The 110934-nt window shown below is 70.1% G+C and carries 109 protein-coding genes (2 of these 109 running past the window's edge); 53 read left to right on the top strand and 56 right to left on the bottom strand.

From position 1 onward, the window contains the following. The 6 genes from HDA39_RS35755 to HDA39_RS35730 all read right to left on the bottom strand — a co-directional run. Nucleotides 1-294: the 5' portion of a type 1 glutamine amidotransferase domain-containing protein gene (locus HDA39_RS35755; RefSeq protein WP_184802849.1), read on the bottom strand. The gene continues 231 nt to the left of window position 1, outside the view; the window shows 294 of its 525 coding nt (coding positions 1-294); it begins with the start codon at nucleotides 292-294; its stop codon lies off the left edge, out of view. 210 nt (nucleotides 295-504) lie between these two features. Then, on the bottom strand, nucleotides 505-1032 hold the full coding sequence (locus HDA39_RS35750; protein ID WP_184802847.1) for a gamma carbonic anhydrase family protein: 528 nt from the start codon (nucleotides 1030-1032) through the stop codon (nucleotides 505-507). Nucleotides 1033-1042: 10 nt separating this feature from the next. After that, nucleotides 1043-2266, bottom strand: a complete 1224-nt coding sequence (locus HDA39_RS35745; RefSeq protein WP_184802845.1) for an MFS transporter — start codon at nucleotides 2264-2266, stop codon at nucleotides 1043-1045. Further along, complete coding sequence (locus HDA39_RS35740) at nucleotides 2263-3606, bottom strand: GH1 family beta-glucosidase (protein WP_184802843.1); 1344 nt, start codon at nucleotides 3604-3606, stop codon at nucleotides 2263-2265. The genes HDA39_RS35745 and HDA39_RS35740 overlap by 4 nt, the downstream gene beginning before the upstream one ends. After that, a complete protein-coding gene (locus tag HDA39_RS35735) occupies nucleotides 3596-4213 on the bottom strand; it encodes a YbjQ family protein (protein WP_184802841.1) in 618 nt (205 codons plus the stop codon). The genes HDA39_RS35740 and HDA39_RS35735 overlap by 11 nt, the downstream gene beginning before the upstream one ends. Nucleotides 4214-4240: 27 nt before the next feature. Further along, nucleotides 4241-7426: a penicillin acylase family protein gene (locus HDA39_RS35730; protein WP_337926041.1), complete on the bottom strand. Its 3186-nt coding sequence runs from the start codon at nucleotides 7424-7426 to the stop codon at nucleotides 4241-4243. Nucleotides 7427-7754: 328 nt separating this feature from the next. On the opposite strand from HDA39_RS35730, the gene HDA39_RS35725 reads away from it, so the two are divergent. Both HDA39_RS35725 and HDA39_RS35720 read left to right on the top strand, forming a co-directional pair. Continuing rightward, on the top strand, nucleotides 7755-8345 hold the full coding sequence (locus HDA39_RS35725; protein ID WP_184802839.1) for a TetR/AcrR family transcriptional regulator: 591 nt from the start codon (nucleotides 7755-7757) through the stop codon (nucleotides 8343-8345). A gap of 220 nt (nucleotides 8346-8565) precedes the next feature. Further along, nucleotides 8566-9657, top strand: a complete 1092-nt coding sequence (locus HDA39_RS35720; protein ID WP_184802837.1) for an aminotransferase class V-fold PLP-dependent enzyme — start codon at nucleotides 8566-8568, stop codon at nucleotides 9655-9657. Between the two features lie 51 nt (nucleotides 9658-9708). On the opposite strand, the gene HDA39_RS35715 is transcribed toward HDA39_RS35720, so the two are convergent. Beyond that, nucleotides 9709-11832 carry a DEAD/DEAH box helicase gene (locus HDA39_RS35715; protein WP_184802835.1) on the bottom strand — a complete coding sequence of 708 codons (2124 nt, stop codon included), beginning with the start codon at nucleotides 11830-11832 and terminating at the stop codon, nucleotides 9709-9711. A 349-nt stretch (nucleotides 11833-12181) separates the two neighbouring features. On the opposite strand from HDA39_RS35715, the gene soxR reads away from it, so the two are divergent. Beyond that, entirely contained in the window at nucleotides 12182-12652 is a 471-nt protein-coding gene (soxR, locus tag HDA39_RS35710; RefSeq protein WP_184802832.1) for a redox-sensitive transcriptional activator SoxR, read from the top strand. 244 nt (nucleotides 12653-12896) lie between these two features. Then, on the top strand, nucleotides 12897-13538 hold the full coding sequence (gene snpA, locus HDA39_RS35705; protein WP_184802830.1) for a snapalysin: 642 nt from the start codon (nucleotides 12897-12899) through the stop codon (nucleotides 13536-13538). Nucleotides 13539-13693: 155 nt separating this feature from the next. Here snpA and HDA39_RS35700 read toward each other — a convergent pair whose 3' ends face one another. From HDA39_RS35700 to HDA39_RS35690, 3 genes are read right to left on the bottom strand one after another with little or no spacing between them, the layout of a single operon-like run. Further along, the gene (locus HDA39_RS35700; protein WP_184802829.1) at nucleotides 13694-14125 is read right to left on the bottom strand and encodes an organic hydroperoxide resistance protein; all 432 of its coding nucleotides are present in this window, start codon (nucleotides 14123-14125) and stop codon (nucleotides 13694-13696) included. Nucleotides 14126-14154: 29 nt separating this feature from the next. Then, nucleotides 14155-15609 carry a dihydrolipoyl dehydrogenase family protein gene (locus tag HDA39_RS35695; RefSeq protein WP_184802827.1) on the bottom strand — a complete coding sequence of 485 codons (1455 nt, stop codon included), beginning with the start codon at nucleotides 15607-15609 and terminating at the stop codon, nucleotides 14155-14157. Between the two features lies 1 nt (nucleotide 15610). Next, nucleotides 15611-16186 (bottom strand): hypothetical protein, encoded by a 576-nt coding sequence (locus tag HDA39_RS35690; protein ID WP_184802825.1) that lies wholly within the window; start codon nucleotides 16184-16186, stop codon nucleotides 15611-15613. A gap of 139 nt (nucleotides 16187-16325) precedes the next feature. On the opposite strand from HDA39_RS35690, the gene HDA39_RS35685 reads away from it, so the two are divergent. Beyond that, nucleotides 16326-16889 carry a TetR/AcrR family transcriptional regulator gene (locus tag HDA39_RS35685; protein ID WP_184802823.1) on the top strand — a complete coding sequence of 188 codons (564 nt, stop codon included), beginning with the start codon at nucleotides 16326-16328 and terminating at the stop codon, nucleotides 16887-16889. 123 nt (nucleotides 16890-17012) lie between these two features. Here HDA39_RS35685 and HDA39_RS35680 read toward each other — a convergent pair whose 3' ends face one another. Next, entirely contained in the window at nucleotides 17013-18035 is a 1023-nt protein-coding gene (locus tag HDA39_RS35680; protein WP_184802821.1) for a substrate-binding domain-containing protein, read from the bottom strand. A gap of 225 nt (nucleotides 18036-18260) precedes the next feature. Here HDA39_RS35680 and HDA39_RS35675 point away from each other — a divergent pair, with 225 nt between their 5' ends. Next, on the top strand, nucleotides 18261-19340 hold the full coding sequence (locus HDA39_RS35675) for an ABC transporter ATP-binding protein (RefSeq protein ID WP_184802819.1): 1080 nt from the start codon (nucleotides 18261-18263) through the stop codon (nucleotides 19338-19340). A 69-nt stretch (nucleotides 19341-19409) separates the two neighbouring features. On the opposite strand, the gene HDA39_RS35670 is transcribed toward HDA39_RS35675, so the two are convergent. Together HDA39_RS35670 and HDA39_RS35665 are read right to left on the bottom strand one after the other, a co-directional pair. After that, nucleotides 19410-20399 carry an ABC transporter permease subunit gene (locus tag HDA39_RS35670; RefSeq protein ID WP_184802817.1) on the bottom strand — a complete coding sequence of 330 codons (990 nt, stop codon included), beginning with the start codon at nucleotides 20397-20399 and terminating at the stop codon, nucleotides 19410-19412. Continuing rightward, a complete protein-coding gene (locus HDA39_RS35665; RefSeq protein WP_184802815.1) occupies nucleotides 20396-21349 on the bottom strand; it encodes an ABC transporter ATP-binding protein in 954 nt (317 codons plus the stop codon). The genes HDA39_RS35670 and HDA39_RS35665 overlap by 4 nt, the downstream gene beginning before the upstream one ends. Before the next feature lie 229 nt (nucleotides 21350-21578). Here HDA39_RS35665 and HDA39_RS35660 point away from each other — a divergent pair, with 229 nt between their 5' ends. Genes HDA39_RS35660 through HDA39_RS35640 form a run of 5 tightly spaced genes read left to right on the top strand, consistent with a single transcriptional unit; the run spans nucleotide 21579 to nucleotide 25889 of the window. Further along, complete coding sequence (locus HDA39_RS35660) at nucleotides 21579-21899, top strand: metal-sensitive transcriptional regulator (RefSeq protein ID WP_238356227.1); 321 nt, start codon at nucleotides 21579-21581, stop codon at nucleotides 21897-21899. A gap of 53 nt (nucleotides 21900-21952) precedes the next feature. Next, nucleotides 21953-22177 (top strand): heavy-metal-associated domain-containing protein, encoded by a 225-nt coding sequence (locus HDA39_RS35655; protein WP_184802813.1) that lies wholly within the window; start codon nucleotides 21953-21955, stop codon nucleotides 22175-22177. Next, complete coding sequence (locus HDA39_RS35650) at nucleotides 22174-23187, top strand: hypothetical protein (RefSeq protein WP_184802812.1); 1014 nt, start codon at nucleotides 22174-22176, stop codon at nucleotides 23185-23187. The genes HDA39_RS35655 and HDA39_RS35650 overlap by 4 nt, the downstream gene beginning before the upstream one ends. 13 nt (nucleotides 23188-23200) lie before the next feature. Further along, nucleotides 23201-25435: a heavy metal translocating P-type ATPase gene (locus HDA39_RS35645; protein WP_184802810.1), complete on the top strand. Its 2235-nt coding sequence runs from the start codon at nucleotides 23201-23203 to the stop codon at nucleotides 25433-25435. A gap of 1 nt (nucleotide 25436) precedes the next feature. After that, nucleotides 25437-25889 carry a DUF4396 domain-containing protein gene (locus HDA39_RS35640; RefSeq protein ID WP_184802808.1) on the top strand — a complete coding sequence of 151 codons (453 nt, stop codon included), beginning with the start codon at nucleotides 25437-25439 and terminating at the stop codon, nucleotides 25887-25889. A 37-nt stretch (nucleotides 25890-25926) separates the two neighbouring features. Here HDA39_RS35640 and HDA39_RS35635 read toward each other — a convergent pair whose 3' ends face one another. From HDA39_RS35635 to HDA39_RS35615, 5 genes are all read right to left on the bottom strand, one after another. Then, on the bottom strand, nucleotides 25927-27471 hold the full coding sequence (locus HDA39_RS35635; protein WP_184802806.1) for a glycoside hydrolase family 13 protein: 1545 nt from the start codon (nucleotides 27469-27471) through the stop codon (nucleotides 25927-25929). 29 nt (nucleotides 27472-27500) lie between these two features. Next, entirely contained in the window at nucleotides 27501-28469 is a 969-nt protein-coding gene (locus HDA39_RS35630; protein WP_184802805.1) for a carbohydrate ABC transporter permease, read from the bottom strand. Further along, nucleotides 28466-29395 carry a carbohydrate ABC transporter permease gene (locus HDA39_RS35625; RefSeq protein ID WP_184802803.1) on the bottom strand — a complete coding sequence of 310 codons (930 nt, stop codon included), beginning with the start codon at nucleotides 29393-29395 and terminating at the stop codon, nucleotides 28466-28468. Before HDA39_RS35625 ends, HDA39_RS35630 begins: the two co-directional genes overlap by 4 nt. Further along, nucleotides 29395-30774, bottom strand: coding sequence for an ABC transporter substrate-binding protein (locus tag HDA39_RS35620; protein WP_184802801.1), 1380 nt, complete (start codon nucleotides 30772-30774; stop codon nucleotides 29395-29397). Before HDA39_RS35620 ends, HDA39_RS35625 begins: the two co-directional genes overlap by 1 nt. A 159-nt stretch (nucleotides 30775-30933) precedes the next feature. Then, complete coding sequence (locus tag HDA39_RS35615; RefSeq protein WP_184802800.1) at nucleotides 30934-31941, bottom strand: LacI family DNA-binding transcriptional regulator; 1008 nt, start codon at nucleotides 31939-31941, stop codon at nucleotides 30934-30936. A 126-nt stretch (nucleotides 31942-32067) separates the two neighbouring features. Between HDA39_RS35615 and HDA39_RS35610 the strand changes: the two genes are divergently transcribed. The 7 genes from HDA39_RS35610 to HDA39_RS35580 are packed head-to-tail and all read left to right on the top strand — an operon-like array spanning nucleotide 32068 to nucleotide 39161. Then, entirely contained in the window at nucleotides 32068-33291 is a 1224-nt protein-coding gene (locus HDA39_RS35610) for a DUF4032 domain-containing protein (RefSeq protein ID WP_184802798.1), read from the top strand. A gap of 51 nt (nucleotides 33292-33342) precedes the next feature. Next, on the top strand, nucleotides 33343-33840 hold the full coding sequence (locus tag HDA39_RS35605) for a SigE family RNA polymerase sigma factor (RefSeq protein WP_184802796.1): 498 nt from the start codon (nucleotides 33343-33345) through the stop codon (nucleotides 33838-33840). Further along, complete coding sequence (locus HDA39_RS35600) at nucleotides 33837-34946, top strand: hypothetical protein (protein WP_184802794.1); 1110 nt, start codon at nucleotides 33837-33839, stop codon at nucleotides 34944-34946. Before HDA39_RS35605 ends, HDA39_RS35600 begins: the two co-directional genes overlap by 4 nt. Continuing rightward, nucleotides 34943-36046, top strand: a complete 1104-nt coding sequence (locus HDA39_RS35595) for a hypothetical protein (RefSeq protein WP_184802792.1) — start codon at nucleotides 34943-34945, stop codon at nucleotides 36044-36046. The genes HDA39_RS35600 and HDA39_RS35595 overlap by 4 nt, the downstream gene beginning before the upstream one ends. Nucleotides 36047-36054: 8 nt before the next feature. Then, nucleotides 36055-37056 carry a hypothetical protein gene (locus tag HDA39_RS35590; protein ID WP_184802791.1) on the top strand — a complete coding sequence of 334 codons (1002 nt, stop codon included), beginning with the start codon at nucleotides 36055-36057 and terminating at the stop codon, nucleotides 37054-37056. A 9-nt stretch (nucleotides 37057-37065) separates the two neighbouring features. Further along, a complete protein-coding gene (locus tag HDA39_RS35585) occupies nucleotides 37066-38088 on the top strand; it encodes a hypothetical protein (protein ID WP_184802789.1) in 1023 nt (340 codons plus the stop codon). After that, nucleotides 38085-39161: a hypothetical protein gene (locus HDA39_RS35580; RefSeq protein ID WP_184802787.1), complete on the top strand. Its 1077-nt coding sequence runs from the start codon at nucleotides 38085-38087 to the stop codon at nucleotides 39159-39161. Before HDA39_RS35585 ends, HDA39_RS35580 begins: the two co-directional genes overlap by 4 nt. A gap of 190 nt (nucleotides 39162-39351) precedes the next feature. On the opposite strand, the gene HDA39_RS35575 is transcribed toward HDA39_RS35580, so the two are convergent. The 3 genes from HDA39_RS35575 to HDA39_RS35565 all read right to left on the bottom strand — a co-directional run bounded on the left by HDA39_RS35575 (nucleotide 39352) and on the right by HDA39_RS35565 (nucleotide 41721). Continuing rightward, nucleotides 39352-39630: a hypothetical protein gene (locus tag HDA39_RS35575; RefSeq protein WP_184802785.1), complete on the bottom strand. Its 279-nt coding sequence runs from the start codon at nucleotides 39628-39630 to the stop codon at nucleotides 39352-39354. A 175-nt stretch (nucleotides 39631-39805) separates the two neighbouring features. Beyond that, nucleotides 39806-40573 (bottom strand): SDR family NAD(P)-dependent oxidoreductase, encoded by a 768-nt coding sequence (locus HDA39_RS35570; protein WP_184802784.1) that lies wholly within the window; start codon nucleotides 40571-40573, stop codon nucleotides 39806-39808. After that, a complete protein-coding gene (locus tag HDA39_RS35565; protein ID WP_184802782.1) occupies nucleotides 40570-41721 on the bottom strand; it encodes an acyl-CoA dehydrogenase family protein in 1152 nt (383 codons plus the stop codon). The genes HDA39_RS35570 and HDA39_RS35565 overlap by 4 nt, the downstream gene beginning before the upstream one ends. Before the next feature lie 86 nt (nucleotides 41722-41807). Here HDA39_RS35565 and HDA39_RS35560 point away from each other — a divergent pair, with 86 nt between their 5' ends. The 4 genes from HDA39_RS35560 to HDA39_RS35545 all read left to right on the top strand — a co-directional run bounded on the left by HDA39_RS35560 (nucleotide 41808) and on the right by HDA39_RS35545 (nucleotide 46178). Next, nucleotides 41808-42392, top strand: a complete 585-nt coding sequence (locus HDA39_RS35560) for a TetR/AcrR family transcriptional regulator (RefSeq protein ID WP_184802780.1) — start codon at nucleotides 41808-41810, stop codon at nucleotides 42390-42392. 30 nt (nucleotides 42393-42422) lie between these two features. Further along, complete coding sequence (locus HDA39_RS35555; RefSeq protein WP_184802778.1) at nucleotides 42423-44051, top strand: DUF7800 domain-containing protein; 1629 nt, start codon at nucleotides 42423-42425, stop codon at nucleotides 44049-44051. A gap of 153 nt (nucleotides 44052-44204) precedes the next feature. Next, the gene (locus HDA39_RS35550; protein WP_184802776.1) at nucleotides 44205-45080 is read left to right on the top strand and encodes a S1 family peptidase; all 876 of its coding nucleotides are present in this window, start codon (nucleotides 44205-44207) and stop codon (nucleotides 45078-45080) included. 222 nt (nucleotides 45081-45302) lie between these two features. Next, nucleotides 45303-46178, top strand: a complete 876-nt coding sequence (locus HDA39_RS35545; RefSeq protein WP_184802774.1) for a S1 family peptidase — start codon at nucleotides 45303-45305, stop codon at nucleotides 46176-46178. Between the two features lie 156 nt (nucleotides 46179-46334). On the opposite strand, the gene HDA39_RS35540 is transcribed toward HDA39_RS35545, so the two are convergent. From HDA39_RS35540 to cysS, 4 genes are read right to left on the bottom strand one after another with little or no spacing between them, the layout of a single operon-like run. Beyond that, nucleotides 46335-46739 carry a PIN domain-containing protein gene (locus tag HDA39_RS35540; protein ID WP_184802772.1) on the bottom strand — a complete coding sequence of 135 codons (405 nt, stop codon included), beginning with the start codon at nucleotides 46737-46739 and terminating at the stop codon, nucleotides 46335-46337. Then, the gene (locus tag HDA39_RS35535; protein WP_184802770.1) at nucleotides 46736-47017 is read right to left on the bottom strand and encodes a type II toxin-antitoxin system Phd/YefM family antitoxin; all 282 of its coding nucleotides are present in this window, start codon (nucleotides 47015-47017) and stop codon (nucleotides 46736-46738) included. Before HDA39_RS35535 ends, HDA39_RS35540 begins: the two co-directional genes overlap by 4 nt. Before the next feature lie 31 nt (nucleotides 47018-47048). Next, complete coding sequence (gene rlmB / locus HDA39_RS35530; protein WP_184802769.1) at nucleotides 47049-48014, bottom strand: 23S rRNA (guanosine(2251)-2'-O)-methyltransferase RlmB; 966 nt, start codon at nucleotides 48012-48014, stop codon at nucleotides 47049-47051. Between the two features lie 2 nt (nucleotides 48015-48016). Beyond that, complete coding sequence (cysS, locus tag HDA39_RS35525) at nucleotides 48017-49450, bottom strand: cysteine--tRNA ligase (RefSeq protein WP_184802767.1); 1434 nt, start codon at nucleotides 49448-49450, stop codon at nucleotides 48017-48019. A gap of 72 nt (nucleotides 49451-49522) precedes the next feature. Between cysS and HDA39_RS35520 the strand changes: the two genes are divergently transcribed. Further along, the gene (locus tag HDA39_RS35520) at nucleotides 49523-50080 is read left to right on the top strand and encodes a GNAT family N-acetyltransferase (RefSeq protein WP_184802765.1); all 558 of its coding nucleotides are present in this window, start codon (nucleotides 49523-49525) and stop codon (nucleotides 50078-50080) included. A 57-nt stretch (nucleotides 50081-50137) separates the two neighbouring features. After that, nucleotides 50138-51430, top strand: a complete 1293-nt coding sequence (locus tag HDA39_RS35515) for a peptidase C39 family protein (protein WP_184802763.1) — start codon at nucleotides 50138-50140, stop codon at nucleotides 51428-51430. Nucleotides 51431-51436: 6 nt separating this feature from the next. Here HDA39_RS35515 and HDA39_RS35510 read toward each other — a convergent pair whose 3' ends face one another. Further along, entirely contained in the window at nucleotides 51437-52237 is an 801-nt protein-coding gene (locus HDA39_RS35510; RefSeq protein ID WP_184802761.1) for an SAM-dependent methyltransferase, read from the bottom strand. After that, nucleotides 52234-53913 carry a DUF2207 family protein gene (locus tag HDA39_RS35505; RefSeq protein WP_184802759.1) on the bottom strand — a complete coding sequence of 560 codons (1680 nt, stop codon included), beginning with the start codon at nucleotides 53911-53913 and terminating at the stop codon, nucleotides 52234-52236. Before HDA39_RS35505 ends, HDA39_RS35510 begins: the two co-directional genes overlap by 4 nt. Before the next feature lie 230 nt (nucleotides 53914-54143). Here HDA39_RS35505 and HDA39_RS43945 point away from each other — a divergent pair, with 230 nt between their 5' ends. The 3 genes from HDA39_RS43945 (at nucleotide 54144) to HDA39_RS35490 (ending at nucleotide 58902) form a co-directional block, all read left to right on the top strand. Continuing rightward, on the top strand, nucleotides 54144-55565 hold the full coding sequence (locus HDA39_RS43945; RefSeq protein WP_337926038.1) for a neutral zinc metallopeptidase: 1422 nt from the start codon (nucleotides 54144-54146) through the stop codon (nucleotides 55563-55565). Between the two features lie 121 nt (nucleotides 55566-55686). Next, nucleotides 55687-56814, top strand: a complete 1128-nt coding sequence (locus HDA39_RS35495) for a neutral zinc metallopeptidase (protein WP_184802757.1) — start codon at nucleotides 55687-55689, stop codon at nucleotides 56812-56814. A 9-nt stretch (nucleotides 56815-56823) separates the two neighbouring features. Further along, the gene (locus HDA39_RS35490; RefSeq protein WP_184802755.1) at nucleotides 56824-58902 is read left to right on the top strand and encodes a neutral zinc metallopeptidase; all 2079 of its coding nucleotides are present in this window, start codon (nucleotides 56824-56826) and stop codon (nucleotides 58900-58902) included. Here HDA39_RS35490 and HDA39_RS35485 read toward each other — a convergent pair. After that, the gene (locus tag HDA39_RS35485; protein ID WP_184802753.1) at nucleotides 58899-60590 is read right to left on the bottom strand and encodes a DUF2207 domain-containing protein; all 1692 of its coding nucleotides are present in this window, start codon (nucleotides 60588-60590) and stop codon (nucleotides 58899-58901) included. The two genes, HDA39_RS35490 and HDA39_RS35485, sit on opposite strands and share 4 nt — an antisense overlap. Nucleotides 60591-60670: 80 nt before the next feature. Between HDA39_RS35485 and HDA39_RS35480 the strand changes: the two genes are divergently transcribed. From HDA39_RS35480 to HDA39_RS35470, 3 genes are read left to right on the top strand one after another with little or no spacing between them, the layout of a single operon-like run. Beyond that, entirely contained in the window at nucleotides 60671-61828 is a 1158-nt protein-coding gene (locus HDA39_RS35480) for a neutral zinc metallopeptidase (RefSeq protein ID WP_184802751.1), read from the top strand. Between the two features lie 57 nt (nucleotides 61829-61885). Then, nucleotides 61886-65827, top strand: coding sequence for a Pls/PosA family non-ribosomal peptide synthetase (locus tag HDA39_RS35475; RefSeq protein ID WP_184802749.1), 3942 nt, complete (start codon nucleotides 61886-61888; stop codon nucleotides 65825-65827). Continuing rightward, nucleotides 65827-67185: a M1 family metallopeptidase gene (locus tag HDA39_RS35470; RefSeq protein WP_184802747.1), complete on the top strand. Its 1359-nt coding sequence runs from the start codon at nucleotides 65827-65829 to the stop codon at nucleotides 67183-67185. Before HDA39_RS35475 ends, HDA39_RS35470 begins: the two co-directional genes overlap by 1 nt. A gap of 18 nt (nucleotides 67186-67203) precedes the next feature. Here the strand turns inward: HDA39_RS35470 and HDA39_RS35465 are convergent, their stop codons facing one another. After that, nucleotides 67204-68064, bottom strand: a complete 861-nt coding sequence (locus tag HDA39_RS35465) for a LysR family transcriptional regulator (RefSeq protein ID WP_184802745.1) — start codon at nucleotides 68062-68064, stop codon at nucleotides 67204-67206. A gap of 88 nt (nucleotides 68065-68152) precedes the next feature. On the opposite strand from HDA39_RS35465, the gene HDA39_RS35460 reads away from it, so the two are divergent. Further along, nucleotides 68153-69106 carry a nitrilase family protein gene (locus HDA39_RS35460; RefSeq protein WP_184802743.1) on the top strand — a complete coding sequence of 318 codons (954 nt, stop codon included), beginning with the start codon at nucleotides 68153-68155 and terminating at the stop codon, nucleotides 69104-69106. A gap of 132 nt (nucleotides 69107-69238) precedes the next feature. Here the strand turns inward: HDA39_RS35460 and ispF are convergent, their stop codons facing one another. From ispF to HDA39_RS35445, 3 genes are read right to left on the bottom strand one after another with little or no spacing between them, the layout of a single operon-like run. Next, nucleotides 69239-69709, bottom strand: coding sequence for a 2-C-methyl-D-erythritol 2,4-cyclodiphosphate synthase (gene ispF, locus HDA39_RS35455; protein WP_184802741.1), 471 nt, complete (start codon nucleotides 69707-69709; stop codon nucleotides 69239-69241). Continuing rightward, nucleotides 69706-70401 carry a 2-C-methyl-D-erythritol 4-phosphate cytidylyltransferase gene (gene ispD, locus HDA39_RS35450; protein ID WP_184802739.1) on the bottom strand — a complete coding sequence of 232 codons (696 nt, stop codon included), beginning with the start codon at nucleotides 70399-70401 and terminating at the stop codon, nucleotides 69706-69708. Before ispD ends, ispF begins: the two co-directional genes overlap by 4 nt. A 60-nt stretch (nucleotides 70402-70461) precedes the next feature. Next, complete coding sequence (locus tag HDA39_RS35445) at nucleotides 70462-70947, bottom strand: CarD family transcriptional regulator (protein ID WP_012918679.1); 486 nt, start codon at nucleotides 70945-70947, stop codon at nucleotides 70462-70464. Nucleotides 70948-71198: 251 nt separating this feature from the next. On the opposite strand from HDA39_RS35445, the gene HDA39_RS35440 reads away from it, so the two are divergent. Then, on the top strand, nucleotides 71199-71762 hold the full coding sequence (locus HDA39_RS35440) for a copper chaperone PCu(A)C (RefSeq protein ID WP_184802737.1): 564 nt from the start codon (nucleotides 71199-71201) through the stop codon (nucleotides 71760-71762). A gap of 334 nt (nucleotides 71763-72096) precedes the next feature. Here the strand turns inward: HDA39_RS35440 and HDA39_RS35435 are convergent, their stop codons facing one another. The 3 genes from HDA39_RS35435 to HDA39_RS35425 form a co-directional block, all read right to left on the bottom strand. Continuing rightward, nucleotides 72097-73113 (bottom strand): iron-siderophore ABC transporter substrate-binding protein, encoded by a 1017-nt coding sequence (locus HDA39_RS35435; protein WP_184802735.1) that lies wholly within the window; start codon nucleotides 73111-73113, stop codon nucleotides 72097-72099. Nucleotides 73114-73185: 72 nt separating this feature from the next. After that, nucleotides 73186-73863 carry a response regulator transcription factor gene (locus HDA39_RS35430; RefSeq protein ID WP_077017430.1) on the bottom strand — a complete coding sequence of 226 codons (678 nt, stop codon included), beginning with the start codon at nucleotides 73861-73863 and terminating at the stop codon, nucleotides 73186-73188. Beyond that, nucleotides 73860-75083, bottom strand: coding sequence for an ATP-binding protein (locus HDA39_RS35425; RefSeq protein ID WP_184802733.1), 1224 nt, complete (start codon nucleotides 75081-75083; stop codon nucleotides 73860-73862). The genes HDA39_RS35430 and HDA39_RS35425 overlap by 4 nt, the downstream gene beginning before the upstream one ends. Nucleotides 75084-75287: 204 nt before the next feature. On the opposite strand from HDA39_RS35425, the gene phoU reads away from it, so the two are divergent. The 4 genes from phoU (at nucleotide 75288) to HDA39_RS35405 (ending at nucleotide 78807) form a co-directional block, all read left to right on the top strand. Then, nucleotides 75288-75998: a phosphate signaling complex protein PhoU gene (gene phoU / locus HDA39_RS35420; protein ID WP_184802731.1), complete on the top strand. Its 711-nt coding sequence runs from the start codon at nucleotides 75288-75290 to the stop codon at nucleotides 75996-75998. Between the two features lie 203 nt (nucleotides 75999-76201). After that, nucleotides 76202-77275 (top strand): serine hydrolase domain-containing protein, encoded by a 1074-nt coding sequence (locus tag HDA39_RS35415; RefSeq protein WP_184802729.1) that lies wholly within the window; start codon nucleotides 76202-76204, stop codon nucleotides 77273-77275. A 42-nt stretch (nucleotides 77276-77317) separates the two neighbouring features. Beyond that, nucleotides 77318-77965, top strand: coding sequence for a TetR/AcrR family transcriptional regulator (locus tag HDA39_RS35410; protein ID WP_184802727.1), 648 nt, complete (start codon nucleotides 77318-77320; stop codon nucleotides 77963-77965). Nucleotides 77966-77976: 11 nt separating this feature from the next. After that, a complete protein-coding gene (locus HDA39_RS35405; protein WP_184802725.1) occupies nucleotides 77977-78807 on the top strand; it encodes an SDR family oxidoreductase in 831 nt (276 codons plus the stop codon). 63 nt (nucleotides 78808-78870) lie between these two features. Here HDA39_RS35405 and HDA39_RS35400 read toward each other — a convergent pair whose 3' ends face one another. Genes HDA39_RS35400 through mshA form a run of 3 tightly spaced genes read right to left on the bottom strand, consistent with a single transcriptional unit; the run spans nucleotide 78871 to nucleotide 81405 of the window. Continuing rightward, the gene (locus HDA39_RS35400) at nucleotides 78871-79617 is read right to left on the bottom strand and encodes a phosphoglyceromutase (RefSeq protein ID WP_184802723.1); all 747 of its coding nucleotides are present in this window, start codon (nucleotides 79615-79617) and stop codon (nucleotides 78871-78873) included. Nucleotides 79618-79627: 10 nt separating this feature from the next. After that, nucleotides 79628-80116 carry a type III secretion system chaperone family protein gene (locus HDA39_RS35395; RefSeq protein ID WP_184802721.1) on the bottom strand — a complete coding sequence of 163 codons (489 nt, stop codon included), beginning with the start codon at nucleotides 80114-80116 and terminating at the stop codon, nucleotides 79628-79630. Then, complete coding sequence (gene mshA, locus HDA39_RS35390; RefSeq protein ID WP_184802719.1) at nucleotides 80113-81405, bottom strand: D-inositol-3-phosphate glycosyltransferase; 1293 nt, start codon at nucleotides 81403-81405, stop codon at nucleotides 80113-80115. Before mshA ends, HDA39_RS35395 begins: the two co-directional genes overlap by 4 nt. 171 nt (nucleotides 81406-81576) lie before the next feature. On the opposite strand from mshA, the gene HDA39_RS35385 reads away from it, so the two are divergent. Together HDA39_RS35385 and HDA39_RS35380 are read left to right on the top strand one after the other, a co-directional pair. Next, the gene (locus HDA39_RS35385; RefSeq protein ID WP_184802717.1) at nucleotides 81577-82323 is read left to right on the top strand and encodes an SDR family NAD(P)-dependent oxidoreductase; all 747 of its coding nucleotides are present in this window, start codon (nucleotides 81577-81579) and stop codon (nucleotides 82321-82323) included. A 58-nt stretch (nucleotides 82324-82381) separates the two neighbouring features. Next, nucleotides 82382-83506 carry an FAD-dependent monooxygenase gene (locus HDA39_RS35380; RefSeq protein ID WP_184802715.1) on the top strand — a complete coding sequence of 375 codons (1125 nt, stop codon included), beginning with the start codon at nucleotides 82382-82384 and terminating at the stop codon, nucleotides 83504-83506. Here HDA39_RS35380 and HDA39_RS35375 read toward each other — a convergent pair. Beyond that, nucleotides 83481-84158, bottom strand: a complete 678-nt coding sequence (locus HDA39_RS35375; protein ID WP_238356225.1) for a TetR/AcrR family transcriptional regulator — start codon at nucleotides 84156-84158, stop codon at nucleotides 83481-83483. The genes HDA39_RS35380 and HDA39_RS35375 overlap by 26 nt on opposite strands. A gap of 330 nt (nucleotides 84159-84488) precedes the next feature. Here HDA39_RS35375 and typA point away from each other — a divergent pair, with 330 nt between their 5' ends. The 3 genes from typA to HDA39_RS35360 all read left to right on the top strand — a co-directional run bounded on the left by typA (nucleotide 84489) and on the right by HDA39_RS35360 (nucleotide 88130). Beyond that, a complete protein-coding gene (gene typA / locus HDA39_RS35370; protein WP_184802713.1) occupies nucleotides 84489-86351 on the top strand; it encodes a translational GTPase TypA in 1863 nt (620 codons plus the stop codon). 137 nt (nucleotides 86352-86488) lie between these two features. Continuing rightward, nucleotides 86489-87070 carry a L,D-transpeptidase gene (locus HDA39_RS35365; protein WP_184802711.1) on the top strand — a complete coding sequence of 194 codons (582 nt, stop codon included), beginning with the start codon at nucleotides 86489-86491 and terminating at the stop codon, nucleotides 87068-87070. A gap of 223 nt (nucleotides 87071-87293) precedes the next feature. Beyond that, nucleotides 87294-88130 (top strand): L,D-transpeptidase family protein, encoded by an 837-nt coding sequence (locus tag HDA39_RS35360; RefSeq protein WP_184802709.1) that lies wholly within the window; start codon nucleotides 87294-87296, stop codon nucleotides 88128-88130. 48 nt (nucleotides 88131-88178) lie between these two features. Here the strand turns inward: HDA39_RS35360 and HDA39_RS35355 are convergent, their stop codons facing one another. The 5 genes from HDA39_RS35355 to ygfZ all read right to left on the bottom strand — a co-directional run bounded on the left by HDA39_RS35355 (nucleotide 88179) and on the right by ygfZ (nucleotide 91859). Beyond that, nucleotides 88179-88535 (bottom strand): DUF2516 family protein, encoded by a 357-nt coding sequence (locus HDA39_RS35355; RefSeq protein WP_184802707.1) that lies wholly within the window; start codon nucleotides 88533-88535, stop codon nucleotides 88179-88181. Nucleotides 88536-88647: 112 nt separating this feature from the next. Continuing rightward, the gene (locus HDA39_RS35350; RefSeq protein ID WP_184802705.1) at nucleotides 88648-89181 is read right to left on the bottom strand and encodes a hypothetical protein; all 534 of its coding nucleotides are present in this window, start codon (nucleotides 89179-89181) and stop codon (nucleotides 88648-88650) included. A gap of 25 nt (nucleotides 89182-89206) precedes the next feature. Further along, the gene (locus tag HDA39_RS35345) at nucleotides 89207-89713 is read right to left on the bottom strand and encodes a helix-turn-helix domain-containing protein (RefSeq protein WP_184802703.1); all 507 of its coding nucleotides are present in this window, start codon (nucleotides 89711-89713) and stop codon (nucleotides 89207-89209) included. A gap of 81 nt (nucleotides 89714-89794) precedes the next feature. Further along, on the bottom strand, nucleotides 89795-90796 hold the full coding sequence (locus HDA39_RS35340) for an asparaginase (RefSeq protein WP_337926037.1): 1002 nt from the start codon (nucleotides 90794-90796) through the stop codon (nucleotides 89795-89797). A 58-nt stretch (nucleotides 90797-90854) separates the two neighbouring features. Then, nucleotides 90855-91859, bottom strand: coding sequence for a CAF17-like 4Fe-4S cluster assembly/insertion protein YgfZ (gene ygfZ, locus HDA39_RS35335; protein WP_184802699.1), 1005 nt, complete (start codon nucleotides 91857-91859; stop codon nucleotides 90855-90857). Between the two features lie 106 nt (nucleotides 91860-91965). On the opposite strand from ygfZ, the gene HDA39_RS35330 reads away from it, so the two are divergent. Beyond that, nucleotides 91966-92793: an LLM class flavin-dependent oxidoreductase gene (locus HDA39_RS35330; RefSeq protein WP_184802697.1), complete on the top strand. Its 828-nt coding sequence runs from the start codon at nucleotides 91966-91968 to the stop codon at nucleotides 92791-92793. A gap of 60 nt (nucleotides 92794-92853) precedes the next feature. Here HDA39_RS35330 and HDA39_RS35325 read toward each other — a convergent pair whose 3' ends face one another. Beyond that, a complete protein-coding gene (locus HDA39_RS35325; protein WP_184802695.1) occupies nucleotides 92854-94236 on the bottom strand; it encodes a cation:dicarboxylate symporter family transporter in 1383 nt (460 codons plus the stop codon). Nucleotides 94237-94429: 193 nt separating this feature from the next. On the opposite strand from HDA39_RS35325, the gene HDA39_RS35320 reads away from it, so the two are divergent. Next, entirely contained in the window at nucleotides 94430-95686 is a 1257-nt protein-coding gene (locus tag HDA39_RS35320) for a sensor histidine kinase (protein WP_184802693.1), read from the top strand. A gap of 29 nt (nucleotides 95687-95715) precedes the next feature. Further along, nucleotides 95716-96396, top strand: coding sequence for a response regulator (locus HDA39_RS35315; RefSeq protein ID WP_184802691.1), 681 nt, complete (start codon nucleotides 95716-95718; stop codon nucleotides 96394-96396). A 160-nt stretch (nucleotides 96397-96556) separates the two neighbouring features. Here HDA39_RS35315 and HDA39_RS35310 read toward each other — a convergent pair whose 3' ends face one another. Next, nucleotides 96557-97051: a heme-binding beta-barrel domain-containing protein gene (locus tag HDA39_RS35310; protein WP_184802689.1), complete on the bottom strand. Its 495-nt coding sequence runs from the start codon at nucleotides 97049-97051 to the stop codon at nucleotides 96557-96559. Between the two features lie 172 nt (nucleotides 97052-97223). On the opposite strand from HDA39_RS35310, the gene HDA39_RS35305 reads away from it, so the two are divergent. Then, nucleotides 97224-97586 (top strand): DsrE family protein, encoded by a 363-nt coding sequence (locus HDA39_RS35305; RefSeq protein ID WP_184802687.1) that lies wholly within the window; start codon nucleotides 97224-97226, stop codon nucleotides 97584-97586. Between the two features lie 166 nt (nucleotides 97587-97752). Here HDA39_RS35305 and HDA39_RS35300 read toward each other — a convergent pair whose 3' ends face one another. Next, nucleotides 97753-98097 carry a hypothetical protein gene (locus tag HDA39_RS35300; RefSeq protein ID WP_184802685.1) on the bottom strand — a complete coding sequence of 115 codons (345 nt, stop codon included), beginning with the start codon at nucleotides 98095-98097 and terminating at the stop codon, nucleotides 97753-97755. A gap of 51 nt (nucleotides 98098-98148) precedes the next feature. Between HDA39_RS35300 and HDA39_RS35295 the strand changes: the two genes are divergently transcribed. Then, nucleotides 98149-99927, top strand: a complete 1779-nt coding sequence (locus tag HDA39_RS35295; RefSeq protein ID WP_184802683.1) for a hypothetical protein — start codon at nucleotides 98149-98151, stop codon at nucleotides 99925-99927. Here the strand turns inward: HDA39_RS35295 and HDA39_RS35290 are convergent. Beyond that, nucleotides 99906-100469, bottom strand: coding sequence for a hypothetical protein (locus tag HDA39_RS35290; RefSeq protein ID WP_184802681.1), 564 nt, complete (start codon nucleotides 100467-100469; stop codon nucleotides 99906-99908). The two genes, HDA39_RS35295 and HDA39_RS35290, sit on opposite strands and share 22 nt — an antisense overlap. Before the next feature lie 355 nt (nucleotides 100470-100824). Here HDA39_RS35290 and HDA39_RS42780 point away from each other — a divergent pair, with 355 nt between their 5' ends. Continuing rightward, nucleotides 100825-102126 carry a molybdopterin-dependent oxidoreductase gene (locus HDA39_RS42780; RefSeq protein ID WP_238356224.1) on the top strand — a complete coding sequence of 434 codons (1302 nt, stop codon included), beginning with the start codon at nucleotides 100825-100827 and terminating at the stop codon, nucleotides 102124-102126. Then, nucleotides 102123-102581 carry a hypothetical protein gene (locus tag HDA39_RS35280; RefSeq protein WP_184802679.1) on the top strand — a complete coding sequence of 153 codons (459 nt, stop codon included), beginning with the start codon at nucleotides 102123-102125 and terminating at the stop codon, nucleotides 102579-102581. The genes HDA39_RS42780 and HDA39_RS35280 overlap by 4 nt, the downstream gene beginning before the upstream one ends. On the opposite strand, the gene HDA39_RS35275 is transcribed toward HDA39_RS35280, so the two are convergent. Further along, nucleotides 102518-103348 (bottom strand): beta-keto acid cleavage family enzyme, encoded by an 831-nt coding sequence (locus tag HDA39_RS35275; RefSeq protein WP_184802677.1) that lies wholly within the window; start codon nucleotides 103346-103348, stop codon nucleotides 102518-102520. The genes HDA39_RS35280 and HDA39_RS35275 overlap by 64 nt on opposite strands. A 94-nt stretch (nucleotides 103349-103442) precedes the next feature. Between HDA39_RS35275 and dtd the strand changes: the two genes are divergently transcribed. Then, on the top strand, nucleotides 103443-103868 hold the full coding sequence (gene dtd, locus HDA39_RS35270) for a D-aminoacyl-tRNA deacylase (RefSeq protein ID WP_184802675.1): 426 nt from the start codon (nucleotides 103443-103445) through the stop codon (nucleotides 103866-103868). Between the two features lie 206 nt (nucleotides 103869-104074). On the opposite strand, the gene HDA39_RS35265 is transcribed toward dtd, so the two are convergent. The 6 genes from HDA39_RS35265 to HDA39_RS35240 form a co-directional block, all read right to left on the bottom strand. Continuing rightward, a complete protein-coding gene (locus HDA39_RS35265; protein WP_184802673.1) occupies nucleotides 104075-105298 on the bottom strand; it encodes a choice-of-anchor P family protein in 1224 nt (407 codons plus the stop codon). 218 nt (nucleotides 105299-105516) lie between these two features. Then, nucleotides 105517-105813 carry a DUF1416 domain-containing protein gene (locus HDA39_RS35260; RefSeq protein ID WP_184802671.1) on the bottom strand — a complete coding sequence of 99 codons (297 nt, stop codon included), beginning with the start codon at nucleotides 105811-105813 and terminating at the stop codon, nucleotides 105517-105519. Between the two features lies 1 nt (nucleotide 105814). Beyond that, on the bottom strand, nucleotides 105815-106663 hold the full coding sequence (locus tag HDA39_RS35255; protein ID WP_184802669.1) for a sulfurtransferase: 849 nt from the start codon (nucleotides 106661-106663) through the stop codon (nucleotides 105815-105817). Beyond that, a complete protein-coding gene (locus HDA39_RS35250) occupies nucleotides 106660-107169 on the bottom strand; it encodes a DUF4395 domain-containing protein (protein ID WP_184802667.1) in 510 nt (169 codons plus the stop codon). The genes HDA39_RS35255 and HDA39_RS35250 overlap by 4 nt, the downstream gene beginning before the upstream one ends. Nucleotides 107170-107483: 314 nt before the next feature. After that, nucleotides 107484-107930 carry a thioredoxin domain-containing protein gene (locus HDA39_RS35245; protein ID WP_184802665.1) on the bottom strand — a complete coding sequence of 149 codons (447 nt, stop codon included), beginning with the start codon at nucleotides 107928-107930 and terminating at the stop codon, nucleotides 107484-107486. Nucleotides 107931-107976: 46 nt separating this feature from the next. Further along, nucleotides 107977-108405: an HIT family protein gene (locus HDA39_RS35240; protein ID WP_184802663.1), complete on the bottom strand. Its 429-nt coding sequence runs from the start codon at nucleotides 108403-108405 to the stop codon at nucleotides 107977-107979. A 60-nt stretch (nucleotides 108406-108465) separates the two neighbouring features. On the opposite strand from HDA39_RS35240, the gene arfB reads away from it, so the two are divergent. Genes arfB through HDA39_RS35220 form a run of 4 tightly spaced genes read left to right on the top strand, consistent with a single transcriptional unit; the run spans nucleotide 108466 to nucleotide 110719 of the window. Next, the gene (gene arfB, locus HDA39_RS35235) at nucleotides 108466-108891 is read left to right on the top strand and encodes an alternative ribosome rescue aminoacyl-tRNA hydrolase ArfB (RefSeq protein ID WP_184802661.1); all 426 of its coding nucleotides are present in this window, start codon (nucleotides 108466-108468) and stop codon (nucleotides 108889-108891) included. A gap of 36 nt (nucleotides 108892-108927) precedes the next feature. After that, entirely contained in the window at nucleotides 108928-109542 is a 615-nt protein-coding gene (locus tag HDA39_RS35230; protein WP_337926036.1) for a hypothetical protein, read from the top strand. Continuing rightward, nucleotides 109539-110117: a hypothetical protein gene (locus HDA39_RS35225; RefSeq protein WP_184802659.1), complete on the top strand. Its 579-nt coding sequence runs from the start codon at nucleotides 109539-109541 to the stop codon at nucleotides 110115-110117. The genes HDA39_RS35230 and HDA39_RS35225 overlap by 4 nt, the downstream gene beginning before the upstream one ends. Beyond that, nucleotides 110114-110719: a hypothetical protein gene (locus HDA39_RS35220; RefSeq protein ID WP_184802657.1), complete on the top strand. Its 606-nt coding sequence runs from the start codon at nucleotides 110114-110116 to the stop codon at nucleotides 110717-110719. The genes HDA39_RS35225 and HDA39_RS35220 overlap by 4 nt, the downstream gene beginning before the upstream one ends. On the opposite strand, the gene HDA39_RS35215 is transcribed toward HDA39_RS35220, so the two are convergent. After that, nucleotides 110673-110934, bottom strand: partial view of a hypothetical protein gene (locus tag HDA39_RS35215; protein ID WP_337926035.1) — the final stretch only. The gene runs 1121 nt beyond the window's last position; the window shows 262 of its 1383 coding nt (coding positions 1122-1383); the start codon falls outside the window, past its right edge; it ends in the stop codon at nucleotides 110673-110675. The two genes, HDA39_RS35220 and HDA39_RS35215, sit on opposite strands and share 47 nt — an antisense overlap.

Raw genomic sequence — 110934 nt, 5'->3', positions numbered from 1 at the left:
CATGAAGTCCTTGACGAAGGCGACGGCAGTGGCGTCGGTGCGCAGCGCATCCGGGTTGGCGACCCCGCCGGGCAGGACGAGCGCGTCGAAGTCGTCGACCGCGACGTCACCGACCGCCTGGTCGACGGGCCGCTTCTCGGCGGCGGTCAGGTGGTCGAAAGTCTGCACCTCACCGGTCTCCGGGCTGAGCAGCACCGGCTCGTGCCCGGCCGCCTTCACCGCATCCCACGGCTCGGTCAGCTCAACCCGCTCGATCCCCTCGGCAGCCACCAGGAACGCGATCTTCTTGCTCATCAGACATCTCCTCCACTGGTACGACGATCAGCCGCACCGGTACCCCGACTCGGCCGGGCGAACCCGGGGAGCGTGGAAAGACAGGAACGAAGCCGGGCCGGGGCCGAGGGCGAGGGCCGGGGGGCGAGGGCGAGGGGCCGGGGGGCGGGGGCGAGGGGCGGGGGCGGTGGGCGTTGTTGGGGTCGGGGAGGTTGCTGTGGTGATCGGGGCCTACTCCTCGACCAGTTTCACCGTTTCCGCGTGGCGGCGGGCGAGGTCGTGGTAGACGGCGGCGTTGTGGTCGACGAAGAGTTTGGCGGTGCCTTCGAGCGGGATGATCTTCTTGGCGGGGCTGCCGAGGGCGACCGATTCGCCGGGGACCTGGGTGCCGGGGGTGACGGTGGCGCCGGCGGCGATCAGGGTGCGGGGGCCGACGACGGCGCCGTCGAGGACGATGGCGCCGTTGCCGATCAGGGCGGACTCGCCGATCGTGCAGTCGTGGACGAGGCACTGGTGGCCGATCGTCACGTTGCGGCCGACCTCGCAGACGTTGCCGCCGCCGACGTGCAGGACCGAGTTGTCCTGGATGTTCGCGCCCTCGCGGATGATGATCCGGCCGAGGTCGGCGCGGATCACCACGCCGTACCAGACGGAGACGTCCTTCTCGATGACGACGTCGCCGACGAGGGTCGCGGTGGGGGCGATCCAGGCATCGGGGTGGACCTGCGGGGACTTGCCTTCGAAAGAGTAGAGCGGCATGGGCGTCAGACTAAGCGACGGCTTTGATCTGGCGGACCAGTACGGCGCCGAGCAGGGTGACCGCGGCGGCGAGGGCGTACAGGACCGGGTAGCCGCCGGCGTACTTGACGATCGGGGCGGCGAGCGCGGGGGCGACGACCTGCGGCAGCGAGTTGGCGATGTTGATCACGCCGAGATCCTTGGCGCGGTCGCGGGCGCTCGGCAGGACCTCGGTGAGCAGGGCGAAGTCCACCGACAGGTACACCCCGAACCCGGTCCCGAGGATGATCGCGCCGGCGATCGCGCCCGGCCAGGTCGGCACGACCGCCAGTACGACGGCCGCCACCGCCATCACGAGGCCGGAGCCGGTGACGAAGATCTTGCGGCGGCCGACGCGGTCCGACCAGGCGCCGGAACTGACCGCGGTGAGGATCACGCAGAGGCTGTAGATCGCGGTCAGGACGAGGACGCCGACGTCCGGGTCGTCGTACCCGACGGCGTCCTGGAGGTAGAAGAACAAGTAGAGGGTGCCGAGCCCGTTGCCCAGGTTGAGCAGGAAGCGGGTCAGCCAGGCCCAGCCGAAGTCGGGGTGGCGGCGCGGACTGATCCAGAAGCTCTTCCAGAACTCGCGCCAGACCAGCAGCGTCCGCTCGACCATCGGGCGGTCGCCGCTGCGGAGCAGGTACGGCACGACCGAGATGAGCAGGAACGCCGCGCACGCGAGGTAGCCACCGCCGACCCCTCCGACGACGGTGGCGAGTCCGACCCCGACGAGCGCGCCGAGCGTCTGGGCGAGTGCGACCCAGCCGCCGACGACGCCCCGCTGCTTCTTCGGGACGAGATCCGGTACGGCGGCGGTGACGGCCGCCAGTAGCGCGTTGCCGAACAGTTGCACCAGGCACCAGCCGACGAGCATCCAGAGCACGGCCTGCGACCCGCTGAGCACCAGCAGCCCGACCGCTCCCCCGATGCTCCCGGCCAACACCCACGGCGTACGACGACCGAAGCGTGAGGTGGTCCGGTCGGAGACCGCGCCGAAGACGGGGTTGGCGACCACCGACACTGCCGCGCCCACACCGGTCACCAGTCCCAGCACGAACTCTTTGTTGCCTGGCGCAACAGCCTCGGACTGCTTCGCCAGCAGGACCTGGATGGGCCCGAGCCAGGCAGCGAAGACACCGACGTTGGCGAGGACAACGGCGGTGGTCCACCCACGCCGAACCGGGACAACAGGTTCGGCCAGGGCAGTACTCATCCTCGGCTCTTGGCGATCAGGTCGCGGTACCAGGTGTACGACGCCTTCGGCGTACGTCGCAGCGTTTCGAAGTCAACGTGGACGAGTCCGAAGCGTTGCGAGTACCCGGCGGCCCATTCGAAGTTGTCGAGCAAGGACCACTGGAAGTAGCCGCGGACGTCGAGGCCGTCGTCGATCGCCGCCTTCAAGGCGCGGAGGTAGCCGTCGAGGTACGTGATGCGTTGCTGGTCGTCGGCGTACGAGCAGCCGTTCTCGGTGATGTAGATCGGCGGGAGGCGGTCGCCGTAGCGCTTGCGGAAGATCTGCAGGATCTCGCCGAACGCCTCCGGCACGACGGGCCAGCCGAAGTCGGTCTCGGGGTAGCCGGTCAGTTTGCGCGGCTCGAAGGGCAGGCCGGGCGGCAGCGGGATGCCGTCGGTCGCGCCGACGTCCGCCGCACCGCTAGGCGCACCGACGAGCGTCAGCGCGTAGTGGTTGAGCCCGAAGAAGTCGAGTGGCGTCGAGATGATCTCGAGATCGGAAGCGACCGGCCCCGGCATCGCCTCGGCGAAGCCCTCGGGATAGCGCCCCAGCAGGACCGGATCCGCGAAGAGCCAGTTGATCAACGTGTCGTAGAGCGCGGCCGCCTCGACGTCCTCCGGCGCGTCACTCGCCGGCCACACCGGAGCATGGTTGCTCGCCAGACCGATCGACCGAGCCCCACCCGCCCGCAACGCCTGTACGGCGTGCCCGTGCGCCAGCAGCTGATGATGCGCGACCGGCAACGCCTCGAACCCGAGCTGGAGCCCCGGCGCGTGCGCGCCCACGGCGTACCCCATCATCGTCAGCACGACGGGCTCGTTGATCGTCATCCACAGCGGCACCCGGTCCGCGAACCGCGCGGCCAGCAAGGCGGCGTAGTCGGCGAAGCGCTCGGTGATGTCGCGATGCACCCACCCGCCGAGGTCCTCGAGCGGCTGCGGCGTGTCCCAGTGGAACAGCGTCGGCGCCGGCTGGATGCCCGCGGCCAGCAGCTCGTCGACCAGCCGGTCGTAGAACCCGATGCCCTCGGCATTCACCGCGCCCTGCCCGGAAGGCTGGATCCGCGACCAGGAGAAGGAGAACCGGTAGGTGTCCACCCCCAGCGACCGCATCAGCGCGACGTCCTCGCCGTACCGGTGGTAGTGGTCGCAGGCAACGATCCCCGTGTCCCCGTCGAGCACCCGTCCCGGCTCGGCGCAGAAGGTGTCCCAGGTCGACGGGCCGCGACCACCCTCGGTCGCGGCCCCCTCGATCTGGTACGCCGAAGTCGAGACACCCCACCGGAAGTCAGGGCCGAAGTCAGGCAGGTCAGCTGTCATTCGCATCGTCCTCGTCGTCGGGCTGGGGCGAGGTGTCCTGCGGCCGCGGCGGCTCGGCCTTACGGACGATCACCGCCGTGCCGTACGCGGCGACCTCGCTCATGGTCTGGGCGATCTCGTTGCAGTCGAAGCGCATCGCGAGGATCGCGTTGGCGCCCATCTGCTGGGCCATCTGGCACATCCGCATCACCGCGACGTGCCGCGACTCGGCCAGCATCTGGGTGTACTCCGGCACCTCGCCGCCGCCGAGCGACCGGAAGCTGGCGGTGAAGTTCGAGCCGAAGTCGCGGCTCCGCACGGTCAGCCCGAAGACCTCGCCGAACACCTTCTCCGCGGTGTACCCGGGCAGGTCGTTCATCGTCGACACCAGCACCGGGTACGGCGAGCCGGCCGGCGCGACGTGCGGCACGTTCGACTGCTGCGCCGGCTGGTACTGGCCCGGCGCCTGGCCGTAGCCAGGCGGCGGACCCTGCTGGTACCCCGGAGGCGGTCCCTGCTGGTACCCGGGCGGCGGCGGCTGGTACCCCGGAGGGGGTCCCTGCGGGTACCCCTGCTGCGGCGGGTAGGGCGGCTGGTTCGGGTTCTGGGGAGGGAAGTTCTGGTTCATGCCCTCATCCTCCCAGGCACGGCCGACTCATTGCCGGTAGACCTGGGCCTCGTACAACGAGTACCCGTACGACGTCGCCCGCTGCGTCCCGGTCACCCGCACGTACCGCGCCTGGGTCACCGGGAACCGGACCACGTCGACCCCGCCGTCACCGTTGCTGGTGGCAAAGACCTGGGTCCAGTTCACGTTGTCACGCGACACCTCGACCCTGTAGGCCTTCGCGTACGCCGACTCCCAGCGCAGCACCACCCGGCGTACGGGCTGCTCGCTGCCGAGGTCGATCTTGAGCCACTGCGGATCCGACCAGTTGCTCGCCCACCGCGTCCCGAGGTTGCCGTCCACGGCCTTCGACGGCGGCGAGTTGAACAGCCCGGTCTCGTGGCTGCTCGCGGTCGCGACCTTGCCGAGCGCCTGGTTGCTCACGTCGTCCCCGCGCCGGGCCGGAAACTCGACCACCTGCTGGTACGTCGGCCGGTTGACCCACGCCATCCGGTCCTGCGTGATGCCGCCCATCGGCTGGTGCACGATCTGGTCGGCGCAGAACTGGTCGCCGGCCGCACAGTCCGCGGTCGCCGGGTACGTCGTTGCCGTCGGCACCTGGGTCGCGGCCTTGAGCGCGTCGGCCAGGACCGTCCGGCACTCGCTCAGCGAGCCGCCGCCGCAGTACGTGACCGGCTGCGGGGTCGAGACCGGGTCGCCGAGCACCTTGCGCAGGTCCCGCTGGACGAATCCCCACCAGCCGTTCTGGAACGCCGATCCCTGCGCGCTCGGCCGCTCGTCGATCTTCTGGGTGTGCACCAGCGCGTCGTACAGCTCAGGGCCGAGCTTGGTCCGGAACTGCGCCGGGACGAGCAGCGGCCACCAGGCGTCGAGGACGCGGATCGCGTCCGCGTGGTCGTAGGTCTTGGACGCTTCGTTCGGCGTCTTGCGATGACTCCCGGCGGTCTGCCAGGCGGTCAGCTTGGCGATCGCGTCGGCGACGGCCGGGTCGGTGACCGGCGCGCTCTTCAGGACGCGGAGCAGGTACGGCAGGACCTGGTCGGCGCGCAGGTCGACGGTGGCGGCGTCCTCCATCGCCTCGACCAGCTTGCCGCGGGTGAACTTCTGGCCGCCGCCGATGACCGCCTCGATCCGGTCGTCGAGTGGCTGGCTGCGGTAGACGGAATTGTAGCCGAAGTTCCCGTCGGCCGCCGAGAATCCGGGCGCCTGCTTGTTGTTCCAGCTGGTCAGGTAGTCCTGGTTGACCACCTGCGGGTGCTCGTTCGGCGGCGTGTACGTCGCGCGGTTGGTGTCCGGGTTCCAGCCCTGCCACTCGTAGCTGCTCCAGGTCGGCAGGTTCGGGTCCGCGCCGTTCGCGCGGACCGGGTTGTCGCCGGAGTTGTAGTACGCGATGTCGGTCTTGTCGGTGTAGAACCAGTTGAAGGTGTAGCCGATGTTCGTCGCGGCGGCCTGGAAGTCCTGCGCGTCGTGGATCCGGTCGGGGTCGTTGAACAGCATGAAGCCGAGTGCGGAGCCGGCCTCGTTGCCGTACGTCGAGCGGTTCTTGGTGAACAGCACCGGCTTGCCCGCGACCGTGCCGCGATGGCTGACGATGCCGTACTTGGTCCGTTGCGCGACGAGCGTGTACGAGCCGGCCGGTTCGGACGAGCCGAGGCTGGAGTACCACGCGTTGTGGCGCTCGAGCTTCTCGATCGGCGTACAGGTGGTGCGGAAGAGGTAGTGGGTCGAGGCCTTGGTCGGCGTACTGCCGTCGGGCTCGCAGAGCGGTACGGCGTATGTGTCGGTGATGTCCTGGCCGGCGCTCGTGGCGCTCCACGAGTAGTCGGCGCCGCGGCCGATCAGCGTGTAGAAGTTGAGCCCGGCGAAGGCGACGCCGCGCGAGCTGACGCCTGGGCCCTGGAGCTCTTGGCGGAGCAGGAGCTGCGGGGCGAAGTACGACGTCTGCGGGCCGTAGACCGCGATCGGGTTGCCGGTCTCGGTGTGGGCGCCGGAGACCATCAGGGCGTTGGACATGCCCTTCGGGCCGAAGCCTTCCGGACTGAATCCTTCTGGAAAGGCGCCGCTGTCGAAGATGCCCTTGAGCGAGTCCTTGCCTTGCGCCTTGTTCGGTGGCTTGATGCCGTCGCTGCTCTTCGGCTGCGCCTTGGGTTTGGCCGCCGAACCGGTTTGGTCGACCACCAGCGGCTCCGGGGTGACCGAGCCGCGGTCGGGCATCGCGCGGCCGGCCGGGTTGGGGCCGGTGGTGCCGTACGGGAAGGAGGCGCCGTTGTGGACCGTGGTGTTCGCCTCGGGGTCGTTCTGGGAGCGGAACGACTCCCAGACCTTGGTGCCCTCGGCAACGCCGTACTTGGCCTGTGCTTCGAGCAGGGCGAGGGCGGAGGCCATCTCGCCGCCGCCTCCGGTGCCGAAGATGCCGGCCACGACCGCGGCGGTAGCGACGACGTCGGTGACCTTCCAGCGCGGCGTCGGCCAGGTGAGACCGAGGGCGACGTACTCGCCGGGGTAGGCGATGCCGATCGTGTCGATGTAGTTGTTCACGCCGTCGACCCAGGCCTGGATGTCCTGCTGCATCTTCACGCCGTCGGCGCCGTAGCGCTCGTCGGCGTCGTCGTACTGCTTCTGCAGGTCGGCCTCGGTGTACGGCGCGGTGCTCCAGAACTCCTGCTCGAACTGACGGTTCCCTGCGGCACCGCCGGCGAACGGCGTGAGCTGACCGCGGCCGAGGTTACGGAAGACGTCCATCACAAACAGCCGGTCCTGCGCCCCGGCGTACCCGGCGCCGAACATCGTGCCGGAACGCGTGGTGCCGGTGATGTGCGGGATCCCGCGGGACTTGTCGCGCACGATCGTCACGTCGGCGCGCGGCTTGAAGGTGCCGGCGACGTCACCGGCCTTGACGCCGAACGAGGCGTCGTCGAAGTACGGCGAGAGCCCGTCGTCGGTGATCCCCTGGGAGTTCCACACCAGCTTCTCGTACGGCTTCACGGTGTCGCTGAAGTGCGGCGGACGGACCCCGAACCCCTTGAACAGCAGGAGATCCGTGAAGGTCGCGTTCCCGTTCTGCCCCGGCGGCACAATGTCGGAACACTGCCCGACGCAGTAGTCGGTGCGGGCGGAGACTGCCGGCACGAGCGGCTGCGCTGCCGCGGCGGGGGCGAGCGGCTGAGCCGGTCCGCGCGCGCCGGCTTCCGCCGGGCCGGCGAAGCCGGCCACGGCGAGGGCGCCTGCTGCCAGCCCACCTATCCCCGCCCGCCGCCTCGCCCGCAGGGCGAGGCGGCGGGCGGGGGTGGGGAGGGGCGAGGCCGTGGCGGGAGGCCGGTGGGTGAGTGAGTGAATGAAGCTGCGGATCGCGGCTGCGCGACGTGCTGAGTGACGTGCTGGGCGGGACGGCACGGGTCCTCCCTCAAAGACTCGGGGCGAGCGATGACGGCAGGGGAAATGTCTGAAAACTGACGATGACTCACCAGTAGCATCAGGTCAAGAGTCTTGGACGCTTGACCTGATCCGTCTACTGTGAGAGCTCCTGGCCGAGAGGACTCCGATGCCGCGTATTCCCGCCGAGGTTCGCCGGACCGCGCTGGTCCAGGCGGCGATCCAGGTCGCCACCCGGGAAGGCCTCGCCGCGACCACCACCCGGCGGATCGCCCAGGAGCTCGGGATCTCGGTCGGCGTCGTGCACTACTGCTTCCGTTCCAAGGAGGAGCTGCTGCACGAGGTGATCCGCGTGATCGCCGACGCCCAGGTCCAGGCCGCGCGGACCGCGATCGTTCCCGGCGCCGATCTGGCCTCGAGCGTCCGGAACGCGTTCGTCGGGTTCTGGAAGCTGGTCGAGGAGACTCCCGAGGCCCAGCTCCTGACCTACGAGCTGACCAGCTGGGCGCTGCGCAACGCCGACACCGAGCCGCTCGCCCGCGAGCAGCGCGAGTCGCAACTCGCCGGGATCGAGCAGATTCTCGGCGAGATCTCGGCCGCCTGCGGCGTGTCCTGGTCGGTGCCGGCCGGGCAGCTGGCCCGGATGACGCTGGCGATCACCGACGGCGTCACGCTCGGCTGGCTCGTCGACCGCGACACCGACGCCGCCGTACTGGTGCTGGAGACGTTCGTGGATCACCTGCTCCAGCTGGCTTCCTGACTCTCGTTGCTCTTAGCAACAACCAACGGTCGCGCCGCGCACCGGTCGGCGACAGCACCCTCTGACGCACCGCCCGAGGCCCTCCGCACGGTCCAGCGCCGCACCGTCAAGCGAAGACCCACCTTTTCGCTTTCGTCTCAACTACTTCACACCACCGGCACCACCGAGTACCGGTTGGGTCTCGCCTTTGACCGTGCGTGACCACTAATGTGATCAAATCATGAGCATCCATGAGCGGCACCGGCTGAGTGTGGTGGTCAACGCGCGCGGGACGTTCACGCCGCTGGGGGTGTCCAGGAGCTCGGCCGCGGTCGCCAGTGCGGTCGCGGAGGCGCTGCCCGAGTTCTTCGTGATGGACGAGCTCGGCGACCGGGCCAGCGACGCGATCGCGCACGCGACCGGAGCCCAGGCCGGGACCGTGGTGCACTGCACCTCGGCAGCGATCACGCTGGCCGTCGCCGCCTGCATGGCCGGCACCGACCCGCGCCGGATCGCCGCGCTGCCGGACGCCCGGGACATGCACAACCGCGTCGTCCTGCCGGCCGTCCACGTGGTCGACTACGGCCAGTCCAACCTGCAGGCGATCCGGCTGGCCGGCGCGCAGGTGACGCTCGCGGGGGACGAAAAGCGTTGTAGGCTTGAGGATCTGGACGAGGAGCTCGACGGTCCGGACGTCACCTGCCTGATGCTCGTCTCGTCCCGGCTGACCTCCGGCGAGCCGCTCGACCTGACCGCGGCGGTCCGCGCCGCGCATCGTCGCGGCGTACCGGCCATCATCGACGGCGCCGGGCAGTTCCCCCGGACGGCGGACCTGCTGGCCACCGGGGCGGACCTGGTGCTGATCAGCGGCCAGAAGTACCTCGGCTCGCCGACCGCGGGACTGGTTGCCGGGTCGCGCCGGCTGGTTCAGGCCGTACGGGCTCAGGGCAACGGGATCGGCCGCGGGATGAAGCCCTCGAAGGAGGCCGTGGTCGGCGTACTGGCGGCTCTGGAGGAGTGGCAGGCGATGGACCGGGCCAAGTGGGCGGCCGATCAGGAGACGAAAGTGACCGCTTTCGTCGCCACGGCCGGTGAGATTCCGGGCGTGGTCGCCGAGGTCGTGCCCGACCCGACGTCGCTGCCGCTGTCCCGCGCGCTGCTCAAGGTCGACGACGCGCCCGGACTGGCCCGCGAGCTGGAGGCCGGTCTGCCGCCGATCTACGTGATGACCGATCGGCAGGACGCGGGTGAGCTGATGCTCGAGCTGCTGCCGCTCGACGAGGCCGAGATCGCGACCGTGATCGCTCGGCTGTGGGCGTTGTTGGACAAGTAAAAGGCCCGGTTTCCCCTGCGTGCACAGGGAAAACCGGGCCTCTACGTCAGCTCAGCGCTGGAAGGACTTGCCGCCGCTGCGCTCCGGACGGCGACCACGGTCGCCGCCACGGCCCTCGAAGCTGCGGCCGCTCGGACGGTTGCTGCCGTACCGCTTGCCGCCACCGCCCTTGTTGCCGAAACGCTTCAACTTCGGCTCGGGCAGCTTGACCGGGTAGCCCGACGGACGGGTGCCGCCGGTCAGCCCGGTCACCAGCTCGTCGCCCGGACGCGCGCGCACCGGCTCGGTGGCGACACCGGCCGACTCGGCCATCCGGATCATGCCCCGGCGCTGGTGCGGCAGGAGCAGGGTGACGACGGCGCCCTTGCCACCGGCACGCGCCGTACGGCCCGCGCGGTGCAGGTAGTCCTTGTGCTCGGCCGGCGGGTCGGCCTGGACGACCAGGCCGACGTCGTCGACGTGAATGCCGCGAGCGGCGACGTCCGTTGCCACCAGCACCGGTACGGAACCGTCCTTGAACTGCTCCAGGGTGCGGTTGCGCGCGCCCTGGGTCAGGCCGCCGTGCAGCGCCGCGGCCATCACGCCACGGTCGCGCAGCTGGGTGGCGACGCGGTCGGCGCCCAGCTTGGTCCGGACGAAGACGATGGTGCGGCCGTCGCGGCTGGCCAGCTCGGCCGTCAGCGACTGCTTGTGCCCCGGCTCGATGACGAGCAGGTGGTGCTCCATCGTGGAGACCGTGGCCTGGCCGGACTCGGTCGAGTGCGTGACCGGGTCCTTCAGGTAGGTCTTCACGATCGTGTCGACGTCGTTGTCCAGCGTCGCCGAGAACAGCAGGCGCTGGCCATCCTTCGGGGTCATGTCGAGCAGCGTGGTGACCGCCGGCATGAAGCCCATGTCGCACATGTGGTCGGCCTCGTCGAGGACCGCGATCTCGACCGCACCGAGGTCGGCGGCGCCCTGCTCGCACAGGTCGATCAGCCGGCCGGGAGTGGCGATCAGCAGGTCGACACCACGACGCAGCGCGTCGATCTGCTTCGGGTAGGGCAGGCCACCGGCGATCAGCTTGACCGAGACACCCATCACGTGGGCCAGCGGCTCGAGCGCGTCGTGCACCTGCATCGCGAGCTCACGGGTCGGCACCAGGATCATGCCGCGCGGACGGCGCGACTCGATGTGACCACCGGCCAGCCGCATCAGCGTCGGGAGCCCGAAGCCGAGGGTCTTGCCGGAGCCGGTCTGCCCGCGACCGAGCACGTCCTTGCCGGACAGCGCGTCCGGGATGGTCGCGGCCTGGATCGGGAACGGCTTGTCGATGCCCTCACGAGCGAGCCGCTGAACGAGCCGCGGCGCGAGACCAAGGGCGGCGAACTCATTGCCCTCCGCAACCGTGCCGAGATCGACCGGCTGCTCGGCCGGGCGCTCTGCCTTCTGGTACGCCGGACGCTCGGTCCGGTCGTACTGCGGGCGCTCGCTGCGCTGGTACGACGGCCGCTCACCACGGTCGAACTCGCGACGCGGGGCGTCCGAACGCTCGCTCCGCTGGTACGACGGACGGTCGCCCCGGTCGTTCCGGTCGTACTGCGGCCGGTCGTTGCGGTCGTTCCGGTCGAACTGCGGACGCTCGTTGCGGTCGTTCCGGTCGAACTGCGGCCGGTCGGTGCGCTGCTGGTACTGCGGGCGGTCGCCGCGGTCCGAGTTCGCCGGACGCTCCGCGCGGTAGCCCTTCACCGGACGGTCGTCGCGACGGTCGTTGCCGCGGTAGTTGCTGCTACCGCCGGTGCGGTTGTCGTTGCCGCGGTAGTTGCCGGTCCGGTTGTCCGAACCGCCGCGGTAGTTGCTGCTGCTCCCGGTGCGGTTGTCGGTGCCGCCGTTCCGGTTGTCGCGGTAGCTGGTGCCGCCGCCACGGGTGCCGCGCTCGCCGTACTTGCGGTCGTTGCCGCTGTCCCGCGAACCACGGTCGGAGTACTGGCTGGGGCCGCCCCGGCGCTCGAGCCGGGTGTCGTCGCGGACCTCACCGCGGGCCTCGCGGGACGCGGTGTTCTGGGCGACCTCGCCCGCGGCCATCCGCTCGCCGTACGACTGGGTCTGGAACTTCTTGTGGCGCGGCTTCTTCACCCGATCACCGGCGTCGGCGCCGTCGTTCGGGACAAACTGGTCCTGGTGGTGCTGGGACACGCAATCTCTCTCTCAACGTCACGGCCCGATGCCGGATCGCCCACACACAAGCGCCGGCCACGAATCGTGGCCGGAATTCGGTGCTGGCAGGAGATTAGGCATCGACCTGCGGGTGCTATCGCGTTGCACCCATGTCGCCGGATCATTTTCAGCGGGTTGCCGAAACCGACGGGTCGGAGCGCCTGGGAAATGCTCTGGTGACGCGACGCGCGCACCGACGCCAAGAAGTATACCCCGACTCCGGGACCAGCCTGACCACAGGCAGCAACCACCCCGGCCGCGGGCGTCGTACGGGCGGACGAGGCTCAAGGGAGCTTCAGGTCTTGCGTGGGTCTCCTAGGGTGAGGACATGGCGCAGGAGAACGTTCCCAGCAAGGACCACTGGCTCTCGATCGGGGAGATCGCGGGCCGCTCGGGGGTGGCCGCATCGGCGCTGCGGTTCTACGAGGACCAGGGTCTGATCAGCTCGCGACGCACCTCGGGCAACCAGCGCCAGTACCAGCGCAGCACGCTGCGGCGGATCGCGTTCGTACAGGCCGCGCAGCGGGTCGGGCTGGCACTGTCGGAGATCAAGCAGGCGCTGGACTCGCTCCCTGACGACCGCACGCCGACCCGCGCGGACTGGAGCCGGCTGTCCAAATCCTGGCGCAGCCGTCTCGACGAGCGGATCGACGAGCTGGAGCGCCTGCGCGACGACCTCGACGGCTGCATCGGCTGCGGGTGCCTCAGCCTGCAACGCTGCAACCTCTACAACAAGTCCGACCGGCTGGCCGAGCGCGGCCCCGGCGCCCGCATTCTCAACGTCGGGATCCCCGACTAGCTGCCGGTTGCCCGCGGCCCGGAACCCCGGCATCCGGTCGTTGCCCTGCCCCGCGTCCGCTCACCGGACCCGGCATAGGCGCGCGGTTATGACTGTCATACGACCTGTGTCGGCGAACGAGGGTTAACCCCCGACTTCTTCCCGATCTGGTGTGGATTACGTCCCGGCTTGGCAACATCCCGATCTGTAGCGATCAGTGATCCGCTGGTCGCTTTCCGCCACAGATCCGGAGTGAGGCCCTCCCATGTCGCATCGCCGTATCCTGAGTTCGCTGGCCGGTCTGGCCGCCGCGGCCCTGGCAGTCCCCGCCTTCGCCGCCGCCCCCGCACAGTCGGCGCCCGCGCCGGCCACCAGCTCGCCGTCCTCGATCGCCGCGTACACCGGTTCACCGCAGGACGCCGCCGCCACCAAGGCGTTCTACGAGGCCGTGATGAAGTCCGCCAAGGCCAAGCAGGCCAAGGCCGGCAACAAGGCCGCCGCCGTCACCGTCACGTACGCCGTCGATGCCCCGACCTTCGCGTCCCTGATCTCGTCCAGCACGTCGATCTGGAACTCCTCGGTCAGCAACGTCACCCTCGTCGAGGGCAGCAACTACGACTTCTACTACACCGAGGGCAACGACCCGCGCGGCTCGTACGCGTCGACCGACGGCCACGGCAGCGGCTACATCTTCCTGGACTACGCCCAGGCCCAGCAGTACGACCCGCTGCGCATCACCGCCCACGAGACCGGCCACGTGCTCGGCCTGCCCGACCACTACTCCGGCCCCTGCAGCGAACTGATGTCCGGCGGTGGCCCCGGCCCGTCCTGCACCAACCCGAACCCGGACGCCAACGAGCGCTCCCGGGTCAACTCCCTGTGGGCCAACGGCTTCGCCAAGCGCTGACCCCCTGAACCTCCGGCTCGGAACCGCCCGGCAGGGGACGGTTCCGAGCCGGAGTACTCCCCCGGAAAGCGTTGCGGCCGAGCACTTGCCGCGCGCTGCTCTCCCCGAGCACGGACGCGCCGCCCGCCCCACGGCGCGTCCGTGCTCGACCGCGTTCAGGCCGCGGTGGTGGCGTCGACGGTGACCGGGATGTTGTTGCGGGTCGCGTTCGAGTAGGGGCAGACCTCGTGCGCTGCCGCGACGAGGGTGTCGGCGGTGGCCTGGTCGACTCCGCCCAGCTCCACGTGCAGGGCGGCCGCGAGGTTGAATCCGCCTTCCTCGGTGGGGTGCAGGCTGATCTCGGCGACGACCGCCGAGTCGGTCACGGTGATCTTCTGGGCGGCGGCGACAGCCTTCAGCGCGGAGTGGAAGCAGGACGCCCAGCCGGCGGCGAAGAGCTGTTCGGGGTTCGTGCCACCGCCGGGGCCGCCCATCTCGCGCGGAACAGCGAGGGTGAGGTCGAGCAGGCCGTCGTCGGTGGCCGCCCGTCCTCCTGCCCTGCCGTCTCCGGTCGAGGTGGCAACTGCCGTGTAGATGGATTCGGACATGGTGAGTTCTCCCTTGCGTGGTTGGGTTTCTACCGGTCCCGGCCGTCGGTCTCGAGGAGCCGCAGCCAGACCTCACTGATGGTCGGGTACGCCGGAACCGCGTGCCAGAGGCGGTCCAGCGGGACCTCCCCCGTGATCGCGACGGTCGCCGCGTGCAGGAGCTCGGCGACGTCAGGCCCGACCGCGGTGAAGCCGATCAGGACGTTGCGTTCGTCGTCGACGACCATCCGGGCCTGTCCCCGGTAGCCGTCGGCGTGCAGGACGGCGCCGGCGATCGCGCCGAGGTCCTGGTCGACGATCCGGATCTTCCGGCCGGCCGCCACCGCGTCGTCCGCGGTCAGTCCGACGGCCGCGACCTCGGGGTCGGTGAAGATCACCTGGGTGACGGCCCGTTCGTCGGCCGTGACCGCGTGGCGCCCGTACGGGCTCAGGTCGGCTTCCTGACCGCGCGCCCGGGCGGCGATCGCGTCGCCGAGCGCCCGCGCCTGGTACTTGCCGTGATGCGTCAGTACGGCGCGCTGGTTCACGTCTCCGGCGGCGTACAGCCATCCGCCGTCGACAGGCCTGCCGGCCTCGTCGGTCACCGCGAGCGAATCGTCGACGCGCAGCCAACGCCCAGGGGTGAGCCCGAGGCTGTCCAGACCGACGTCATCGGTGTTGGGCCTGCGGCCGGTGGCGACGAGCACCTCGTCCGCATCGACGACCGTCCGGTCGGACAGCGTCAGGTGCACTGCGCCGGATCCGTCCCGTACGGCGTCGACGGCGTCGACGTTCAGGTGCAGCTTCACCCCGGCCGCCCGCAGAGCGTCGGCGACCTGCTCACCGGCGAACGCCTCGACCCCCGGCAGCAGCCGGCTCTGGGAAACGAGGGTCACCTGCGCCCCGAGAGCGCCGTACGCCGTCGCCATCTCGGACCCGACCACCCCGCCGCCGATGATCGCCAACCGCTTCGGTACGGCGCGGACCGCGGCGGCTTCCCGGCTCGTCCACGGCACCACGTCGGCCAGGCCGCGGACGGGCGGCAAGTGCGCGCTGCTGCCGGTCGCGATCACGACCGCACGGCGGGCTCGCAACGTCGTCGTGCCATCGGCCTGAGCGACCGTGACCTCTCGCGTCCCGGTGATCCGTCCGTGCCCGCGAACCAGGGTGATCCCGGCCTGGCTCAGCCAGTCGGCCTGGCCGGAGTCGTCCCAGCCGGAAGTGAAACGGTCCCGCCGGGCCAGCACCGCGGCCGGGTCCAACGCACCGTTGACGAGCTGCCCCGCGGCCGGCAGCGCACGCGCGGCCCGTACGGCGGCAGCGTCGCGCAGCAGGGCCTTCGTCGGCATACAGGCCCAGTACGAGCACTCCCCGCCGACGAGTTCGCGTTCCACGACGGCCGCGGTGAGGCCGCCCTGCACCACCCGGTCGGCCACGTTCTCACCGACCGGCCCGGCGCCGATGATCACCACGTCGTACTCGGTACCCACGCCCGTGCTGGTCATGTCAGACCGCCTTCGCGGCGAGCCGGTGCAGCCGGATCGCGGAGATCAGGAAGAAGACGCCACCCAGGATCGCGTAGCCGGCGACCGTGGTCAGCGAGGGGTTCGCGCCGCCCGCCATCAGGACGAAACTGCTGCCGGCCAGGACGGAGATGCCGCCGCTGAGGATCATCGGCCACTGGCCGCCCAGCCGGTAGCGCAGGAGCGCGACGATCAGCTGGACGATCCCGGCGGTGACGGCCCAGACGCCCCACACCCGGAGCACGCTCGGGATGCCGGACGTGGCGGCGATCCCCAGCCCGATCGCGGTGAGCAGGCTCAGGGCCATGTTGATGTAGAGCGGCGTCCGCGTCCGGCCGGCGCCCGAGGAGCGAACGTCGACCACCGCGGCGGCGACGTCGAACAGGGGGTAGAGCACCAGCAGGACGGCCACGCCCGGATTGATCGTCGAGGCGACCGCCATCACGAGGACGGCCCAGACCACCGCGAATCCGAAGCGGACGAAGTACAGGGTGCGCAGGGTCGGGGTGTGGCCGGCCGCCGTGCGGTCGGCCGCGACGGCTTCGGACGAACTGGACATCGAAATCACTCTCTCGGAAGGAAGCTCTGTAGATAGAACGATCGGTCTACCTGAGCGTGCGGCACAGCACTCGGTCTTGTCAAGACCGATCGTTCTGTCTGCTAACCTCGGGAGGACCAGCGCGGAAGAGGAGAGACGAATGTCGGAAGCACGGACGCGGCTGCTCAGCACGGCCTCCGGGCTGTTCTACGCCGACGGCCTGCACGCGGTCGGCATCGACCGGGTGATCGCCGAGGCCCAGGTGACGCGCGCCACGCTCTACCGGCACTTCCCGGGCAAGGACGACCTGATCGTCGCCTACCTCACCCAGGCCGACGACGCGATCCGGGCCCGGACGAAAGCCGCGCGGACCGAGCACCCGGACCCGGACGAGGCCATCCGGGCGGTCGCCGGGTCGATCGCCGACGACATCCAGCGCCCCGGCTTCCGCGGCTGCGCGTTCCTCAACGCCGCCGCCGAGTACCCCGACCCCGCGCACCCGGTGCACCGAGCGGTCCTCGAGCACCGCCAGTGGTTCCTGACCGCCGTCACCGAGCTCTTCACCGCCACCGGCAAACCCGACCCCGAGCCCGCCGCCCGGCACTTCGTGATGCTGCGCGACGGCGCGATGACCGCCGGCTGCCTCTCCGACCCGAAGCCGATCCGCGAAACCTTCCTCCGCGGAGTAGAAGGCCTCCTCACCTACCGCAGCCGCCCCGAGTAATAAAGGTCGGGGCGCACCAGCGCAAGCACGATCCCGGGCAGGCCGGCCCCGGTGCGGCGACGGCCGGTCCAGCCGCCCGCCGCGATCAGGACGCCGATGCCGATGCCGTCGCGCCCGACCCTCTTATCCGCGGACCGGGCCCGTGCTGTTGCGGACTACCAGTTCGGGGCGGAAGAGGAACTCCGTCCGTGGTGTCGCGTGGCCCCGGACCTCGTCGAGGAGGGACTGGACGGCGGCCAGGGCCATGGCCTGGACGGGTTGGCGGACCGTGGTCATGGGGGGATCGGTGAACTCCATCATCGGGGCGTCGTCGTAGCCGACGACCGACAGGTCGCCGGGGACCGTGAGGCCTCGTTGGCGGGCGGCGCGGATGACGCCGAGGGCCATCATGTCGGAGCCGCAGATGACCGCGGTGGCGCCGTGGTCGAGGAGGCGCTGGGCCGCGGCCTGGCCGCCTTCCACGCCGAAGACGCTGAGCTCGACCAGGTCGTTGATCTCGTCGTCGGACAAGCCGACCTGGGCCTTGAGCGCGGTCCGGAAGCCCGCGAGTTTGCGCTGGACGACGATGAAGCGTTCGGGGCCCGAGGTGAAGCCGATCCGGCGGTGGCCGAGGGCTACCAGGTGCGAGACGGCCAGTTCGGTCGCGGCGTACTCGTCGGAGGAGATGAAGGGCGCGCCCACGCCGGGCAGCCAGCCGTTGACGAAGACGACGGGGAGGTTGCGGTCGACCAGGGCCTGGTACCTGGCGTGGTCGGCGCCGGTGTCGGCGTGCAGGCCGGAGACGAACATGATCCCGGAGACGCCGCGTTCGAGCAGCATCTCGACGTACTCGTCCTCACTCGCGCCGGACGGCGACTGGGTGCACAGGACCGGCGTGAAGCCGCGCTGCGACAGGGCCGACTCGATCACCTGGGCGAAGGCCGGGAAGATCGGGTTGATCAGTTCCGGCATCACCAGGCCGATCAGGCCGGCCGAGCGGCGGCGCAGCCGGGTCGGGCGTTCGAAGCCCAGGACGTCCAGCGCGGTCAGCACCGACTGCCTGGTCTCCTCGGCCACTCCGGGTTTGCCGTTCAGGACCCGGGACACCGTGGCCTCGCTGACCCCCGCCTTGGCCGCGATGTCCGCCAGCCTCGCTCTGCTGCTCACGACCGGTCACCCTACCCAGCCGGGCTGCACCTTGCAGCAAGAACCTGCAAGATCTTGCAGACTCGGACTGCGCAGACCTGTCCAGAAGGTGAACAAAGCACACACCTCTTCCGGCGTAAACCTTGTCAGGAGCAGCCGGGCAGGTGAGGATGGGCGCACCCCCGCCCGGGGGCCTTTACTACGGATCGTCCGGCACGTTCCTGCCGGTGAAGGGATTGAACAGTCATGGCCACTGTGTCTTTCAAGGCGGCGACCCGGGTCTACCCCGGTTCTGACAAGCCCGCTGTCGACAAGCTCAACCTCGAGATCGAGGACGGCGAGTTCATGGTCCTCGTCGGCCCGTCCGGTTGTGGTAAGTCCACCTCGCTGCGGATGCTCGCCGGCCTCGAAGAGGTCAACGAGGGCTCCATCTACATCGGCGACCGCGACGTCACGCACCGTCCGCCGAAAGAGCGCGACATCGCGATGGTGTTCCAGAACTACGCGCTCTACCCGCACATGTCGGTCGCCGACAACATGGGCTTCGCGCTGAAGATGCAGGGTGTCTCCAAGGAGGACCGTGCCAAGCGCGTGATGGAGGCCGCCAAGCTGCTCGGCCTCGAGGAGTACCTGGACCGCAAGCCGAAGGCCCTGTCCGGTGGTCAGCGCCAGCGCGTCGCCATGGGTCGCGCCATCGTGCGGAACCCGCAGGTCTTCCTGATGGACGAGCCGCTGTCGAACCTCGACGCCAAGCTGCGGGTGCAGACCCGTACGCAGATCGCCGAGCTCCAGCAGCGTCTCGGTGTCACGACCGTCTACGTGACCCACGACCAGGTCGAGGCCATGACGATGGGCGACCGGGTCGCCGTGCTGAAGGACGGTCTGCTCCAGCAGGTCGACACCCCGCTGAACCTGTACGACAACCCGAAGAACCTGTTCGTGGCCGGCTTCATCGGCTCCCCCGCGATGAACCTGCTGACCGGCGACCTGGTCGAGGGCGGCGTCAAGCTGGGCGACTACACCGTCCCGGTCGAGCGCAACATCCTGGCCAAGGCCGGCAACGACAAGACGGTCTCGATCGGCGTCCGCCCGGAGGCCTTCAAGGTCGCCGACAACGGCCTGCCGGTGAAGGTCGCCGTGATCGAGGAGCTCGGCGCTGACGCGTTCCTCTACGGCACCGCCGAGCACGACGGCAACCACCAGCAGATCGTGGCCAAGATCGGCGCCCGGATGAACGTCGAGAAGGGCTCGCTGATCCACCTGGAGGCGCAGACCGACAAGCTGCACCTGTTCTCGGCCTCGACCGAGGAGCGCCTGACGGCCTGACCGTCTCGCACCAGCACGACGCCGGCCCCGAGTGGATTCCACTCGGGGCCGGCGTTCGTCGTACGGCGATCAGGTCACATCGCGCCGGTTGAACACCAGCGCGCCGAGCGCGATCAGCACGACCGCACCGATGCCCAGGTACCAGGCGCCGTGCTCGAAGCTGAGCGTCTTCTCGACCGACTCGCAGGTGTAGGAGCCGTCGCCCATCGTCTTGCACTTCTGGACGTAGTACGTCGTACCGTGCAGCACCCAGGCGTCGAAGTTCAGCCGGGCCAGCCAGGGCTGTGCGGAGGCGAGCACGCTGCCGAAGATGCCTTCCACCAGGACCGCGTACCCCATGATCACGCCGATCGCGGCCGCCGTGTGCCGCAGCAGCAGTGCCAGTACGCCGCCGAGTGCGCCGGCCACGCCCGCGAGCACCACGGTCCGGCCCGACGTCTCGAGCAGGTTGCCCCACACCTTGCCGGTGGTGCCGGTCGTGACGCCCATCTGGGAGACGATCAGGTACGTCCCGGCCAGCAGCAGGGCCAGTGTCACCACCGCGACCGGCACCATGCCGACCGCGACCGCGACGAGTTTGCTGCCGTAGACGCGCATCCGCCGTGGCTCGAAGGTCAGCCAGTTGCCGATCGAGCCGCTGCTGAACTCCGCACCGATGAAGCTCGCGCCGATCAGGAACGCGGCGAACGCCAGCAGGTACGACGACCCCTGCAGCAGGCTCGGCATCAGGTCGGTGAAGACCGTCTGCGGCTTGCCCCAGTCCTCGAGCCTGGGCTCGGTGTAGGTGCACATCTCCTCGATCGAGGGCTTCGGGTCCGGCGTATCGGCGTAACTGGCGCGGCACTCCTTGTCGTACTTGTCGTGGTTCTTCACCCAGTCCGCGTGCGCCTGCTCGAACTGGACCTTCACGTTCTGCTGCTCCGCGGCCGACAGCGGGCGGGAGTTCCACCAGGTGGCGGCCAGCATCAGCACCGTGACGCCGAGCACCGCGACCACGCCGAGCATCACCAGGCGGCGCGCGACCAGCCGCCGCAGCTCGACTCCCGTCAGCCGGATCACAGCTTGCCTCCCGTGGTCGTCTCGTCGGCGGCCAGCCCCTCGTCGGCCGTCAGCTCCAGGAACACCGACTCCAGGTCCGCCCGGACCGGGATCAGCTCCGCGACGTACAGCTCGCGCTGGGCCAGCCGGCGGGTGATGTCGGCCGGGTCCTCGGCGCCGTCCACGAAGAGATAGTTGCCCTCGGCCCGAACCGTCAGCCCGCCTTGGGTCAGTACGGCGGTCGCCGCCTCCTGGTTGCCGATCGCGAGTTTCACGGTCGACTTGCCGGTGCCACCGATCACCTCGGCCACCGGGCCCGAGGCGAGCAGCCGGCCGTGGCCGATGATCGAGACCGTGTCGGCGACCTGCTCGACCTCGGCCAGGATGTGGCTGCTGACCAGGACGGTGCGGCCCTGCTCACCGAGCGCCCGCATCGTCTCGCGGATCTCCCGGATGCCGGCCGGGTCGAGCCCGTTGGTCGGCTCGTCGAAGATCAGCAGGTCCGGCTCCTTGAGCAGCGTCGCCGCGATCGCGAGCCGCTGCTTCATGCCGAGCGAGTAGGTCTTGAACCGGTCCTTGCCGCGCTCGCCGAGCGAGGTCTCGTCGAGCACCTCACCGACCCGGCCGCGCGGCGCGCCGATCGCGTCGGCGAGCAGCTCCAGGTTCTTGCGGCCGGTGAAGGCCGGGAAGAACTTCGGCGACTCGACGATCGCGCCGACCCGGGAGACCACCTCGGGCAGGTGCTCGGGGACCGGGCGGCCGAACAGCGCCATCGCGCCGGCGTCGGCCCGGATCAGCCCGAGCAGCATCCGGATCGAGGTGGTCTTGCCCGACCCGTTCGGCCCGAGGAACCCGTGCACGCCACCGACGGGCACGTCCAGATCGAGCCCCTGGACCGCGACCACCCGCTTGCCCCGCCGGGTCCGGTACGTCTTCCGCAGGCCCCGCGTACTGATCGCCAGGTCCGTCATGCCACCCCTTCTCGTTGTCCCCAGGCCGTTGCTCACAGCCCGCAGTGGACCGCATCCCTAACGCGATGAGACGCACAGACTGCCAGTTTGGTTGGTTCACCGGGTGGGGCCGGTGAACCAAATTACCCCCACGGGGTATTCTCCAGGGGTTGCGCTTGATACCCCAAGGGGGTAACTTCTAGGCATCGACATACCCCCCAGGGGTAGCAGTGAGGGAAAGAGGGCCACGATGACCGACCAGCCGACCGAGACACCTGATTCCGGGCACGTGCACGGCTACACCAGCGAGAAGTCGAGCCACCTGAAGCGGCTGCGGCGGATCGAGGGCCAGGTCCGTGGCCTGCAGCGGATGGTCGAGGAGGACAAGTACTGCATCGACATCCTGACCCAGGTCTCGGCGGCGACGAAGGCGCTCCAGTCGTTCTCGCTGGAGCTGCTCGACGAGCACCTCTCGCACTGCGTGGTCGAGGCCGCCCAGCGCGGCGGCGCGGAGGCGGAGGAGAAGGTCCGCGAGGCCTCCGACGCGATCGCCCGCCTTGTTCGTAGCTGAAACACCCAGCCTCGTAGCTGAAACACACCCAGAAAATCCGAAGGAGAACCGATATGACCACCACCACGTACGCCGTGTCCGGGATGACCTGCGGGCACTGCACCTCCGCGGTGACCGAGGAGCTCAGCAAGCTGCCGGGCGTGCAGAACGTCAGCATCGACCTGAACGCGGGCGGCACCTCCGCCGTGCAGGTGACGAGTGAGTCCGCGCTGGACGAGGGCGCCGTCCGCGAGGCCGTCGACGAGGCGGGCTACGAGCTGACCGGCGCGACGGCATGAGCCGGGCTGTCGCGCTCCGGCTCGGCGCGTTCGCCGGCGTGCTCGTGCTGGCCTTCGCCGGTGCTTTCGCGATCGGTTCCGCGGTCGACCCGATCGCGGCAGCCGACACCTTGGAGCCCGCCCCGGCCGGTGACGGCATGGGCGGGATGGACGGCATGGCCGATCCGGCCGGCGAGCAGGGCGGTCACGGTGAGGGACACGGCGACGCGAGCGCTCAGCCGCCCGGGCTCGCGGTGTCCCAAGCCGGCTACACGCTGGTCCCCGCGACCACGTTCTTCCAGCCCGGGCAGAAGACCCCGCTGCGCTTCACGATCACCGGTCCGGACGGCAAGCCGGTCACGAAGTACACGAAGACGCACGAGAAGGACCTGCACCTGATCGTCGTACGCCGGGACCTGTCCGGCTTCCACCACGTGCACCCGACGATGGATGCCGCGGGCAACTGGTCGATCCCGTTCAGCTTCACCGCGGGCGGCACCTGGCGCCTGTACGCCGACTTCCAGCCGGCCGGGCACGACCAGACCCTCACCCTCGGCACGGACGTGAACGTGTCCGGTCTCTACATCCCGGTCCCGCTGAGCAAGCCCGCGAGCGTCTTCAGCATCCACGGGTACGACGTGACGCTGGCCGGGAAACCCCAGGCGGGCAAGGAGTCCGAGCTGACCTTCGCGATCAGCAAGGGCGGCAAGCCGGTCACCGATCTGCAGCCGTACCTCGGGGCCTTCGGCCACCTGGTCTCACTGCGCAGCGGCGATCTCGCGTACCTGCACAACCACCCGGCGGAGCACGCCGAGCCGGGCACGAAGGGCGGGCCGCAGATCACCTTCGGCACCACCTTCCCGACCGCCGGCACGTACTCGCTGTTCCTCGACTTCCAGCACGCCGGCACGGTCCACACCGCGGAGTTCACCGTGACGGTGGACGCCGACGGCACCACGATCGTCCCGCCGACGACGCTGCCGAGCAGCAGCACGACCCCCGGCCACGACACCACTCCGCACGGCCACTGAGAGGAGGCATCTCATGACAACCCCGGAAACCGGGCAGTCCGTCGAACTCATCATCGGTGGCATGACGTGCGCCTCCTGCGCCGCCCGGGTCGAGAAGAAGCTGAACCGGATGGACGGCGTCACCGCGACGGTGAACTACTCCACCGAGAAGGCCAAGGTGACGTACGCCGACGGCATCAGCACCGACGACCTGGTCGCCACCGTCGAGGCCACCGGCTACAGCGCGGCGCTTCCCGCGCCCGCGGGTGGAGAGGCCTCCGAGGAGGAGATCGACGAGCTGAAGCCCCTGCGGGAACGGCTCTACGCCAGCATCGCGCTCGCCGTACCGGTGATTGCCCTGGGCATGATTCCGGCGCTGCAGTTCGACTTCTGGCAGTGGGCGTCGCTGACGCTGGCCGCGCCGGTGGTGACGTGGGCGGCCTGGCCGTTCCACAAGGCCGCCTGGACGAACCTGAAGCACGGCGCCGCGACGATGGACACGCTGATCTCGCTGGGGGTGCTCAGCTCGTTCCTGTGGTCGCTGTACGCGCTGTTCCTCGGCGGAGCCGGCGAGCCCGGGATGAAGATGCCGTTCACGCTGATCCCCTCGCGGGGTGGCGGCGCCGAGGAGATCTACCTCGAGGTCGCGGCCGGTGTGACGACGTTCATCCTGGCCGGGCGGTACTTCGAGGGCCGCGCCAAGCGGCGCTCGGGTGCTGCGCTGAAGGCGCTGATGGAGCTCGGCGCGAAGGACGTCGCCGTACTGCGGGACGGCGTCGAGCACCGGATTCCGGCTGATCAGCTGGTGGTCGGCGACGAGTTCGTCGTCCGGCCGGGTGAGAAGGTCGCAACCGACGGGGTGATCGTCACCGGGAGCAGCGCGGTCGACGCGTCGATGCTGACCGGCGAGTCCGTCCCGGTCGAGGTCGGCGAGGGCGACGCGGTCGTCGGCGCGACCGTGAACGCCGGCGGGCGGCTCGTTGTACGGGCTACTCGGGTCGGTTCGGACACGCAGCTGGCGCAGATGGCGCGGCTGGTCGAGGACGCGCAGAACGGCAAGGCGGCCGTGCAGCGGCTGGCCGACCGGATCTCGGGGATCTTCGTGCCGATCGTGATCGGGCTGGCCCTGCTGACGCTGGGGTTCTGGCTCGGGAACGGGTCGGCGGTCGAGGTGGCGTTCACCGCGGCGGTCGCCGTCCTGATCATCGCGTGCCCGTGTGCGCTCGGGCTGGCGACGCCCACCGCGTTGATGGTCGGGACCGGCCGGGGCGCACAGCTCGGGATCCTGATCAAGGGTCCGGAGGTGCTGGAGTCGACGCAGCGCATCGACACCGTCGTACTGGACAAGACCGGGACGGTGACGACCGGGCGGATGGATCTGGTCGACGTGCTCCTGGCCGAGGGCGAGCAGCGGGCCGACGTCCTGCGGCTGGCGGGGGCGCTCGAGCACTCGAGCGAGCACCCGATCGCGCAGGCCGTTGCCCGGGGCGCCTTCGACGAGCTGGGCAAGTTGCCGTCGGTCGAGGACTTCGGGAACGTCGAAGGCCTTGGTGTGCAAGGGATCGTGGACGGACACGCCGTACTGGTGGGTCGGACGCGACTGCTCGAGGAGTGGAGTCAGTACCTGCCGGCGGATCTCGCGCACGCCAAGGAGCACGCCGAGGCCGAGGGCAGTACGGCGGTCGCGGTCGGGTGGGACGGCAAGGCGCGCGCCGTACTGGTGGTCGCCGACACCGTGAAGCCGAGCTCGGCGGAGGCGATCAAGCAGCTGCGGGCGCTGGGGCTGAAGCCGGTGCTGCTGACCGGTGACAACGAGGCGGTCGCCCGCAAGGTCGCCGCCGAGGTCGGGATCGACGAGGTGATCGCCGAGGTGCTGCCGGCCGACAAGGTCGCCGCGGTCAAGCGGCTGCAGGGTGAGGGCCGGGTCGTCGCGATGGTCGGCGACGGCGTGAACGACGCGGCGGCGCTGGCCCAGGCCGACCTCGGACTGAGCATGGGCACCGGGACCGACGTGGCGATCGAGGCGAGCGACCTGACGCTGGTCCGCGGCGACCTGCGCTCGGCGGCGGACGCGATCCGGCTGGCCCGGCGGACCCTGGGCACGATCAAGGGCAACCTGTTCTGGGCCTTCGCCTACAACGTCGCGGCGATCCCGCTGGCCGCGGCCGGCCTGCTGAACCCGATGCTCGCCGGCGCGGCGATGGCGTTCAGCTCGGTCTTCGTCGTCACCAACAGCCTGCGGCTGCGGCGCTTCACCACGGAGAACTGAGATGGACGCCCACGGCGGCCGGACGCTCACCCAGCAAGCGATCTCGGCCACCCTGCACTGCCTCACCGGCTGCGCGATCGGCGAGATCCTCGGCATGGTGATCGGTACGGCGCTCGGCTGGCACAACCTGGCGACCGTCGTCCTGTCGATCGCCCTGGCCTTCTTCTTCGGCTACTCGCTGACGATCCGCCCGGTCCTCAAGGCGGGTCTCACGTTCCAGCAGGCCCTGAAGGTCGCCCTCGCCGCCGACACGCTGAGCATCCTCACGATGGAGATCGTCGACAACGGCATCATCCTCGCCGTCCCCGGCGCGATGGACGCCGGCCTGGCCTCGTTCCTCTTCTGGGCCAGCCTGGCCGCGGCCCTGGCCATCGCCTTCGTCCTCACCGTCCCCGTCAACCGCTGGCTCATCAGCCGAGGCCGAGGCCACGCGGTGATGCACGCGTACCACTAGCGGGAAGGGGGGCGCGGGCAGGCGCCCCCCTTCCGTACTAGCGGACCCAGGCCGTCGTGTCGGACGGGAGGCGGCCTTCGTCCAGTGGGGAGCTGGTCAGCAGGATCTGTCCGGCGGGGAGGTCGATGGGGTCGGGGGTGAGGTTGACGATGCAGGTGAGGGTTGAGTCGCGGGTGAAGGTGAGGACGCCGGGGGCGGAGTCGAGCCAGGTGAGGACGCCGTCGCCAAGTTCGGTACGGCGGATGCGCAGGCCGTCGCGGTAGAGGGCGAGCATCGAGTTCTGGTCGGCTTGCTGGGACTCGACGGTGAGGTTCTTCCAGTCGGCGGGTTGCGGTAGCCACGGCGTACCGGCGCCGAAGCCGAACGGGGGTTCCTTGCCGGACCACGGGATCGGGACGCGGCAGCCGTCGCGGCCGCGGTCGGTGCCGTGGGAGCGGGCGAAGATCGGGTCCTGGAGCAAGGCGTCGGGGAGGTCCTCGACCTCGGGCAGGCCGAGTTCTTCGCCCTGGTAGACGTACAGGCCACCGGGCAACGCCATCGCCAGCAGGGCGGCGGCGCGGGCGCGGCGTTCGCCGAGGACGAGGTCGGTGGGCATGCCGTGCTTGCGGTCCTGGTGCGAGAACGACGTGTCCGGGCGGCCGTACTTCGTGACCGGGCGGGTGACGTCGTGGTTCGACAGCACCCAGGTCGGCGGTGCGCCGATCGGGACGTGCGTGGTCAGCGTCAGGTCGATCGAGGCCCGCAGCTCGTCGGCGTCCCACGGGCGGGACAGGAAGTCGAAGTTGAACGCGGTCTGCATCTCGTCCTGGCGCAGGTAGAGCGCGAACCGTTCCTGGTCCGGCATCCACATCTCGCCGACCAGGAAGCGACCCTCGTACGCGTCCGTGATCGCCCGCCAGCCGCGGTACACCTCGTGCACCTCGTCGTGGTCGGTGTAGGACTCCTCGACGTTGTCCAGATCCTTGAACAGGACGGCGGCGCTGTCGATCCGGATGCCGTCGACGCCGCGGTCCAGCCAGAACCGCAGGATGGCGTGGAACTCCTCGACCACCTCCGGGTTGCGCCAGTTGAAGTCCGGCTGCTCGGGCGCGAACAGGTGCAGGTACCACTCCCCGTCCGGCACCTGCGTCCACGCCGGGCCGGCGAAGATCGACTGCCAGTCGTTCGGCGGCAGACCGCCGTCGCGACCGGCGCGGAACAGGAACCGCTCACGCTCTGGAGACCCGGGACCGGCCGCCAGTGCCTCGACGAACCAGTCCTGCTGGTCCGAGCCGTGGTTCGGCACGATGTCGATGATGGTTCTGATACCGAGCGCGTGGGCCTCCTCGATGTACGCCTCGGCCTCGGCCAGGGTGCCGAAGCTGGGCTCGATCGCGCGGTAGTCGGCGACGTCGTACCCGCCGTCGGCCATCGGGGACGGGTACCAGGGGTTCAGCCAGATCGCGTCGACCCCGAGGTCGGCCAGGTAGGGCAGCTTCGCCCGCAGACCGGCCAGGTCGCCGATCCCGTCACCGTTGCCGTCGGCAAAGCTCCGCAGGTACACCTGGTAGATCGCGGCTCCGCGCCACCATGTTTCCGACATGCTTCTCCTTAGGGGTGTGGGTGGGGGCGTCAGCCCTTGAGGCTGCCGGCGGTCAGACCCGCCATGATGCTGCGCTGGAACACGAAGAAGACCAGGATCGTCGGCAGCGACGCGATCACCAGCGAGGCGATCAGCACGTTCTGCGGCATCTGCGCCGACAGCGACGCGATCCCGACGCTGATCGACATCTTGTCGGTCTCCGGCAGCACCAGCAGCGGCCAGACGAAGTCCTTCCAGACCGTGACGACCGACAGGATCGACACCACCCCGAGGATCGGCCGGGACACCGGCAGCACGATCGACCACAGGATCCGCACCGGCGACGCGCCGTCGATCTCGGCCGCCTCCAGCAGCTCGCGCGGGATCGAGTCGAAGAACCGCTTGAGCAGGAAGATGAAGAAGCCGTTCGCTGCCGCGGGCAACCAGATCGCCCACGGGGTGTTCAGCAGGTTGAAGCCGAACAGCGGCACGTCCTTGGCGACCAGGTACGTCGGCAGCAGCAGCACCATCGGCGGGATCATCAGCGTCGCCAGCATCAGGCCGAGGATCAGCTTGCCGAAGAACGGCCGCAGCTTGGACAGCGCGTACGCCGCGGTGACGTCGACCAGCAGTGTGAACAGCCACGCGCCGCCGGCGTACAGGGCGGTGTTACGCAGGAAGACGCCGAGCTGGAGCTGCTCCCAGGCTTCCTTGTAGACCCCGAAGTCGTAGTCCTTGGGGAAGAAGCTCGGCGGGATCTGGGCCAGCTCGTCCGGTGACTTCAGCGCGCCGGTCACCATCCAGTACAGCGGGAAGACGAAGGCGATGGTGAAGCCGACCACCACGACGACCAGGACGGTCCAGTAGACCAGCTTGCCGTGCCAGGTCCGCAGCGACAGCGGCGAGACCAGCGTGCGGGTCTCGTACGCCTTGCCCTTGCGCCGCTTCTTCCGCGCGGGCGGGACCGGTTCGGGAGTAGTTGCCGGGAGCACCGGTTGGGGTTGCAACGTGGTTGTCATCGGCCACCTTCGTTGTCACGCGAGACGCGCAGGTAGAACGCGGAGAAGACGAGCAGCACGACCATCAGCATCAGGCCGAGCGCACCACCGCCGCCGAAGTCGCCGAAGTTGAAGGCGTACTGGTACATCAGGTAGGCCACCGTGACGGTCGCGTTCTCCGGGCCACCGCCGGTCAGCAGGTACGGCTCGATGAAGACCTGCATGGTCGCGACGATCTGGAGCAGCAGCATCACCAGCAGGATCAGCTTGGTCTGCGGCACGGTGACGTGCCAGACCCGGCGGAACAGGCCGGCGCCGTCCAGCTCGGCGGACTCGTACAGGTCGCCGGGGATGGACTGCAGCGCGGCCAGGTAGATCAACGTGCCGGTGCCGAGGTTCATCCAGGTCGAGACGATCACCAGCGAGATCAGCGCCGTACTGGTCGAGTCCAGCCACGCCAGCGGCGGGATGTGGAAGACGTCGAGGACCTGGTTGAACAGGCCCGCGCCCGGGTCGTAGAACCACTTGAACAGCAGCACCCCGACCGCCGGGGGCAGCATCACCGGCAGGTAGACGACGAACCGCAGGTACGCCTTGGCGTGCCGCAGCTCGTTCAGTACGACGGCCAGCACGAACGGGATGACGTACCCGACCACCAGCGCCAGTCCGCTGAACGCCGCGGTGTTCAGCCAGGCGGACCGGAACGCCGGGTCGGCGAACACGGTCCGGAAGTTCTCCAGGCCGACCCACTGCGGCGGGTCGACGAAGTTGGTCTGCTGAAAGCTCAGCACGATCTCCCGGATCATCGGGTACCAGGAGAAGAAGGCGAAACAGATCAGCGCCCCGCACAGGAACCCGTACGCCGTGAGGTTCCGGCCGACCGCGCGGCGCGCCGCTCCCTGGTTCGGGGAGCGGCGCACCAGCGGTTTGGCGGTGACAGTGGCCATCAGGTGTTCTTGGCGAGGATCTTGTTCGCCTTGCCCTCGGCGTCCGAGAGCAGCTTGTCGATGTCGGCGTCCTTGCGGGTCAGGACCGCGGACATGGCCACGTCGAGTACGGCGTACAGCTCCTGCGCCTTCGGCGGCTCGAGCTTGTTGGTGATGCTGCCCTGCACCGACACGTACGGCGTGAAGTGGTCCACCGGCACGGTCGCGAACTTCTTGCGCAGCGCGACGATCTCCTTGCCGGGGGCGGTGTCGCCGTACAGGTCCGGGATCGGCAGTCCGACCGGGCGGCCCTGGGCCTTGGCGCGCTCGTAGTTGAACTGGCCCTGACCAGGAGTGAGTTCGTGGAACTCGAGCCAGAGCAGGCCGGCCTTGATCTTCTCCGGCGTCGCCTTCGGGTTGAACATGTAGCCGTCGCCGCCGGACAGCGACGCCTTGCCCTCGGACTCCGGGACGGCGGTCACGCCGTAGTCCTCGAACTTGCCCTGGAAGTCGTTGTTGACCGACTGCACGACGTCCGGCGCGCCGATCATCATGCCGAGCTTGCCCGAGCCCATCATGCGCATCAGGTCCTCCCACTGCAGCAGCTGCTTGCTGCCCATGGAGTTGTCGTTCCAGCGCATCTGCTTGAGGTTCTCCAGCACGGCCTTGCCCTCGGCGCTGTTGAACGCCGCGGACTTGCCGTCCTCGCTGACCATCGAGCCGCCGCGGGCGTACAGCGACGCCGCGAAGTGCCAGCCGCCGGTGTTGCCGGCGGAGTACTCGCCGAAGCCGGTGTAGCCGGCGCCGAGCCCGGCGATCTTCTTGGCCGCCTCCTGCACCTCGGCCCAGGTCTTCGGCGGCGCGTCGGGGTTCAGCCCGGCCTGGGTGAACAGCTTGCGGTTGTAGACCAGGCCCATGTTGTAGTTGTTGCGCGGGACGCCGTACGTCTTGTCGCCGTCGTTGAAGACGCCCTTGACGTCCGGGCGGACGTCGTTCAGCGCCTTCACGCTGCCGACGTACTCGCTGATGTCGGCGGCTTGCTTGGCCTTGATGATCTTCTGGACGTCGGTGTAGTAGACGTAGAAGACGTCCTCCTGGGTACCGCCGGCCAGCTTCGCCTGGAAGGTGTCGGGGTTGATACAGGGGAAGGCGTCCTTGCTCTGGACGGTGATGTTCGGGTGCGCGGCCTGGAACGCCGCGACGTCCTCGTCCCAGCCGGCCCGCTCCTTCGGGTTGCTCTTCGGCGGCTGGCAACCGACGGTGATGGTCACCTTCTGGTCGGCGCCGCCGCTGCCCTGCGCGGCCGGTTCGTCGTCCCCCGATCCGCAGGACGCGGCCGTCAGCCCCAGTCCCGCGACGAGCAACAGGCCGAGTGCCCTGCGGTGGCTCGTTGTCCTCATCGATCTGCCCTTCCCTCGATACTGCCGATGTGGTCCGTACCGTAGGCAAGACGACCGGATGTGCGCAATACTTCGATCGAATGTTGCAAGAAAGAAACTACTGAGGACAAAAAGAGGTGGAGCGGGCCGAAGCCCACTCCACCTCTGGTCGTGCTGACGTCAGACGGGGATCGGTGCCGTTCTGAGGCGCGCGGTCGACGCCCGGACCACGAGCTCGGGCTCGAAGAGCAGCTCGTCGGCCGGTACGGCGGCGCGCTCGATCAGCGCGACCAGCATGTCGACGGCGGCCCGGCCCATCGCGTCGATCGGCTGCCGGACCGTGGTCAGCGGCGGGTCGGTGCAGTTCATCATCGCGGAGTCGTCGTACCCGATCACCGAGACGTCGTCCGGCACGGCCAGGCCGGCCCGGCGCACCGCGCGGATCGCGCCGAGCGCGAGGATGTCACTGGCGCAGACGATGCCGGTGACGCCCTGCTTGACCAGCCGGGTCGCGGCCGCGTGCCCGCCCTCGAGCGAGAACATCGTGTGCTCGACCAGCGCCGGATCCGCCTCGGGCGACCCCATGAACGCCTCCAGCTTGCGCCGCGACGGGATGTGGTCGCGCGGGCCGAGGACCAGGCCGATCTTCTGGTGCCCGAGCGCGCGCAGGTGCCCGATCGCCATCTCGGCGGCGACGAAGTCGTCGGACGAGACCTGCGGGAAGCCCAAATGGTCGACGGCCGCGTTGACCAGGACCGTCGGCAGTTTGCGCTCCTGGATCAGCTCGTAGTGGGCGTGCGGCGCGTCGGCCTGGGCGTAGAAACCGCCGGCGAAGACGACGCCGGACACCTGCTGCTGGAGCAGCAGGTCGACGTAGTCCGCCTCGGACACGCCGCCGACCGTCCGGGTGCAGAGCAAGGAGGTGAAACCTTGCTGCGCCAGCGCGCCACCGACCACCTCGGCGAACGCCGGGAAGATCGGGTTCTGCAACTCCGGCAGCACCAGGCCGACCAGTCGTGCGCGGTCGCCGCGCAGCTGGGTCGGCCGCTCGTACCCGAGTACGTCGAGCGCGGTGAGCACCGCTTCCCGGGTCGCCTCGGAGACGCCGGGCTTGCCGTTCAGCACCCGGCTCACGGTCGCCTCACTGACGCCGACCTTCTTCGCCACCTCAGCAAGTCGTCGAGTCATGACGCAAACTCTACGCCACATTTCGCAAGTACTTGCGTTCACTTGCGTTCAGGTTGTGACAGATCTTCGTCTCGGGCCCGCGGCCGTCACAGGCTTCCGCCGCAGGAAACTGCCACACTGGTCCCCGTGCCTCGTTTCGTCGCCACCCGTCCGGACACCGGTCTGCTCTCACTGCCCTGGGACGTCCCGCTGGAGGACTGGCCCGAGGACCAGCTGGTCGCGCTCCCCCGCGGTATCTCGCGGCACGTGGTCCGCTTCGTCCGGGTGAACGGGAGCGTCTACGCGATCAAGGAGGTGATGGAGCACCTCGCCATGCACGAGTACCGCCTGCTGCGCGACCTCGAGCGGCTGGACTCCCCCTCGGTCGAACCGGTCGGCGTGATCACCGACCGGCTGGACCAGAACGGCGAACCGCTCGACTCGATCCTGGTCACCCGGCACCTGCAGTTCTCCCTGCCGTACCGGGCGCTGTTCTCCAGCACGCTCCGGCCCGACACCGTGAACCGGCTGATCGACGCCCTGGTCGCGCTGATCGTCCGGCTGCACCTGCTCGGCTTCTTCTGGGGCGACTGCTCGCTGTCGAACACGCTGTTCCGCCGCGACGCGGGCGCCTTCGCGGCGTACCTGGTCGACGCCGAGACCGGCGAGCTGCACCAGGACATCTCCGACGGGCAGCGCGCGCACGACCTCTACACCGCCGAGATCAACCTGTTCGGCGAGTTCCTCGACCTGCAGGAAGGCGGTCTGCTCGACGACGCCATCGACCCGATGGAGACCGTCCAGTCGATCAACGACCGGTACGACGCGCTGTGGGCCGAGCTGACCGCGCCGGAGGAGTTCGCCACCGACGAGATCCACCGGCTGGACTCCCGGATCCGGCGGCTGAACGAGCTCGGCTTCGACGTCGCCGAGATCGACATCATCACCGACTGGGACGGCAGCCAGGTCCGGATCCAGCCGAAGGTCGTCGACGCCGGGCACCACTCCCGCCGGCTGCTGCGGCTGACCGGCCTGGACGTCGAGGAGAACCAGGCCCGCCGGCTGCTCAACGACCTCGACTCGTACGCCGCCTCGACCGACCAGCAGAACGAGGACGAGGAGATCGTCGCGCACGAGTGGCTGACCGACGTCTTCGAGCCGGTGGTCCGCTCGGTCCCGCGCGACCTGAAGCGCAAGCTGGAGCCCGCCGAGGTCTTCCACGAGGTGCTCGAGCACCGCTGGTTCCTGTCCGAGCAGGCCGGCCACGAGGTCGACACGATGGAGGCCGCCCGCTCGTACGTCGCCAACGTCCTGGCCGCCAAGCCGGACGAGAAGCTGGCGCTGCCGACGGCGCCGCCTGATTCGGAGTAGATGCAACGTCTGGCCGTCCCGCGGCGTGGTTAGGACGTGGGAGGGGACCAGATGACAGACGATCCACCGGACTTCGACACCTGGGTGTCGCACCGGGGCGCCGGGTTGCTGCGCTTCGCCTACCTGATCACCCGCGACCGCGGGCGGGCCGAGGAGGCGGTGCAGGACGCGCTGATCGCGGCGTACCCGCGCTGGTCGCGGATCGGCGCGGACCCTGACGCCTACGTCCGGCGCTGCATCGTCAACGCCGACATCTCGCGCTGGCGGCGCTTCTTCCGGCGCGAGACGCCGGTCGACGACCCCTCGGCGCTGGCGGTGGTCGTCGGCGCCGACCACGCGACGTCGTACGCCGACGCCGACGCGGTCTGGCGGCTCTGCGCCTCCTTGCCGACCCGGCAGCGCGCGGCCGTCGTCCTGCGCTACTACGAAGGCCTACCGGACGCCGACATCGCCGAGATCCTCGGCTGTACGGCGGCCACGGTCCGCTCCCAGATCCATCGCGCCCTGTCGTCCCTGCGCGCAACCCTGAAGGAGGTCGAGCAGCTGTGAACTCCTCGACTGACCCCTGCGACGTGATCGCCCGCGCCCTGACGACGTACGCGGACCACGCCCCGACCGGCGAGACCCTGCTCGCCGACGTCCGCCACCGGCTCCGCCGTCGTCACCGCGCCCGCGCCGCCGGCACCGGCGTCCTGGCCTGTACGGCGGTCGCCGCGTCGATGACCGGTGTGGGGGTGCTGCGCGACGGGCCGGTTCCGGTTGCGAAGCCGACCGTCCCGTCCTCCGCGCCTTCCGACGGAGCGGTGTTCAGGTCCGCCGACGGCTGGCACTGGGAGTCCTACGACACCGTGCAGGTGCAGGTCCCGGACAGCTGGACGGACACCTTCTACAGCCACCTGTGGACCTGTCCGCCGATCACCTACGCGCATCCGTCGTACGCCGTGCCGAAGACGGCGCAGGTCGGCCGACCGGTGCGCAGCGCCGTGACGCTGCAGGACTGCGGGCCGGTCCCTGCGCCGGCCGGCCGAGTCCCTCACCTGTGGTTCGGCGAGGTCGGCCGGTCCCCCGGCGTGTACCGCTACGACCACGGCTGGCTCGAGGAGGTCCGCGTCGTCGACGGCGTGCATTTGAGTGCCTTCGGCAACGATCACGCGCTGCTGCGGCGCATTCTGGACTCGGCGCGGGCGATCGACGGCAAGGATGCCTACGGTTGTTCACCGACGGCGCCGGGCGTGGTGACCGATGGGCTGCGACCGGCCGGACCCGGGCTGGACGGGATCGGCGAGGTCGAGTCGGTGCGGATCTGCGGGTACAGCATCGACGGTCTGCCACAGGACGCCGAGCTGCTCGCTGGTGCGGCGATCTCCGGCCGGGCTGCTCGGCAACTCGTCGGCGGTCTTCGGGCCGCACCGGCCGGGAGCGGCCCGAACGACTCCGACAACTGTGGGACGCCGTTCCGTGACGACCTGCTGGTCACCGTGCGCGGCAGCACCGGCGAGCAGGAGGTGTCGGTCCGCTACAACTCCTGCAACCACAACGGCATCGACGACGGCGTCACCACTCGGCAGCTGACCCGGGAGGCCCTGCTGCCCCTGGTCAGAACCCTCTACTCGCCGCAACTGCGCCCGATGATCCTGGAGAGGCTGCCCCGATGAACGATCCGGCCGAGACCCTGGTCACCGAGAGCCTCGAGGCGCACGCCGCCTCGGCGCCGTCCGACGCGGCTCTGCTCGGCACGGTCCACCGACGGTTGCGCCGTCGCCGCCGGGCGCGGTCGACGGGCGCCGTCGTACTGGTTTGTGCCGCGGTTGCCGTCGCGGGAGTCGGCCTTCGCACACTGGTCCACCCGGCCGATCCCGGCCCGGGCCCGACTGCGTCGATCGCCCAGCCCCCACCGGGCTGGCACTGGGAGTCGTACGCCGACGTCGAGGTCCAGGTCCCCGACACCTGGGCCGAGATCGGCGCCGGTCCGCTGTCGACGTGCCCGGACCAGAAACCTCCGGTGCAGGGCTGGGTCGGGCGACCGACCATGCTGACGACCTTCCTCTCGGCCTGTGGAAACCTGCCCCCGGCCTCGGAACGAGTGCCGTACCTGCTCTTCGACTTCAACGCCACGGCTGGGGTGACTCAGTACGACGCCGGCTGGACCAAGGAGGTCCGGAGGGTCGGAGTCATGGGGTTGACCGCCTTCGGTGCCGACGACGCGGTCCGGGCCCGGGTGCTCGACTCGGCCCGAAAGATCGACGGGGCCGACAGCAACGGCTGCGCTCCGACCCACCGGGCAGCGACCGACGCCGTCGTCCGACCGGCCGGACCAGGGCTGACCGCGATCGGAGCCGTCGAGTCGATCCGGATCTGTGCGTACCGGACTCAGCAGCTGGCCTCGGTACCGCCGCTGCTGGCCAGTGCCGGACTGACCGGCGACCAGGCCCGTACGGTCGGCGCCGCTCTTCGTGATGCGCCGATGCTGCCCAACGTCATGACCTCCAGCAAGGACCAGGCAGCCAAGCGACCGTTGTCGAGCACGCACAGCAGCAAGTGCCTCACCACCTCGGACAACGAGATCCTCGTGGTCCAGCTCCACGGCGACCGCGGTGACCAGGAGGTCGTCGTACGGCTCGCTTCGTGCGGACCGCTCGACACCGACGATGGCCGGCGGGTCCGGTCCCTGACCAAGGCCTCCGTCGGCCCCCTGCTCGACGCCGTCGGACGCCCCGAAGACCGCAGCCCGTTGCTCGAGAGGCTGCTGAAATGAGGGCCCTGATGCGTAGGTTCGTGGTGATCACGCTGGCCGCTGTCGCGGTCGCGGCGTTGGCGGTCGGCGGGAAGGTCGTGCTCGGCGAGGAAGATGCCGCGATCGGGCTCGAGCCACGGACCGTCCCGTTGCCGGAGGGCTGGCGATGGGAGGCGTACCGGAACGTCCAGCTCCAGGTGCCGGTCGGCTGGGGGCAGTCGCAGTGGGCCGGGCTGAAGACACCGTGTGGACTGGACCAGGTGGAGCAGAAGCCGATCGTCCGGCGTCCGGGCGGCGCGGTGCTTGCCATGCTGGAGCCCTGCCTCGATCCGACGGCCCCGCAACGGCACGTCGCGCCGTCGGTCGCGTTCACCGGCGACCGTCCCGGGGTGGTCACTTACGCCGACGGGTGGATCAAGGAGACACGGCGGCTCGGCGAGCAGCTGATCACGGTCACCAGCGCGGACGGCGCCTTACGGGCCAGGATCTTCGCCGCCGCCGCGGTGGTGATCGATGCTGATGGCAACGGTTGCGATCCGGTGGCGGCGACTGCGCGGAACGAGATTCTGCGACCCGCGGCGCAGGGCGGGCTGACCACGGTCGGCGACGTACAGTCGGTCAGCGTCTGCCGGTACGAGGGTGTTCGCGGTCCTGCGCCGCGCTCCGGCGGTGCGCCGTACGACCTCGCCATGGAGGCCAGTTCCCGGCTGACCGGTCCGGTCGCGCAGCGTCTCGTCCGCGATCTCGTCGCGGCGCCGGCCGGGACCGGACCTACGGTGACCGATCAGCGGGTCTGCTTCGACGATCCCGGTGGGGAGATCATCGTGCTGCGGGTCGACGGGTCCGTGCATGATCAGGACGTCGTCTACCGGTACGCCGGCTGCAAGCACAACGGCACCGACGACGGGACCACGCTGCGCCGGGCGACCTCGGCGACGGCCAAGGCGATCTTCGTCGGTGTTCATGCGCCTGATGGTGTGCGCAATGTCCTGCACCAGTTGCTGTACGGCCCGCCCGGGCCGGTCCTGTGAGGACCTGAGATGAAGAGAGTCGCAGTAGTTGTTGCCGCCGTGGTCGGGGTCGTCGTACTCGCGGTTGGTGGGAGGGTTCTGGCTGGTGACCTGGAGACCGGAGCCGGAGGCGACGCCGGTGCGGGTGTCGGGGGCGCCAGGGGTGGTGGGTCTGGGACGCCTCCCGTTGCTGAGGCCGCGGTGGACCCGGCGGCGCCGGGGTGGCGGTGGGAGTCGTACGGCGTCGTTAAGGTGCAGGTGCCTGACACCTGGGCGGACAGCACCTACACGCACCTGTGGTCCTGTGGGGATCGGAAGGGTCCGGACGGTGCCAACCGGACGCCGCTGGTCGGGCGGCCCTGGCGTGGGCCGACGCTGATGATGGCCTGTCCCCCGACGCCGCCGTTGGCCGAGCGGGTTCCGCATCTGTGGTTCGGCGAGTTCGAGGCCGAGCCCGGGATCACGCGGTTCGACCATGGGTGGGTCTCGGAGGTCCGGGTCGTCGCCGGTGTGCCGTTGACCGTGTTCAGCGACGACGCCGCGTTGCGGCGGCGGATCCTGGACTCGGCAGAGCGGATGGGCGGCACGGATCCCCATGGGTGCAGCGTCGCGCGCCCCGCCGTACTGGGTGACGGGAAGCGGCCCACGGGGCCGGGGCTGGCCGCGATCGGTGAGGTGACGTCGATCCGGGTGTGTGCGTACAGCCACGGCACACCCCGCGAACCCGCCGGCTTCCAGGCCGGCCTGCTGATCTCCGGCGAGACCGCGCGGGGGCTCGGCGACGCGCTGCGCGCGGCGCCGCCGGGCGTGGGGCCGACGGTGGGTGCCTCCAACTGCGAGCACGACGCGCAGCGGGACGATCTGCTGGTGACCGTGCACGGGCGGACCGGCGTACAGGCTGTCGTCGTGCGCTACGCCACCTGCCGGTCGAACGGGACCGACGACGGCATCACGCTGCGGCGGCTCACGAAGGCGACCATGGTGCCGCTGGCCAAGGTGCTGTACGCGAAGTACGCGCCGCTGCCGGTGCTCGACGACCTGGGCGCACGATGAAGGGGATCGGCGCGGTCCTGCTGGGTGGCATCGCGATCGGTGCGGTGATCGTCAGCGTGAACACGCTGACCGGCCGGGCCGATACTGCCGACGGGGTGGTCAGCCGCGCCGAGGCGGACCAGGTGGTCGCCGGTCTGCTCGCCGACGAGCAGACCGGCGTTGCGTCTCCGAGGGTCGAGGCAGCAGCGGCCAAGCCTGGCTGGCGGTGGGACACGTACACCGATGTGCAGTTGCAGGTGCCGGACGACTGGGCGCAGAGGCTGTGGGCCGGGCCGCCCGACTGCACGGAGGACGACTGGGTGCCTGAGCCGACCGTCTTCCGGCCGGGTGGTGCGCGGCCCGCAAGTTTGAAGGTGTGCCTGAAGCCGAAGCCCGCCCGGCAGGTCGCGCCGTCCGTGGTCTTCGGCGGCGAGCGGCCGGGCGTCGTACCGCTGGCTGGTGGGTGGGTCCGCGAGACCCGGAAGGTCGGCAAACTGCTGGTCACCGTGACCGCGGGCGACGCCGTACTGCGACGGCAGATCCTCGACTCGGCCGGCGTCGTCGACACCGTCGACAGCTACGGCTGCGCTCCCCGCGCCGACCGGCAGGTCGGCCGCCCGCCGGCGAACGGTGGGCTCAAGTCGGTCGGCGACATCGTTGGTGTCAGCATCTGCCGGTACTCCATCCAGGGCATGCCGATCAGTCCGACCGGCAGCGCCGACGACCTCCGCTTCGCCCGCCTGCAAGCCGGCTCCCGCCTGACCGGCGGTGTCGCCGACCACCTGGTCCGCGATCTGATCGCCGCCCCGCCCGGGGCCGGCCCGACGTTCTCCGACCCCCGAACCTGCGGCCCCGCCACCGGCCCCGACCGCGGAACCGAGTTCTTGATCCTCCGGGTCCAAGGCAGCGCTCACGCCCAGGACGTCCTCTACCGCTACGACGGCTGCCGCACCAACGGCACCGACGACGGCTCGGCGCTGCGCCAACTCACCGCCGACACCGCCCGGCAGATCTTCCTCGGCGTCCACCAGCTCAGGCAGTACGTTCCCGCCCTCGACAAACTCCTGATCGGCACGCCACCACCCGTGCGATGACTGGCACAGGTTGCCATTTCAACGGAACCGACGACGGCAGCACCCCGGCGTCGCCTGACTACTGCCGTCGTTCAGCCCATTACTCGCCAGAATTCACCGCCAAACGACCTACCCCAGCGGTTTATACGCATTGATCACCGGCGAGAAGCCGTTCCGGAAATCCTGAGGCTTTTTCATTGATTCCCGGGAATCAGCGGTAGAGCACGTACAGGTACCAGGTGGTGTAGGCGCTCTGCTGGCAGTAGTAGTTCGAGATGACACCACGGACCTGCAGCTTGGCGCCTTCGCTCTCGCAGGTGTCGCGGGCCCAGTACCACGTGTAGTACTCGTACCCCTGGGTGGTGGCCGGAGCGCTCGCCACGGTCTGCTGAGCCGCGGCCGCGGGGGCCGCCGAGGCCGGAGCGGCGGTAGCCAGCAGAGCGCCCCCGAGAGCCAGTGTCGAAACGCCGGCAGCGAGAATTCTGTTCATCAGCTTTCTCCTTGAAATATCAGCTACGATGGATTTCGAGCAGGGTCGAAGGGGTGACGAATAGTCGATACCCGACTTTCTTTCGTCATTTCGACCGTACGGACGAAATCCACCGGCAACCACCTTTTCGGCGAGAATCGAAATGAAACATTTTCGGACTTCTCGCCACTCCGGTTCAGCGCGGGGGCATTCTCAGGGCGCCGTCGAGGCGGATGACCTCGCCGTTGAGGAGTTGGTTGTCGAGGATGTGGGCGACCAAGGAGGCGTACTCGTCGGGGCGGCCCAGGCGGGACGGGTGGGGGACCTGCTGCTCGAGGACGGTGCGGGTTTCCTCGGGGAGGCCGGCCAGCATGGGGGTTTCCATGGTGCCGGGGGCGATGGTGACGACGCGGACGGCCTTGTCGGCGAGGTCGCGGGCGGCGGTGAGGGTGAGGCTGACGATGCCGCCCTTGCTGGCGGCGTACGCCGCCTGGCCGACCTGGCCGTCGTACGCCGCGATGGACGCGGTCATGACGAAGACGCCCCGGTCGCCGTCTTCAGCAACATCCAGAGCGAGCATCCGCTCGGCGGCGAGGCGGAGGACGTTGAAGGTGCCGATCAGGTTGACCTCGATCACCTGGCGGAAGGTTGCCAGGGGCAACGGGCCCTTGCGGCCGACGACGCGGCCGGGGGTGGCGATGCCGGCGCAGGTGACGACGACGCGGAGATCTCCCAGCGAAGCGGCCTCGTCCAAGGCGGCAACAACCGCGACCTCGTCGGTGACATCGGTCGGAGCGAAGACGACGCGCTCCCCCAGCTCCTCGGCGATCGCCTTGCCCGCGGACGACGGGAGGTCGCAGATCACGACGGCGACGCCGGCCGCGGCCAGCCGGCGTACGGTCGCCTCGCCGAGGCCGGAGCCTCCGCCGGTGACCAGGGCAACGTCGGACGGGCCAAGCTTCATCGAACACTCCTGAGCAGGTCGCGGCTGATCACCAGGCGCTGGATCTGGTTGGTTCCTTCGAAGATCTGCGTCACCTTGGCCTCGCGCATGTAGCGCTCGGCCGGGAAGTCGCGGGTGTAACCGTAGCCACCGAGCACCTGGACGGCGTCGGTGGTCACCTTCATCGCGGCGTCGGTGCAGACCAGCTTGGCGATCGCCGCCTGCTGGGTGAACGACCGGCCGAGGTCGCGCCGCCGGGCCGCCGTCAGGTACGTCGACCGCGCGGACTCGACCGCGGCGGCCATGTCCGCGAGCAGGAACTGGACGCCCTGGAAGTCCGCGATCGCCGACCCGAACTGCTTGCGCTCCAGCGCGTACGACGCCGCGCAGTCCAGCGCCGCCTGCGCCAGCCCGACCGCGCAGGCCGCGATCCCGAGCCGGCCGGAGTCGAGCGCGGACAGCGCGATCCGCATCCCGTCGCCCTCGGCACCGATCAGGTGGTCGGCCGGGACCTGGACGCGGTCGTAGTTCACCAGCGTCGTGGTGGATCCGGTCAGGCCCATCTTCCGCTCAGGTGCACCGAAGCTGAGCCCGGCCGACGACGCCGGGACGTGGAAGGCCGAGATCCCGTGCTTGGGGTCGGCCGACGTCCGGGCGAAGGTGGTGTAGAAGTCCGCGTGCGACCCGTGCGTAATCCAGGACTTGGTCCCGCTCAGCACCCACCAGTCGCCGTCGCGGACGGCCTTGGTCGTCATCCCGCTGATGTCGGACCCGGCCTGCGGCTCGGACAGCGCGTACGCGCCGAGCAGGTCGCCGCCGATCATGTCCGGCAGGAACCGCGCGCGCTGCTCCTCGGAGCCGAGCGTCGCGACGGCGTAGCTGGTCATCGTGTGCACCGAGAGCCCGACGCCGACCGACATCCAGGCGGCGGCAATCTCCTCGAGCATCTGCAGGTAGACCTCGTACGGCTGCTCGGCGCCGCCGTACTGCTCCGGGTACGGCAGTCCCAGCAGCCCGGCCTTGCCGAGCGTGCGGAACGCGTCCCGCGGGAAGGTCTCGGACTCCTCGGCCTGGGCCGCGTGCGGCGCCAGCTCGTGCTCGCACAGGTCCCGGACCAGGGCCAGCAGGTCGGTGGACTCCTCGGTCGGCAGCAACCGGTCGACAGCCATCAGGCACCCCTCTCAACGGCTCTCCTGAACGATACTCGCATTGATACTGTCGACTCAAGCTGAGTATCGTTCTATGCTGTCTCGATATGACAACAGTCGTCCCGGGACGCCGCACCCGCAGGCAGTCCGAGCTGCTCGACCGGCTCCTGTCCCTGTTTCTCACGCAGGGCTTCAGCCGGTTCACCCTGGACGACCTGGCCGCCGAGCTCCGCTGCAGCAAAACCACCCTGTACGCGCTCGCGCCGAGCAAGGAACAGCTCGCCGTCGAGGTGGTCAAGCACTACTTCAAGAACGCCACCGCCCAGGTCGAGGCGACGGTGGCCCGGCAGACCCGGCACGACCGCCGGATCGCCGCGTACCTGAACGCCGTCGCCGACGCCCTGCGCCCGGCCAGCCGGACCTTCCTGGACGACGTCGCGACGTTCGCGCCGGCCCGCTCGGTCTACGAGCGCAACACCCGGATCGCCGCCGACCGGGTCCGCACGCTGATCGAGGACGGGATCGCCAGCAAGACCTTCCGGCAGGTCGACATCGGCTTCGCCGCCGAGATGGTCGCGCACACCATGCAGGCGATCCAGCGCGGCGACATCGCCCGGCGGACCGGCCTGAACGACGCCGAGGCCTACCGCGAGCTGGCCTCGTTCGTGCTGCACTCCCTACGCGTCGACTAGCCAACTTGCGCCCCGGAGTAGCTTTTCGGGATGCAACTGAAGCTGGGACCGCTGCTGCGGTACGTCGACGAGACGCGGGCGACCGTGTGGGTGGAGACGACCGGGCCGGGTGAGGTCGAGATCCTCGGCCACCGGGCGAGCACCTGGTCCGTGCACGGGCACCACTACGCGCTCGTCCTGATCGAGAACCTGCAACCAGGAGCCAGTACGCCGTACGAGGTGCACTGCGACGGCGAGCGGGTCTGGCCGCCGGCGGACTCGCCGTACGGGCCGAGCGTGATCCGGACGCCGGACGCGGACGGCAGCTTCCGGCTGACGTTCGGGTCGTGCCGGCGGTCGGCGCCGTTCGACGAGCAGGGGTTCAAGGACTTCGGGCCGGACGCGCTGGTCGCGCTGGCCGAGCGGATGGCCAGGACGGACCACGAGCGGCCGAACGCGATCCTGCTGCTCGGCGACCAGGTGTACGCCGACGACCCGTCGGACGCCGTACTGGAGCAGTTGCGGGCGGCGCACGGCGGGCGGCCGGGCTCCGAGGTGCAGGACGAGATCGGGAACTACGAGGAGTACACCTGGCTGTACGACGACGCGTGGACCCATCCCGCGGTGCGCTGGCTGTTCTCGACCGTTCCACTGTGCATGCTGCTCGACGACCACGACCTGCGTGACGACTGGAACACCTCGCTGACCTGGCGGCGCTGGGTGACCCGGCAGCCGTGGTGGCACGACCGGGTGGTCGGCGCCTACGCGTCGTACTGGGTGTACCAGCACCTGGGCAACCTGTCGCCGGAGCAGCTGGCCGAGGACTCGACGTACCAGGCGATGCGGACGCTGGACGACGACGAGCGGACGGCGTACCTGGACGCCTTCGCCTGGGAGGCCGACGAGGACCCGGCGTCGACGCGGTGGAGCTTCTACCGCGACTTCGGCCGCGGAGTCCGGCTGGTCGCGGTCGACTCGCGCTGCTCGCGGCACCTGCAGCCGGACGAGCGGGCGATGGTCGACGCGCACGAGTGGGAGTGGGTCCGGCGGCACACGATCGAGGCGACCACGCCGATCAACCACCTGCTGCTCGCGTCGACACTGCCGTTCCTGCTCGCGCCGGGGCTGCACCACCTGGAGGGGTGGGACGAGGCGATCTCGTCGGGTGCCTGGGGGCCGCGTGGCGCCCGGATCGGCGAGCGGATCCGGCAGGGGATGGATCTGGAGCACTGGGCGTCGTTCCGGAAGTCGTTCGACGACGTGACCGAGCTACTGGCGAAGTTGGTGACGTCGGAGGATCCGCCGGCCTCGATCCTGATGCTGTCCGGCGACGTGCACTGCAGCTACGTGACGGAGGCCCACCTGAACGCGGTCGAGCACCCGGGGACCGCGATCCGGCAGCTGACGATGTCGCCGTTCCGGAACCCGATCCCGGGGCACGTGCGGCTGGCGAACAAGCTGCTCGACACCCGCTGGATGACGACACTGCTGCACAAGCTGGCGCGGTCGGCGGGGGTGCGGGACGTCGCGGCGAGCTGGCGTACGGCGTACGGGCCGTGGTTCGACAACGGGGTGATGAGCGTCCGGCTGGACGGCGAGCACTGGGCCGTCGACGTCGATCACGCCGCGCTCGGGCGGGACCGGCAGCTGCTGCGCCGGACCTTGAGCTACCCGGACTGACCCCTTACACCAGACCGACCGGTTTCCGGGCGAAGGGAAACCCTTACTCTCCGAGTTCGATCGGGCACTTTGTGACAGTTTCCGGTAGAACAGATCACGGTTGAGTCAAGGACGTTCCCGCCCCGGGCGTCCTCATCGTGAGGAGGCACAACCATGCGCATTCGCCGTACCGTGGCCCTGCTGGCAGCCGCCGGCCTGGTCGCCACCACCGTCCAGCTGGCCACCGCCAGCGCGGCTCCCGAGGCCTCGATCGCCTCGGCGAGCACCATCACCGCCACCCTGAGCAAGGAGGCGACGATCCCCGGCACCGCCTGGATGACCGACGAGAAGTCGGGCCGGATCATCGTCTCGTACGACGACACCGTGGTCGGCAGCAAGCTCGCCGCACTCACGAACGTCACCCAGCGCTTCGGCAGCCAGGTCACCCTGGAGAAGCTGCCCGGCGTCCTCAGCAAGCGGATCAGCGGCGGCGACGCCATCTACACCGGCGGCTACCGCTGTTCGCTCGGCTTCAACGTGCGCAGCGGCAGCACGTACTACTTCCTGACCGCCGGCCACTGCACCAACCTGGGCACCAACTGGTACGCCAACTCGAGCCAGACGACCCTGCTCGGCACCCGGTACGGCACCAGCTTCCCGGGCAACGACTACGGAATCGTCCGGTACTCGACGTCGTACACGAACCACCCCGGCAACGTGAACCTGTACAACGGCTCGTACCAGGACATCACCAGCGCGGCCAACCCGACGGTCGGGCAGTCCGTCCGGCGCAGCGGCAGCACCACCGGTCTCCGCAGCGGCTCGGTCACGGGTCTGAACGCCACGGTGAACTACGCCGAGGGCACGGTCACCGGTCTGATCCGCACGAACGTCTGCGCCGAGGGCGGTGACTCCGGCGGCTCGCTGTTCTCCGGCACCACCGCTCTGGGTCTCACCTCCGGTGGCAGCGGCAACTGCTCCAGCGGCGGTACGACGTACTTCCAGCCGGTCGTCGAGGTCCTCAACCGGTACGGCGTGAGCGTGTACTGACGCTTCCCGTCGTACGGCGCCCTCTGGTCCTCCGGGAGCAGGGGGCGTCGTCGTGTCATCACTGGCGAGTTATGGACGTTCATAACTCGGGCTCGGCCGGACGAAGGTTAGCCCTCACAGTTCGCGCAGGTTCGAGTACCCACAGGAACGACGGGTAGGCCTTACCTCGGTCGACCTGGACGCGTCCGCCCCGAACGCGTCCTTCTCGTGAGGAGGCTGACCATGTCAATTCACCCCGCCCGCCGAGTCGCAGCAGTGGTTGCCGCTGCCGCACTCGCCACCACCACCGGCCTGCTGGCCACGCAGGCCTCGGCCGCACCTGGGCCGTCGGCTGCCGCCATCAGCTCGACGCTGGCCGACAAGGCCTCGATCCCCGGCACCAGCTGGGTCACCGGCGCCGACGGCAAGGTCACCGTCTCGTACGACGACACCGTCACCGGCGCCAAGTACGACGCCCTGACCGCCGTCACCAAGAGCTTCGGCAGCCAGGTCACGCTGACCAAGGTGCCCGGCAAGTTCACCAAGAAGCTCAGCGGCGGCGACGCCATCTACGGCGGTGGGTACCGCTGCTCGCTCGGCTTCAACGTCACCGACGGGTCGTCGTACTACTTCCTGACCGCCGGCCACTGCGGCAACATCGTCCCGGAGTGGTTCGCCGACTCCGGCCAGAGCACCTCGGTCGGCACCGTCGAGGGTTCCAGCTTCCCGGGCAACGACTACGCCCTGGTGAAGTACCCGGCCGGTACGACGGAGCCGCCCGGCAACGTCGACCTCTACAACGGCTCGTTCCAGGAGATCACCAGCGCGGGTGACGCCAGCGTCGGCCAGGCCGTGACCCGCAGCGGCAGCACCACCCAGGTCCACCAGGGCACGGTGACCGGGGTCAACGCGACCGTCAACTACGCCGAAGGCACGGTCACCGGTCTGATCCAGACCAACGTCTGCGCCGAAGGCGGCGACTCGGGCGGCGCGCTGTTCGCGGGCGAGGTGGCGCTGGGTCTGACCTCGGGCGGCAGCGGCAACTGCTCGTCCGGTGGGACGACGTTCTTCCAGCCGGTGCCGGAGGCCCTGGGCGCCTACGGCGTGAACGTCTACTGACCCAAGAGCTCGTCGGACGGGCTGAGCAGCTCGTCAGCTGACAAATCTTTCGAGTACCGGCCCCCGATCGGGGGTCGGTACTCGAAAGATGTTGGCCTGACATCGAGACGAGAACGGGCCCCGGAGCTGTTGCTCCGGGGCCCGTTCTGCGTGGTCTCAGGACGGGGCCAGCACCGGGAAGCCGAGTTCTCCGGCCGCGCTGCCCAGCTCCTTGTCGTAGGTGACGAACTGCTCGAGATCAGGCCGAAAGGGCTCGGCGCTGGACAGATGAATCGCGTCCAGCGAGCCCAGCCGTCGCGTCCGGTAGGCCATCGCCCGGGCGAGCACCGTCGAACTCAGGTCGACGACGTAGACACCGCGCAGAGCCTGACCGGTGAAGTACGGCACCTGCTGGTGGTCGACACCGGCCCGGAGCAGCGTCCTGCTGATCTCCAGCTTGGCCAGCTCGCTGGTCAGGAGTTCCGTCTCCGGCATCAGGTCCTCTCGCCACTTCCGCAACGCGGGTGACTCGGCCTCCGGCTTGATGAACTTCAGCAGGGCACAGGCGTCCAGGTAGATCACCGACGCCGCTCCTTGTCGCGGTCCTCGATCAGCAGGTCGGACAGGCTCTCCACGTCGGTCGCCAACTCCAGCGCCAGGTCCGGCATCCCGAGCTCCGCGGGCGGAGCCACCTCACCGGAGTCGATCATGTGCTGCAGCGTCGCCGGCTGGTCCTGCTCAGGAACGAGCCGCAGCACCGGACGCCCGCGGTCGGTGACCACGATGGTTTCGCCCGCGCGCACGCGAGCGACCGCCTTGGACGGGTTCTGGTTCAGCTCACGCAGCCCGATGGTCACCATGCCTCCAATGTAACTACTTCAAGTAGTTACATCAAGAGTTTCGGCGGCGGGAGATCTCGTACAGGGCGACGCCGGTGGCGATGCCGGCGTTGAGGGACTCGGTGGCCGACGTCATCGGGATGGAGACGATGATGTCGCAGTTCTCGCGGACCAGGCGGGCCAGGCCTTTGCCCTCGGAGCCGACGACCAGGACGATCGGGTCGGTCGCGGACTGGAGGTCCGGGAGCTCGACCTCGCCGCCCATGTCGAGGCCGACGATCAGCAGGCCGGCGTCCTTGTAGGACTTGAGCGCGCGGTTGAGGTTGGTGACCTTGGCGACCGGGATGCGGGCGGCGGCTCCGGCGGAGGTCTTCCACGCGGAGGCGGAGACCTGGGCGGCGCGGCGTTCCGGGACGACGACGCCGTGGGCGCCGAAGGCGGCGGCCGAGCGGGTGATCGCGCCGAGGTTGCGGGGGTCGGTGACGCCGTCCAGCGCGACGATCAGCGGCGCCTGCTCGGCGTCGTACGCGGCCCGGAGCAGGTCGTCGGCGTGGGCGTACTCGTACGGCGGGATCTGGATCGCGAGGCCCTGGTGCGCGCCGTTGCTGGTGTGCCGGTCGAGCTCGATCCGCGGGACCTCGAGCAGGGCGATGCCGCGCTCGACGGCGAGCAGCAGCGCCTCGCGCAGCCGCGGGTCACGTTCGGTGCCTTCGGCAACATAAACGGCACTGGCCGGTACGCCGGCGCGCAGCGCCTCGACGACCGGGTTGCGGCCGTAGACCCACTCGACGGTCGCGCCCTCGTCCTTGCGGCCCCCGCGGCGGCCGGTGGTGGCGCGCTTCTCGGCGCGCTCCTTGGCCTTGGCCCGCTTGTGGGCAGGGTGCTTGGTCCGGTCGACCGCCTTCGGCGTCGGGCCCTTGCCCTCCAGCCCCCGGCGAACCCGGCCACCGGAGCCGGCCGTCGGGTTCCCGCGCGGCTTCTTCCGGATGGCGCCCTTGCGCTGACTACTGCCTGGCACGTCTAGTTTCCTTCACTCGTTGGGCGCGGGGCGATCGTCCAGCGCGACCCCTGCGGGGTGTCCTCGACGACGACGCCGAGCTCCTTCAACCGGTCGCGGATGTCGTCCGACGCGGCGTAGTCCTTGCGGGCCCGCGCGGCCTGCCGCTGCTCGAGCAGCGCACCGACCAGCCCGTCGACGACCTCGGTCAGCTCACCGGACCCACCGGACCGCGAGGCCCACGGTTCGGCCAGCGGGTCGAGCCCGAACACGTCGAGCATCGCCCGGACCGAGGCCAGCGCCTCCCGCAGCGCGGGCGAGTCGCCGTCGGCGACCAGCTTGTTGCCGTCGCGGACCGTGTTCCACAGTACGGCGATCGCCGAGGACGTCTTGAAGTCGTCGTCCAGCGCGGCCGCGAACTCGGCCGGCAGCGCGGTGCCCGGCTCGACCCCACCGGTCACCTCGGTCGCCCGGGTGACGAAACCTTCGATCCGCTGGAAGCCCGTCGCGGCCTCCTCCAGCGCGGCCAGCGAGTACTCCACCACGGACCGGTAGTGCGACTGGACCAGGTAGTACCGCAGCTCGATCGGCCGCACCTGCTCCACGACGTTCCGCACGATGGCGCCGTTGCCCATCGACTTCGACATCTTCTCGCCGGCCGCGGTGACCAGGGCGCTGTGCATCCACGTCCGGGCGAACTTCTGCCCGACCGCCGTCGACTGGGCCAGCTCGTTCTCGTGGTGCGGGAAGCGCAGGTCGAGACCGCCGCCGTGGATGTCGAACTCGTCGCCGAGGTACTTGCCGGCCATCGCCGAGCACTCCAGGTGCCAGCCCGGGCGGCCGCGGCCCCACGGCGCCGGCCAGGAGGCGGTCGGCGGGGTGCCCTCGGTCCAGCCCTTCCACAGCGCGAAGTCCCGCGGGTCGCGCTTGCCGCGCGGGTCCGCGTCGGTGGCCTCTTCCATGTCGTCGATCTTCTGGTGCGACAGGGCGCCGTACGCCGGCCAGGACTTCACGTCGAAGTACACGTCGCCGGAGCCGTCCGGCGCGACGTACGCGTGCCCGCGCTCGATCAGCTCGCCGATCATCTCCAGCATCTCCGGGATGTGACCGGTGGCGCGCGGCTCGTACGTCGGCGGGCGGCAGCCGAGCACGTCGTAGGCCCAGTGCAGCTCACGCTCGAACTCGTAGGCGTGCGCCCACCACTCGACGCCGCGCTCGGCCGACTTGGCCAGGATCTTGTCGTCGATGTCGGTCACGTTCGCGATCACGGTGACCTCGTACCCCGAGCGCTCCAGCCAGCGCCGCAGGACGTCGAACACGACCTCCTTGTAGATGTGCCCGACGTGCGGGGCACCCTGCACCGTCAGCCCACAGTGGTAGATCCCGACCTTGCCCGGATGGACCGGTACGAAATCCCTCACTGTTGCCGTCGCGGTGTCGTACAAGCGAAGAGTCACCGATCAAGGGTAACGGTCACGGAGCACCACTCTTGACAAAAACCGGTTGCAGAGCTGCATACCGTAGAGCCGATGACTGCCTACCTGCCGATCACGACGGACCGGCTGACGCTGCGCCGGTACCGCGACACCGACTACGACGACCTGCTGAAGCTGCAGTCGAACGCCGAGGTGACGCGCTTCCTGCTGTACGACCCGAAGACCCCCGAGGAGGTCAAGGGCACGCTGGCCGGGCGGCTCGCGGACGTCGCGATGGACACCGACGGGCAGGCCCTCACGCTGGCCGTCGAGCTGACCGGGACCGGGCAGTACCTCGGTGAGGTGACCCTGTTCGTGAACTCGGCCGCGCAGCGCGCCGGCGAGATCGGGTACGTCTTCCTCCCGGAGTCGGCCGGGCACGGGTACGCCGGCGAGGCCGCGAAGGAACTGCTCCGGCTCGGTTTCGAGCACTTCGGCTGGCACCGGATGATCGCCCGGCTGGACGCCCGCAACACCGGCTCGGTGAAGCTGCTCGAGCGGCTCGGGATGCGGCGCGAGGCGCACTTCGTCCGCAACGAGTTCCTCAAGGGCGACTGGACCGACGAGCTGGTCTACGCCCTGCTCACCGACGAGTGGCCGGACAAGAAGTAACCTGCACGACACGTAACCCGTTACAGATTCACGGCGCGTGCCCTATCGTCGGAGAGTATGACCCCCGCCACTCGCTGTGCCTCCGCCCTGCTGGCCGCGGCACTGGTCGCTCCCATCGCGCTCACGCCGTCCCACGCCGCGCCCGCCCCGCCGCGGCGTGACATCGGCTACCACCAGTGGACCTCGCCGGTCGACTTCCTCGCCGGTCAGCACCAGGGCACGTCGATGGCCGGCGGCAACCTGGTCTTCCGCCGCCCGACCGGTACGACGTCGTACGTCGATCCGTTCGGCGACGGGACCGCGAAGACCTACGAGCAGGCCAGCTGGGTCTCGCCGGAGGTGCGGCCCGGGTTCGACCTGACCGAGCTGGTGGCGTCCTGGAACGCGACCACGCCGGCCGGGACCTGGATCGAGGTGTCGATGTCCGGTCGGTCCGACCTGGGCACGAGCACCAAGTGGTACGTGCTCGGCCGGTGGACCAGCGGCGACGACACGGCCGCCGGGACCATCCACCGGACGTCGGTGCCGGACCAGGAGGACACCGTCGGCGACGTCGCGGTCGACACCTTCGTGGCCAACGACGGGCACTCGCTGGACCGCTGGCGGCTCAAGGTGACCCTGTTCCGCCAGGCCGGGAGCCGGCAGGCGCCGGTGGTCCGGTCCGTCGGCGCGATGGCGTCGCGGCTGCCCGACGAGGAGACCGTGCCGGTCAGCCGGGGCGGTGGCGCGTGGGGCAAGGTGCTCGACGTACCGACGTACTCGCAGGAGACGCACATCGGGCACTACCCGCAGTGGGACAACGGCGGTGAGGCCTGGTGCTCGGCGACGTCCACCGCGATGGTGCTCGACTACTGGCGGGCCGGACCGAGCAAGCGGGAGACCTCCTGGGTCGACCCGGCCGACGAGGACCCGCAGGTCGACCACGCGGCCCGGATGGTCTTCGACTACGACTACGACGGTGCTGGGAACTGGCCCTTCAACACCGCGTACGCCGGAACGCGCAAGGTCGACGCCTTCGTCACCCGGTTGCGCTCGCTGACCGAGGCGGAGCAGTTCATCAAGGCCGGGATCCCGCTGGTCGCCTCGCTGTCGTTCGAGAAGGACGAGCTGCCCGGCGCCGGCTACGGGACCAACGGGCACCTGATGGTGATCGTCGGCTTCGACCGCGACGGCAACGTGGTGGTCAACGACCCGGCCTCGCACCTGATCAAGAGCAACGACGAGGTCCGGACGACGTACGACCGCAAGGCCTTCGAGAACGCCTGGGTCCCGCACTCGGGCGGGCTGGTCTACGTCATCCACCCGGCCTGGAAGCAGCTGCCACGGACGGGCGCGCAGGACAACTGGTGACCAGCCCTACGGCTTGACGGCCAGGCCGGCGGCGATCAGGCGTTCCCAGTCGGTCAGGTCGTCGACCGGCTGCTCCGGCCGCCACTCGGCGGCCGGGACGATACCGGGCTCGAGGACCTCGAGCCCGGCGCCGAACAGCGCGCGGATCTCGTCGTCGGTCCGCCAGCGGCCGCGGCCCAGCGAGCCCTGCAGCAGCTCCTGCATCTCCGCGCTGCGCGGGTCGTTCTCGCTGCGGAAGTGGCTGATGAACACGTAGCTGCCGGAAGCGATCCGCTCGGCCCAGAAGCGGACCAGCGCGGCCGGGTCCTCGTCGTCGTTCAGGTGGTGCAGGACCGCGCTGAGCACGATCGCGACCGGCTTCCCGAAGTCGATCAGCGCGCCGGTCTGCCCGCTGGTGTAGATCGACTCGGCGTCGCGCAGGTCGGCCTGGAGGACCGTGGTGCGCTCGTTCTCCTCGAGCAGCGCGCGGCCGTGCGCGAGCACGACCGGGTCGTTGTCGACGTACACGACCTTGGTCTCGGGCGTGTACCGCTGGGCGACCTGGTGCACGTTGTCGGCGGTCGGCAGGCCGCTGCCCAGGTCCACGAACTGGCGGACCTTCGTGGTGGTGACGATCTCCCGCACGGCCCGGATCAGCGCCGCGCGGTTGTCGTGCGCGATCGCCTGCGACCCGGGCAGGTCCTTAATGAACTTGTCGCCCAGCGCGCGGTCGACCGCGAAGTTGTCCTTGCCACCGAGCAGGTAGTCGTAGGTCCGCGCGATGCTCGGCCGGGTCTGGTCGACCCCGGCGATCTCCTGGCCGCTCATCGGGTGAAGAGGGCGCCGGTCAGGTTGGTGGTCAGGTTGCGCAGCGAGTCGGGCAGGTGCTGCAGGTGCCAGCCGCGGGGTCCCCGGTACCAGGGGAAGCCCTCGTCCTCGTCGTCGTCCACGTCGGTGGCGACGAGCGCGTCGATCCAGCGTTCCGAACCGCCCAGGACCACGGCGTACGGGAGTGCGCGGGAGCAGAGCTCGACGTGCTGGTCGCTGGGCAGCTCGCTGACGTCCATCTCCAGCAGCTCGCCACGGATGGCCGCGACCTGGCCGAGGACGCGACCGGCGGCCGGGGCCTTGGCAGGCATGTGCCGGCCGATCACCAGCAGGCCGACGCCGACAGCGGTGACGGCGATGCCGAGCAGGCCCCAGCTGCTGAACAGGGCGAGCAGGACGATCAGTACGACGCCCAGCACGGTCAGGCCGAGCCCGACGGTCGTCCACAGCGAGCGGGTCCGGTCCGGGCGCTCGGTGAACCAGCCGCGCTTCACCACTCCGTCGTACAGGGCGTCCTGGACCTGGCCGAGGTTGGCGCGGACCTGCGGGCCGAGCTCGGAGACCAGGACGGTGTCGTTGTCGCCGAAGATCGCGCGGACCAGGACGTTCTCGTAGCGCTGCAGCTCCTCCGACGGGGCGTTCGCGACCCGCTTGAGCTGCCAGTCCGGCCGGGCGTACTCGTTGGCGTGCTCGAGCTCGGTGATGGTCAGGTGGCCGCGGACCGCGAGGTCGATGATCGTCGCGGTCACGTCGACCGGGTCGATCCGCTCGTCGATCAGCGTGCCGACCTCACCGGGGCGCAGGTCGGCCGGCGGCGTGAAGTCGATCCGGGTGTCCTGGCCGAGGCTGAACAGCGAGGCCGGTACGACGCGGCTCGGGTCGACCTGGTCGCGGCCGCGCAGGCGGTACAGGGCCAGCAGTCCGCCGGCGCCGAGCAGCAGCACCGCCAGGGCGGTGATCAGCTGGGCGGTGTCGGTGGAGAAGGCCCGCTTGAAGGTCTTGCGGTACTCGACGATCGAGTTCGCGGCGATCTCGCCCGCGGGGAAACCGACCGTCATCCGGACCGTGTTGCCCGGCGGCAGGCCCTGCTGCCGGAACGTCGGCCCGGCGGTCTCGCCGAGCTGCGCCAGCGTGCACGGGTGGTTGCTGTCGACCGCGCCGGCCACGCAGAACACGTGCGTGACCTCGGGGGTGCTGTAGACGATGTTGGCGTCCTGCACCGTGTACGACAGGCCGGTCAACGGCGAGAACCGGACCTCCGTGCCGTTCAGCGTGCTCGCCACCGCACCGCGAACGGTGTAGGTGAAGTCGAGCTGCGCGTCCCCGCTGACGTCCTCGACCGCGATCGAGGTGATGTCGCCGTCGACGCTCTGCTCGGCCTTCTTCGTCTCACCGCCGGCCTTGACCTGCAGGTCCTCGATCCTCTGCACGTGGTCGACGTCGTCGGCCAGGTGGTCGGTGGTGAGCAGGAACCGGGTGAAGGTCCCGGTCACGTTGCTCAGCTTCCACGTCTCGGAGACCTTGAGCGCACCGTCGCGGTCCACCCTGATCTCACTGTCGTAGTTGGTCACCACCGGATCGGCGGCAGCACCCAGGCCGGACGCACCGGCTTGAGCACCGGTCAGGACCAGAATTCCGAGCGCGCACAGGGACACCCCGAGCAGACGTAGACGCATCGCCCAATCACACCGTATCGAGAGGGTCAGGAAGGACGGTCCCCTGCGGTACGACGTGCAGTGGCCGCTTGCAGGGGGCACCTTACCGGTACTCGTGCCCGGCGCAACGATTCCGCCAGGTGGACCGGGAGGGCCCGGCAGCGGACTGAGCCCGGACTCGGATAGCGTCTGGCGGTGCGGCTGCGCCCCGAGCCGCGCAGTGACCGCCGGCGGGGCACGGGAGAGTGCGCGTGTCCGACAACCAGTGGGGACCTCCTGGTCAGTACCCGCAGCAGCCACCGCAGGGTCCGTACCAGCCGCCGGGCCCGCCGCAAGGGCAGCCGCAGGGCCAGTACCCGCAGGGGCAGCCGCCTCAGTACGGGCAACCGCCGTACGGGCAGCCGCAGTACGGCGGGCAGCCGGGCGGGCAGCCGCAGTACGGCGGGCAGCCGGGCGGGCAGCCGCCGTACGGGGGCCAGCCTGGGTACCCGGGACAGGTGCCGCCGCCGGGGCCGTTGGCGCCGCAGCCGTGGCAGACGCAGCCGCACTACACCGCGCGCACGCCGATGCAGCAGTTGCCGCACGGGATCGGCTGGGGTGCACCGCAGGGCCCAGGGGGTCCCGGTGGACCGCAGGGACCGTACGGGCCGGGTGGGCCGCGCGGACCGCGGAAGAAGAGCAAGGCGATCTGGTTCGTCGTACCGCTGATCGTCGTCGGCGTCGCGTTCCTGGCGCTGCGCATCGTCAGCTTCACGCTCAAGAGCAACGGGCCGGACGACTACTCGAGCCCGAGCGCCCCGGTTTCGACCTACTCGCCGTCCCCATCCGCCGATCCCTCCACGAGCCCGACCACCGAGCCGACCGGCGTACCGAGCAGGCCGCCGACCACCGCGCCGACGGCGACCAAGCCGACCGCGCCGCGGACCACCACCACGACGCCGCCGGCCCGCCGCGGTCCGACCGACTACGAGGTCGTCAGCCGTAACCGGATCTACTCGACCGGCGTGATGCCCGGCACCGGCTGCAAGGAGAGCCGCGCCCGGCCGGCGAACACCGCCGGCGCCAACACCAACTACGTCCAGCTGAAGGCCTGCCTGGCCCGCGCCTGGACCGCCCAGGTCCGCAGGTCCGGCGCGACCTTCCGGCAGCCGACCGTGGTCAGCTTCACCGGAACGGTCCAGTCGCCGTGCGGCGGCACGATGAGCGACACCGGCCCGCCGTTCTACTGCAGCGCCAACGAGACCATCTACATGAACCTGCGCGAGGACATCGGCAACTACGGCCGGTACGACAAGGTGTGGGCGCGGATGTGGATGCTGCACCAGTTCGCGCACGAGTACGGCCACCACGTCCAGCACCTGACCGGCATCCTCCAGGCCAACCACAACATGCGGTACGAGGCGGAGACCCGGGCGGAGCAACTGGAGATGAGCCGGCGGCTGGAACTGCAGGCGTCCTGCTTCAGCGACGTGTTCATCGGCGCCAACAAGCGGACCTACCCGGTGACCGGGCGCTCGCTGCAGCAGTGGCGGTTCCTGATCGTCAACGTGACCGACAACGGCAACGACCACGGTGACGCCCCGAACCACCAGTACTGGGCCCTGCGGGGGTTCAACAGCCGCAACCCGGGTGCCTGCAACACCTTCACCGCCCCCTCGGCACGCCTGAGGTAGCGGATACCCGGCGTGGTCCCGGATGATCGGCGCAGGCAATGTGCTGACGTGGGCGGGTGCTGATGGATAGCCTGGCCGTCCGGATCACGCCCTGTGTGTCCCGGGGGGATGAGGATCAACCGTGTCTGACCAGGACTGGAGCGCACCAGCACCACCGCCGGGACCGATGCCCGACGGGTCGATACCGCTCTATGCCAGTTACCCACCACCCGGTACGCCGGGTGGCGGGCCGGCGTTGCCGCAGGTGGGCTGGGGGCCCGACTTCGGTGCCGACGGCCACATCCGGCACGGCGGGCCACAGCGCAAGCGCCGGACCGGCCTGGTGGCCGGCGTGCTGCTGCTCGGTGGGGTCGGTGCGCTCGTGGTGATCGCGGCGCTCACGCTGCGTAGCAGTAACGCGCCGACCGTCGCTCCGTCGTACGGGCCGGGGGCCGCGCCGACCAGTGCGACCGCCGCGCCGACCGAGCCGGACGACAGCCCGCCCGGAACCCCGGGAGGGCCGGGGGCGTCGCAGGACAGTGCCGCGATCGTCCGGACCGACGGCTTCTACCGCAGCGGGGTGCAGAAGACGGTGAACTGCCGGGAGCCGCAGATCGCGCTGGCCACGGCGGGAGCGGTGCAGACCTACTACGCGAACCTGATCGGCTGCCTCAACCGCGCCTGGACGCCGTTGGTCCGCGCCGGGCAGGACCAGTACGCCGCACCGCGGGTGATCTTCTGGGCCGGCACCGTGGTGTCGCCGTGCACGAGCTCGTCCCCGACGTCGTTCTACTGCTCGGCGAACCGGACGCTGTACCTGAAGTTCGAGGACGACGTGAAACTGTGGAACCGGGCCCCGGACGACGCCAACCGGTCGTTCGCGCGGATGTGGGCGACGTACACGGCCGGGCACGAGTTCGGGCACCATATCCAGCAGCTGGCCGGGATACTGCCGGCCGCCGCGCGGCTGGAGTACGACGCGCCGGACCAGGACGCGCGGCTCGAGGTGAGCCGGCGGATCGAGCTGCAGGCGTCGTGCCTCGGAGCGGCGTTCATGGGGGCCAACCAGGCGTCGTACGGGATCACCGGTCTGGATCTGACCATCTACCGGCGTTACGTCGAGGCTCAGACCGGGGATGAGAACAACCGTGGCGGCCCACGGGACCACGGAGCGCGGAGCAGTCACCAGTACTGGGCCGCGCAGGGCTTCAACACTGTCAACAGCGCCAACTGCAACACGTTCACGGCTTCGGCCAGCAAGGTCTCGTGAGGAGTATCGATGTCGGACAACTGGAATCCACCCCCTGGGCGGGAGCCGTCGGAGCCGGAGGGCGAGCAGCCCGCCGGCAACCCTGGCACGCCCCCGCGGGATGGCCAGTCGCCCCGCTGGTGGACCGAATCCACCGACAAGCCCGAGGAGTACCTGAAGCCGGACTCCCCGCCACAGAACCACCCGGTCCCGCCACCGACGCAGCCCCCGGCCGCGCCGCAGTGGTACACCCCGGGCCTGAGCGACGACCAGTCCGGCAACCGGCCCACCGCGGCGAACCAGCCAGGTGGTCAGCAGCCCGGCGGCAACCAGCCGGGTGGTCAGCCGACCGGCGGTAATCAGCCTGGCGGTCAGCCGACCGGCGGCAACCAGCCTGGCGGTAACCAGCCCGGCGGCCGCCACGGCACAGGCCCTCAGCCAGGTGGTCAGCCCGGCGCCGCAGGACAGCCCGGTCCGCAGGGCGGCCCCGGCAACCCCGGCTGGAGCCTCCCGCCGCAGGGCCAGCCGGAGCAGCCCCCGCGCGGCCAGCACGCGGCCCCGCCGCCCAGCGCACCCCGCCCCAACACCAGCGGCTACCGCTCCCACACCGGCACCGGCGCGACACCCGCAGCCGGCCCGGGCGGCGGCACGCCCCCGACCGACGGCCCTCCCGCGAGCGGTGCCGCCTGGAGCCAGGGCGTCCCACCGGGCACCGGCGCGACGCCGGGCGCTGGCGCGACGCCGGGCGCTGGCGCGACGCCGGGCGCTGGCGCGACGCCGGGCACCGGCCCGGGCGCTGGCACCCCTCCGACCGACGGCCCGCCCGCGGCCAACTCCGGCTGGGGGCGCCGCGACGACTCAGCGGCCGGCTCCACAGGCACCCCCTCTCAAGGTCCTGCTGCCGGTCAGGGTGGGTTCACTGGCTCTTGGCCTACCGCGTCAACCGGACCGGTGCCGCCTCCTTCGACTGGTGGGTGGCCCGGCCCCAACACCGGGCCTCAGCAGCCCCAGAACCCCTGGTCCGGAGCAGCCGGTGCAGGTGGGTGGCAGCAGCAGGGTGGGCCCAACGGACCCCAGGGCGGGCAGCCGACCTGGCAGTATCCGCCGATTCCGATCCCCAAGCCCCCGGGCCCGGGCCGTCGCCGCAAGCCGCGGCAGCTGTCCAAGGGCATTCTCGTCATGCTCGTGGCGCTGGCTGTGCTGGTGGTCGGCTCCGGCGTCACCGTCGCGCTGAAGCTGACCGGTGACGACACCCCGACCACTCCGGTCGCCGTCGACACACCTTCGGAGACCCCGTCGGAAACGCCGTCCGAGACCCCGTCCGTGACGCCGACGCCGACACCCACCCCGAAGCCGACGCCGAAACCGAAGCCCAAGCCGCGCGTCCCCACGCCGTACGAGGTGGTGGCGCAGAACAAGATCTACTCGGTCGGCGCGCTGCAGCCGACCAAGTGCGTCGAGCCGCCGTTCCGGCCGACCACGTTCGCGGCGACCAAGGCCTACTACCAGCGCATCCTGCCGTGCCTCAACCGCACCTGGTACCTCGCGCTGAAGAAGGCCGGCCAGCCGTTCCGCGCGCCGGCCCTGATCGTCTACGCCAACACGGTGAAGACCCCGTGCGGCACCGAGCGCGGCACCCGCGGCTACTACTGCGGCGCGAACCAGGCGATCTACATGCCGTTCAACGTCGACTACAACAACTACAAGATCAACCCGAACTACACCCGGGCGTGGATGCTGAACACGATCGCGCACGAGTACGGGCACCACATCCAGCAGCTGACCGGCATCTTCCGGGCCAGCTTCGCCCGCCAGGCGACGATGGCCGACCCGAACCTGCGGCTGCTGGAGTCACGCCGGCGCGAGCTGCAGGCGGCTTGCTTCGGCTCGGCGTACCTGGGCGCGAACGCGGCGTTCATCCCGATGCGCGGCGACCTGCTGAACAACTGGAAGTTCGCGGTCGCGAACGCCGGGGACGAGTTCAGCCGGCCGCGGATCCGCGACCACGGCTCGAAGGTCAACCACAACCGCTGGTCGATCCGCGGCTTCACCTTCAAGAACCCGATCTACTGCAACACCTTCAGCACCAACCCGCAGTACACGAGCTAGAAGCTGAACAGTTGGCGTGACGCGGTCAGCGAGCCACCGAAGACGGTGACGAAGCTGGTCAGCGACTCCCCGATGTCGGACAGGTGCCAGCCCTCCGGGCCGGAGTACCAGCCGATGCCGGCATCGGGGTCGTCGTCGTCATCGGTCGCCGCGATCTCCAGCGCCCACTTCTCGGTCAGCCCGAGCACAGCGGCGTACGGCAGGCAGCGGGACGCGAACTCGAGCCGGTGGCTCTGCGGCAGGCTCGCCGAGGTCTCGTCGGCCAGGTAGCGCTGCAGGCCACTCACACGACCCAGTACGGCGGCGCCGCGCGCCGTCCGCGCCGGAGCGACCTGTCCGGCCAGCGACAACGCCACACCGGCCAGGATGACGGCCAGCCCGACCAGTCCGAACTTGGTGACGACGGCCAGCACGATCGTCAGCACCACACCGGCACCGACCAGCACCAGACCGGCGGTGGTCCACCGGTTCCGGACGGCGTCCGGGCGGCTGGCGAACCAGCCCTGCGTGACGACGTCGGCGTACAGCTGCTCGCGCACCAGGTTGAGCCGGGGCCGCAGCGACGAGCCCAGCGTCGACACCTGGACGGTCTCACCGTCGGCGAAGACCGCGTCGAGCAGGGCCTTCTCGTACGGCAGCAGCTCGGGCCCGCCCTCGTTCAGCCGGACCAGCTGCCAGTCGTGCCGGCCGAACTGCGTCCCGCGCGGCAGCTCGACGATGGTCAGGTAGTTGCGGACGGCAAGGTCCAGCAAGGTCGCGGTGATGTCGACGACGTCGGCCGACTCGTCCACGACGGTGCCGACCTGGCCCGGCCGGATCCCGTCCGGGGCGGCGAACTGCGGCCCGTCGGTCCCGTCCAGCACCGGGCGCTCCGGCGCGCCCTCACCGGTCTTGCCGGCGTCGCGTCCCTTGAAGAACCACAGCGCGGCCGCGGCCAGTACGCCGAGCCCGAGCAGCAGCGCGCTCAGCCCGATCGTCGAAGCGTCCGCGGAGAAGGCGTGGTGCAGCGACCAGCGGGTCTTGAACTCGGCGTTCGGCGTGACGGTCGCCTGGCCGCTCAGCCCGGTCAGGAAGGTGACCCGGCCCCCGGCGGGCACCTGGAGCTGCTCGATCACGATCTCGGCCGACTCGCCCAGCTGGTACGACGTACAGGGCATGCTCGAGCCGGTGCGACCGGCGAAGCAGGTCAGCCAGGTGGCGAACGGGACGTTCACTGACAGGGTCGCCTTCGGGATCGCCGCGCCGAAGCCCTGGAGCACCGGCCAGCTCACCTCGCGGCCCTCGGTGGAGTCGGCCACGACGTTGTCGACGTCGTAGGTGTAGACGACCTTCGTCGGCCCGGACGCCTGCACCGACAGCTGCCGGCCGTTCTCGATCTCGGTGTCGCTGAAGCCACCGGCGGGCTGCCCGTTCACGGTCGCCGACACGTTGCTGATGTCGTAGACCCGGTCGTCGTCGGCGTTCGAGCGGACCCGCGTCGCCAGCGTCCGGACGAAGGTGTCGCCGCCGGCCGTGACGTCGACGGTCTCCTTGACCTTGAGCACGCCGTCACCGGTCAGCGTCGCCTCGGCGGCGTACGCCGTGATCTTGTCGTCGGCCGCCTGGGCAGGCAGCGCGCCCACGGCAACGAACGGGAACGACAGGGCGACGAGCAGGGCAGCCGGTAGGAGGCGGCGCTTCAGTGACATGGGGTGAGAGTAGTCTCGGGGCGGTTCGCCCAGCGAACCCGCGACGACCTGCCACCGGCACAGAAGGGGTCCTGCGACCAGTGAGCAACCCGTACGACTACAACCGACCCCAGGACCGGCCGCAGGGCTATCGCCCGCCGGCTCCGCCGCCCGGCGTACTGCCTCCGCCGCAGCCGGGCCAGTGGCAGCAGGGACCGCCGCAGCAGTTCCAGCCGCAGTACCCCCAGCAGGGTCAACTCCAGCCGGGCCGGTACCCGCAGTACCAGCAGCAGCCCGGTCAGTGGCCGCAGCCGCACTACGGCAGCCCGAACCACTTCAACGGCTTCCAGCCGCCCCCGCGGCGGCGCGGCTCGGGGGCGGCCAAGTTCGTCCTGCTCGGCTTCTTCGCGCTGGCCTTCGTCGGCATCACCCTGGCGGTCGTCGGCGCGGTCCTGACCGAAAGCTCCGACAGCACGGCGATCCCCGAGAACAGCGGCCCGTCGATCGTCCCGACCGCGACCACCAAGCCGGACAAGGGCACCGCCGAGGACTACCTGGTCAACAGCGCGCTCTACACCGCCGGTGGTCTCGGTGAGCTGAACTGCCCGGCGCAGAAGCTCGGCGACGGCAGCCTGGCGGCGCAGAAGGTCTACTACGAGAAGCTCTTCAAGTGCCTGAACGACGCCTGGCGGCCGGCGCTGAACAAGATCGGCGTGAACAAGCCCGACCCGGGCCTGGTCGTGTTCGACAAGCCGGTCAACACCGCGTGCGGGAAGTTCAGCCCGCTGTCCGGCCGGGTGCTCGCGTTCTACTGCTACGGCAACCAGGTGATGTACACCGACGTGCTGCAGATGAACAAGGCGTTCGGGCCGAAGGAGGACCTGGCCTACCTGATGACGATCGCGCACGAGTACGGCCATCACATCCAGGGCGTCACCGAGCTGTTCTACGCGCGGGCCTACTACCTGCAGGACCACCCGAGCCAGAAGCTGGAGAGCTCCCGCCGCAACGAGGTCCAGGCCTCCTGTCTGGGCGGCGTGTTCAGCCGGGCGGTCGAGAAGAGCTACCCCTTCACCAACCGGATGAAGGAGTTCGAGTTCCAGTCCAGCCACAGTTTCGGCGAGTCCGAGGACACGCCGCCGGACGAGCGGACACACGGTCTGGCCAGCACACAGGGCTTCTGGATCATGAACGGCTTCAACATCGGCGAGACCAAGGCCTGCAACACCTTCGCCGCGCCGGCCGGTCTGGTGAAGTGACCGTCTGAGTGGTGTCGTGTTCGCCTGCGGTTCAGCGGATCGCAGTATCATCCGGCCGTGACGTTGCGACGGGGGGACAGTGCGCCGCCCGAGCGCACCCTGGTGGACATCCTGCACGAGACCGCGGGCAAGTACCCCGACGATCCCGCGCTGGACGACTCGCACGTCAGCCTCAGCTACCGCGAACTGCTCACCCAGGTGGGCAAGTTCGCGGGCCGGCTGACGGCGCTCGGGATCGGGCCGGGCGACCGGGTCGGCGTCCGGATCTCGTCCGGGCACAACGACCTGTACGTCGCGATCCTGGGCACGCTGCAGGCCGGAGCGGCGTACGTCCCGGTCGACGCGGACGACCCGGCCGAGCGCGCCGAACTCGTCTTCGGTGAGGCGGCGGTCGCCGCGATCGTCACCGACGGCCTGGAGATCGCGGGCACGCGCCCGGGCGGACCGGACGAGGACGGCTACTACGACTTCCCGTACTCGGCCCGCATGGAGCCGCCCGGAGCGCTGGGCGGCGGCGCCGAAGCCGGCGCTCCCGCCGGACGGGTTACCGGCCACTCGGGCGACGGGCCTTCGCCCGACGACGACGCCTGGATCATCTTCACCTCCGGGTCGACCGGCGTCCCGAAGGGCGTCGCCGTCACGCATCGCTCGGCCGCGGCGTTCGTCGACGCCGAGGCGCGGATGTTCCTGCAGCAGGAGCCGATCGGCTCCGACGACCGTGTGCTGGCCGGCCTGTCGGTCGCGTTCGACGCGTCCTGCGAGGAGATGTGGCTCGCCTGGCGGTACGGCGCGTGCCTGGTCCCCGCGCCGCGTTCGCTCGTCCGCAGCGGCATGGACCTCGGCCCCTGGCTCGTCGCGCAAGGCATCACGGTCGTCTCGACCGTGCCGACGCTCGCCGCGCTCTGGCCCGCCGACGCGCTGGACGCCGTACGGCTGCTGATCTTCGGCGGCGAGGCCTGCCCGCCCGAGCTGGCCGAGCGGCTGGCGATCGACGGTCGCGAGGTCTGGAACACCTACGGCCCGACCGAGGCGACCGTCGTCGCGTGCGGCGCGCAGCTGACCGGCGACGGCCCGGTCCGGATCGGCCTGCCGCTGGACGGCTGGGACCTTGCCGTAGTCGATGCCCAGGGCAATGAAGTGGCCGAGGGTGAGATCGGCGAGCTGATCATCGGCGGCGTCGGCCTGGCCCGGTACCTGGACCCGGCCAAGGACGCGGAGAAGTTCGCGCCGATGACGTCGCTGGGCTGGGAGCGCGCGTACCGCAGCGGCGACCTGGTCCGCAAGGACGAGGCCGGGCTGCTGTTCCAGGGCCGCGCCGACGAGCAGATCAAGCTCGGCGGCCGGCGGATCGAGCTGGGCGAGGTGGACGCTGCCCTGCAGGCATTGCCCGGTGTCTCCGGTGCGGCGGCCGCCGTACGGACTAGTGCCGGAGGCAACCAACTCCTGGTCGGCTACGTGGTCGCCGAGGAGTCCTTCGACCAGAAGGCCGCCACGGAACGCCTCCGCGAAGCCCTCCCGGCCGCGCTCGTCCCGCTGCTCGCGATCACCGACACCCTCCCGACACGCACGTCCGGCAAGGTCGACCGCAACGCGCTCCCCTGGCCCCTGCCCGGCATGGACAGCGACGCCCCCGCGGCAGAACTCGACGGTACGGCGGGCTGGCTGGCCGAGCGCTGGACGTCCGTCCTCGGCGCCAAGGTCACAGGGCCCGACAACGACTTCTTCCTGCACGGCGGCGGCAGCCTCGCCGCGGCCCAGCTCGTCTCCGCGCTGCGCGAGCGGTACGCCGAGATCACCGTCGCGGACATCTACGAGTACCCCCGGCTCGGCGCGCTCGCCGACCGCCTGGACTCGTCCACCGCGACGTACGAACCGATCGAGATCCGTGAGATCCGTCCGATCCCGCCGGGCACGCAACTCCTGCAGACCGCGTTGACGCTGATCCTGCAGACCGTGGTCGGCGTGCGCTGGCTGGTCTACCTGTTCACGCTGAACAACGTGCTCGCAGTCACCGCCGGCGACCACCCCTGGATGCGCACGGTGTCCTGGTGGTGGATCCTCGTCGGCTGGTTGCTGCTGATCACCCCGGCCGGCCGGATGGGCATCGCCGTCGTCGGCGCGCGCATCCTGCTGCGCGGCCTCAAACCGGGCGTCTACCCACGCGGCGGCAACGTGCACGTCCGGCTCTGGGCCGCGGAGAACCTGGCCGACGCGGCCGGCGCCGCGAACCTGGCCGGCGCTCCGTGGATCGCGTACTACGCCCGCGCGCTCGGCGCGAAGGTCGGCCGCGGCGTCGACCTCCACACGCTGCCGCCGGTGACCGGCCTGCTGACGATGGGCCGCGGCGCGTCGATCGAGCCCGAGGTCGACCTGTCCGGCTACTGGATCGACGGCGACCGGCTGCACGTCGGCGCGGTGCAGGTCGGCGCCGAGGCCGTGATCGGGTCGCGCAGCACGTTGCTGCCCGGTGCGGAGATCGGCCGTGGCGCCGAGATCGCGGCCGGGTCGGCGGTCTCCGGCAAGGTCCCGTCGAACGAGCGCTGGTCCGGCTCGCCCGCGAGCCGGGTCGGCCGTGCGCGTCGCCCCTGGCCCGAGGAACGCCCGGCCCGGGCGCCCTGGTGGGTCCTCGCGTACGGCGCGGCGTCGGCGCTGATGTCGCTGCTCCCGGTCGCCGCGGCGGTCGCCGCGATCGCCGTACTGGGGGTGTTCATCAAGGGGACCGCGTCGCTGGGCGATGCCGCGCTGAAGGCGCTGGCCGCGATCCCGCTGATGACGCTGGTCGGCTTCGTGTCGCTGGCCGTGCTGACGCTGATCGGCGTACGGATCCTCGGACTCGGGATCAAGCCGGGGCACTACCCGGTGCGCAGCCGGATCGGCTGGCAGGTGTGGGCGACCGAGCGGCTGCTCGACTCGGCCCGGACGTTGCTGTTCCCGCTCTACGCGAGCCTGCTGACGCCGTGGTGGCTGCGCGCGCTCGGCGCGAAGATCGGCCGCGACGTCGAGGCGTCGACCGTGCTGCTGCTGCCGAAGATGACGACTGTGGGTGACGGCGCGTTCCTGGCCGACGACACCATGATCGGGTCGTACGAGCTGGGCGGTGGCTGGTTGCACGTGGCCGGCGCGAAGGTCGGCAAGCGCGCGTTCCTCGGCAACTCCGGGATGACCGCGCCGGGCCGGTCGGTGCCGAAGAACGGGCTGGTCGCGGTGCTGTCGGCCGCGCCGAAGAAGTCCAAGGCCGGGACGTCGTGGCTGGGCAGCCCGCCGGTGAAGCTGCGCCGGCAGGCCGTCGCGGGCGACCAGAGCCGGACCTTCAACCCGCCGTACCGGCTGAAGGTGGCGCGGGCGCTGGTCGAGCTGTGCCGGTTCGTCCCGATGATGTGCACGGTGCTGATCGCGCTCGGGGTGCTGTTCGCCCTGCAGGCGCTGGACGTCTGGCTCGGGCCGTGGTGGACCGTGCTGCTGTCCGGCGCGGTGATCCTGGCCGCCGGTGCGGTCGCGGGCGGGATGGCGACGGTGGCCAAGTGGGTCGTCGTCGGCCGGACCCGTGCGGTCGAGTACCCGCTGTGGAGCTCGTTCGTCTGGCGCAACGAGGTGGTCGACAGCTTCGTCGAACTCGTCGCGGCGCCCTGGTTCGCCAACGCGGCCGCTGGTACGCCGGTACTCGCGCTGTGGCTGCGCACGCTCGGCGCGAAGATCGGCAAGGGCGTCTGGTGCGAGACGTACTGGTTGCCCGAGGCCGATCTGATCACGCTCGGCGACGGTGCCACGGTGAATCGCGGGTGCGTGCTCCAGACGCACCTGTTCCATGACAGGGTGATGTCCATGAGCACCGTCACCTTCGGCCCAGGGTCGACGCTGGGGCCGCACGGCATCGTGCTGCCGGCCGCGTCGATCGGTGCGGGCGCCACCGTCGGCCCGGTCTCGCTGGTGATGCGGGGTGAGAGCGTGCCGGCCGGTACTCGCTGGGCCGGCAATCCGATCGCACCCTGGCAGGGTTGATGGTCGCCGGTTCCCAGGGCCGGGCCGAGCAGGGCGCTGATACCGCGGGTGATCCCTACGTCCCCACGCACGGCAACGGCGGCTACTCCGTCGAGTCCTACGAGCTCGACCTCGACTACCGGGTCAGCAGCAACCGCCTGACCGGCAAGGCGACGATCACCGCGGTCGCGACGCACGCGCTGTCCCGGCTCAGCCTCGACCTCGGCAGCCTGCGGGTGAGCAAGGTGGCCGTCAACGGCCGCCGCGCCGCCCGCTACGCGCACCGCTCCGGCAAGCTGCACATCACCCCGGCCGCGGTGATCCCGGACGGTGCGGAGTTCGTCGTCGACGTCCAGTACGCCGGGAACCCGGCGCCCGCCGACAGCCCGTGGGGCGAGCTCGGCTGGGAGGAGCTGACCGAAGGCGTGATCGTCGCCAGCCAGCCCAGCGGCGCGGCCACCTGGTTCCCGTGCAACGACCACCCCGGCGACAAGGCGCACTACCGGATCACCGTCACCACCGACTCGCCGTACCACGTGATCGCGAACGGCCGGCTCGTGTCGCGCCGCACCAAGGCCAGCCGGACCAGCTGGGTCTACGACATGGCCGCGCCGATGGCGACGTACTTGGCGACCATCCAGATCGGCCGGTACGACGTACTGGAGCTGGCGGCGTCGCCGGTGACCCAGCGCGCGGCCCTGCCGCAGACGCTGATCAAGGACTTCCGGACCGACTTCGGCCGGCAGCAGGACATGATGAAGCTGTTCTGCGCGCTCTTCGGGCCGTACCCGTTCACGGCGTACACGGTGGTCGTCACGGACGACCCGCTGGAGATTCCCCTGGAGGCACAGGGGATCTCGGTGTTCGGCAGCAACCACCTGGACGGCCGGCGCGGGTCGGAGCGGCTGGTCGCGCACGAGCTCGCACACCAGTGGTTCGGCAACAGCCTGACCCCGGCGACCTGGCAGGACATCTGGCTGAACGAGGGCTTCGCCTGCTACGCCGAGTGGTTGTGGTCGGAGGAGTCCGGCGGGCTGTCGGCCAACCAGCAGGTCTCCAGGGCGTACAGCCGGCTGGCGTCGCTGGACGAGGAGCTGGTGCTGTCGGATCCCGGGCCGGAGCTGATGTTCGACGACCGGCTCTACAAGCGCGGCGCGATCACCCTGCACGTCCTGCGCCAACTGCTCGGCGACACCGCGTTCTTCGACCTGCTGCGCGACTGGACCAAGACGTACCGGCACGGCTCGGTGACCACCGAGGACTTCATCGCCCTGGCCGCGGCTACTGCCGACGACCCCGACGCCGTCCACCAGGTCTTCGCCGACTGGCTGTACGCCGCCGAACTCCCGCCACTACCCCGGAGCCGTCGCCGCCGATGAGGTGGCTCGTCCGCGGGCTCAGCGGACAGCTGCTGTAGCCGCGTCGACGAATCGTTCCAGTAGCACCGAGCGCTCGACCCAGGCGACACCGACCCACCAGGACGCGCTCTTGGCGCGCAGCGGGATCAGGTGCACCGGACCCGGCGCGACCTTGCCGGCACTGGCCGGTACGACGGCCGGGCCGACGCCCGCCGCGACCAGGGCCAGTACGGTCAGCAGGTCGTCGGCCTCCTGGAGTACCAACGGGCGGCAGCCCAAGTCGTCGTACAGGCGGGTGATCTGGCCGTCCAGGCCGGGCCCGCGGTGTGGTCTGAGCCGAACCAGCGGGCGGCCGTCGAGCCAGGACGCGACGTCGGCCGGCTCTGGTGTCCCGGCCGGTAGTGCGATGGCCAGCCGATCCTGCTGCAGCCTGCGACGCATGATCCCGTCCGGCACCGGCAGCCGGACGAACCCCGCCTGCAGCGTGCCGGCCAGCAACCGCTCGCACTGAACCGTCGACGGCAGGTCGTCGAGGGAGACCGAGATCCGGGGATGCCGGCCGCGGAACACCGCCACCGCCTTCGGCGCGACCTCGATCGCGGACATCCCGAACCCGACCGCCAGCGTGCCGTCCTCACCGGCAGCGACCGACTCCGCCCGCCGTTCGAACGACGCCGACCGGGCCAGCAGGTCCAGCGCGTCGGGAAGCAGGGCCTCTCCCGCTCCGGTCAGCCGGGCGCCCTGCCGGCCGCGCACGAACAGGCTCGCGCCGACCCGGCGCTCGAGCAGCTGCAACTGCTTGGTGACAGCCGGCTGACTGGTCGAGAGCTCCACCGCCGCGGCGCTGACGTTGCCCGTGCGCGCCACCGTGACGAAGGTCCGGAGCAGCCGCAGTTCCATAACCACAGGATATGGATAACTCTGTGGATATCATTGGACGGCATGCTCGAAGTGGCGGGATCCTGGCGGAAACCGCTGAGGAGAGCCCATGCTGCGTGCCGCCGTCGTCCAGTTCGAAGCCGTTCCCGACCGTCCGGACCGCAACTTGTCCACAGTCCGCCGGCTGGCGGGCGAGGCTGTGGACAACGGCGCACAGCTGGTCGTCTTCCCCGAGCTGTGCCTGCTCGGGTACTGGCACCTGCGCCGCCAACCGGTCGAGCGGCTGCGGGCACTCGCCGAGCCCCGGACCGGACCGTCGGTGACGGCCGTCAGCGCGCTGGCCCGCGAACTGGACGCCGGGATCGGGGTCGGTTTCCTGGAGTCCGACGGCGACCGGCTGTTCAACGCGTACGCCGTGTGCCTGCCGGACGGGACGGTGCACGTGCACCGCAAGCTGCACGCCTTCGAGCACGACGCGATCTCCAGCGGGGACTCGTTCACCGTGTTCGACACCCCGTGGCAGGCGAGGGTCGGGATCCTGATCTGCTGGGACAACAACCTGGTGGAGAACGTCCGGGCCACGGCGTTGCTCGGAGCAACGGTGCTGGTGGCGCCACACCAGACCGGTGGCACGAACTCGGTCAGCCCGTACGGGATGAAGCCGATCCCGCTCGCGGTGTGGGAGAACCGGGCGACGGATCCGGCGGCGGTTCTCGAGGCCTTCAACGGCGTGAGCGGCCGTGGGTGGTTGATGCGGTGGCTGCCGGCCCGGGCGCACGACAACGGGCTCTTCGTGCTGTTCAGCAACGGTGTCGGCCGGGACGACGACGAGGTCCGGACCGGCAACGCGATGGTGCTCGACCCGTACGGCCGGATCGTCGCCGAAACCCCGGTCGCGGACGAGGCGGTGGTGGTGGCCGATCTCGACCTCGACCTGGTCCCGCTCTCAACCGGCCGTCGGTGGCTGCGAGGCCGCCGTCCCGAGCTCTACGGCCTGCTCACCGAACGCCAGGGCAACGAACTCTCACCCCGCGAGGTCCGCTTCACCGCCCCCTCGACCTGATCCGGCTTTGTGCACCGGCCACCCACTTCCCGGGCGAAAATCTGACTGAGCCGTGCACAAAGCGCGGTGGGACGGGGTGCGGGGGTGCGGGCGGCGCGGGTGGCGCGGGTGGCGCGGGTGGCGCGGGTGTGGTCAGTAGATGATCGCCGTGGCGATCGCTGCGATGCCTTCGCCGCGGCCCGTCAGGCCCAGACCGTCGGTCGTGGTGGCGCTGACCGAGACCTCGGCGTCGCAGGCCGTGCTCATCGCCTTCTCGGCCTCTTCGCGGCGGGCGGCGAAGCGCGGCCGGTTGCAGATCACCTGGACGGCGACGTTGCCGATCTCGTAGCCGGCGGCGCGGACGCGGCGGGCGGCCTCGGCCATCAGCGTGGCGCCGGAGGCACCGGCCCACTCGGGCTCCGACGTACCGAAGTTGGAGCCGAGGTCGCCGATCCGGGCCGCGGACAACAACGCGTCGCAGACCGCGTGCGCGGCCACGTCGCCGTCGGAGTGCCCGTCCGGCCCCGAGGTCTCCTCGGGCCAGTGCAGCCCGGCCAGCCACATCTCGCGGCCTTCGACGACCGGGTGCACGTCGATCCCGGTGCCGACCCGTGGTGGTCTCACTGTTGGTGCCTCTCCGCCAGAATCCACTCGGCCAGCAGCAGGTCGCGCGGCCTGGTCACCTTGAACGCGTCCTCGGACCCCTCGACGGTCTGCACGGTGATCCCGAGCCGCTCGCACAGCATCGCGTCGTCCGTTGCTCCGTCCGCGTTCCCGGCATGGGCCTTGCGCAACAACTCGGGATCGAACCCCTGCGGGGTCTGTACGGCGACCAGCGCCGACCGGTCCGGCGTCTCGAGCACCTCGCCGTGCGCGCCGACCCGCTTGATCGTGTCGGTCACCGGGATCACCGGCACCACCGCCGGAGCACCACCGCGGACGGCGGCAACGACCCGCTCGATCACCGCGACCGGGACGAACGACCGGGCCGCGTCGTGCACCAGCACGCAGTCGATCCCGTCGACGGGGACCAGCTCGAGGGCGGCCCGGACCGAGTCGGCGCGCTCGGCACCGCCCGCGACGATCCGCAGGTCGGCGGCCCCGGCGTACGGGCCGAGAAGCTTGCCGACGGCATCTTCCGTGCCCGGGGGAACGGCGATCACGAAGCACGAAAGGCCGGCGGCGGTCGCTGCGGACAGTCCACGCACCGCGTGGACCAGCAGCGATTCGCCACCGACCTCTCGTAACGCCTTCGGTGCCTCACCACCGAGCCGCAACCCGAGACCGGCCGCCGGGATGATTGCCGCGGTACTCATCGAGAGACCACGCAGGGCGGTACGGTCACGGGATCCGGATCGGTTCTGACCTGGAGTAGGTCAGGAAGCGAGGACCTCGTCGAGGATGGCTTCCGCCTTGTCCTCGTTGGTGTGCTCGGCCAGCGCCAACTCGGAGACGAGGATCTGGCGTGCCTTCGCCAGCATCCGCTTCTCACCCGCGGACAGACCGCGGTCACGCTCACGGCGCCACAGGTCGCGGACGACCTCTGCCACCTTCATCACGTCACCGGAGTGCAGCTTCTCCAGGTTCGCCTTGTAACGTCGCGACCAGTTGGTCGGCTCCTCCGTGTGCGGCGCCCGCAGCACGTCGAAGACGCGCTCCAGACCAGCCTGATCCACGACGTCACGCACGCCGACGAGATCGAGGTTGCACGCGGGGACCCGGACGACCAGGTCGTTCTGAGCGACGATCCTCAAGACCAGATAGGTCTTGTCCTCACCTTTGATCTGACGGGTCTCGATGTCCTCGATGACGGCCGCACCGTGATTGGGGTAAACAACCGTCTCGCCGACTGTGAAAGTCATATGTCACGTGCCCCTTTCCAAGACCAATACTACCACGCGGTCGCTGGTCCGGCCGGGGCGTTTGCGCTGGTCAGAGGCCCATTCCCGCCTTGACAAACGCTGTCCGGCATGCCTCGCGCGCGGAATTTGGTTGCCCGGGACATCCCCCGAAGGTGGAGCCGCCGTCGAGCCGCGGGCGCCCGGTCGCTACGCTTTGCTGCGCCGGAGGCCGCAGCCTGACGGCGTCCACAGCTTGCAGGAGAGGGATTCCAGTGCCCATCACGTTGCCCCCGTCGGCTCTTCGCCGCGCAGCCGCGGCCGGCGCCACCGTCACGCTCAGCCTCGCACTGGCGGCCTGCGGCGCGAACTTCAACGCGCAGACCATGAAGCCGTACCAGCCCGCCGAGGGCACCAACGCCACCTCGGGCTCGATCGCCGTCCGTAACCTGCTGGTGCTCGCCGACGAGGACGGCAGCGGCGAGCTGCACGCCGCCGTCGTGAACACGGGCAAGACCGACGACGTCCTGGTCAGCATCGCCTCCGAGCCGGCCGCCGGCGCCCCGCAGGCCGAGGAAGGCGCCGAGCCGACCGCCCCGCCGGCCACCGTCACGGTCGGCAACGTCCGCCCGATGACACTGGCCTCGGGCGCGTCGCTCACCCTGCCGCCCGTTTCCGGCAAGCCGTTCACGGTCACCGGCGGCAAGCCCGGCGTGATGGTCACGCTGGTCCTAACCTTCGCCAAGGCAGCCCCGATCACCGCGCACGTCCCGGTGCTCACCACCGACCACTTCAGCCCCACCCCGCGCGACGACGCCCCCGAGGAAAGCCACGGCTGAGCCCGTCGGGTTGCCGGCCGGCAGACGCTCGCACCACAAGTAGTCCGCGCGACAGGTGCTCGGCACCCGGCAGCGAGCCCACTGGAGGCGGCCCGCCGGGCATTCCGCGACCGAGGCGCTCGCACCACAACTAGTTCCAGCTGACAGGTGCTCGGCGCCCGTCAGGGCAACGCGAAACGGGCCGTCCCGGCGCGGGGCGGCCCGTTCGGCGTACGGCGTCCTGTGGCCCAGGGCCGCCGTACGGCTGTGGTCCCTCCGGGCGGCGGATCGGTCGCCGGGTCCGGGTGGGACCTGGTCCGGCGGGCGCACGGTGTGCGAGCGGCCCGCGCGGAGCTCAGTTGGCGGCGGCGGCCGCCTTCGCGAGGCCGGGGACGATCTTGTCCAGCACCCACGGGACCGACAGGACGCTGACCGCGCTCATCCCGGAGATCACCTGCTGGTCGTCCATCACGTACGCCGTGCCCTTCTTCACCGACGGCAGCGCCGCGTAGACCGGATCGGCGGCGAACTTCGCCGCGCTCAGCCCGTCGACGTACGCGACCAAGACGTCGGCGTCGATGTCGGCGACCTTCTCCTTGCTGATCGGGAGCGCGAACTCCTTCTTGGTGTTGGTCTCCTCGAGCTTCTGCACGCCCGGCGCGTTCACGAAGCCCATCTCGTTCAGGATCTGCACCCGCGGGTCACCCGGCATGTAGACGTAGTTGTCCGCGCCGAACGACCCGACGCTGATCGTCTTGCCCTTGAACTCCGGGTGCTCCGAGGCCACCTTCGCGACCCGGTCCTTGATCCCGGCAACCAACTGGCCGGCCTCGGCGGACTTGCCCAGCGCCTTGCCGATCAGCGTGGTCTGGTCCTGCCAGGTGGTCTGCCACGGCGCTCCCGGGTACGCGACGGTCGGCGCGATCCCGGACAGCGTCTTGTAGACCGTCTCGTCGAACCCCTCGTACGGCGCCAGGATCACATCCGGCTTCAGCGCCGCGATCTTCTCGTACGGGTAACTGTCCGTTGCATCGAGCAACGTCGTCTTGCTCGCGTCGAACTTGTCCGCGTCCCACGCGGTGACGCCGTCCTTGGTCGGGCCGTAGGTCACCTTCGGCATCCCGACCGGCGTCTCGCCGAGCGCGTAGACGACGTCCTGGGCGTTCCAGCCGAGCGTGACGATCCGGGCCGGCTTCTCCTTGATGGTGGTCTCGCCGAAGGTGTTCTTCAACGTCACCGGGAAACCCGCGCCGGATTCACCCGACGGCGCAGCGGCCTCGTCGGCACCACTCCCGCAGGCGGTCAGCGCGGTGGCCGACAGCAACAGCGCGGCGACGGCAGCGGCGCTGCGGGTACGACGGGACCAGGACATGGCGACTCTCCTCAGCTGGACTCAACTAAGGAGAGCCTAAGCTAACCCACCGGCGGGGCGGCCGGTGGGGTCTCAGGCTTCGAACTTGTAGCCCAGCCCCCGCACCGTCACCAGGTGCGCCGGGTTGGACGGATCCTTCTCCAGCTTGGAGCGGAGCCGCTTCACGTGCACGTCCAGGGTCTTGGTGTCCCCGACGTAGTCGGCGCCCCAGATCCGGTCGATCAGCTGCCCCCGGGTGAGCACCCGGCCGGTGTTGCGCAGCAGCATCTCGAGCAGCTCGAACTCCTTCAGCGGCAGCCGGATCTCGGTCCCGGACACCGTCACCACGTGGCGCTCGACGTCCATCCGGACCGGCCCGGCCTCGAGCGTGTCGGGCAGCAGCTCGACGTCGGCACCGCGCCGCAGCACGGCCTTGATCCGCGCCAGCAGCTCACGCGGGCTGTACGGCTTGGTGACGTAGTCGTCGGCGCCCAGCTCGAGCCCGACCACCTTGTCCACCTCGGTGTCCTTGGCACTCACGATGATCACCGGCACGTTGCCCCGGGTCCGCAACGCGCGGCAGACCTCGGTACCGGACAGGCCCGGCAGCATCAGGTCGAGCAGGACGATGTCCGCGCCCGCCCTGTCGTACTCGTCCAGAGCGTCCGGGCCCGTCTCCGCGACGGCGACCTCGAACCCCTCCTTGCGCAGTACGTACGACAGCGCGTCGCTGTAGCTCTCCTCGTCTTCGACGACCAGCACTCGGGTCACGAAGCTGTCTCCTTTGCACTCTGCAGTCCTGACGGGGTCGGCGTCAGGGTGATGGCCGGTTCCTCCTGGCTGGTGGAACCGGTCGGTTGCCCGGTGGCGGGATCGAGCCGCAGCGGGAGCCGGACGGTGAAGGTGGAACCCTGTCCCTCGACGCTCCAGACCCGGACGTCGCCACCGTGGATCGAGGCGATGTGCTTGACGATCGACAGGCCGAGCCCGGTGCCGCCGGTCTCCCGGCTGCGGGCCCTGTCGACCCGGTAGAAGCGTTCGAAGATGCGTTCCAGGTCGCTGCTGGGAATGCCCACGCCCTGGTCGGAGACGGTGACCTCGACCAGGTCGCCGATCGGGTGCGCGGCGACCGCCACGCGGGTCCCGTCGGGGCTGTAGTTGACCGCGTTCTCGACCAGGTTGCCGATCGCGATCGCCAGCTGGTCCTCGCTGCCCATCACCTCGAGGTCGGGGTCGGTCTTGACGATGATGTTGATGTCGCGGTCCTCGGCGTCGACCCGGCAGCGGTCCACCGCGGCGTCGATCACGCCGTTGATGTCGACCGGGCCGGGGTTCTCCAGCGGGTCGTCGCCCTGCAGCCGGGACAGCTCGATGATCTCCTTGACCAGCCGGCTCAGCCGGGAGGCCTCGATCCGCATCCGGCCGGAGAACCGCTGGACCGCCTCCGGGTCGTCGGAGGCCTCCGAGACGGCGTCGGCGAGCAGGATCAGCGCGCCGATCGGGGTCTTCAGCTCGTGGCTGACGTTGACCGTGAAGTCGCGCCGGATCGCCTCCAGCCGGCGCTCCCTGGTCCGGTCCTCGACCAGGACCAGCACCAGCTGGCTGCCCAGCGGGGCGACCCGGGCGCTCACGTACTGGGTCGCGCCGAGCCGGCCGCGGACGATCTCCAGGTCCTGCTGCCGGATCTCGCCGTCGCGGCGGACCGCCCGGACCATAGTCAGCAGGTCCTCGACCACCAGCCGCTCGCCCCGGACGATGCCGAGCACGTGCGCGGGAGCGCTGGCCTGCAGCACCTGGTCCTCGGGGCCCATCACGACCGCGGACGAACGCAGTACGGACAGTACGGTGGCGACGCCACTGGGGACCGCGGGGTCCGGGGAGACGGGAACCTTGGTCTGGGAACGCTCGCTCAGCACCATCGCACCGAGCGAAAGCAGAGCCAGGGCCGCGCCGATGACGCCGCCCAGCACCGCAGCCAGCGTGGGGTCCACGTCATCGATGCTACGCGGGGAAAGCACAGGCAAAGACCGAATGAGCACCGGATGACCGGAACGCGTCCTAACTGTTCATCACGCGTTCACCACTCGTCGCCGTCCGGCAACCTCGGCGGCATACGGTCCCTCGTGGGCGGGTACTGGACCGTGCCCGCGCCCCTTCCGGCCCGGATCGGCCGGACAGCACAGATCGGATGCAGAATGCGCGACACCTACCACGAACAGCTCGACGACATCCTCGCCGAGCTCGAGCGGATGACCAGGACGGTGTCCACCGCTGTCCGGCGCTCGACCGCGGCCCTGCTGAGCGCCGACATCCGGCAGGCCGAAGAAGTGATCGCCGCCGACATCCAGCTGGACGCGGCCGGCGAGGGCGTCGAGGAGAAGGTCTTCGAGCTGATGGCCCGCCAGGCCCCGGTCGCCAACGAGCTGCGGATGCTGGTCGCCGCGCTGCGGATGGTCGCCGACCTGGAGCGGATGGGCGACCTGGCCGCGCACGTCTCCAAGATCGCCCGGCTGCGCTACCCCGCGGCCGCGATCCCGGCCGACCTGCACAGCGCGATCGAGGAGATGTCCGGTGTCGCCGGCAAGATGGTCGACGCCGCCGGTGACGTGATCAAGTCCCACGACGTCACCGCGGCCGGCAAGCTCGAGGCCACCGACGACGAGATGGACCAGCTGCGGACCAACCAGTTCCGCCTGATGATGGACGACTCCTGGCCGCACGGCGTCGAGGTCGCCGTCGACATCGCCCTGCTCGGCCGGTACTACGAGCGGATCGCCGACCACGCCGTCTCGATGGCCCGCCGCGTCGTCTACCTGGTCACCGGCGAGCTCCCGGTCGCCGTCGGCGGCACCGCCGCCGGTTCGGGCGCGGGCGCCTCGGCCCCGTCCCCGAACGGCAACAACTGACGCAGTCACCCACGGGTGGTCGCAGGCGGTTCACTCCGCCCGCGACCACCCGTTCGTCATGGGCAGGCCGTCCGTCCCCGGAACCTGTCCGGCTGCGGCGCATGGCCCGCAGAGTGAACGCGCGGGCCCTCGCCGGCTGATGTCAGGGCCCGTGTCAGGACGGCGGCGGCTCGGTGTCAGCGCGGCTGGCCAGAGTTGCGGTCATGAACACTTCATCGATCACCACTGACCTGCAGCAGGCCATCCAGGCTTTCGTCGACACCGGGTTCGCCGGCCTCCAGCTCCGCGTCAACGACCAGCACGGCGAGTGGGTCGGCAGCGCCGGCGTACGGAAGCTCGGTGAGACCGCGCCGCCGTCCACCGACGGGTCGTTCTGGGTCGGCAGCGTCACCAAGACCTTCACCGCGACCCTGGTCCTGCAGTTGGTGGCCGAGGGCAAGCTCACGCTGGACGACTCGGTCGCCGATCATCTGCCCGACCTCGGGCTGGACGAGCGGATCACCGTACGGATGCTGCTGAACCACACCAGCGGGCTGTTCAACTACACCGGCGAGTACTACCCCGACGGCACCGTCGTACCGGGCATTCCCGCGACCGGCAAGGACTGGGTCGACAACCGCTTCCTCAGCTACCAGCCGATCGAGCTGGTCCGGCTGGCCCTGGCCAAGCCGTCCCGCTTCGAGCCCGGCACGGACTGGAGCTACTCCAACACCAACTACACGCTGGCCGTCCTCCTGATCGAGCAGCTCACCAGCACCTCGTACGCCGAAACGCTGGACCGCCTGATCGCGCAGCCCCTCGGCCTGACGGGCACCGCCGTACCAGGTGACCTCACCGACCTCCCCGGCGAGCACGCCCACGGCTACTACCGCTACCAGGACGGCGACGACTGGAAGGTCGAGGACGTCACCCGCCAGAACCTCTCGCTCCTGGCCGGCGCCGGCGACCTGCTCTCCACCACCCGGGACCTGCACGTCTTCTTCTCCGCCCTCAACAGCGGCCGCCTGATCCCCACGGACCTGCTCACCGAGATGCGTGCCGGCGTCGGTCCCATCGACTACGGCCTCGGCCTCTTCGTCCAGGACCTCGGCCCCGCCGGCACCGTCTACCACCACAACGGCAGCGCCCCCGGCGGCTTCGGCGCCCTCATGTACAGCTCCCCCGACGGCACCCGCACGATGACCGCCTCCATCACCATGGGCGACGCGGACGTAGACCCCGCCCAGGTCTTCCCCGCCGCCCTGGCCGCCCTCCTGAACGAGGTCTTCACCGCATAACTACCCTTGAAGTAAAATTACCTGCATGGTAATTTTGCCTGCATGGTAGAAACGATGCCGCGGCAGCAGCGGAAGAAGGAGCGGACCCGGGAGCTGATCCGGGACACCGCGCTGGAGCTGTTCGCCGCGCAGGGCTTCCGGGACACGACGATCAGCGCGATCGCCGAGCGGGCGGACGTGGCGGTGCGGACGGTCACGCTGCACTTCCCCGCCAAGGAGGACCTGCTTTTCGCCGACGACCCGTTCAGCTTCGCGTCGTTGACCGACTGGCTGGCCGCGAAGCCCGCCGGTACGCCGACGCTCGACGCGTTGCGGGACTGGATGGCGACGACGATGCGCGACCTCGACGCCACGGGCGCGTCGGCCGAGGTCTGGCGCCGGCGAGGGCTGCGGTCGCAGCTGATCGTCGCCGACGAAGACCTGCGCGGCCGGGCGCGCGCGGCGTACTACCGGTACGAGCAGGTGATCGCCGCCGGCGTCGCCGCGGACCTCGGCCTTGCCGCCGACGCGCTCGCACCCCGGCTGGCCGGGATCACCGTGATCACCGGCCTGCGCGAGCTGTACGAAACGGCCGAAGCGCAACCCACGGGCGGCCGCGGCAATGCGGCCTCCGACCCCGAGCAGCTGCTCGCGCTGGTCGACCGGGTGCTCGACTACGCCCGCGCCGGCCTCGAACGCCTCACCGCCTGAAGGAGATCCTCATGAGCAAGACCTGGTTCATCACCGGTACGTCGTCCGGCTTCGGCCGGCGGATGACCGAGAAGCTGCTGGCCCGCGGCGACACCGTCGTCGCGACGCTGCGCCGTACCGGCGCCCTCGACGACCTGCGGACGCAGTACGCCGGCCGCCTGGACGTCGTCGAGCTGGACGTCACCGACTCGACCGCCGTACGCCGGACCGTCGACGCCGCCTTCGCCGCGCACGAGCGCATCGACGTCGTGGTCAGCAACGCCGGCTACGGCCTCTTCGGCGCCGCCGAGGAACTCACCGACGAACAGATCCGCCTCCAGATCGACACCAACCTGATCGGCTCGATGCAACTGATCCGCGCGGCCCTGCCGCACCTCCGCGCGCAAGGCGGCGGCCGGATCGTCCAGGTCGCCTCCGAAGGCGGCCAGTACGCGTACCCCGGCTTCGGCGCCTACCACGCCACCAAGTGGGGCATCGAAGGCTTCGTCGAGGCCGTCGCCCAGGAGGTCGCCGGCTTCGGCATCACCCTCACCCTCGCCGAACCAGGCCCCGCCGCCACCGACTTCGGCGCCGCCCTGGCCGTCGCCACCCCGCTCGACGCCTACGCCACGACCCCCGTGGCCCAGGTCCGCCAAGGCATGACCGACGGCACCTTCGAACTCCGCGGCGACCCCGACAAGTTCACCCAGTCCATGATCGACGCCGCTGACCAGACCCCGGCCCCGCGCCGCATCACCCTCGGCAGCGACGCCTACCACCACATCCACGCCGCCCTCCAGTCCCGCCTGGACGACCTGGAGAACCAGAAAGACCTCGCCTACGCCGGCGACCTCGCCAACTGATGGCGTACCTGACCGCAGGCGGCCTGGATCCTCCCGCCTGCGGTCAACTGCTTCTGACCCGAACTACCGGCCCTGGTTCTTCACGGCCTCGATGGCTGCCGCGGCGGCGGCCGGGTCGAGGTACTCGCCGCCCTTGGTGACCGGGTTGAAGTCGTCGTCGAGCTCGTAGTACAGCGGGACGCCGGTCGGGATGTTGAGACCCACGATGGTCTGCTCGTCGAGCTGGTCCAGGTGCTTGACCAGGGCGCGGAGCGAGTTGCCGTGGGCGGTGACCAGGACGGTCTTGCCGGCGCGGAGGTCGGGGACGATGGCGTCGTACCAGTACGGGAGCATCCGCTCGACGACGTCCTTGAGGCACTCGGTGGCCGGGAGGAGCTCGCTCGGGAGGGCGGCGTAGCGGGGGTCGCCGGCCTGGTCGTACTCCGAGCCGCGCTCGATCGGCGGCGGCGGGGTGTCGTAGGAGCGGCGGAACAGCATGAACTGCTCCTCGCCGAGCTCCTCCAGGGTCTGCTTCTTGTCCTTGCCCTGCAGACCGCCGTAGTGGCGCTCGTTCAGGCGCCAGGAGCGGCGGACGTCGATCCACTGCCGCCCGGCCTCCTCGAGCGCGATGGTCGCGGTGCGGATCGCGCGGCGCAGGACCGAGGTGTGCAGTACGTCGGGCAGCAGGCCGCGCTCGAGCAGCAGCTGGCCGCCGCGGTGAGCCTCCTCGACCCCCTGGGCGTTCAGGTCGACGTCGACCCACCCGGTGAACAGGTTCTTGGCGTTCCAGTCGCTGTGGCCGTGGCGGAGCAGGATCAGGCGATAGGTCATACCCCGCATGCTATCGAGGCTCGAGCCAGCCCTTGAACGCGTCCAGGTTCCGGGTCGACTCACCGCGCGAGATCCGCCAGTCGTACTCACGCCGGATCGACGTCGCGAAGCCCAGTTCCAGGATCGTGTTGAACGACGAGTCGGCGTACTCCAGGACGGCGCCCAGCAGCCGGTCCACCTCGGCCGGCGTGATCGCGTGCAGCGGAACGCGGCCGTCCAGATGGATGTCGCCGTGGTGGTCGATGGCGAACGCGACGCCGTACATCTTCAGGTTCCGCTCCAGCAGCCACCGGTACACGGCCTCGTGGTTCTCGTCCGGCCGCCGGGCGACGAAGGCGTGCACGTGCACCGCCTGGGCCCCGACCGTCAGCGAGACGCCCGTCTTCAGCTTCCGCTCCCCCGGCAGGTCCGCCGCAAAAGCTCCCGGCGCCGACTCGGTGAACTCGAGCTCGTTCTCGGTCAGCACCTGACGGATCACGTCCGCGGCGGAAACCCTCATCCGGCCACCTCCGCCGCCAGTTCGGCGGCCATCGTCTGCGCGGCCGTCCGGTACGCGGCCAGCGTCTTCTCCGCGGTCTGTTCCCAGCCGAACGCCCGGGCATGCTCGACCGCGGCCTTGCTCATGCTCTCGCGGGCGGCCGGATCCGTCGCGATCCGCGCCAGCGCGTCGGCGAACTCGCCGACCCCGTGGCCCGGCACCAGCAGCCCGGTCACGCCGTCACGGACGGCGGTCGTCAGCCCGCCGACCGAGGCCGCGACCACCGGCGTACCGCAGGCCTGGGCCTCCAGCGCGACCAGCCCGAACGACTCCGAGTACGACGGTACGCAGACCACCGAGGCCGCCCGGTACCAGTCGGCCAGCCCCGCCCGCGCCATCGGCTTCACGAACCGGGTCACGTCGTCGACGCCGAGCCGCCGCGCCAACTCGGCGTGCGCCTCGGGATGCTCCATCCCGTTGCCCGACGGCCCGCCGATGATCGCGACGACCAGCCGCTCGCGCAGCGCCGGATCGCGGTCGAGCATCCGCGCGGCCGCCCGGATCAGCAGGTCCGGCGCCTTCAACGGCTGGATCCGCCCGACGAACGCGAGCACGATCGCGTCCTCCCGCACTCCGACGGTACGCCGGGCCGCCGCCTGGTCGCCCGGGCTGAACATCTCCAGGTCGACACCGGGACAGACCACCTCGACCTTGGCCGGCTGCGCGCCGTACAGGCCGATCAGTTCCTTCGCCTCGTCGTCGGTGTTCGCGAGCAGCCGGTCGGCCGCCTCGACCACCTGTTCCTCGCCGAGCAGCCGGGCGGGCGGTTCGGGGACGTCGTCCTCGGCGAGGCTGGCGTTCTTCACCTTCGCCATCGTGTGCATGGTGTGGACGAGCGGGACGGCCCAGCGGTCGCGGGCGAGCAGGCCGACCTGGCCGGACAGCCAGTAGTGGGAGTGGATGACGTCGTAGTAGCCCGGCTCGCGGATCGCCTCGGCGCGCAGGACCGCGCGGGCGAACGTGCACAGCTGGGCGGGGAGCTCGTTCTTCGCCAGCCCCTCGTACGGGCCGGCCGCGACGTTGCGGACCGTGACGCCCGGGCCGAGCTCGACCTTCGCGGGCAGGGCCGACGAGGTCGCGCGGGTGAAGATGTCGACGGCGATGCCGAGCCCGGCCAGCCGTTTGGACAGTTCCACCACGTAGACGTTCATGCCGCCCGCGTCCCCCGTCCCCGGCTGGTCCAGCGGCGACGTGTGCAGGCTGATCATCGCGACCCGCCGAAGTGGACGGTCGGCGGAGGGTTCGGTCACGTCGCCAGCGTAAACCCGGGCGGACCTGCACCACTCACCAACCGCGAGCCCTCCTGGCGGTCCCCGCGTGGAACGTCACCGACGCGTCATGGGACAGCGGGTTGGTGAGTGGTGCAGGTCCGCAATGAGACGCGATGTCGAGTGGCCGGCGGGGTTTGAAAGACTGCGGCTATGACGAATCGCCCTGTAGCCGTGGTGACCGGAGCCAGCAGTGGGATCGGGGCCGCGACCGCGCGGCACCTCGCGGAGGCCGGGTTCGAGGTGGTCTGCGCGGCCCGCCGGCTGGACCGGGTCGAGGCGCTGGCCAAGGAGATCGGCGGTCGCGCGGTGCAGTGCGACGTGACGTCGGCCGAGGACGTCGCGGCGCTGACCGCGGCGGCCGGCGAGCGGGTCGACCTGCTGGTGAACAACGCCGGTGGCGCATTCGGCGCCGAGCCGGTCGCCGACGCGGATCTGGACGCCTGGCGGCGGATGTTCGAGGTGAACGTGATCGGCGTCGCCGCGGTCACCAAGTCGTTGCTCCCGGCCCTGATCGCGAGCGAGGGCACGATCGTCGTGATGGGCTCGACGGCCGGCCAGGTCGCCTACGAGAACGGCGGCGGGTACGTCGCCGCCAAGCACGCGGTGAAGGCCGTCGTCGACACGCTCCGGCTCGAGCTGTTCGACCAGCCGGTCCGGGTCTGCGAGATCGCGCCCGGGATGGTGAAGTCCGAGGGCTTCGCGCTGACCCGGTTCGAGGGCGACCAGGCGAAGGCCGCCGCCGTGTACGCCGGGGTCGCGGAGCCGCTCACCTCCGACGACATCGCCGAGATCGTCACCTGGGTCGCGTCCCGTCCGCCGCACGTCAACATCGACCGCCTCACGGTCCGCCCGCGCGCCCAGGCGGCGCAGCACAAGGTGCACCGGGTCCAGGAGTAGTCCCGAATACGCCGTACGGCGGACGCGGCCGCCCCCTTGGGCTCCTATCGTCGGGGCCATGACAGCGATCGTGATCGGCGGCGGCATCGCCGGGCTCGCCGCGGCGGCCTCGTTGACGAGGTCCGGGTGGCGCGTCCGGGTGCTGGAGAGCGCCCCGGAACTGGGTGAGGTCGGCGCCGGCCTCGCCGTCACCGTCAACGGCGCGCGGGCGCTCGAGTCGATCGGCGCGCTCGACGCCGTCCGTCGTACCGGCGCCGCGGTCCGTCCGGCGGGGACCCGGCGCGCGGACGGGAAATGGTTGCTGAGGGCACCTGATGGCGCCGGTAGCCAGATGGTCGGTATCCACCGGCAACGCCTGCACCAGGCGCTGGCCGAGGCCGCTTCGGCGGCCGAGCTGACGACGGGCGCCCGCGTCACCGGCGTTGTCCCCGGCGCAGCCGGCGGAGAGCCGGCCCACGTGACCTGGGAATCCTCCGACGGCACCCACGAGGCTTCGGCAGACCTGGTCGTCGGCGCCGATGGCCTCCGCAGCGTCACCCGCCAGCAGCTCTTTCCCAGCAGCCGATTGACGTACAGCGGCTACTCGAGCTGGCGCGCTGTCGTCGACAGCCCCACGGACGACCGCTTCGCGATGGTGTGGGGCCCGCGCGCCGAGTTCGGCTCGCTCGCGATCGGTGCCGGGCAGACCTACTGGTACGGCTACGTCGCCCTGCCGGCCGGGCATCGCTTCCCTGACGAGCTGCAGGCAGCGCGCGAGTACTTCGCCTCCTGGGCTCCCGACATCCGCGCCCTGACGGAGTCGACGGAACAAGTGATCCGCCACGACGTGTGGACCCTCGAGAAGCCCTTGCCCCGGTACGTCGAGGGCCGCGTCGTCCTGATCGGCGACGCCGCCCATCCGATGCTCCCGACCCTCGGCCAGGGAGCCAACTCCGCGCTGGAGGACGGCGCCTCGCTGGGCGCTCTCGACCTGGCGCAGTACCAGGCACAGCGGTACGGGCGGACAGAACAGCTGGTCAGGCGGTCGGCGCAGATGGCGAAGGTCGGCGCCCACCTCGGCCGCGGCCAGCGGTTGCGCAACGCGTTGCTGCAACTGACTCCACCGAACGCCGCTCAACGCAACGGCAGCAAGCTCTTCGAGAGCTGGACCCCGCCGGTCAGGGTTTCGCGCGAAGCCGGTTGACCGCCGGCGAGACCACCGGCAGCGGTTCCTTCGGCTCCGGGAGGCCGTAGCCGGCGTACAGACGCCGCCGGATGGGCTCCAAGGGGAAGGTCTCCGGGTAGATCGCGAGCTTGACCGTCACGCCCTCGAGCGTTGCCCTGAGCAACATTTCCTCGACCGCCGGGTCCTCGGCCCCGCGGGCGGCGAAGACGGCCCGGATGGCGTCCTCGACCAGCGCCATCCGGTCGGACTTCTCGGTCTCGACCTCGGCGAAGACACCGTGAGTGCTGGGCTGCATCATCAGCGAGATGGCCAGGCGCTGCACCGGCAGCGTCATCGCCGCGGCCATCAGCGCGCCGTCGATCATCCCGGCCAGCCGTTCGTCCGGCGTACCGGGAATCTCCAGGATGCCGGCGATGCCGTCCAGCCAGCGGTCGAGCAACTGCGCGGCCAGGTCGCGCTTGGAGGCGAAGTAGTAGCCGACCAGCCCGCGGGAGACCCCGGCCCGGGCCGTCACGTCGCTGATCGAGGCCGCCTCGTAGCCCTTCTCGGCGAACACCTCCAGAGCAGCGCTCAGGATGCGCTCCCGCGAGCGCTCCCGCAACTGCTGGTTGGTGGCGACCGACCGCGGCACCGTCCTTCTTCCCTTGGTCAGGCCCCGGAGGCCGAGCAACCCCCCACCTCGTGCTCGGCACTCCCGGGCTGTGACCCCCCGTTGCACCCCTCCACAAAGGCCCCTCCCCAGGCGCCCGATTCATAGACTGGACGTCCAGTCAACAAATGTCAAAGGCTCAACCGCATGCCGGACACGCAGCGTCACCGGCCGCGGCGGCCGGTTTCTCCGGCACGTGGCTTCACCGGTAGGATGAGATGGCTGCGCAGTGCGTCGATCAGTAAGTCGAGTGGCATCCCGAGCGACACCACACCCGCCGTAGCCACCGCCTGACTCTCAGTAACCACTGCCGGTCTCATTTGCTAGTCCAACTGCTTGGAGCGCTTCCGCATGCCCCTCCGTAATGACCTGCGCAACGTGGCCATCGTGGCCCACGTCGACCACGGGAAGACCACCCTCGTCGACGCGATGCTGTGGCAGTCCGGTGCCTTCGGAGCCCACCAGCACGTCGACGAGCGAGCGATGGACTCGGGCGACCTGGAGCGTGAGAAGGGCATCACGATCCTGGCCAAGAACACCGCCGTCCGGCACAAGATGGCCAGCGGCGAGCAGATGACGCTGAACATCATCGACACCCCCGGCCACGCCGACTTCGGTGGTGAGGTCGAGCGCGGCCTGTCGATGGTCGACGCGATCGTGCTGCTGGTGGACGCCTCCGAGGGCCCGCTGCCGCAGACCCGCTTCGTCCTGCGCAAGGCACTGGCACGCAACATGCCGGTGATCCTGGTGGTGAACAAGGTGGACCGGCCGGACGCCCGGATCGCCGAGGTCGTCGACGAGACCTACGAGCTGTTCCTGGACCTGCTCGACCACGACGCCGACCAGAGCGCGCTCGACTTCCCGGTGGTGTACGCCTCGGCCCGCGCCGGCCGCGCCTCGCTGAACCAGCCGGCCGACGGCGGCCTGCCGGATTCGGAGGACCTCGAGCCGCTGTTCGAGACGATCCTCGCGAACGTCCCCGCCCCGGAGTACACCGAGGGCGCGCCGCTGCAGGCGCACGTCACCAACCTGGACGCCTCGCCGTTCCTCGGCCGGCTCGCGCTGGTCCGGGTGCACGAGGGCACGCTGAAGAAGGGCTCCCAGGTCGCCTGGTGCCGCCACGACGGCTCGATCCAGAAGGTGAAGATCACCGAGCTGCTGATCACCGAGGCGCTCGAGCGCGTCCCCGGCGACTCGGCCGGACCGGGCGACATCGTCGCGATCGCGGGCATCCCGGAGATCATGATCGGCGACACCCTGACCGACCCGGAGAACCCGAAGCCGCTGCCGCTGATCACGGTCGACGAGCCGGCCATCTCGATGACGATCGGGACCAACACCTCGCCGCTGGCCGGCCGGGTCAAGGGCACCAAGGTCACCGCCCGCCTGGTCAAGGACCGGCTGGACCGCGAGCTGATCGGCAACGTGTCGCTCAAGGTGCTGCCGACCGAGCGTCCCGACACCTGGGAGGTGCAGGGCCGTGGTGAGCTGGCGCTGGCCATCCTGGTCGAGCAGATGCGCCGCGAGGGCTACGAGCTGACCGTCGGCAAGCCGCAGGTGGTCACCCGCGAGATCAACGGCAAGCGGCACGAGCCGGTCGAGCGGCTGACGATCGACTGCCCGGAGGAGTACCTCGGGACGGTCACCCAGCTGCTCGCGGTCCGCAAGGGCCGGATGGAGCAGATGACCAACCACGGCACCGGCTGGGTCCGGATGGAGTTCCTGGTCCCGGCGCGTGGCCTGATCGGCTTCCGGACCGAGTTCCTCACCGACACCCGCGGGACCGGGATCGCGCACCACGTGTTCGAGGGCTACGAGCCGTGGTTCGGCGAGCTGCGCACGCGCCCGTCGGGCTCGCTGGTCTCCGACCGCACCGGCGTCACCACGTCGTACGCGATGGTGAACCTGCAGGAGCGCGGCACGATGTTCTGCGAGCCCGGCACCGACGTGTACGAGGGCATGGTGATCGGCGAGAACTCGCGCGCCGACGACATGGACGTGAACATCACCCGTGAGAAGAAGATGACCAACGTCCGGTCGAACGCGGACGAGTTCGAGAAGCTGGTCCCGGCCCGCAAGCTCTCGCTGGAGCAGTCGCTGGAGTTCTGCCGCGAGGACGAGTGCGTCGAGGTGACCCCGGACGCGATCCGGATCCGCAAGGTCGCGCTGACCCAGGTCGAGCGCGCGAAGCTGGGCCGCAAGAACAAGGCCTGATCAGCAGCGGTTCACCGGCTGGTCGCGATCCACGGGGGAAAATTACCGGATCGTGACCAACCGGAGTGGCTGCTTCGTCGTCTACACGTACGGCACCATCATTCAGGGGCACTCAGTTGGGGGAAGGACAAGGATTCATGGGGATTCTGCGTAAGCTCGGCGCCACCACGACGGCCGTCGCGATGCTGGGGGTCGGCGTGTTCGCCGCCACCGGTTCGGCAGGGGCCGCTCCGGCGGCCAAGCCGGCGACCACGGCCAAAGCTGTTGTAGTGCAGGCGGCGGCGCCGGCTGCGAAGAAACCGGCCAAACCGGCCGGGAAGTTCGTGCTCGTCCCCGGCAAGCTGCGCCTCGACAAGCGCTGCATGACCGGCCGCATCATCTGCGTCAACAAGAAGACCCGCAAGGTCGCGTTCCTGTACAACGGGAAGCTGCTGGCCACCGGTGACGCCCGCTTCGGCGCACCGCGGACGCCGACCCGCAACGGCTTCTTCAAGCTGCAGCGCAAGTCCAAGAACCACGTCTCGTCGATCTACAAGTCGCCGATGCCGTACGCGATGTTCTTCAGCGGCGGCCAGGCGATCCACTACTCGTCGGACTTCAAGGCCCGTGGCTACAACGGCGCCTCGCACGGCTGCATCAACATGCGCGACAAGAACAAGATCGCCTGGATCTTCAACCGGGTGAAGGTCGGCGACCGCATCCTGGTCTACAGCGCCTGATCGACAGCACTTCCGTACGGCGGCCGAGGACACTCCTCGGCCGCCGTTGCTGTTGTGGGGCGGTGACCGCGCTGTGTGCGACAGGTCACGAGTCGCTCACGACGGGTGTACCGCGCGTGGTTGGCGATTTACGCTGACTGGTCAGTTGTGGGTGGGGGCCAACCATTGGGGCGATGAGGACGTCCCAGTAGGTACAGGGGAAAAGCTGAACGAGGGGTATGCGATGCGCGCGCGGAACTGGGTACGGACGGCGTCGGCGGTCCGGCACGTGCTGGCCGGGATGGTCGTCGCCGCGGCGGCGACCGGGCTGGTGGTTTACGGACTGAACGGTTCCGGAAACGAGGCTTCGGCCGCTCCGGTGGCGGCCACGGATCTGAAGACCGTGCCGTTCGAGGTCAGCGGTGAGCTGCCGATCTACCCGAAGGCCCTGTGGAGCAACGGCGCGAGCAGCGCCGAGGTCCGCAAGGTCGAGGCGCGGCTGATCCAGCTCAAGCTGCTCGACAAGCGGTGGCTGGACAACTCCTTCGGCACGATGACCCGGTCCGCGGTGAAGAAGTTCCAGTCCTCCAAGGGGATTCCCGAGCTCGGCTACGTCGACCAGAACACCTGGGACCAGCTGAAGGCCGCGACCCACGAGCCGACCCAGAAGGAACTGTTCCCGCCCGCGCCCGTGGTCGACGGCAAGAAGCTCGACCAGCGCTGCGCGACCGGTACGGCGCTGTGCATCGACAAGTCCACCCGCAAGCTGCGCTACGTCGTCGACGGCGTCGTGAAGCTGCAGTTCGACGTCCGGTTCGGCGCGAAGAAGACCGCCACCCGCGAGGGTGCGTTCTCGGTCGGCTGGAAGAGCCGCAACCACGTCTCCAAGCTGTACGACTCCCCGATGCCGTACGCGATGTTCTTCAGCGGCGGCCAGGCCGTGCACTACTCGTCCGACTTCGCCGCCCGCGGCTACGCCGGCGCCTCGCACGGCTGCGTGAACGTGCGCGACCTGGGCAAGATCAAGTACCTGTTCGACCAGGTCAAGGTCGGCGACAAGGTGATCGTCTACCGCTCGTAGCGTCAGTACGCCGTACCGGCTGGTGAGCCTGTACGGCGTACGCGTGGATCAGAGCGGGCGCGGACCCCGCCTGCGGCGGATGCCCCAGCCTCCGCCGCGGCCCCGGCCGCTGGCGGCGCGCAGGGCGGGGCGGGCGTCGACCAGGTAGACGCCCGCGGCGACGATGCCGATCAGGCCGAAGAAGCTCAGCCAGCCGCCCTGGAAGATCTGGCACAGCGAGAACGTCGCCAGGATCAGCACCCAGCCGGGCTTGGTCAGCTTGTCCGCCGCGACGAACACCTGGCGTGGCCTGAAGGCCGCGTCCAGCAGTGCGACCAGCTTCAGGCCGAGCAGCACCCACCAGATGACGTCGAACGGATTGCCGAACCCCGGGAACAGGGTCGGGAACGTGGCGAGTGGGAGCATGCGTACGAGCCTAACAAGCGGACGGGTGGCCCACCTCTGCTCAGCGGCAGATTCGGACCACCCGTCGGCGTGTTGCGGCGTACGGCGTCAGGCCGCCACGCGAGGACTACGGTCAGTCGCCGACCTTGGCGGCGGCGTCGCCGGCGGCCTTGGCGGCCGTCTTCGCGGTCTTGCGGGCGCTGGTGGCGGTCGCCTTGACGTTGCGGGTGGTGTTGTCGGCGGTCTTGCGCGCGGTGGTGCGGGTCGCCTTGACCTTGCTGACCGTGGTCTTGGCCTGGGCCTCGAGGTCCTCGGTCGCCTTCTGGGTGCGGATCCGGCCGACGATCTCCTCGCCGCGGGTGGCCAGGTCGTCGTAGGTCTCCTCGGCCTGGCCGAGCACCGTGGTCAGACCGGCCTGCGCGACGGCCGGCAGCTCACGCAGCTTGGCCGGCACGGTCTTGGCGTCGGCGGCCAGCGCCTCGAGGCGCTTGGACAGCTCGGTCTGGCGCTTGGTCAGCTCGGTGCGCAGCGTCGACTGCAGGGCGTCCTGGTCGAGCTTGGCGAACCGGGCGGTGACGTCCTCGCTGACCGCGCGGAACTTCTCGACGGCCAGGTCGCCGGCGCCGGCGATGACGTACAGGGGCGTGACGGGGGTACGGGTAGCCATCAGGCTTCTCCTCGGAGCAGTGGTGTCAGTGGGTGGTGCGCTTTGATGCAGGGGTCCTGGGGGCCGGGGACTTCTTCGCCGCCGCGGCCTTCTTGACGGTCCGAGCCGCCTTCTTGGCCGGGGGCTTCGTCGCCGCCGCGGCCGGTACGTCGTCCTCGGGTGCGTTCTCCCGGACGAAAGATCCGTAAACGTCGAGCAGTACGCGCTTCTGCCGCTCGTTCAGCAGCGGGTCGAGCAGGATCGCGTCGACCACACCGGTCGCGCTGCCGCCTTCGGCCCGGTCCTCCGGGTCGAGGATGCCGGCCCGCACGTACAGCGTCTCCGCGGAGATCCGCAGGGCCTTCGCCAGCTGCTGCAGTACGTCGGCCGACGGCTTGCGCAGCCCGCGCTCGATCTGGCTCAGGTACGGGTTGGAGACGCCGGCCAGGTCGGACAGCTGCCGCAACGACAACTGCGCGTGCCGCCGCTGCTCGGCGAGGTACTCCCCCACCGAACCCATCGCGTCCGCCGCACGATCACTCAACCTGGCCATGCGTCCAGTGTGCTAGCAGAGCGCTTGCAATTGCAAGCAGACCGGCCGTGAGCCGCCTCACTCACAGCAAGTGAGCGAGTTTCAGCTGAAAATCAAAGGATGTGGCCGGACCGAGCCGACCTGTACGCCGCCGCCCAGCAGCGGGAAGTGCAAATGCTTGTCCAGCACCTCGTGGTCCAGGCCCAGCATCTTCAGCGTTGCGGCCATCACGACCGCCCGCGCCCGGGCGCTGCCGTCTTCGATCTTCACGGCGATCCCGCGGCCGTCGGCCAGGCCCACGGCGTACACGCTCTCGGCGCCGACCTTGCCGAACAGGCCCGGGATCGCGTGGATCAGCTCGGCCTCGTCGCGCCGGGTACCACTGGCGTACTCCGGGAACGCGCGGAACGCATCCGCGACCCGTCCCTCCAGCGTCGCCGGCTCCGCAGCCGCGAACAGTCCGAAGGAGCGCGCCAGCCCGGCCAGGCTGATCGCCAGGATCGGCGCTCCGCAACCGTCGACCGCGACGTACGAGACCTTCTCGCCGGCCGAGTCCTCGACGGCGGTCCGGATCACCTGCTGCAGCGGGTGTTTCGGCGACCGGTAGTCGTCGGCACCCCAGACCCCGTCCGGGCTGGTCGCGCACGCGTCGTCGTGGATCGGCCAGCCGTTCGCGACACACGTCGCGATCATCGCCGCGTGCTTGCCCGAGCAGTTCATCGTGATCGGCTCCGGACCGTGCCCGGCCGCGACCCACTCGTCACGCCGCCAGTCCTCGACCGGGTACTGCGCCGGCGTCCGCAGCGCGCTCTCGTCCAGCCCGACACCCGCCAGGATCTCCCGTACGCCGTCCAGATGGATCTGCTCGCCCGAGTGCGACGCCCCGGCCAGCGCGAGCAGCCGCCCGTCCAGGTCGAGCCCGTGGCGCAGCATGCCGAGCGCCTGCATCGGCTTGTTCGACGAGCGCGGGAACATCGGCTGGTCCACCACGCCGACGGACCACTCGACGCCACCGTCGGGATTCGTCACCACGACAGAGCCGCGGTGGTGCCCTTCGACGAAGTCGCTGCGGACGACGTCGGCCACGATCACAGGTTCGGTCACGCCTGCACTGTACGGCTCAGGCGTCAGGAGCAAAAAGGCATGTTGGGGATGATCCCAATCACAGCCGGGCGCGCACGTGCAGCCCGACCTCGGGGTCGACGATCAGTTCCTGCGTCGCCGTCACCGTCGGCTGGTCCTCGGCCACGACCTGCAGCTCCAGCTCGCTGTCGACCGAACGCTTGACCAGCGCCAGCGCGATCGGCCCGAGCTCGTGGTGCCGCGCGGCGGACCCGACGAACCCGACCTGCTTCTCACCCACCCGGACGGCGTACCCGTGCTGCGGCAGGTGGTCGACCGAGCCGTCGAGGTGCAGCCGGACCAGCCGCCGCGGCGGCCGACCCAGGTTGTGCACCCGCGCGACGGTCTCCTGGCCGCGGTAGCAGCCCTTGTCCAGGTGGACGCCGACGCCGAGCCAGCCCAGCTCGTTCGGGATCGCGCGCTCGTCGGTGTCGAGGCCGAACCGCGGGTGCCCCGCCTCGATCCGCAGCGCCTCGTACGCCCAGACGCCCGCCGGCGGGCCCGCCAGCTCGGCGTACGCCGAAAGCTCCCCCCGCGGCAGGAACACCTCGAACCCACCGAGCGAGTCGCCGCCGGACCGCGTCAACGGCCCCTCGGCCGGGGCCGCACCAGGACGCCACACGATCGCGAAGCGGTCGGTGACGTCGGTGATCTCCACCCGGGACATGAACACCATCTTCTGCAGCCACTCGACCAGCGCGGCGGCCGCGCCCGGCTCGGTGTGCAGCCAGAAGGTCTCGCCGTCGTCGACGCCGTACATCGCGTGCTCGACGTGGCCGGTCGGGGACAGCAGCAGCGCCGTCGTCGACGTACCGGCCTGGAGGCCCTCGAAGTACTGCGTCGTGAGCGCGTGCAGCCAGGTGAGCCGGTCCGGCCCACTGATCGTGACCACGTCCCGGTGGGAGAGATCGACATACCCCTCGCCCCGGGCCAGCGCCCGTTGCTCGCGCAGGTCCGAGCCGTAGTGCGCCGCGACTCCGGCGTCCGGGCCGTCGGCCTCGACCGCCGCGGGCAGGTCCAGCAAGGGGCTGCGCATCGATGACATGTCACCAGCGTACGTCGCCCGTCGTACGGCGAACGCCTCCCGCTGTGGGATGTGGACAACACCGGCGATCGCGAGGCTGGAGGTACGACTCGGAGAGGACAGGACGATGACAGACAAGCGCTTCAGGTTCGGCATCGTGGCCACGCCGGCGGACGGCAGCCCGGACCAGTGGACGAAGACCGTACGCCGTGCCGCGGAGCTCGGGTACTCGACGGTTCTGATGCCCGACGGGCTCCAGTTGCTGTCGCCGTTCCCATCGCTGGCGATGGCCGCGGCGGTCGCCGACATCCGCGTCGGCACGTTCGTCGCGGCCGCGCCGATGCGCACGCCGTACGCCGCCGCCTGGGACGCGCACACGCTGACCGTGCTGACCGACGGGCGGTTCGAGTTCGGGATCGGCACCGGGCGGCCGGGGACGGACAAGTTCGCCGAGAAGCTCGGACTGCCGTACGGGACGGGCGCGGAGCGACTGCAGCAGGTGCGCGAGACGCTCGACCACCTGGCCGAGCTGGACGGCGATCGGCACACGCCGGTGATCATGGCCGCCGGCGGGCCGAAGGCCCTGGCGCTCGCGGCCGAGCGGGCGGACGTGGTCTCGATCGCGAAGGGCGCGCTGACGCCACCGGCCGAGGTCATCCAGCTCGCGGAGGAGCTGCGGACGCTGGCCGGCGACCGCGCCGACGACATCGAGCTGGCGCTGAACCTGTTCGCGGCCGGGGACGGTGAGCTGCCGCCGTGGACGAAGATGGCGACCGGGGTCGAGCCGGAGGCGCTGCGGGCAACCGACTCGCTGATGCTGCTGCCGGGTGGTCCGCGTCAGATGGCGGACGAGCTGCTGCGGCGGCGCGAGGTCCTCGGTGCGTCGTACATCAGCGTGAATTCGGCGTACCTGGAAGAGCTGGCGCCGGTGGTCGAGCTCCTTGCAGGGCAGTAGAAACACCAACGCCCGTCAGCTGTGGCTGACGGGCGCTGGCTGAGGGGTGGGACAGGTGGACTAGTGGTGGTCGCGGTCCTGTGTCGCGTCGGGACCTGTGGTGACAGCTGCCGGTACGTCGCCGCCGTGGGTGTCGCCGGCCGCGAACGCGGCCTCGTCGAACGGGTCATCACCGGCGAAGACCTGCTTGACCTGGTCCCGGTCGAGTTCGCCGACCCAGTGGCCGACCAGGACCGTGGCGACCGCGTTGCCGGCGAAGTTCGTCAGCGCGCGGGCCTCGGACATGAACCGGTCGATGCCGACGATCAGTCCGACGCCGTCGACGAGCTCCGGCCGGTGCGACTGCAGGCCGCCGGCCAGCGTCGCCAGACCGGCGCCGGTGACCCCGGCGGCGCCCTTCGAGGCGATGATCATGAACGCCAGCAGGGAGACCTGCTGCCCGATCGAGAACGGCTGGTCCATCGCCTCGGCGATGAACAGCGAGGCCATCGTCAGGTAGATCGCCGTACCGTCCAGGTTGAACGAGTAGCCGGTCGGGACGGTGATGCCGACCACGCTCTTGGAGACCCCGAGGTGCTCCATCTTGCCGATCAGCCGGGGCAGGGCGGTCTCCGACGACGACGTGGACACGATCAGCAGGAACTCGCGGCCGAGGTAGCGCAGCAGCTGGAAGATCGACAGCCCGGTGACGACGCGAAGAATGGTGCCCAGGACAACGATCACGAACAGCAGACAGGTGATGTAGAAGGCGATCATGATCTTGCCGAGGCTGATCAGCGCGTCCACGCCGGTCGCGCCGACGACCGCGGCGATCGCGCCGAAGGCACCGATCGGGGCGGCCCACATGATCATCGCCAGCACCTTGAAGACCAGCCGCTGCAGGTGCGCGATCCCGGTCAGGACCGGCTGGCCCTTCGAGCCCATCGCCTGCAGCGCGAAGCCGATCAGCAGCGCCACGAAGACGGTCTGCAGCACCTCGCCCTCGGTCAGCGCCGAGACGACCGTCTTCGGGATGATGCCGAGAACGAAGTCGGTCGTGGTCTCGTGCGTCGTGCCGACCTGGTTCTGGCCGGTCTCGCGCAGCTTGTCGGTCAGGTTGAGGCCGGAACCCGGCTGGACCAGGTTGCCGACGACCAGGCCGATGCCCAGGGCCACGGTCGACATCACGATGAAGTAGATCAGCGCGAGGCCGCCGACCTTGCCGACGCTGGCGGCCTGGCGGACCGAGCCGATGCCGAGGACCAGCGTGCAGAAGATGACCGGGCTGATCATCATCTTGATCAGGTTCACGAACCCGGTGCCGAGCGGTTTCAGCTCGACCGCGAAGTCGGGGAACAGGAACCCGACACCGATGCCCAGGGCGACGGCGACGATGACGGCGATGTAGAGGAAGTGGGTCCGGTCGTTGCGGACCGGGGTGGGACGGGGTTCGGTGCTCGACATACGTGGCTCCTTGGCCGGCAGACCTGGTTCCGGGTGGTTCTGAGTAACTGTGACGTGACGCACAGGACAACTGCGCATTTCGTTCATATCGTTCGCGGCCGGCGACCACACTTCGGCGCGCGGCGAACCGTCGGACGGCGGCCAACCGGTGCCGCGCACTACCAGTGGTGGCGCTGGTGTGGAGAATGTCGGCATGAAACGTCGGCCGTGGGAGCTGCGGCGCCAGGTGCTCTGGCTGCAGACCGGCACGGTCGCGGTGCTGATCGCGATGGTCTGGATCACCATGGCCAGCCGCGCCCGGGCGCAGGCCGACCGCGACGCCGCGGCGGCCGGACTCACGCCGCCGGGCTGGGACGAGCTGCTCCGGGCCGAGACCCGGACGATGCTCGGCATCGCCAGCCTGATGCTCGGGGTGGCGATCGCGGGCAACGCGCTGGTCGCCTGGCGGGTCCGCCGCGCGACCCGCGGGATGGGGACCCAGACGCTCGCCTGGATGCTCGACTTCTACCAGGGTGTCCTGCGCGCCGCCCGTGAAGGCCTGCTGCTGATTGACGCCGACGGGCGGGTCCAGCTGGTCAACGAGGAGGCCCGGCGGCTGCTCGGGCTCCAGGCGATCCCCACCGGGACCACCGTGGACGAGCTGCACCTGCCGGTCGCGCTGTCCGATCTGCTGAGGGCCGGGCGTACGGCGTACGACGAACTGCACCTCGGCGCGTACGGCGTGGTCGTGGTGAACCAGCAGCCGGCGCGCTCCGGGCGGATCGTCACGCTGCGGGACCACACCCAGCTGCAGGCGCTGCTCGGCGAGCTGGACGCGGTGCGCAGCCTGGCTGAGTCGCTCGAGGCGCAGAACCACGAGGCCTCGAACCGGTTGCACACGGTCGTCAGCCTGATCGAGATCGGCCGGCCGGAACGGGCGCGGGAGTTCGCGGTGTCGGAGTTGCAGTTCGCGCAGGCGATGACGGACCGCGTGGTCGGGACGGTCGGTGACCCGGTGCTCGCGTCGCTGCTGCTGGCCAAGCTGTCGCAGGCGCAGGAGCGCGGCGTACTGCTCACGCTGGAGCTCGGCTCCGAGGCGCTCAACACCCGACTGCCCGCGCAGGACGTGGTCACCGTCGTCGGGAACCTGCTCGACAACGCGATCGAGGCCGCGCGCAGTGGCCCGGCACCACGACGCGTCGAGCTGAAGGCCGGTACGACGCCGGACGCGATCGACCTGGCCGTGACGAACACCGGCGCCGAGCTCGGGTCGGGCGAGCTGGCCCGGATGTTCGAGCGCGGCTGGACGACGAAGAACGAGCCAGGACACGGACTCGGACTGGTGCTGGTCCGCAGCACGGTGATGCGTTGGCAGGGGACGTTGATGGTCGACCCGGACTCCGAGCTGGACGAGATCCCCGCGCTGACCGTGCGCGTGCGGCTGCCGCGGGCGGTGAGCACGAGTGCCTGATCTGCCAAGGTTTCTGGGGGTGGACGCGAATGCCTGATCTGCTGCGGGTCCTCGTCGTCGAGGACGATCCGGTCGCCGCCGAGGCCCATCGGACGTACGTCGATCGCCTGCCCGGCTTCACGTGCGTGGGCATCGCCGGTACGGCGGCGCGGGCCCTTTCCGTCCTCTCCCAAGGCCAGATCGATCTGGTCCTGCTCGACATGAACCTGCCGGACGGGCACGGGCTCGACGTGGTCCGGCGCATGCGCGCCTCTGGCAACCAGACCGACGTGGTCGCGGTGACGTCGGCTCGCGAAGTCGCCGCCGTGCAGGCCGCGGCGCGCATCGGTGTCGTCCAGTACGTGCTCAAGCCGTTCGCCTTCGAGACTCTCCGCGACCGCCTCTCGGCCTACGCCCGCCAGCGACGAGCGGCTGAAGCCGGTCAGGTCGTCGCCGACCAGGACGAGGTCGACCGGTTGTTGCATCCGGCTACTGTTTCGTCAGTGCCGAAGGGGCTGGCCGGGTCGGTGCTCGATCGAGTGGTCCAGTTGCTCGGCAACCGCGAGGGGTGGACGGCCGAAGAGGTCGCGGCCGAGCTCGGGACGTCGCGGATCACCGCTCGGCGGTACTTGGAGCACCTGGCCGACCAGCAGCAGGCGCTACGGACGCAGCGCTACGACGGACGCAGTGGGCGGCCGAAGGTCGAGTACAGCTGGGTGTCGGAGAGTTAGGGCGTGTCTGGCAATTCCCGCCGTAGCGAGCAGGTGCTCGGTGCGGTAGCTCAGCGTGCTGGGGTGAAGGCCTCGATGTTTTTCCATCGTGGTCTTTGCTCCAGTGCGCTGAGGTGCCGTGCCGAGTGCCGCGCAGTAGGCGAGAATTGCCAGACACGCCCTACACCCGGACGAGGGTGGCCCAGAGGTGGGGCTGCAGCGGTTGGCCTTCCGCGGCCATGTCGTAGGCCCAGAGCAGCTCGCCCTTGACCAGGCCGTAGAGGCGGTGGCCGGCGGCGACCTCCTTGGCGGTGGCCGTGCGGGCGATCACGTCGGTCCGCATCTCGACCTTGGCGCCCTCGATCTCGCCGTACCAGATCTCGGCGAACCCGGTCGGGTGCGCCAGCACGACCTCGAGCTTGTTGTCCGGCTTGGGCCGCCAAAAGCCGGTCTCCACGGCCAGCGGGCGCTGCTTGGTGCCGTCCTCACCGACCACGTAGGTCTGGCTGACGTAGTGCAGGTACGGCTTGCCGTTGTGGCTGAAGTCGACCTGCTGCCCGAACTCGAACTTCTCGATCGTCGGGTAGTCGCCGTGCCCGCGGCCCTCCCACCGGCCGAGCAGCCAGGCGAGCGGCATCAGGTCGGGGTGCAGGTCCTGCGGAATCTCGAAGGCCATCGGTCGGTCCGCGCGTCAGTTCGCGCTGCGGCCGCGGTACAGCCGGTAGACGACGAACGCCGAGAACCAGGCCATGAACACACTGACCAGGACCAGCAGGGTCGTGAAGATGACATGTAGCACGTTCGCCAGTCTAGGGGATGCCCGCCGGACCCTCGGCTACGGTGGCGTGATGTCTCGCACGCTGGTGATCAAGCTGACCGCAGGCGCCGATGAGCCCGAACGCGCCAACCAGGCCTTCACGGTCGCCGCGACCGCCGTTGCCTCGGGAGCCACGGTCTCTTTGTGGCTCACCGGCGAAGCCGTCTGGTTCGCCGTGCCTGGGCGCGCGGAGGCGTTCGAACTGCCGCATGCGGCGCCCTTGGGGGATCTACTGGCGGCGGTACTGGCCGGGGGGACTCTCACTGTCTGCACCCAGTGCGCCAAGCGCCGAGATCTCGCCAAGTCGGACCTGCTGCCCAGCACGCGGATCGCGGGTGCGCCGGCGTTCACCGAGGAGATCCTCACGGACAACGCCCAGGCGATCGTCTACTGACCATCCGGCCCCGGGAGTTCGCACCCCCGGCCGGGTGTTCACGGACCCCAGCCGGCTGCTCGCGGCCCCGGGCCGGGTGCTCACGGCCCCCGGCCGGGTGTTCGCAGCCCCGGCCGGTGTTCACAGTCCCCGGCGGGGGTTCACGGTCTCCGGTCGGTGACGAGGGTCAGCGGGTCCGTTCGGGGTCCTGGGTCGGTTGGGTGTCGCGCTGGTGCTGGGCGCCAGGAGTTCGACCGGCTTGGCCGGCTGGTTCGAGCTGGCGGTCGGGGCGGCGTTCGGCGGGGCCGGTGACGCCATCGCGGGCGAGTGAGTCGAGCTTGGCCTTCTCGGTGTCGGACATCGGCTGGCTGTACCCCTGCTGCCCCTGACCACGCTCGCCGTTCTTCAGGGCTTCCTCGCGATTCCGATCGTCGTCCAACCGGGCCTCCAGCGGACCTGAAGGCTTCTGGGCCTCACGCGCCTGAGCCTCGGCACGCAGGTCACCACCGGTCGGCATGGCTGAGGTCTCCACCTGTGGGTCCTGCTGGTTCTGCTCAGCCTCAGGCCCCTGGCGGTCCTGCCCTTGCTGGTCACGCTCAGGCCCGTCGACCGCAGGGTCGTTCCGATCGACCTCAGCCTGCTCCCGCTCCACCTGCTGATCCCGGCCGGCCTGATCCTGCTCGACCTGCTCCCGGCCAGGCTGGTCCTGCTCGACTTGGTCGCGCTCGGGCTGATCCTGCTCGGGCCCGTCGCGTTCCGGCTCGGGCTGTTCCACCTCAGGCTGCTCGCGCTCGTCCAGACCGGCTTGTTCCACCTCGGGCTGCTCGCGCTCGTCCAGACCGGCTTGTTCCACCTCGGGCTGCTCGCGATCAACCTGTACGTCGTCGCGCGCGACCTCGCTGTCCCCCACCTGCGGATCGCCCTCAGCCCGATCGACCTGATCCCGGTCAGCCTGCTCGTCGACGACCGGCTGAGCCTGGTCGACCTCCTGCGGATCCCGGTCCGGCTCGGCCTGGTCGATCTCCTGCGGGTCGAGCTGCTGGTCGGCTTGGTCGACCTCCTGCGCGTCCCGCTCGGTATCAGCCTGCTGGTCACGGTCGAGCTCAGCCTGATCCCTGTCGGGCTCGGCCACCTCCGGCTGGTCGCGATCTGCGGCCTGCTGGTCAACCGCCGGCTCAGCCTGCTCGACTTCCTGCAAGTCTCGGTCGGCCTGATCCTGCTCAGCCGCAGGCTGCTCCCGATCGACCTCTACGTCGTCCCGCGCGACCTCGCCCTGCCCCACCTGAGGATCACCCTCAGCCCGGTCGACCTCATCCCGGTCCGCCTGCTCGTCGACCTCAGGCTGACCCTGCTCGGCCTCCGGACCATCAGCCTGTGCGTCAACAGCAGGCTGATCCACCTCCTGCCCATCACGCTCAGCGTCAACCGTGGCCTGGTCCACCTCCGGACCATCACGCTCAGCATCAACCGCCGCCTGGTCCACCTCTTGGCCGTCACGCTCAGCGTCAACCGCGGCCTGGTCCACCTCCGGACCTTCGGCTTCCGGCTGGTCCTGGCCGTCAAGCCCCTCGGCAGCCACCGCGCCGGCCGCCGCCGCAGGAAGGACGTCAGGGCCGTCCGCCCCCTCGCGGCGTTCGCGCTCGCGGTCCTGTTCCTGCGCCTCGGCCTCGCGAGTCTCCTCGCGGTCGTCCGCTTCGCGCTCCCGCTCCTCGGCGCTCTGCTCGGTCTCGCGCTCCTCGTCCTCGCCCCGCTCGCGCTGGTCGTCCTCGCGGTCACGCTCCAGGTTGTCGGGAACCCGATCGCCGTCGCGGTCGCTCAGCCGGTCCACGTCCTGGTCCTCGAGCTCCCGGTCGCGGGTGTCGAGCACGCGGTTGCCGTCCAGGTCGAGCGGGTCCCGGCCGTCGGCCCCTTGCTCCCGCTCGAGACGGTCGTCGGCGTCGTCGCGGGCGAGCTCCTCGTCGTTCATGGCACGCTCGACCAGACCGAGCAGCAGCATCCGCTGCTGGTGCTGGCTCAGGTTCTGCAGCTGCGACCTGGCCTCGGGGTTGTTGCGCATGTACTCGACGACCGCCTCGGTCATCGCCCGGCGTTCCTTGAAGTCGAGGTTGCGCTCCTGCTCCTGGAGCTGACGGTCGTCAACGGAAGGACCGTCGTTCGGCGGGAAGGTGTTGTCCTGCCCCGGCCCGGCCATCGCCGGCGCCCCCGCGGGACGGCGCGAACGACCGCGCCGCAGCAACCGCCGCAGCCCGCGGTACGTCGCCCGCACGCCCTGCGCGGCCCGCTTGAACCCGCGGTACAGGCTGTCGAGCAGTTCTTCCTCGATCGACTGGGGCTGCGCCATCACGCCACCTCGCTCGCATAGACGGAGTACGCGAAGCCGGCCGTCGGATTCGCCTCACCCGGCAGCAGCCGGGTGGCGTACAGGTGGATCTCCGCGCCGGGCCGCAGCCACACCGCGAGGTGCCGCCGCCGTTCCCGCCACTCGCCGGGGATCCGTGGGTCGTTGCCCGGCCCGACGAACACCGGGTCGCCCCAGTGCTGCCGTGCCAGCGCGAGCTGGTCGGGCCAGTGGTCGTCGATCAGGTCCTCCGCGTCGGCCACCTCGTCCGCGCCGATGTTGTACGCCGACCAGGTGCCCCGCGGGCTCTCCGGCAGGACGGCGTCCGGCAGCGCGAGCATGACCGTCTCACGCGGCGTGACCAGACCCCACGCGTACTCGGCCGGGTCGATGTCGCCGGGCGCCCAGGGCTGCCAGCCGGTCGCGGCGACCACGCGCGCGACCAGCGCACGGATCCCGGCGGGCCCGGTCTGGGGCGGCCCCCACAGCCGGCTCCAGTCGCCCACTTCCGCGAGGTCGGCCATCGCACGGACGTCCTCGTCCGGCGACCGCAACTGCGTCTTCACTGACCTTCCCCTCTCCTGCCTACGCCCTCGACCAAGATCTCCGACGGCCCCTGAACTGGACCACTCTCAGGTTAAGCCGAATCGGTGCCACCCGTTCCGACGTATCCACAGGCCTACCGGATCCCACTCCCGAAGGCCTGTCCGGACCGGCTGACCGGCCCGCGCGACCAACCACCCTTACACGCAACTTCGCCCCTCGCGACCCGGCAAAACCTGCAATCCGACAACAATCCGGACGCGGCCCGCCAGCCCCGGACCCGATCCGTCCCCGACCCGTAAGCCGGTCGGCAGGTCGTTCGCGGGCGGTAACCGCAGTCACCCCGCCGAGCGGTCCGCGAGGCGTTCTGATGGAGAAATGAAGCTCCCGAGCCCTCCGCAGCCGGCGTTCAGGTCCGCGCTGCACCACCCCCGGGTCGCGACCGTGATCGGCCGCTGGCTGGCGGTCGCCATCTTCGTCTGCTTCCTGACCGGTCTGTTCAGCCACTTCCAGCAGGCGACGCCCGGCTGGCTGCACATCCCCGCGCGCCCGGCGTCCCTGTACCGCGTGACGCAGGGCCTGCACGTGCTCAGCGGCACCATGGCGATTCCGTTGCTGCTGGCAAAGCTCTGGACCGTCTACCCGAAGCTCTTCGAGAAGCCCCCGTGGCCGCCGAGCCGCGCCGCGCTCGCCACCCTGCTCGAACGCCTCTCCATCCTGGTGCTCGTCTCCGCGCTGGCGCTCGAACTGTTCATCGGCTTCGTCAACACCCTGCAGTGGTATCCGTGGCCGTTCCCCTTCAAGGAAACGCACTACGCCCTCGCCTGGATCATCATCGGCGCCCTGCTCGTGCACCTCGCCGTCAAGCTGCCGCTGATCCGCGCCCACTGGAGCCGAACAGCAGCAGACCGTACGCCGTACGCGCCACTCGACGAGCCACCCACGGCAAACGCACCGCTCACGAGCCGGCCCGCGGACGCACCGCATCCCACAGACGCACCGCCCGCGGACCCACCGCAACCCGCAGACGCACCGCCCGCCGACGAACCCGAGCCGGCGCATGCCCGCACCTCGCTCCCCGCCGAGATCACCGGCCTCAGCCGCCGCGGCCTCTTCCGTACCGTCGCCGGCGCCGGAGCCCTGGTCGGCATCGCCTCGGTCGGCCAGTCCGTCCCGGCCTTCGGCCCGATCGCCGTCCTCGCGCCGCGCAAGCCCAACGTCGGCCCGCAGTCCCTCCCGGTCAACCGCACCGCCCACGACGCCGGCGTCGTACCGGTCGGCGACGACTGGCGTTTCACGATCAGTGGCCCTCAGCAACTTTCCTGGTCGCTCGCCGAGCTCAGGTCCCTGCCGCAGAGCCGGTCCGACCTCCCGATCGCCTGCGTCGAGGGCTGGAGCCAAGGCGCCAGCTGGGAAGGCATCCGGATCCGTGATCTCCTCCAGCTGGCCGGCGCCCCCGACCACTCGACGGTCCGCGTCGTGTCGATGGAGAAGGGTGGCTTCTACGCGACCAGCGAGCTCCCACCCCAGTTCGCCGCCGACCCGCTCACGCTCCTGGCACTGAAGCTCAACGGCTCCGACCTCGATCTCGACCACGGCTTCCCGGCCCGGATCATCGCCCCCAACCGCCCCGGTGTCCTGCAGACCAAGTGGGTCCACCGTCTGGAGGTCCTCGCATGAGAGTCGCCCGCGTAGCCATGGCCGCAGTCGGCGTTGGACTCGGCCTCTGGGGCCTCCGTCTTCTCCTGCAGAGCCTGAGCATCGACGCCCTGATCCGCCTGCCGCTCTGGCTCGGCGGCGCCGTCCTGGTCGATGACTTCCTGCTCGTCCCGCTGACCGTCGCGGCCGGCTGGCTCCTGACGAGATGGTCGATCGGTCCCGGCCACCACCGCACGATCGGCGCCGTCCGCACCACAGCCTTGTACGTCGGGATCACGACCCTCGTCGCGATCCCGCTGCTCATCCGTCAGGGCAAGGGCGTCAACCCGACCGTGCTGCCGCGTGACTACCTGCGCGACTGGTTGTTGCTTGAGTCAACGATCATCGTGGCCGGCGTGATCGTGGCGGTCGTTCAGTCCCGGCGGGCGACGTTCAGCAGGTCGCGCGCGGCGTCCGGCGACATCGGCGGCCGCTGAGCCAGGGTCGCCAAAGCCGCGGCCCGCTCGACGAGCTCGGCGTTGTGCGTGACCGGCTGCCCCTTCGCCAGGGTCAGGGTGTCCTCCATCCCGACCCGGAGGTGGCCGCCCTTCGACAGCGCCGCGAGCGCGACCGGGATCGTGGTCCGGCCGACTCCGGTCGCCGCCCAGGACGTCACCGCCGGCGGGAGTGCGTTGACCGCGGCAACCAGTGCGTCCGGCGTACCGGGCATCCCACCAGGAACGCCCATCACCAGGTCGCAGTGCACGCGACCGCCGTACGGCAGGCCGAACTTGTCGAGCAGCCGGTGCAGCGCCGCCACGTGCCCGAGGTCGAACAGCTCGAACTCCGGTACGACGTGCCGCTCCTGCGTGAGCTGGTAGAGCTCGGTGACGAACGGCCACGGGTTCATGAACACGTCGTCGCCGAAGTTGACCGTGCCCATCGTCAGCGAGCAGGAGTCCGGTGCCGCCTCCAGGACGCGCAGCCGGTGCTCGAACGGGTCGGTGACCGCGCCACCGGTGGACAGCTGGACGATCAGCGCGGTGTTCTCCCGGATCGCGGCGACGGTCTCGGTGAGCCGGCCGAGGTCGAGCGTCGGACGGTGCTCGGCGTCCCGGATGTGGATGTGGATCATCGCGGCCCCGGCCGCCTCGCAGCGCTTCGCGGTCTCGACCAGTTCGTCGAGGGTGGTGGGCAGCGCCGGGCAGTCCGCCTTCGCGGTCTCGGCACCGGTCGGGGCAACGGTGATCAACGTCGACGTCATGGAGGAATCGTGCCAGATGTCGGCACTGAACGGGAGATTCGGTCGTGAATCACCCCGAGGACCGGACAATTTGCGGAACGGCAGACTGTGATCCATGAGAGCAGTGGTGCAACGAGTCACGGACGCATCGGTCGAGGTCGCGGGCGAGATGGTCGGCGCGATCGATCAGCCCGGTCTGGTGGTGCTGCTCGGCGTGACGCACGACGACACCGAGGAGAAGGCCAAGGCGCTGGCGGCGAAGATCTGGACACTGCGGATCCTGCGCCACGAACGGTCGGCCGCCGACGAGCAGGCCCCGATCCTCGCGATCAGCCAGTTCACCCTGTACGCCCACACCCGCAAAGGCCGCCGCCCGTCCTGGAGCGCCGCCGCCCCCGGCCCGGTCTCCGAGCCCTTGTACGACGCGTTCTGCGCGGCCCTGGAATCCCTCGGCGCCAAGGTCGAGCGAGGCCGCTTCGGCGCGGACATGCAGGTCCACCTGACCAACGACGGCCCGGTCACCGTGATCCTCGACGCCTGACCCGGGCGTCCCGCCACGCCTGAACGGCGTACGGCGACGCCAGAACCGACGCACCTCGGCGCCTGAACCGGCATACCTCGGCGCCTTCGCCGGCGTACCGCACACAGAAGACGGCCCCGGCGCGGATCCGAAGATCCGGCCGGGGCCGTCCGGTGCCTGTCTGGATCGGTGAGGTTCGACTCAGTCAGGGAGGGTGTGTGGCTGGATCAGCCGATCACACCGGCGGCCGAGTGGCCCACGACAACCTTGGTGTTCAGGCTGTAGACGTCGATCACCAGGGCGTTGACGGAGATGTAGCGGCTCTGACGCAGGACCTGGTTGAAGGTCAGCTTGGCGATGCCGGGGATCTCCAGCTCGGCGTTCTCACCGGTCTTGACCGGGTAGACCTTGTTGCCGACCTTGATCGAGGCGATGGTCGAGCGCGAGTTCAGACCGACCTTGCCGTCCTTGGTCTTCCACGCGGACGCCGAGGACTCGATGGCGCCGATGGAGAGGTTCGCGACCTTGATGCCCGCGACGTGCGAGCTGAAGTCGACGTACGACTTGTTCGGGCCGATGTCGCCCCGCTTGGTGGTGAACGCGGCGCCGACGTAGGCGACCTTCGGGATGTTCACCTCGCCGACCGCGACGCGGTCGGTGCGCCCGCCAGTGCCCTGGCAGGTGGCCTGGTAGGACGTCGGGCCGGACTTGACCAGCTTGTCGACGTTCGCCTTGGTGGCGTACGCGTCACCGATGACCAGCGCGGTGGCCGGCTTGGTGACCTCGGCGCGGGTCTTGAGGACCGCGACGTCGACACCTTCGGGGATGTAGCGGTTGCGAACGGTCGCGTGCAGCACGACGGCCTGCGCGTACGAGTAGATGCCGGCGTCGGTCTTCACGCCGCCGACGCGGTTCAGCACGATGTAGCCCAGGCCCGGAACGGCGACCTTGGTGTTCGGCTTGGCCTTGAGCAGCGACCGGACCGACACGGAGCCGATCCGCACGTCGGCGAAGGTGGTGCTGCCGGTGTAGTACGTGACGCCGTTCTTGATCCACGCGGTGGTCGTGGTCTTGGCGCCCTTCAGGTGCAGCAGCGAGCCGACGCGGATGTCGGCCGCGGTGGCGGTCGAGGTCACGCCGTTGCCGCGCTTCTCCGCGAAGGCGAAGGTGTCCGTGGTGACCGTCTTGGCGATGGTCTGGTCGTTGACGTTCGCGGTCGCCAGGTCGTTGCGCGACTTGCGGGTCGCGTCGGTGGTGCAGCTGATCTCGGACTTGACCTGCGGGCCGCTGGCAACGATGCCGCCCTGCACGTCGGTGCCGATCGAGTAGCCGTTGTAGCCGTAGACCGGCGAGGCGTTCGCCGAGCCCGAAGTGAGCGCGATCGTCGAAGCTACGCCGACTACCGCCGCAACGCCCACGGCAGCGAGCTTCTTGTTGATGCGGGGTCTCATGACCCCTCCTCCCTGAGTGATGACGTGACCCCAACTGGGGGCCAGGACACAGACACAACTCAGTCGGTCGCAGTAGGTAACGAGCAGCCGCAGGTCCGTGACCAAACCGTAACCAAGTGACAGGAAAGCCAAGAAACCAAAACAAAAGACTTTGGAAAAAGTGAGGGGCCCGGGCGCGCAAGGCCCGGGCCCCTCAGGGTCGATCAATGGACAGAGCGTCAGACCGCGACGGCCACCTCGGCCACCTCGCCGTACTGCGCGACGACCTGGCGGTCGACCGGCTCGGCCTTCGGCGCCAGCGTCCGCAGCGTCCAGCTGCCCGGCGCCGCGAAGAACCGGAAGTGCCCGGTCGCGGACGTCGGCACCTCGGCGGTGAACTCGCCGGAGGAGTCCAGCAGCCGCACGTACGCACCGCCGACCGGGTCCTCGCCGCGCAGGACCTGGCCCTGGATCACGGCTTCCTTGTCGATGTCGACGCCCTTGAGGTCAAGGCCGCCCTTCTTGGCTCCGCACATGTCAGGCCTTCCCGGGCTCGTCGCCGAGCGCCACCGGTACGCCGACCAGCGAACCCCACTCGGTCCACGAACCGTCGTAGTTCTTGACGTTCTCCTGGCCGAGGATCTCGTGCAGCACGAACCAGCTGTGCGCCGAGCGCTCGCCGATCCGGCAGTACGCGATGGTGTCCTTGCCGAAGTCGACACCGGCCTCGGAGTACAGCTTCTGCAGCTCGTCGTCGGAGCGGAAGGTGCCGTCGTCGTTGGCCGCCTTGCTCCACGGGATGCTGGCCGCGGTCGGGATGTGCCCGGCGCGCTGGGCCTGCTCCTGCGGGAGGTGGGCCGGGGCGAGCAGCCGGCCGGCGTACTCGTCGGGGCTGCGCACGTCGACCAGGTTCTTCACGCCGATGGCCTGCTCGACCTCGTCGCGGAAGGCGCGGATCTCCAGGTTCGGCTCCTTGGCGGCGTACTCGGTCGCGTCGCGCTTGACGACCTCGTCGGTCAGCTCGCGGCTGTCCAGCTCCCAGCGCTTGCGGCCGCCGTCGAGCAGGCGGACGTCACCGTGGCCGTAGAGCTTGAAGTACCAGTACGCGTAGGCCGCGAACCAGTTGTTGTTGCCGCCGTACAGCACGACGGTGTCGTCGTTCTTCACGCCCCGCTCGGACAGCAGCGCGGAGAACTGCTCCTGGTTGACGAAGTCGCGGCGGACCTGGTCCTGGAGGTCGGTCTTCCAGTCCAGCTTGATCGCACCGGCGATGTGACCGGCGTCGTACGCCGAGACGTCCTCGTCGACCTCGACCAGCACGATGTTCTCGTCGGACTTGTGCTCCTCGACCCAGTCGGCCGAGACGAGAGCGGATTCCCTGCTCATGTGTGCTGCCTCTCAGTTGGTAACAGCGAAGTGTCACGGTTTGGCGTACGAATGCGTTGGATCAGCAGATAGGCCTCGCACCCGAGGCACAGCCCGACCGCCGCGTTCACGAACGCGGCGACCAGGGCGAATCCGGTGGCGACGACGCCGAGCACCTCGGCGCCGCTGAAGTAACCGATCAGGCCGAGCACGGCGAAGACCAGCCCGACCAGTTGCGCGAACCGCGGCGGGGCCGCGTCCTCCAGCTCCTTCGGCGGGCTGAACAAATACCTTCCCCGCCCCACCACCCCGGTCTGGGGCCGGGGCCGGACCAGCCGCTTGAACAGCTGTCCGTACGGCGACGCCTGGACGCCGAACGCGACCGCGATCGCGAACACGACCGCCTGGACGGCCAGCGGCCAGGGGTTGTTCAGGATCAGCGTGAGCGCCAGAACGACCGTCGTCAGCGCCGCCGCGAACCGGAGTCCGCGCGGGTCGACCTGGGGGGTGACCGCTTGCTGGGACATACGAACTCCTCGACAAGGAGCTGGAACGAGACTTGCCCGCCCGACGACTTGCGGGAGGCGGCGTACATCCGGACCGTGCTCAGCTGCCGGTTCCGGAGCGCTCGGGACGCCGCCTGGTCAGGGGCGTCGACACAGGGACGAGCGCATGCGGCAGTTGTCCACTGCCCTGCGCTTGGTCAGCCATGTCGTGTAAGCCACGTGTCGAGAGTACGGAAACGCCGGGGACCCGCCAGTCGTGGTCCCATTTCCTGAGACAACTGATCGCGATGTGGGATCAGTGAATCGGTTCAGCGGTCATCGTGAGCCTGGCGGCATCAGCGGGCGTGGTCGACGGCTACGCCGAGGGCGGCGATCACGTCGGCCTTGCGGGGCGCGCCGCTCGCGCGGGTCACGGTACCGCCGGTGGCGTCCAGGACCAGGACGGTCGGCGTCCGGAGGATGTTCAGCCGGCGGACCAGTTCAAGGTTGGACTCGGCGTCGATCTCGACGTGCCGGACGCCGTCGACCATGCCTTCCACCTCGGCGAGCACCCGCCGGGTCGCCCGGCACGGCGCGCAGAACGCCGAGGAGAACTGCAGCAGCGTCGCCCGCTCCCCCAGCTCGACGCCGAGGTCGTCAGCCGTCAGCTGGTCGCCGTTCTCCACCGCTCGCCTCTCCGCCGCGCGCGAGGCGCGGAAGCGTCCGTCGTACCAGGTCTTGAGCACGCTCAGCAGCACCCCGGCGACAACCGCGGCGACCAGCACGACAGCACCTGCACTCACACCAATCGAGAGTACGCCGCTGCACTTTCGGCCCCACGCCCTCGTTTCACCCCTTGGACACGAGCGCCGCCGCCAGCAGCGCCCTGGGATCGCCGGCCGGCTGATGCGTGGACCGACCCGTTGGCCACGGCAAGGTGTCGTCGCCGTCGCCGGGAAATCTCGGTACGACGTGGAAGTGCAGGTGATCGATGCTCCGGCCGGAGTCGGGGCCGGAGGCGTTGAGCACGCAGACGCCCGAGGCGCCGAGCGCGTCGACCATCGCGCGGGCGACCTGGCGTACGAGCTCGGTCGTCGCCGCCAGGTCGTCCGGACCGACGTCGAGGACGCCGAGGTCGCAGTGACGACGCGGTACGACGAGGGTGTGGCCCGCGGCGATCTCCGAGCCGGGCAGAGGTGCGAAGGCAACGGCGGTCTGCTCCTTCGCGACCCACTGGGCGGAATCGGCGGCGATCAGGTCGCAGAAGACGCAGTCCATGGGGAGCAGTCTGGCGGTAATGCGCGGGCTCGACCCGGGGTTTTCGGGTTGAATGGGGGCGTGGACGGAGGGCTGACGGTGCGCGCCGGGGTGGTGATCCCCGAGGCTGAGCTGGGGTGGCGGTTCTCGCGCTCGAGCGGGCCGGGCGGACAGTCGGTGAACACGGCCGACAGCCGGGTGGAGTTGATCTTCGACCTGGCGGCGACGTCGGCGCTGGGCGAGCCGTTGAAGAACCGTGCGCTCGAGCGGCTGGCGACCCGGCTCGTGGACGGCGTACTGACGATCACCGCGTCCGAGCACCGGTCCCAGTGGCGCAACCGGGAGGCGGCCCGGGCCCGGCTGGCGAGCCTGCTGCGGGACGCGATCGCGGCTCCGCCCCGGCAGCGGCGGGCGACGCGTCCGTCGAAGGGCTCGGTACGCCGCCGCCTGGACGAGAAGAAGCGCCGCGGCGAGACGAAACGGCTGCGCGGCCGGCCGTTCGACTGACCCCGCGACGGCCCTCGCCGTGGATACGCTTCGGCCGTGCAGGAAACGGGGAGCGGGGAACGGGAGGAACTGCCCGAGCTGAAGGACCTCAAGGTCCGGGGGCGGTCGGTCAGGACCTGGGTGATCGGCGCGGTCGTCGTACTGCTCGCGATCTCGGCCGCCTTCGGGGGCCTGGCGAAGGCCTCCGACGAGACCCCCAAGGTCGGCGCCGGGACCGCCGTCGACGCGGGCCAGTTCAGCGTCACCGTCCAGCGCGTGGTCGTCGTCAAGGATCTCAAACCGCTCTTCACCCCCGACGAGGGCGGCGTCCTGATCGGTGTCGTGCTCAAGCTCGAGCTGACCGACAAGACCGGCGTCGATCCGCCGTCCGACCTGATCCGGCTGCTCGACGTGAACGGTGTCAAGCCGACCGACCCGCCGATCGGCACCACCAACCTGCGCGACCAGACACCGGACCCGATCCTCACCCCGCACCACGCCGAGGACGTCGCGTACGTCTGGAAGTTGCCCAAGGCCACCGATCTCCCGCGCGAGGTCACCCTGAGCGTCCAGCACTACGAGTTCCGCGAGTCGGTCCTGGACCACCACGAGGGCTGGCGGGACGACACCATCGCCGCCGAGGTGACCTCACCGGTGAAGGACAACAGATGACCCGCCGCAAGCTCGTCGACACGGTCCTGGTCGCAGTCGTCCTGGTCGCGATCGTCGGCCTCTACCGGCTCACCCCGACCGAGAAGGACTTCCAGCAGCCGATCGCGGTCAAGGGCGTCACCGGCCAGGCCGTGCACACGCCGCGGTTCGACTTCACCGTCGAGAAGGTCCGGATCAGCAAGAAGCTCCGCGTCCCGCGGACGACACCGGACCGGGACACGCTGACCGACTTCGTCGTGATCGACGCGGTGGTCACCGCGAACCGTGAGCCGATCCACCTGCAGAAGATCGGCATCCGGGCCAGTGACGGTACGACGTACGCGGTCGCGAACCGCAGTGAGCTGGACCGCAGTGACCTGACCGGCTTCCAGTTCGCGCCGGGGATCCCGGTGCGCGGCCCACTGGTGGTCGAGATGCCGGCCGATCAGTTGCCGGGCGCAACTTTGCTGGTGCTGGAGAAAGAGATCTTCACCGATCTGGAGCCGCAGGCGACGATCGCGCTGGAGATCTCGAAGGACCAGCTCGACGGCCTGCGTGAGGACGTCGCCATCCTGAACCCGGCGGTGGAGCGATGACCGCCCGGCGCGCGCGCCCGGGCTGGCTCCGGCGCAACACGATCGCCCTCGCGTCGCTCGTTCTCACGATCCCGTTGCTCGGCTGGTGGTCGGTGCGCAGCGACTACGACTCCTGGTACGACGGCGAGCCGCGCGACGCGGTCGAGGTCGCGGCCGGCGGTACGTCGTACCAGGACGCGACCTGGTTCGCGGCGAGTGTCGAGACCGACCCGTCTCCCAGGGCAGGGCGGACCGGCACACCCCTGCCCGACGGCACGACGCGGATCCGCGTCTACTTCCGGCTGCAGGTCGACGACGTCGCCAAGCTGGAGAAGCTCGGCGGCTGCCTGGTCCACCTGCGCGCGAACGACGGCCGGACCTGGGACGAGTCGATCCTGGACGACGAGTTCCAGGACCGCCCGACCGGCTGCACCGGCGGCTCCGACGAGAAGCCGCAGAGCTGGCGGGATCCGCGGCTCGCGCCGTACTTCCTGAAGCCGAAGGCCGGCAAGCCCTACGAGACGGTCGCGGTGTTCGTCGTACCGACTGCTGTCGCTGCCGAGGTCCGGCCGACGATCACGTGGGCGACCCGGCTTCCGCAGTACCTGGCATTCCCGAGGTAGCGGCAGTCAGGTCGGTGACGCCGTGGTCCTCGCCGCCGGCTGGGTGCAGCGGACGGGTCCGCGGTTTGAGGTAGCCGGCCAGGCCGCCGACCATCCGGTCGTACGCCGCGGCCAGCAACGCGATCTGCAGCATGATCTTCAGCGCCTCGACCGCCAGCCCGATCGGCTCGTCGATGACCTTCCAGAACTGCAGCGACTGCGGGCCGATGACGTAG

The organism is Kribbella italica (assembly GCF_014205135.1).
Taxonomy (GTDB): domain Bacteria; phylum Actinomycetota; class Actinomycetes; order Propionibacteriales; family Kribbellaceae; genus Kribbella; species Kribbella italica.
Note: the sequence above shows the minus strand (reverse complement) of the source record. Positions and strands in the feature narration are given on the sequence as shown.

Coding starts and splice junctions, on each gene's coding strand:
- phoU (WP_184802731.1), top strand. CDS start 75,288: ATGCGCGACACCTACCACGAACAGCTCGACGACATCCTCGCCGAGCTC.
- HDA39_RS35625 (WP_184802803.1), bottom strand. CDS start 29,395: ATGGCCACTGTCACCGCCAAACCGCTGGTGCGCCGCTCCCCGAACCAG.
- HDA39_RS35355 (WP_184802707.1), bottom strand. CDS start 88,535: ATGCTCCCACTCGCCACGTTCCCGACCCTGTTCCCGGGGTTCGGCAAT.
- HDA39_RS35345 (WP_184802703.1), bottom strand. CDS start 89,713: ATGGCCAGGTTGAGTGATCGTGCGGCGGACGCGATGGGTTCGGTGGGG.
- HDA39_RS35435 (WP_184802735.1), bottom strand. CDS start 73,113: ATGTCCTGGTCCCGTCGTACCCGCAGCGCCGCTGCCGTCGCCGCGCTG.
- HDA39_RS35700 (WP_184802829.1), bottom strand. CDS start 14,125: ATGTCCGAATCCATCTACACGGCAGTTGCCACCTCGACCGGAGACGGC.
- HDA39_RS35400 (WP_184802723.1), bottom strand. CDS start 79,617: ATGACCTATCGCCTGATCCTGCTCCGCCACGGCCACAGCGACTGGAAC.
- HDA39_RS35640 (WP_184802808.1), top strand. CDS start 25,437: ATGGACGCCCACGGCGGCCGGACGCTCACCCAGCAAGCGATCTCGGCC.
- HDA39_RS35605 (WP_184802796.1), top strand. CDS start 33,343: ATGACAGACGATCCACCGGACTTCGACACCTGGGTGTCGCACCGGGGC.
- HDA39_RS35350 (WP_184802705.1), bottom strand. CDS start 89,181: ATGGCTACCCGTACCCCCGTCACGCCCCTGTACGTCATCGCCGGCGCC.
- HDA39_RS35305 (WP_184802687.1), top strand. CDS start 97,224: ATGTCTCGCACGCTGGTGATCAAGCTGACCGCAGGCGCCGATGAGCCC.
- HDA39_RS35720 (WP_184802837.1), top strand. CDS start 8,566: ATGAGCATCCATGAGCGGCACCGGCTGAGTGTGGTGGTCAACGCGCGC.
- HDA39_RS35535 (WP_184802770.1), bottom strand. CDS start 47,017: ATGGTGACCATCGGGCTGCGTGAGCTGAACCAGAACCCGTCCAAGGCG.
- HDA39_RS35575 (WP_184802785.1), bottom strand. CDS start 39,630: ATGAACAGAATTCTCGCTGCCGGCGTTTCGACACTGGCTCTCGGGGGC.
- typA (WP_184802713.1), top strand. CDS start 84,489: ATGCCCCTCCGTAATGACCTGCGCAACGTGGCCATCGTGGCCCACGTC.
- HDA39_RS35220 (WP_184802657.1), top strand. CDS start 110,114: ATGACCGCCCGGCGCGCGCGCCCGGGCTGGCTCCGGCGCAACACGATC.
- HDA39_RS35330 (WP_184802697.1), top strand. CDS start 91,966: ATGACAGACAAGCGCTTCAGGTTCGGCATCGTGGCCACGCCGGCGGAC.
- HDA39_RS35585 (WP_184802789.1), top strand. CDS start 37,066: ATGAAGAGAGTCGCAGTAGTTGTTGCCGCCGTGGTCGGGGTCGTCGTA.
- HDA39_RS35505 (WP_184802759.1), bottom strand. CDS start 53,913: ATGCGTCTACGTCTGCTCGGGGTGTCCCTGTGCGCGCTCGGAATTCTG.
- HDA39_RS35695 (WP_184802827.1), bottom strand. CDS start 15,609: ATGACCAGCACGGGCGTGGGTACCGAGTACGACGTGGTGATCATCGGC.
- HDA39_RS35260 (WP_184802671.1), bottom strand. CDS start 105,813: ATGTGCGGAGCCAAGAAGGGCGGCCTTGACCTCAAGGGCGTCGACATC.
- HDA39_RS35580 (WP_184802787.1), top strand. CDS start 38,085: ATGAAGGGGATCGGCGCGGTCCTGCTGGGTGGCATCGCGATCGGTGCG.
- HDA39_RS35620 (WP_184802801.1), bottom strand. CDS start 30,774: ATGAGGACAACGAGCCACCGCAGGGCACTCGGCCTGTTGCTCGTCGCG.
- HDA39_RS35630 (WP_184802805.1), bottom strand. CDS start 28,469: ATGACAACCACGTTGCAACCCCAACCGGTGCTCCCGGCAACTACTCCC.
- HDA39_RS35570 (WP_184802784.1), bottom strand. CDS start 40,573: ATGAAGCTTGGCCCGTCCGACGTTGCCCTGGTCACCGGCGGAGGCTCC.
- HDA39_RS35410 (WP_184802727.1), top strand. CDS start 77,318: ATGGTAGAAACGATGCCGCGGCAGCAGCGGAAGAAGGAGCGGACCCGG.
- HDA39_RS35545 (WP_184802774.1), top strand. CDS start 45,303: ATGTCAATTCACCCCGCCCGCCGAGTCGCAGCAGTGGTTGCCGCTGCC.
- HDA39_RS35325 (WP_184802695.1), bottom strand. CDS start 94,236: ATGTCGAGCACCGAACCCCGTCCCACCCCGGTCCGCAACGACCGGACC.
- HDA39_RS35405 (WP_184802725.1), top strand. CDS start 77,977: ATGAGCAAGACCTGGTTCATCACCGGTACGTCGTCCGGCTTCGGCCGG.
- HDA39_RS35750 (WP_184802847.1), bottom strand. CDS start 1,032: ATGCCGCTCTACTCTTTCGAAGGCAAGTCCCCGCAGGTCCACCCCGAT.
- HDA39_RS35250 (WP_184802667.1), bottom strand. CDS start 107,169: ATGTCCCAGCAAGCGGTCACCCCCCAGGTCGACCCGCGCGGACTCCGG.
- HDA39_RS35590 (WP_184802791.1), top strand. CDS start 36,055: ATGCGTAGGTTCGTGGTGATCACGCTGGCCGCTGTCGCGGTCGCGGCG.
- HDA39_RS35315 (WP_184802691.1), top strand. CDS start 95,716: ATGCCTGATCTGCTGCGGGTCCTCGTCGTCGAGGACGATCCGGTCGCC.
- HDA39_RS35595 (WP_184802792.1), top strand. CDS start 34,943: ATGAACGATCCGGCCGAGACCCTGGTCACCGAGAGCCTCGAGGCGCAC.
- HDA39_RS35615 (WP_184802800.1), bottom strand. CDS start 31,941: ATGACTCGACGACTTGCTGAGGTGGCGAAGAAGGTCGGCGTCAGTGAG.
- HDA39_RS35320 (WP_184802693.1), top strand. CDS start 94,430: ATGAAACGTCGGCCGTGGGAGCTGCGGCGCCAGGTGCTCTGGCTGCAG.
- HDA39_RS35445 (WP_012918679.1), bottom strand. CDS start 70,947: ATGACTTTCACAGTCGGCGAGACGGTTGTTTACCCCAATCACGGTGCG.
- HDA39_RS35565 (WP_184802782.1), bottom strand. CDS start 41,721: ATGGCTGTCGACCGGTTGCTGCCGACCGAGGAGTCCACCGACCTGCTG.
- HDA39_RS35310 (WP_184802689.1), bottom strand. CDS start 97,051: ATGGCCTTCGAGATTCCGCAGGACCTGCACCCCGACCTGATGCCGCTC.
- HDA39_RS35240 (WP_184802663.1), bottom strand. CDS start 108,405: ATGGACTGCGTCTTCTGCGACCTGATCGCCGCCGATTCCGCCCAGTGG.
- HDA39_RS35265 (WP_184802673.1), bottom strand. CDS start 105,298: ATGAGACCCCGCATCAACAAGAAGCTCGCTGCCGTGGGCGTTGCGGCG.
- HDA39_RS35725 (WP_184802839.1), top strand. CDS start 7,755: ATGCCGCGTATTCCCGCCGAGGTTCGCCGGACCGCGCTGGTCCAGGCG.
- HDA39_RS35675 (WP_184802819.1), top strand. CDS start 18,261: ATGGCCACTGTGTCTTTCAAGGCGGCGACCCGGGTCTACCCCGGTTCT.
- HDA39_RS35510 (WP_184802761.1), bottom strand. CDS start 52,237: ATGAGCGGCCAGGAGATCGCCGGGGTCGACCAGACCCGGCCGAGCATC.
- HDA39_RS35395 (WP_184802721.1), bottom strand. CDS start 80,116: ATGAGGGTTTCCGCCGCGGACGTGATCCGTCAGGTGCTGACCGAGAAC.
- HDA39_RS35385 (WP_184802717.1), top strand. CDS start 81,577: ATGACGAATCGCCCTGTAGCCGTGGTGACCGGAGCCAGCAGTGGGATC.
- HDA39_RS35515 (WP_184802763.1), top strand. CDS start 50,138: ATGACCCCCGCCACTCGCTGTGCCTCCGCCCTGCTGGCCGCGGCACTG.
- soxR (WP_184802832.1), top strand. CDS start 12,182: ATGGCGCAGGAGAACGTTCCCAGCAAGGACCACTGGCTCTCGATCGGG.
- HDA39_RS35470 (WP_184802747.1), top strand. CDS start 65,827: ATGGTCGCCGGTTCCCAGGGCCGGGCCGAGCAGGGCGCTGATACCGCG.
- HDA39_RS35365 (WP_184802711.1), top strand. CDS start 86,489: ATGGGGATTCTGCGTAAGCTCGGCGCCACCACGACGGCCGTCGCGATG.
- HDA39_RS35655 (WP_184802813.1), top strand. CDS start 21,953: ATGACCACCACCACGTACGCCGTGTCCGGGATGACCTGCGGGCACTGC.
- HDA39_RS35660 (WP_238356227.1), top strand. CDS start 21,579: ATGACCGACCAGCCGACCGAGACACCTGATTCCGGGCACGTGCACGGC.
- HDA39_RS35465 (WP_184802745.1), bottom strand. CDS start 68,064: ATGGAACTGCGGCTGCTCCGGACCTTCGTCACGGTGGCGCGCACGGGC.
- dtd (WP_184802675.1), top strand. CDS start 103,443: ATGAGAGCAGTGGTGCAACGAGTCACGGACGCATCGGTCGAGGTCGCG.
- HDA39_RS35635 (WP_184802806.1), bottom strand. CDS start 27,471: ATGTCGGAAACATGGTGGCGCGGAGCCGCGATCTACCAGGTGTACCTG.
- HDA39_RS35485 (WP_184802753.1), bottom strand. CDS start 60,590: ATGTCACTGAAGCGCCGCCTCCTACCGGCTGCCCTGCTCGTCGCCCTG.
- HDA39_RS35690 (WP_184802825.1), bottom strand. CDS start 16,186: ATGTCCAGTTCGTCCGAAGCCGTCGCGGCCGACCGCACGGCGGCCGGC.
- snpA (WP_184802830.1), top strand. CDS start 12,897: ATGTCGCATCGCCGTATCCTGAGTTCGCTGGCCGGTCTGGCCGCCGCG.
- HDA39_RS35520 (WP_184802765.1), top strand. CDS start 49,523: ATGACTGCCTACCTGCCGATCACGACGGACCGGCTGACGCTGCGCCGG.
- HDA39_RS35460 (WP_184802743.1), top strand. CDS start 68,153: ATGCTGCGTGCCGCCGTCGTCCAGTTCGAAGCCGTTCCCGACCGTCCG.
- HDA39_RS35275 (WP_184802677.1), bottom strand. CDS start 103,348: ATGACGTCGACGTTGATCACCGTTGCCCCGACCGGTGCCGAGACCGCG.
- HDA39_RS35560 (WP_184802780.1), top strand. CDS start 41,808: ATGACAACAGTCGTCCCGGGACGCCGCACCCGCAGGCAGTCCGAGCTG.
- HDA39_RS35255 (WP_184802669.1), bottom strand. CDS start 106,663: ATGAGCAGGGAATCCGCTCTCGTCTCGGCCGACTGGGTCGAGGAGCAC.
- ygfZ (WP_184802699.1), bottom strand. CDS start 91,859: ATGTCATCGATGCGCAGCCCCTTGCTGGACCTGCCCGCGGCGGTCGAG.
- HDA39_RS35555 (WP_184802778.1), top strand. CDS start 42,423: ATGCAACTGAAGCTGGGACCGCTGCTGCGGTACGTCGACGAGACGCGG.
- HDA39_RS42780 (WP_238356224.1), top strand. CDS start 100,825: ATGAAGCTCCCGAGCCCTCCGCAGCCGGCGTTCAGGTCCGCGCTGCAC.
- HDA39_RS35225 (WP_184802659.1), top strand. CDS start 109,539: ATGACCCGCCGCAAGCTCGTCGACACGGTCCTGGTCGCAGTCGTCCTG.
- HDA39_RS35735 (WP_184802841.1), bottom strand. CDS start 4,213: ATGAACCAGAACTTCCCTCCCCAGAACCCGAACCAGCCGCCCTACCCG.
- HDA39_RS35665 (WP_184802815.1), bottom strand. CDS start 21,349: ATGACGGACCTGGCGATCAGTACGCGGGGCCTGCGGAAGACGTACCGG.
- HDA39_RS35360 (WP_184802709.1), top strand. CDS start 87,294: ATGCGCGCGCGGAACTGGGTACGGACGGCGTCGGCGGTCCGGCACGTG.
- HDA39_RS35745 (WP_184802845.1), bottom strand. CDS start 2,266: ATGAGTACTGCCCTGGCCGAACCTGTTGTCCCGGTTCGGCGTGGGTGG.
- HDA39_RS35280 (WP_184802679.1), top strand. CDS start 102,123: ATGAGAGTCGCCCGCGTAGCCATGGCCGCAGTCGGCGTTGGACTCGGC.
- HDA39_RS35685 (WP_184802823.1), top strand. CDS start 16,326: ATGTCGGAAGCACGGACGCGGCTGCTCAGCACGGCCTCCGGGCTGTTC.
- HDA39_RS35550 (WP_184802776.1), top strand. CDS start 44,205: ATGCGCATTCGCCGTACCGTGGCCCTGCTGGCAGCCGCCGGCCTGGTC.
- HDA39_RS35490 (WP_184802755.1), top strand. CDS start 56,824: ATGTCGGACAACTGGAATCCACCCCCTGGGCGGGAGCCGTCGGAGCCG.
- ispD (WP_184802739.1), bottom strand. CDS start 70,401: ATGAGTACCGCGGCAATCATCCCGGCGGCCGGTCTCGGGTTGCGGCTC.
- HDA39_RS35415 (WP_184802729.1), top strand. CDS start 76,202: ATGAACACTTCATCGATCACCACTGACCTGCAGCAGGCCATCCAGGCT.
- HDA39_RS35380 (WP_184802715.1), top strand. CDS start 82,382: ATGACAGCGATCGTGATCGGCGGCGGCATCGCCGGGCTCGCCGCGGCG.
- HDA39_RS35650 (WP_184802812.1), top strand. CDS start 22,174: ATGAGCCGGGCTGTCGCGCTCCGGCTCGGCGCGTTCGCCGGCGTGCTC.
- HDA39_RS35740 (WP_184802843.1), bottom strand. CDS start 3,606: ATGACAGCTGACCTGCCTGACTTCGGCCCTGACTTCCGGTGGGGTGTC.
- HDA39_RS35645 (WP_184802810.1), top strand. CDS start 23,201: ATGACAACCCCGGAAACCGGGCAGTCCGTCGAACTCATCATCGGTGGC.